This is a genomic window from Kribbella sp. NBC_01245 (assembly GCF_036226525.1).
In the GTDB taxonomy this organism is placed as follows: domain Bacteria; phylum Actinomycetota; class Actinomycetes; order Propionibacteriales; family Kribbellaceae; genus Kribbella.
The window spans coordinates 3,798,199-3,910,735 of the sequence record NZ_CP108487.1; the positions used below are offsets into that span (position 1 = coordinate 3,798,199).

The window sequence follows — 112,537 nt, forward strand, 5'->3', positions numbered from 1 at the left end:
CTACACCACCCGGGCGAGCGCGTTCGGCGAGCTTGCCGTGTACGGCGGTATCACCGACCGGACGGACCGGACCGGCCAGCGGTTCAGCGAGTTCGTCGACGAGGCGAACTGGCCGCCGCTGGAGCAGAAGGGCCTCGCTCCCGTGATGGACGTCGAAGACCTGAGCATGGCGAACCTCCAACTCGGCAACGGCGTCCTCATGTCGTACCAGCAGTGCCATTTCACGCCGGACTACTGGCGCAACTACACCGTCATCGGGACGGCGGGCCGGCTGGAGAACTTCGGCGACGGCCCAGGCGGTGTGGTCAAGGTCTGGAACTCGCGCCGCTCGGGTTATCGCGAGGACGCCGACGTGGTGATCGAGATCCCGAACGCCGAGGGCGGCCACGCGGGCGCTGACCCGCGACTGGTGCAGGAGTTCCTCACGTTCGTCCGTAACGGCTCTGCCACTCTCACGTCGCCGATCGCCGCTCGGGCCGCAGTGGCCGCGGGACATGCCGCCACGACCTCTCTGCGCAACGGCGGCAACCCGGTCGACGTACCGGAACTGGATCCGGAGCTCGTCGCGTACTTCGAACGGGGTCAGACGTCGTAGACGGCGTCCTGTACGGCTGTGAGGATCTCCCCGGAGTAGGTCTTCGCAGCAGCTCGCGCCTGCGTGTGCCGGTCGTACCAGGGCGGCACGTGCGTCACGATCAACCGGCCCACTCCAGCCCGCTGTGCGTGCTCCCCCGCCTCTGAGCCGGTCAGGTGCAACTCAGGCGGGTTGGACGGGTCGTCGTCGAGTAGAGCAGCCTCACACAGCAGTACGTCGACACCGCGCGCCAGTTCGACCAGTGCCTGGGTAGGGCCGGTATCGCCCGAGTAGACGATCGAGCGGCCGTCATGCTCGACACGGATCGCGTACGCCGGGACCGGGTGCACCACGGGCGTAGTGCGGACGGTGAACGGCCCCACCTGCTGGAGGGGCTGCCAGTCGTTGAAGGTCAGCTGCTCGGTCATACCCGGGTCTATCGGCAGGTCGTACGCCTGAGCCATACGGATCGCCGTACCCGCTGGGCCGTAGACCGGGATCTTCGGGAAGGGTGCCGCCGGGGAGTACTTGGTGGCGACGTACAGCCCGCAGAGGTCCATGCAGTGGTCCGGGTGGAGATGGGACAGCGCGACGGCCCCGATCCGGTCTGCCGGGATGTGCCGCTGCAGGGCGCCGAACGCACCACTGCCCAGGTCCAGCACGAGGTGGAACCCCTCGGCGCTGAGCAGGTACGAAGACGCGGGTGAGTCCGGGCCGGGCACGGAACCCGAGCAACCGATCACGGTGAGCTGCACGTTCGACACATTACTGGCGAGTCGCCCCCGTCGCCCGCGCAGCGCGGAGAGGGAGAGATCACATCGGGCCGACTTGAAGATTTCTTCAATTCATCACATGCTTCGTTCCAGACATCACCACCGCCGGGAGGACGCATTGCAGTCGAGCCAATTCGCCGAGGACCTGCAGCGCCGCGTGCGGGAGGCGCGAGCGGCACTTGCCGCCGCGACCGCCGAGGGCGATTTCTACGCCGCCGACGTCCGGACGAACGAGCTCGACAGCCTGTTACGTCTGGCGATGGAGCACGGCCTGATCATGGACACGGATCTGCCGCGATGACGGTCCCGCTCTATCAGGCCAAGGCCGAGTTCTTCCGGATGCTCGGGCATCCGGTCCGGATCCGGGTGCTGGAGTTGCTCCAGGACGGACCGCGACCAGTTCGCGAGTTGCTCGCCGATATCGCCATCGAGCCGTCGAGCCTGTCGCAACAGCTGGCGGTGCTCCGGCGCTACGGCATCGTTACCTCCCGCCGGGAAGGCTCGAGCGTGGTGTACGAACTGGCCGGTGGCGAGGTGGCCGAGCTGCTGCGCACGGCCCGGCGAATCCTCACCGACCTGATCGCCGGCCAGAACGAGCTGCTCGCCGAACTACGCGAGGCCGAAACCTCGTCCCGATGAGGTTCCTCGACCGGACTCGCGAGCTGCTGCCTGCCCGCGACGATCTGAGGGCGATCGTCAGCCATCCGCGACACGACCTGCTCGCAGGCTTCACGGTCGCCATCGTGGCCTTGCCGCTCGCACTCGGGTTCGGCATCTCCTCCGGTCTCGGCGCCGCCGCGGGCCTCACGACCGCGGTGATCGCCGGAGCGCTCGCCGCCTTCTTCGGCGGCTCGAGCCTGCAGGTGACCGGACCCACCGGCGCCATGACCGTCGTACTGGTCCCGATCATGCACACGTACGGCGCCACGGGTGTGCTCACCGTCGGGTTGATGGCGGGCGTGATCCTGCTCGGCCTGGCCTTCGCACGGGCCGGCCAGTACGTCGCCTATATCCCGGCATCGGTGATCGAGGGTTTCACGCTGGGCATCGCCTTGGTCATCGGGTTGCAGCAACTGCCGGCCGCGCTGGGGGTAGCGCCACCAGGAGCCGATCAGGTTGTCGCACTGGCCGCGCAGGCCATCGGCTCGTTCGCCGCGCACCCGAACTGGACCGCCTTGGCCGTGACCCTGGCGGTGGCGATCGCGATCCTGGTCGGCGGGCGGCTTGCGCCGGTCATTCCGTTCTCCTTGTTCGCGGTCGTTGTGGCGACCCTGGTGGCCGAACTGACCGGGCTGGACGTCGATCGGATCGGCACGCTGCCGGCCGGTCTGCCGATTCCGTCGCTGGCGTTCTTCGATCCGGCCCAGATCTGGGTGCTGACCGGGCCGGCGATCGCTGTGGCCGCGCTGGCCGCCTTGGAGTCCCTGCTGTCGGCGGCCGTTGCCGATGGCATGGGTGTGAACTCCCGGCACGATCCGGATCGGGAGCTGTTCGGTCAGGGGCTGGCCAACCTGATCACCCCGTTGTTCGGCGGCGTGCCCGCTACCGGCGCGATCGCCCGAACCGCCGTCAACGTGCGGGCGGGTGCGAGCTCACGGCTGGCGGCGCTGGCCCACGCCGCCGTACTCGCGCTGATCGTGTACACCGCAGCGCCTCTGGCCGGGCGGATCCCGCTCGCGGCACTCGCCGGCGTTCTGCTGGCCACGGCCATCCGGATGGTCGAAGTCGGCTCGGTTCGCGCGATGGCTCGCGCCTCCCGCTCCGAGGCGGTCATTCTCACCGTCACCGCGATCGCGACGCTGGCCCTCGACCTGGTGAAGGCCGTCATCCTTGGCCTGGTGGTGGCGGGCGCGCTGGCGCTGCGGGCGGTGACCGCGAGCTCGCGGCTGCGGCAGATGCCCTTGCACCCGGACCTTCCGGAGGACCACACGGACGAGGAGCGGGCGCTGCTCGACGAGCACATCGTCGTCTACCGGATCGAAGGACCGCTGGTCTTCGCCGCCCACCGGTTCCTGCTCGAGCTGTCCGAGGTGGCTCGCGTCGAGGTCGTGGTGCTACGGCTGTCCTCGGTCACCGCGATGGACGCCAGCGGTGCGCTCGTACTCAAGGACACGATCGAAAAGCTGGAGCATCGGCACATGGTGGTGCTCGTCTCGGGCATCCGCCCCGGGCATCACCGAATCCTGGACGCCCTCGAGATCATCGCCGCCCTGGGCGCGAAGGGGCGCGTCTTCGCCACCACACCAGAGGCGATCGAGGCCGCGCGGAACCACCTTCACCACACCGGTCTGGTCCCGCGGGGTTAACGAATCCAGGCGAACTGGTCGGCGCCGGCGATGACCGGGCCGAGGAAGCGCGCGCCGATGGCGGTGAACTCGGCCGGATCGCCGGTGGTGACGAAGCGGTGGGTCGGCTCGGGGAGGCCGGGATCGCGGAGCAGGTCGTGCCGGGTGAGGACGGCGTACACGTCCTTGGCGCACTCCTCGGCGCTGCTGACGAGGGTGACGTTGTCGCCGATGACGTAGGAGATGACGCCGGTCAGCAGCGGGTAGTGCGTGCAGCCCAGGATCAACGTGTCGACGCCCGCCTCGACGAGGGGGTCGAGGTATTCGTGCGCAGCCGCGAGTAACTCCGAGCCGGACGTCACTCCCGCCTCGACGAACGGCACGAACTTGGGGCACGCCTCGGTGATCAGGTCGATCTGTGGCGCGGCGGCGAAGGCGTCGTCGTACGCCATTGAGGTGGCCGTGGCATGGGTGCAGATGACGGCGACCCGGTTGTTGCGGGTGGCGGCGACGGCGCGGCGGGCGGCCGGCAGGATCACCTCGACCACGGGTACGTCGTACCGCTCGCGGGCGTCGCGGAGCATCGCGGCGGACGCGGAGTTGCAGGCGATGACGAGGGCCTTGACGCCTGCCTCAACCAAGTGGTCCAGGCACTCCAGCGCGTACTCACGGACCTCGGCGATGGGTTTCGGGCCGTAGGGCTGGCGCGCGGTGTCGCCCAGATAGAGGATCGGCTCGTGCGGGAGCTGGTCCAGCACAGCGCGGGCGACGGTGAGGCCGCCGAACCCTGAATCGAAGATGCCGATCGGCGCGTCTGTCACGTCCGTAACCCTACAAGCAGTCGGCCAGTTAGCTCCTCTGTGGGCGTCTCGGCCTCGGACACGCCGAACTTATCCACATCTTTAAATAAAACACTGGCCAACTTGACATAAGTCACGTCACTCTGAACGGATGTGTTTCTTGCCGCCCCCTTCTACCGATCCCCTGATGCCATGAGCGTGGCAATTCTCTTTGCGGTGGCTCTGAGCAGCACCGCGGCTCCAACGCCACGCCCCAGTAACGCCGCAGCAGCAGCTGGTCAGGCCGCCGAACAAAGCGCCACCGCCAACCCCGGTGACGCGATCGCCAGTACCGGAGCGACCGGGATGCTCATCCTGTTCGCACTGGGCCTGCTGGTGGTCTACATCGCCTCGCTCGCTCTGCACCCGAACGCGAAATGCAATCGCTGTAACGGTGCCGGCCGCCACAAAGGCTCGATCTTCAGCTACGCCACCAGGCCTTGCAGCAGTTGCAAGGGCCGGGGCACGCACCCGCGGATCGGCCGCCGAATCTTCTTCCGAGGAGCAGACTGACGTGACTTGATGAATCGCTGACGCGGGGATCAGCGAGCGGCCCGGGACGCGCACCCAGGCGGCTTGATCACGCATGTTCAGGGGCACCTTGACGACTATGTCGATCCTGGTGGGTACCTCTGGCTGGGTCTACAAAGACTGGCGTGACGACTTCTACCCGGCCGAGGTGCCGCAGCGGCTCTGGCTCGAGCATTACGCGACGGTCTTCGACACGGTCGAGCTGAACAACGCGTTCTACCGCCTGCCCTCGTACGACGATTTCGCGGGCTGGCGTTCGCGATTGCCTGCGGGCCATACCGTCGCGGTCAAGGCCAGCCGCTTCCTCACGCATGTGAAGCGCCTCGCCGACCCGGCCGAACCGGTCCAGCGGATGATGGCGGCCGCCGACGGACTGGGCGACAAGCTCGGCCCGATCCTGCTGCAACTGCCGCCGACGATGAAGTGCGACACCACCCGGCTGGACGCCTGCCTGGCCGAATTCCCGCGCAACACCCGCGTGGCTGTCGAGCCGCGGCACAAGTCCTGGTGGACCGACGAGGTTCGCGAGGTGTTGCAGTCTCACGGAGCCGCCCTGGCCTGGGCCGACCGCAAGTCCCGGCCGATCACGCCGTTGTGGCGCACGGCCGACTGGGGATACCTCCGCCTGCACGTCGGAGCGGCCACGCCCTGGCCGTCGTACGGGCGCACTGCGTTGAAGACCTGGGCGGAACGCGTCACTGATGCCTGGGACGACGCGTACGTCTACTTCAACAACGACCAGCACGCCACGGCTCCTCGCAACGCCTTGACGTTCAGGAAAATGCTCTAGGCCCAGAGTTGGCCGTCGAGGCGGTCTTCGGCCTCGTCGATCGTGCCTTCGTAGGCGCCGGTCGACAGATACTTCCAGCCGCCGTCCGCGACGACGAAGGCGATGTCCGCGGTCTCACCGTCGCGCACGCACTTGGCCGCTTGGGCAAGCGCCGCGTGCAGGATGGCGCCGGTCGAGATCCCCGCGAAGATGCCTTCGTTCTCGAGCAGCTCGCGCACCCGTCGTACGGCGTCGCGTGGCCCGACGGAGAAGCGCGCGTCGATCAGGGACGACTCGTACAGCTCGGGCACGAACCCCTCGTCGAGGTTGCGCAGGCCGTACACCAGCTCGCCGTACCGCGGCTCGGCGGCGACGATCCGGACCTCGGGCTTGTGCTCACGGAAGAACTTGCCGACACCCATCAAGGTGCCGGTGGTACCGAGCCCCGCGACGAAGTGCGTGATGGACGGCAGGTCCTCGAACAGCTCGCGCGCGGTGCCGTCGTAGTGCGCGGCCGCGTTCGACGGGTTGCCGTACTGGTAGAGCATCACCCAATCCGGGTGCTCCTCGGCGATCTGCTTGGCGACCCGGACCGCCTCGTTCGAACCACCGGCGGCCGGGGACGAGACGATCTCCACGCCCCACATCCGGAGCAGCTGGCGGCGCTCCTCGGAGGTGTTCTCCGGCATCACGCAGACCATCCGGTAGCCGCGCAGCTTGGCCGCCATCGCGAGCGAGATCCCGGTATTGCCCGACGTCGGCTCGAGAATGGTGTTGCCCGGGCGGAGCCGGCCGTCCTTCTCGGCGTCGAGCAGCATCCGCAACGCCGGCCGGTCCTTGATCGAACCGGTCGGGTTGTGGTCCTCCAGCTTGGCCCACAACCGGACCTCGGCCGAGGGCGACAGCCGCGGCAGGCCGACCAGCGGCGTACCGCCGACGGAGTCGAGCAGACTGTCGAAACGCATCTCAGCCGCCGGCGACCGCGGGCAGTACGACGACCACGTCGCCGTCCTTGACACCGGTCTCCAGCCCACCGGTGAAGCGGACGTCCTCGTCGTTGACGTAGACGTTCACGAAGCGGCGCAGGTCACCGTTCTCGATGATCCGCTCCTTCAGGCCGGGGTGGCTGCCCTCGACGTCGTCGAGCAGCTCGGACAGGGTGCCACCGGCGCCGTTGACCGCCTTCTGCCCGTCGGTGAAGGGGCGCAGAATGGTCGGGACGCGCAGTTCGATCGCCATGCTCAGTTCTCTCCTGGATTCGTGTATGCCGGGACCACCCGGACCTCTTCTTCGGTGACCACGCCATCGATGATCCGGTAGGACCGGAATTCCACCGGCCCGTCGTACGTCGCTTCGTCCGCGCCATCCCGCGTGGACACCAGCACGTAATGCGCACCGGGCTCGGAAGCCAGCTTGATATCGGTGCGGGACGGATACGCCTCGGTCGCGGTGTGCGAGTGGTAGATCACCACCGGCTCCTCGTCCCGCTCGTCCATCTCCTTGTACAGCCGGAACAGATCGCCGGAGTCGAACTCGTAGAACGTCGGCGACATCGCCGCATTCAGCATCGGCACGAACCGGCTCGGGGTATCGGACCCCACGGCCCCCGCGACCACGCCACACGCCTCATCCGGGTGATCCCGGCGAGCATGCGCCACGATCGCGTCATACGTCGCGGAGTCAATTGTCAGCACCCCACCTACGGTAGTTGGGCGGGCCGAGCGCCCCGCCCAGACGGCACCTGCGTCCACATTCTGGATGGTTTCCTTCTGTAGTCGTTCGGTGATACTGGGTAATCATGAAGGGACTACGGCAGTACTGGGGATATCTGCTTTTCGTTCTGTTGATCACCACGGCATGGTCATTTCAGCTCGGACCAGTTGTTCTGATCGCCGGCTGGTCGCTGGTGACCATCTACTTTCTCTTTCGCGCTCCGGTCTGGTGCGGCGCAGAAGGGCGGCAGGGTCCGTGTCGCAACAATGCGAGCGGAATCCTGATGGGATGCCGTCTCAAGCAGCACAGGTGGCAAAAACTGAAGCTGGCCGTCGTGCCCAAGAAATGGCGCGAGCTCAATCAAGGCCTCTGGGTGAACCCGGCCAAGCGCCTGGCCACCGCGAGCACCCTCGTCGGCATCGTCTCCGGCGTCGTCAGCACCACACTCGCCATCGTCGCCTGACCTACCGACCGGTCGTCACGCGACGACAGGTGGTGCTCGAACGACCCCCGGCACCGTAGGTTTTGGGGGTTGTCACCTGCGGTGCCGGGGTCAGGGGCGGCCGGGGCCGCGCATACTCGCGGTTATGAGAGCGGTCTCACCAGCGGCTGTGGACCTGCGGGCGGATCAGGTCGTCGTACACGTCCCGCACGGTGGCGAGGTCGGCGTCGGTCAGTGGGGTGAGGGCTGCCGCGCCGGCGTTTCCGGCCACCTGGGCGGGATTGCGGGCACCGGGGATGACCACGCTCACGCCCGGCTGGTCCAGGATCCAGCGCAGCGCGAACTGGGCCAGCGTGGCTCCGGCCGGTACCAGCGGGCGAAGGCGCTCGACCGCCTCGAGGCCCGTCTCGAAGTCGACACCGGAGAACGTCTCGCCGACGTCGAAGGCTTCGCCCTTGCGGTTGTAGTTGCGGTGATCGTCCTTGCCGAAGGTGGTGTTGCGGTCGTACTTGCCGGACAGCAAGCCGCTCGCCAGCGGGACGCGGGCGATGATGCCGACGCCGGCTTCGCGCGCGGCCGGGAGCACCTCGTCGAGCGGCTTCAGCCGGAAGGCGTTCAGGATGATCTGCACGCTGGCCACGTTCGGCCGGGCGATCGCGGTGAGGGCCTCGGCGCAGGTCTCCACGCTCACGCCGTACGACGCGATGCGCTTCTCTTCGACCAGCGTGTCCAGCGCGTCGAACACCGCGTCGGTCGAGTAGACCTCGGTCGGCGGGCAGTGCAGCTGGACCAGGTCGAGCGTCTCGACGCCCAGGTTCTCCCGGGAGCGGTCGTTCCAGGCGCGGAACGCGTCCAGGTTGTACGCCGCCGGCGTCTGCTCGACCCGGCGGCCCATCTTGGTCGCCACGGTCAGACCCGCGTCAGGCCGTTCGGCCAGCAGACGCCCGACCACGCGCTCGCTGCGCCCATCGCCGTACACGTCAGCCGTGTCGATGAAGGTGATGCCCTCGTCCACGGCCGCGTTCAGCACGTCCATCGCCGCGCCTTCGTCGACCTCACCCCAGTCGGCGCCCAACTGCCAGGCGCCAAGCCCGACAACACCGATATCCCGGCCCGTACGCCCCAGCTTCCTTGTCTCCATGCGGGACACCTTATGCACGCCCGAGAAGGAGATCGCCGTGAGGACCACTCGCCTAGTGTTAGCGCTCACTACCCTGATCACGTTGCTACTGCCGGCAGAGGCCGCTCCTGTCCCGAAAAAGGGCGTGAGCACTTGGAACATGAACGGCGTCACCCAAGCTCTGCAGGACTCCCGAGTCAGTTGGTACTACAACTGGGACTCAGGGCGCGCAGGGATCACCTCACCAGCTGGTGTCGAGTTCGTGCCGACGATCTGGGGTCCGAACCACGTGACCGACCAGAGGCTCTCTGGCTGTGGACATGAGTTTTGACACCGGATGGTGGTGAGTTCGACAGCACGATCGGGTGTTGCGGGTGGGTTGTGGACGTGAGTTACGACCAAGTGCCATGTAGCGCTGAGTAGCCGGGCTGGGCGTCTTACGCAGCAGCAGGCTGAGCTGGAGGCGTTCGAGGGCGGCGGTGCCGGCGGCTTCCAGTCGTCCGGAAGCGTCGTGGTTCGGCTAGTTCGCCGCGCCGGGCGGTTCTCGTCAGGCAGCAGTTGTTCGAGCACTCGCCCTGTCACATCGGCTCGTCGTCTGGGCTCATAGGTACGAGTGCAAACCACACGAGGAGGACACGATGCAGTTCGAAGAAGCCGCCGAGGCCGCCGACGAAGGGACGATGCGGTCGATGCTGGCCGCCGATCCCAGGCTGCGCGATCGGCACGTAGACCTGGTTGCGCGGATGGCTGAGGCGCGCAACTGGTCAACGGTCCGGCTGCTGATCGATCTTGGCTTCGGCGTTAACGGTGTCACCGCCGCCGGCGCCACCGCCTTGCACTACGCGGCCTCAGCTGGTGAGCTGTCGATCGCGCGCCTGCTGGTCGAGCACGGTGCCGACCACACCGCCCGCGAACCGGGGTTCAACGCGCAGCCGGCGGGCTGGGCGCAGTACTTCAAGAAGCAGGAAACCCAGAAATATCTCGAATCCCTGGCCTAATGACGCGCCGCCCGGTCACGCGGCATCAGGCCCCCAGCTCGTCGAAATAGGGCTCGCCATCCCGCTCAGCATTCACTGCCCTGTTCGCTGCGTCCGGTTGAGGAGGGCGGACGCGAGGCGGTGGACGCGGTCGGGGTCGCGGACAACGTCGATCCTGACGATCTTGTCGCCCGCGACGGTGAAGGCCATGACAGAGAACGGCCGCCCGTCGCGGGTGATCAACGTTCCGATCGCGCCGTTGACCAGGGCGGGGCGCAGCTGGCCACCACGTGGGGCGCGGGCCTGCTTGGCTACGGCTGGCGCGCCGCGGACGACGGTTGGCGGCCGGGTGGTGCCGAAGTCGGTGCGCAGGACGACGTCGGGGTCGAGGACCTGGACGAGGGCGTCGAAGTCGCCGTTCCACGCAGCCGCGTAGAAGGCACGGACGACCTGCCGCTGGCGCGCTAGATCCGGATCGGGTGATGGGATCTCGGCATCATGCACCCGGCGCCGTGCCCGGCTGGCGAGCTGCCGCGCGGCGACCGGGGTGCGGCCCGCGATGCCGGCGATCTCCTCGAAGGGCAGTTCGAACATGTCGTGCAGCACGAACGCCAACCGCTCAGCCGGAGTGAGCTGGTCGAGCACGACGAGCAGGGCCAAGCTCACCGAGTCGGCCAGCAACGCCTCCTGCTCGGGGTCGAGGTCCCCGTCCGGGATGACAACCAGGTCGGGCAGGTGCGCGGCGAACGGATCCTCCCGGCGGCGTCGGCGGGAGCGCAACATATGCAGGCACTCCCGGGCGACGACGGTGGTCAACCATCCGCCAAGGTTGTCGATCTGCTCCGCATCGGACCGGCTCAGCCGCAACCAGGCATCCTGAACAGCGTCGTCCGCGTCAGCCAGCGAGCCGAGCATTCGATAGGCCACCGCCTGCAGCCGGGGTCGGTGCTGCTCGAAGCGCGCGGCCAGCCACTCGTTCTCGTCCATCGATCACACCATCCCATCACCGGGGCTCAAAGAGGTGAACCCTCAGACACGGCGAATGTGACACGCCTGGCCGGCTCACCGTGTGCCCGGGCGTCGGTCTGGACGCGGCTGTTCAGGCCGATCACCGGATCTTCTCCGTACGACCGGCCCGACTCCGGAGGCGATCATGAGCGACCAGTACGGGCTCACCGAGTAGGCCCAGAACTCCCAGCGGTGTGTCCGGAGCCGCAAAGTAGCGAGCGGGCCTCGGCTCAAACTGGTGAGGTTGCTCTGGGCGTGCGATGACCGCGGCTTCGCGCCCGGTTCGAGGCGGGCGCTCGGCTCAGACCGGGCGCTGAGCGAAGTTCGAGGACGCGGTGATCGGCCGCATCTGCCGGTCAGTTCGCTGGGAGCGATTCTGAGGCGGCTTCTTGGCCGTCTGAGCTCGGTAGTATGGTCCGTCGCGAAATCGTTCGTTGCTAGTGGCTCAGGCTGTGGGTGAGCCGGTACGACTCGGTGCCGGTCTCGATGATGTTCCCGCCGAACGTCAGGCGCGACTACAAGCGACAGGGATGCGCCTAGGCAGCCCAGCCGTCGCGTACCTGATCGACTGGAGCACCGGTAGGGCGCGCTACCCGACGCAGGCGCTGCTCGCCAGTTTCGCCCGACGGTCTGCCGAGATGATGAACGCCCACTCGGCCGTCGAGCGCTACGCCTGGTTCGCACTCCCAACCGACCGCTCCGGCACTGGCCTCTACAACGGCCCCACTCCTAACGAGGTCGGCCGTGCCTATCGGGACGTCGGTTAAGGCTCAGCGCATGTTGTGGAGGAGGGCGGATTGGAGGTAGCCGAGCCAGTCGTAGAGGTCGTAGGTGAGGCGGCGCGGGTCGTCGTCCGGCAGCTTCTCCCAGAACTCGTAGTCGTCCTCCTCGATGCCGAGGCGGGCGCCGATGGCCAGGCGCAGGTCGTTCAGCGCTCGCAACCAGGAGACCTGCTCCTCGGCCGGCACGGTGATGCCGTCCTTAGGCGACTCGCTCTCCTCGATCGCGGTCAGTACGCGTTTGGCGTCGGTGATCTTGCCGTCGCGCAGCCCCCGCTCGGTGAACCGGCGGAACTCGGCCGAGGCCATGTCGTCGGACTTGTAGGCGTCTGGCAGCAACCGCTGCAGCACCTCGTCCTCGGGTGGCGCGGTCGGTCCGTCGTTGTCGAGCAGCGCGGCCAACGGGTCATCCGGCACCCCGGTCGCCCGCGGCGGCATGCCGTCGTACAGCAACTCGACCAGGTTGCGGAGCAGGTTCGCCAGGATCTCCGCCTCATGGTCGGCGAATGAGACGACCACGGTGCCCTTGCGCTTGCGGAAACGGGTCACGACTTCTCGCAGGTGGCCCACAGGCCGTAGGAGTGCATCGCCTCGACGTCTCGTTCCATCGCCTCGCGGTTGCCGTTGGATACGGCGGACTTGCCCTCGTTGTGCACTTGCCACATCAACTTTTCCGACTTCTCCTTCGAGTAGCCGAAGTAGCTCTGGAACACGAACGTCACGTAGTCCATCAGGTTGACCGGATCGTTCCAGACGATGGTCACCCAGGGTGGGCTCAGCTGGATCGCCTCGTCCGTCGACGGGCTGTCCAGCTCGCTCGGTGCAGTGGTCACTCAGCCATTCTCTCCACTAGTCCGTCCCGGCTCGCAATAGGCTGCCCTTTGTGAACGATACGACCGCGCTGCTCACGGACCACTACGAGCTCACCATGCTCCAGGCGAGCCTCGCCGACGGTACGGCACATCGCCGCTCCGTTTTCGAGCTGTTCGCCCGCCGCCTCCCGGACGGCCGCCGGTACGGCGTGGTCGCGGGCGTGAACCGGCTGCTCGACGCGCTGGAGGCTTTCCGGTTCGACGAGCAGACGATCGCGTTCCTGTCCGACCGTGGCGTGGTCGACCAGGCCACCTGCGACTGGCTGGCCACCTACAAGTTCAGCGGGGATATCGCCGGTTATGCCGATGGCGAGATCTTTTTCCCGGGATCGCCGGTGCTGGTGGTCGAGTCGACGTTCGCCGAGGCCGTGCTGCTGGAAACCGTGTTCCTGTCGATCCTGAACCACGATTCGGCCGTGGCGTCGGCCGCCTCCCGGATGACCTGGTGGGCCGGTGGGCGCCCGTGTATCGAGATGGGTTCACGCCGTACGCACGAGGGCGCCGCGGTGGCGTCCGCGCTCGCGGCGTACATCTCGGGGTTCGCGGCGACGTCCAACCTGGAGGCGGCCCGGCGCTACGGCATTCCGAGCACCGGTACGGCGGCGCACTCGTTCACGCTGTTGCACGACACCGAGCGGGACGCCTTCGTCTCCCAGGTCGATGCCTTGGGCAAGGGAACCACGCTGCTGGTCGACACGTACGACCTGACCGAGGCGGTCCGCACGGCGATCGAGGTGACCGGGACCGAGCTGGGCGCCGTACGGCTCGATTCCGGCGACTTGCCGTCGTTGGCCGGGCAGGTGCGGGAGCAGCTCGACGCCCTTGGCGCTACGAAGACCCGCATCATCGTGACCAGTGACCTCGACGAGTACCAGATCGCGGCGCTGGCTCCGGCATCCGTCGACGGGTACGGCGTGGGGACGTCGCTGGTGACGGGTAGTGGGCATCCCACCTGCGGGTTCGTCTACAAGCTGGTCGCGCGGGCTGATGCCGAAGGCAACCTCAAGCCGGTCGCGAAGAAGAGCCCGGACAAGATCTCGATCGGCGGCCGGAAGTACGCCCTGCGGCGGCGGGACAAGTCGGGTGTGGCGGAGGCGGAGCTGGTCGGCGTTGGCGAAGCACCGGTCGACGATGGCGATGACCGGATGCTGCTGCGGACGCTGGTCGAGGGCGGCAAGGTCGTCGGCCGTACGACGCCGGACGAGTCGCGCGCGCACCACCTGAAGGTCCGCGACGAGCTCCCCCGCAGCGCGAGCCAACTCAGCCGCGGCGAACCGGCCATCCCCACCGAGTACATCGGCAACGTCCAGGCCCGCAACCCATTCGCACCCCGGCCGCGAGCATGACCGACACACCGAACGCCGAACCGGCCGGCTTGCCCGGTGACAGACCGGCCGACCTGCCGGGTGACATGCGGGTTGGTGAGCCGGTTTGTCCGGGTGCCGAGGTTGTTGGTGAGGAGGCTGAGCCAGGTTGCGAGGGGTCCGATCGGGCGACCGAGTGGCCCGCCGACGCGCCGGCCAGTCCCGCGGACGTCCTGATCGCCTTGCGTTTCGCCGGACGCGCTGTGCGCAAGGCGATGGCGGAGGAGCTGACGGGAAGCGGCGTACACGTCGGCCAGGAGTTGGTCCTGATCAAGCTGGCCCATCTCGGCTCGTTGCCGGTCGCGCAGCTCGCCAAGGTGCTCGACGTCGAGGTCCCGACGGCCAGCCGGACCGCGCAACGCATGGAGGCGGCCGGCCTGGTCCGCCGAGTCAAGGCGACCAACGGCGACGCCCGCCTGGTCAGCATCGAGCTCACCGCCGAGGGCGCCGAAGCCGCCGAGGTCGTCCGGGTCATCCACGAACGCGTCGGCGAGCGCCTGACCCAAGGCCTCGACGCCGACCAACGCCGCGAACTACGCAACATCCTCTGGCAACTAGCCGCCAACGGCGACGCCCTCCCCGGCTAACCCTTCTCCCCTGCCTCGAGTGGTCACCTCTGATCCCCAACGCCGCCGACTGGCTTGCCGGCGCGGGTCAGACGCGACCACTCGCGGCAGGAGTGAAGGCGGGTCAGACGCGACCACTCGCGGCGGGAGAGAAGGGCAGACGTGAAGGGTCAGCGGGGGGCTAGTTCTACTGTGCTGAAGGAGTCGGGGGTGGTGGGGGCGGCGGGGATTAGCGTTGAGAGTTGGAGGTTGATTGAGCGGAGGCGTTCGTATTGCTCGGTGCGGATGGCCTCCTCGCCGTCGCGGATCAGCCGGTCGGCCGTCGCCGGATTCGTCATCTGGTAGCGCTGGCGGCTTAGGTCCTCGAAGAGGTTGATCTGGCCCACCGGCGTCCGGTCCAGCACTCGCCAGCAGAAGATCTGTAACTCCTGCAGCCTCTGCCGCAACAGATCCGCGTCACGAGACTCGATCGCCTCCGCCACCGCGCGCTCGTACACCGGGAGCTCGGACCGATCGGTCGGACTCCCATGGCTGAGGATGAAGTCGTGCGCCTCGGCGACAACCGTCTCGGCCTGCTGGACCAACGCCGGCCAGGTCAGCTCGTCCTCGACGGCGTCGATCGCGACTCGCAGATCCAGGATGTACTGGTTGGCCTCGACCGCGACCGCGGGATCGCCCGCCGAGCGCAACGCGTTCTCCATCTTCTCGACCAACTGCTCGTCGGTGATGCGCTGCAACATCATGTCGGCCAACGGACTTCCGACGGACGCCTGCTCACGCCGTACGTCCTCCAGCCGGTCCCGCTCGACCTGCGCCGCCGTCTCCAGCTCGTCGGTCACCGGCGCGGCCTCGGTATCCAGCCGGATGCTGTCCTCGAACTCGGCGTCCAGGATCGGCAGGTACACCGTGGTGCGGACCAGCCGCGAGATGTCGATTTCGATCGTTAGCCGCAACTCGCTGCCCGCCGGGACCGCCCGTGCGACCTGATCCGCGCGCACTTCCAGTCGGCCGATCCGGCGATTCCGGTCAGCGCGTTGATGCACACCCTCGAGGATCGGGATCCGGATCACCCCGTTGTCGGGCCGGACCTCCTCGGTCGTGCGCAGCGTGATCGCCCGGCGCGCGGGCAGACCGGCGTTGCGCTCGGCCAGTTTGTGCAGCTTGTTGTCAGCCGTCCCGATACCGATCGCGTGCGTCAGCATCGGCTGGGTCTCGACCGAGCCGACCGTGTACCGCAACTCGTCCGGGCTCAACGGCAACCGCGCGCCGGTCGAGTCGGTCAGCTCGACCTGGTACTTGTTCAGCCGGCCGCGCTCGGCCCGCAGCACGACGACGAACGCGCCCTCCGCGGAGAGCTGGAGCTTCCCGCTCCGCCACGGCGGCCGGGCGTCGGCGTTCACGACCTCGACCGACAACCCGGTCAACGACGGCCCGTCGATCCGCCCGATCACCTGCGGATCGTCGTCCGGGCCCATTCGCGGATACTCAAAACGCGCCGTGTACGACCCGACGGGCGCATCCGCGATAGGTGCCTCGGGCAACGGTTGGGCGCCGGCGAAGATGGCCGCGCCACGCGCCACCACGGTCATCGGGTCCTGGTCGTACTCCAAGGGCACGCCGAGCTCGGCAGCGACCAACTCGCGCACGAACGGCATCATCGTCTGGCCGCCGACCATCAGCACCTTGCCGATATCGGCCGGGCTCACCCCGCAGTCGGCCAGCGCCTGCCGGCACAACTCGATCGAACGGCGCACGAACGGCTCGGCCAAACGCTCGACATCCGCCCGGCGCAGCTCGTAGTCCAGCTCGAGCAGCTCGCCACCCACGCTGAGATCGACCGTCACGTCGGTGGAATCCGCGCGCGACAGCCGCACCTTCGCCACCTCGGCCGCGCGTTTGAGCTTGCTGACCACGACCTGCCGCTCCGGGTTTCCACGAGTCAGCCCGGTCAGGCTCGGCTCCTGCTCGATCGCGGCCGGGATCAGCAGCTCCTCGACGATCTGCCAGTCGACCAGCTTGCCGCCGAGGAAATTGTCCCCCGCATGCCCCACCACGGAGAACTCGCCGTCGCGCAACTGGATCACCGCCGCGTCGAACGTGCCACCGCCGAAGTCGTAGACCAGCCACATCGCGTTGTCGTCGGTGGACTGGAAGCCATACGCATGGGCGGCCGCGGTCGGCTCCTGCAGCAGCACGGGATAGCGCAGCCCGGCCAGCTCGGCGGCTCGCCGGGTGGCATCGCACGCGTTCAGGTCGAAGGCGGCCGGCACGGTGATGACCGCGGCCTGGATCTCCTCGCCAGTTCGCGTCCGGACGTCCGCGCGCAGCGACTTGAGCACCTCGGCGGACAACTCCTCCGGGGTCAGCTCGCGCCCACTCGCCGCGAATCGCTGCAACTGGCCCGCCGTACCCATCCTGAGTTTGAACTCGGCACACGTATTACCCGGGTCGACCTCGGAGCGGTCTCGCGCCGCACGTCCGACGTACAAGCGGTCGCGTTTGTCGATCCAGATCGCGGACGGGGTGGTGTCGTCGCCGTCGTTGTTCTTGATCACCTCGGTCTGGACGCCGTGCAGCATCGCGACCGCGCTGTTGGTGGTGCCGAGGTCGATGCCGAAGTCGATGGTCGTCCTGGTCACGCGCTCTCCTTCTCAACCGGTACGCCGACGATCACCTCGGCGAGAGTAAGGATGGCACCCCGCACCGACACTGCCGGGCGAACCGTTTCGAGGATGCGCTCCTGCTGCAAACCCGCCGTCGGCTGGAATGCGATCACCCGAATCGCCAGCCCTGGATCGAAGTCCACACCGTCGTACGCCTGGGTCTCCACGCCCGCGTCGGTCAGCGCGTCGCGGACCGCATGCGCCTGCCGACGTCCGGGTGCGCCGTCTGGGAGCTTGGTGTCCAGCCGCCAGATCGCGACGGCGAGATCGGCCAACGCGCCGGCGGGCAGATCGACCGTCCGGTCCGGCGGCGACGAGTCCAGCGGGCCAGGTGGGCGTGGGGGCAGCATCTGGTTCCTCACGGTCGGATGGCGGATCGATCGCTCTTCATGGCCATGGTGCTCAGTCCGCGGTTGAGTTGGGCCACCACGTCCGGATGTTGCCGGGCTCTGACCATCGCCGCGGCGTACAGGCTGTTGCTGAACTTGCGGTTGATCGAGATGTTCAGCACCGCGAGCGTGCCGCTGATGATGCCGTTCAGGGTCGTACCACCCGGCGGTTCCCAGATGTTGAGCAGGCCGAGCAGGCAGAAGATCAGCGTGACCGTGCCGATCAGGCCGGCGAGGATGAACACGCAGCCGAACATGGGCGACGGTTCCGTGTCGATCTTGTCCCGGGCACAGTCCACGCAGCAGGGCAGGGGCACCGGGGTGATGTCGGGATTCGCCTGACCGGGCACTGCCATCGCGACGACCGCGGTGACGGGCGCGTCGTTATCGCCACACCACCAGCAGGCGCGCTCGGCACCGATCGTCGGCAGCTGGGTCACCTGGCGGTACGGCTCGTCGGCCTGATTGCCATCCAGGTACTGCAAGGTGGCTCGCAGATAGTCCTCGGTGTCGTCCTCGAAGGCTGCGCGCAGACCACTCGATCGGTAGATCCGCTCAGCGGCCAGTCTCGCCTGCGCGGTCTTCAGCGGGGTGTCCGCATGCGCGAGCAGGACCATCGTCAGCAGGTACGTGAAGTCCTGCTCGACACCGAACAGGATCTCGGGCTCGTCCTGGAGCCCTCGGTACTGCCGGAGCAGCGGTGCCGCGTCGGCGACCAACCGGTCGGCCGTCACCAGCGCGCGAGCCGGTTCGCGGTTTGCCTCGGCGACAGCCTCGTCGGCCAGCCAATGGATCACGTTGTCGACGATGATGGTCAGGTCTTCGTCGATCCGGTCCATCAGCTGTTCGGCCGGACCGATCGTCAACGCCACCACGAGGTAGTCGATAACGGCCTTGCCCTGGCGGCCGCGACCCGGCGACTCGTTGGCGAGCAGGTGGTTCGCGATTTTGACCGCGGTGGTCCGCAGCAGTCCGGCCAGTTCGTCGCCGAGGCCGGTCACGACTGCCGCGTCGTCGCCGAGCAGGATCGCCAAGTACTCGAATTCGTCGTCCAGGCAGTCCACCAGGTCGTCGGCCCGTGCCTTCAGTAGGACGGGGTCGTCGGCCGGCAGCCGCGCCTGCTCGCAACGGCTCCGGATCCGCGCCACCACCGGCCGGACCACCCCGTTGAGGGCGCGGTGCAGCACTTCCGGATCGGGGCTCGCGGACCGCATCAGGTCCAGGTGGATCTCGGCGTCGGCGTAGATGGTCTCGGCCTGGAGCTCCTGCAGCAACAGGCGCCCGTGCAACGCCAGCAGCGCGACCGGTACCTCCCGAACGAGGCGGGCCGCCATCGTCACCGGCAAGCGCGGGTCATCGAGGGCCTTGACCCGGCGTACGAGCCAGGCCTCGAACCCGTCGTCCGCGAGCACTTCCGCCCACGCGTCGTACGTCGCTCGCCAGCCGCGAACCGTGAGCTCTTCGAGCGCGAGAGCCAGTTCCAGTACGCCGAGGTTGTGCTTCGCGACGACGCGTTCTTCCGCCGTACGCGCGGGGTCTTTCGCGACGGCCTGCCAGGTCGTGCGGGCCTCGGTCTCGTCCTGGGCTTGACCGTCCGATGGCGTTGGCCAGAACCAGAAGAGCTCCTCGGTCAGCCGTTGGACGGGATCACGCAAGCGCAGGATGGCCGTCCGCACCGCCTCGGCATCCGGCGGCGGGTCCAGCGGCAGGACCTGAGCGTTGGTCCGGACGGGCAGACCGAGTCGCTCCGCCGCCTGCACCTCGTCACCCCGGCGCCGCATCTGCCGCGCGGTCGCGTCTACCGGTAGTCCGCTCAGCCGGAAGGCGTTACGGCGGCACACGTCGGCCGTCAGCGTCTCCCCCAAGCCGAACACGTCCGGCCGCTCGTCAGTCACCCACGTCCCCACTCGTCAGCCCCAACCCGAGCTGCAACCGTAACTTCCGGCAGCGTCACCGGCCGCCCGAACCGTGTCGCCGATGTGCCGCCTCGGTCTGCACGTCATGGAACATCGCGTCCGTACCGACCACGGCCGCCATCCCGTACGCCGCCACCTCACCGTCGTACGCGACCGTTGCCCTCAGCAACTGCCGGCCCCCACCTGTACGTCGTACGCCGCGGGGTTTGGCTGGTAGGCGGGAGTGGTCAGGGGTGAGTGGTTAGGGGTGGGTGCAGGGGGTGGCGCCGTTGCGCCATTGGTGGTCGTAGCGGCCCGCGACCTTGGTGACGAACTGCTCGACGGCTTGATCGTCAACCGCGTCGAGCCGTTGTAGCCGCTGCCAGCCGGTCATCGCGATCCCTCGGCCCAGCGCGGGATAGGGCGCGACGACGACGTCTCGCGGATGCTTCCGGCCGAGGCGTTCGAGGCGTTCGACGTCACTCGCCGATACGTCCGAGCCGTACTGCAGCAGGACGTGCCCATGTTCCAAGACGTGGACCTGCAACTCCTCGACGATCGGGTCGCGGTAGATGCCGGGGATGACCACTCGCGGCGAATGCGGGCCGGAGGTCGGCGGCTTGCTGCGGTACGGATCGTGGGGCGCGCTCTCGTACGCGATGTGGCGATCGCCCTCGAACGGCTGCGGCGTACCCGGCACCTGGTCACACGGCAGCGCGGCCCGATCGGTGAACTGGCCGACGAGTACCCCGACCGCGAGACCCGACATGGTCAGCACGCTCAGACTGGTGACGATAATCCCGACCAGCAGTCCCAGCCAACGACGCCTCATCCGACGGTCCTCCTGGCCTGGTAGCGATTCCGCACGATCACGCCGACCGGCAGCAACACGTTGAGCGACGCGAAGACCAGCAGCGCGATCCCCTCCCACCAATAGGCGCTGGCGAACGGCGCTCCGATCAGCACACCCGCGGCCCAGCCGAAGGTGACCTTGGCGCTGGGCCAGAGGAAGTACCACGCGAACCAGACCATCCAGACCAGGCCGGCGAGATAGAGCAGGCGGTACCAGCGGGACACCCGCAGATCCTTGGCGTGAGCATTGCCGAGGATCATCGCTTCGGCCGGATTCAGCTTGCGGATAAGGCGTTTGAGGGACAGCCTCGTGACCTGATGCAGGTTGCCGCAGCCAGTCGCGGTGGCCATCACCAAATACATGTCGGTGCGGAGATAGGCCAGGGTCTGGAAGGCAAGCTTGACCACTTGGCTGAACACGACCATCGCCAGGAACCGGATCAGCTCCGGCGGCAGGTCGATCCAGCCGCGCGACCAGGCGAAACGCGGCGCGACAGCCGCGAACAGCACCACGCTGTCGATGGCCATACCGGCGAGGAAAGGCCCGTAGCGGCGTTCGGGCGGCAGCACCCAGAGGCCGGTCAGGTCGGTCTCGAGGACCGGGAAGATGCCGCGGCGTTCGATCCGCAGCCGGGACGGTACGCCGACGGCCGCGCCCGCCAACGCGTGCCAGACCTCGTGGATGATCGTCAGGATGACCACGACGATGTTCGTGACGAGGAGGCTGAGTACGACGTCCGGGAAGATGAAGGTGTCCTCGTACGTCGGCAGCAGCGACGTCTCGGCGACGAACATCGCGGCGGTCGCGATCAGGCAAGCGGCGTAGAACGTCCAGGCGACGCGGCCGAACAGCGGTCTGACCAGAGCCGCCGGCACCCGCGATACGGACCAAAACCTGGCCCCCGCGTCACCTTGGCCGGCCTGTGCCGCGACAGCGTCGGTCTGACTGCCGGCCCGGTTGCCCGCCGTGATGATGCCGGCCTCGATCAGGACTTCGGCGAAGTCGAGGGCGTCGATCGGCTCGCCGGTCTCGCGTTCCACCATCTCGGCCGCCTCCGCGAGGGTGGACCCCGCGGCGAAGAGCTCGACCAGCCTGGCCCCGACTTCCGGCACGATGACGAAGTTGCCGCTGGCGGGATCGCCCACGACATACTCGTCGACATCCTCACGCCGTACGACGACATGCGCGGCGCTCACCCGACTACCGGCGTCGAGCGCGATCACGGGCTCTCCCCGACCCAGCCGCAGGTCTCGCATTTGCGTCCGGGCCGCGGTGCAACGACGTAGTGATACGTCAGATCCGTGAGGCTCAGGTGGAACATCCGCCCGAGCGTCGTGGTCGGGATGCCGGTCAGGTGGTAGACCGCGTCGAGCGCCGCCAGATGCCCGGTGAGGTTGGCCGATGGCGCGATCACGGCATGTCCGTTGAACGGGAACAACTCCTCGGGCTCGGTCCCGTAGTGCTCGCGCAGGCGATCCCCCACACTCGGCAGGCAATCCTGGCAACCGGTGCGCCCCGGCACGAACAGGCCGACCACCGCCATCGGTCCGGCGTACTGGGCGATCATCCACGGCGTACTGGTCCGCAGCGCCGCCTCGTTCGTCCAGTCACGGATGACGTGCATCGGCTGGTCCGCGCAGAGCACCAGCAGATCGCGGCCCTCCATCAGCGCGGCGACGGAGTCGGTCGAATCGACCCGCGTCTCCTCACCGGTGACCTCGACGTGCGAGTTGATCCGGCTGAGGTGTTCGACCGCGACCGGCACCTTGGGTTTGCCGAGATCGTCCTCGGAGTACAGCAACTGGCGCGTCAGGTTGCCGGCCTCGACCACGTCGAAGTCGACGCAGTGCACCGACCCCACTCCGGCCGCGACCAGCGACGACGCGACAGCCGAACCCGTGCCACCCAGGCCGAGTACGACGACCCGGCTGGCCTTGAGCCGGGCCTGGACCTCATAACGCGAGGCGCGCGGGGTGAGGTCGACCCACGCGTAGTACGTCAACGCCCGGTCGTACCGCTCGACCTCGGCCGGGCTCAACTCGGGCGGCGGTGGCGCGGCGGCGTCCTCGACGTACCCGGCGTCGATGATCGTCTGCATCGCGTCCGCCGCCTCGGCCGCGGTCAGGTCTGGCCGCGCGGTGATCAGGTCCGCGACGATCCGCTCGCGGCTGCGTGTGCCGTCCATCAGGCCGAGCAACACCCAGAGGGCGCCGTCCTCATCGTCGATCTCCGCGCCGATACCGAGCTGCCGGCCGCCGATGTTGATCAGCGTCGGGTTCAGCCGCACCGGCTTGTGAATCCCCTTGATCCGTGGCCGCACCATGCCTATCCCTCCTCACAACCCCGCTCGGCGATGGAACGACCGGGGCACGGCCTGAGCCGCACCCCGGTCGATGACCTGACTAGCCGCAGATGTCGTTACGGCAGCCGGGGTCGAGAATCATCGCGGTGGTCTCCAGCTTCTCGAGCTTGCGCACGAGGACCTTCCGCGGTTCCGGCTTGGTCTCGACCTTCTTCTCCATGACTTCCTCCAGCGAATCGGACGGAAGCGGCTAACCGCCGCATGGCGGTCATTAGAGCAGCCACCCCATTGTTTTCCAATGCCCCGAATTTGATTTCCGCCCGATTCAAAAAGGTAAATCGGACAATACCTTGAATCAAACGACTAAATACCCTCACACCCCATTACTGCCCGCCACCCACCAGTCGCCCCCAGTCACCCAAACCTCCAATCCCCCACCAAACAAGGCCATCGGCACACCTGACCGCCCCACACATAGGTATCAACCACCCAAATTCATCCACAACATCCACCCACCGAATACCCGCGCCACCCGCCCCGAATCCGGGCAATTCCCCCCATTCCCAAACCCACCCACCACCTGCCATCATTCGCCCCCCGAATTCCCACCTAAAAAGCCGATCATCGGGCCCTTCCGACCCGGCGTGTCACCGTTCATCGGGCCCTTCTGACCACCCATTCGCAGGAGTGCTCGTCACTCAGAAGAGTGACGTGTGGCCAGCGATTGTCACTCCTTTCGGTCATGTGCCGGACCTGCCTCAGGTCGCAGGCTCGAAGGCAGCCGCCGACGGCGATCGCGCGACCAAAGGCACGCGGCCGGCTGGCGATCGCACCGTTCCGTCCAGCCCGTACGACGACCTGGCTCGCCGCCGCGGTTTCGCTCACCTTCGCCATCGCGTACGTCGCGTACTCGCTCGGGCGGCACCGAGCGTTCGCCACCACCGGCTTCGACCTCGGGATCTTCGAGCAGGCCGTCAGCAGTTACGCGCACGGGCACTGGCCTACGTCGAACGTGCGCGAACCCGGACTCAACCTGCTCGGCGACCACTTCCACCCGATCCTGGCCGTCCTGGCGCCCTTCTACCGGCTACTCCCGCACACGGAGACTCTGCTCGTCGCACAAGCCCTGCTGCTGGCCATCTCGGTATTACCCATCACGAGGTACTCCGCGGTCGCTACCGAACAGCTGTGGCCTTTGCGGCTCCCCTGGTGTTGGTGAAGGAAGACCTCGGTCTAACGCTTGCAGCCCTCGGTATCCTCCTTGCGCTCCACCGGCCAACCCAGCGGCTAGGACTGGCCACTGCCGTCGCCGGCTGCCTGGCATGCCTTGTGACCGTCCTGCTGGTGATTCCGGCCTTCAACGCAGACGGCACCCCGCGTACGCCGAAGCCGCCAAACGCCTGATGGCCAAGATCCCCGACGGCGCCTCGGTCGCCACCGACAAAGCGCTGGCCCCCCAACTCACCAGCCGCACGGACGTCTACCTGCTGCCACACGCGGCCAAGACCGAATGGACCCTCGCGTTCACCAGCCAACCGGAGAGCCAGTTCGGGAGCCAGTTCGGGAGCCGACTCGTCGCGAGCGAGGTCTTCATCGACGGCCCCCTCGTCCTCATCCACCGAGGCCACTGATGCGCCGAGGCCGCTGAGGCAGCAGCTTGCCAACACTTTGTTAGTCGGCTAACGTTCCAAGCGAAAGGTTAGCCGACTAACAAAGGTGTAGGCATGGAGCTGGGGCTGCGGGATAAGGCTGTGTTGGTGACCGGGGCGAGCCGGGGAATCGGCCGGCGGACGGCGCTCGCGTTCGGGGCCGAGGGCGCCCGGGTGGCGATCACGTACCACTCGGACCGGGAGGCGGCGGAGGCTGTCGCGAAGGAGATCGACAGGGCGTACGTCGTACGGATGGACCTGAATGACCCGGAGTCGATCGCGACAGCCGTTGCCGAGGCGGAAGACCACTGGCAAGGGCTCGACGTGCTGGTGGGTAACGCGGTGAACTGGGGCAGCGGCGACTTCCACAACCGCCCGACGCGGATCGAGGACGCGCAGCCGGCAGAGTGGGAGCCGGTGCTGCGGGCCAACCTCGAGGGGAACTTCCGCCTCGTCCAGGCGGCCGCGCCCGCGTTGCGCCGGTCGGAGCAAGGCCGGTTGGTGCTGGTCTCGACCGATCTCGCCGAGCGGGGAATGACCGGGAGCTGGGCGTACGGCGCGGCCAAGGCCGGCCTGCACGGCTTGATCGCGAACCTGGCGCATGACCTCGGCCAGGACGGCGTACTCGCGAACATCGTGATGCCCGGGGTCACCCTCGAGGACGGCGAGCACCGGGTCATTCCCAGCGCGGCGCTGGCCGAGTTCACGAAGAAGTTCACCGCGCAGCGGCTGCCGGACGCGGACGACGTGGCGGCGGCGATCGTGTTCCTGTGTTCGGCACGGACCACGGCGACGATGGGAGAGATCCTCCGCGTCAATGGCGGCGTTTTGAACGCGGCTTGATCCACGACCACAGCGCCCACGGCAGGTACCGTGGCCTTCGAGGAGCCTGACGGCCCACGAAGGAGCGGAACGATGACCCGGGCACTGATCGTCGTCGACGTGCAGAACGACTTCTGCGAAGGTGGCAGCCTCGCCGTCAGCGGCGGCGCCGATGTGGCCTTCCGGATCGGCACCCTGCTGCACGCCTGGCAGGACGCCGAACCCGAGGACAAGCGGTATGACTTCATCGTCGCGACCAGGGATCACCACATCGATCCGGGCGCGCACTTCTCCAAGAACCCGGACTTCACCGAGTCCTGGCCGCCGCACTGCGTCGTCGGCACGGACGGCGTGAGCTTCCACCCGAACCTGGACCCGCAACCGTTCGACGCCATCTTCGACAAAGGCGAGTACGCCGCGGCGTACTCGGGCTTCGAGGGCAAGAGCCACGACGGGCACGCGCTCGCGGAGTGGCTGCGGGAGAAGGGTGTGACCGAGGTGGAGGTGTGCGGTATCGCCACCGACTACTGCGTGAAGGCGACGGCCCTAGACGCCGCCCGCGAGGGCTTCCCGACCACGGTGCTGACGGAGCTTACGGCCGGGGTGGCGCCTACCAGCACCACCGAGGCCCTCGCGGAGCTGAAGTCAGCCGGTATCAACCTGCGTTGACGACCACCGGCGTGCCGTTCGCGACCAGCTTCCAGTCAGTGGTCGCGAACGTCGCCGGGTCGATCTCGCCCTTGGCCGTCACGTAGTCGATCATCAGCTGGCGAATCTCGACCTGCCGGTTGTAGAGCACCGGCGCCGTCTTGATGTGCGGGAAGTTGCCGCCACCCGACTGGCGGTAGTTGTTCACGGCAACAACGAACTTGTCCGCCGCCGCGACCGCCTTACCGTCGTACGACAGACCGGTGATCCGCGAACCAGGAGCCTTCGCGATGTCGACGTCGTAGACCAGCGGCTTGGTCAGCCCGCCGAGGATGTCGTAGTTGTAGTCGGGCGTCCCGTTCGGCGCGGTGTCGGTCGGGGCGTTGGTCACCTGGTCCGGCGTGAACGGCCCGGCGCCCGTGACCTGCTTGAAGTACCGCGCGGAGAACTCGAGGTAGTCCTTGAGCTGCGCACCAGTCATCGTCACGCCGATCAGCGTGTTGTCGAAGATGTACAGGCCGGCCACGTCGCGCACGCTCACGTCACCGGCCGGAATCGCGGCGGCACGGTTGAACGGCGCAGCGATCGCCAGTACGGGCAGTGCCGCCTCGGGCGTGCCAGCGATGGCCTTGCTGACCGCGTCGGCCTGGACGAAGTTCACGAAGTCCAGGGCGGCAGTGTCCTCCCAGGGGGCAGTGGCGGCCGACATCGCCGTCTTGTTCTTGCCGATCTTCGAGTTCACATAGGCGACAACCGTGTCGTGGTCCTTCTTCAGCAGTCGCTCGACCGCTGGGTCAGCCGTAACGGTGTTCGCGTTCAGCACCTGGCCGTGGCGGCCGACGACCTTCCAGCGGCCGCGAACCTTCTCCAGGTCCAACTCCATCAGCGCGAGCCGCATACCCCACTTGAGCGGGTCGATCAGCAGGACCTGCTCCCCGGTCTGCTTGTTCGTCACGAATCGCTCAGGGATCTCCACATGCGCATGCCCGACCAGTACGGCGTCGATCCCCGGCACCTGCTCGGCCATCAGCCCGGCGGCGTTCTCCGGGAACGGCAGGGCGTCGCCGTACGACGAGGAGAGGTCCATCCCGGTGTGCGCCGAGACGATGACCACGTCGGCCCCCGCGGCGCGGACTCGCGGCACCCAGACGCGGGCCTGCTCGACGATGCCGCCGAAACGGATCTTGCCGTCGACGATCGCCTTGTCCCAGATCGCCGTACCCGGGTTGGTCAGGCCGAGGATGCCGACCGTGATCGAGCCGCCGCCGGGCACGCGCACGCGCTTCAGCACGTACGGCGGGAAGACCGGCAGGTCCGTCGTCCAGTCCTGGGCGTTGGCGCCGAGCAGCGGGAAACGCAACTGGCGCTGGAACTTGCGCAGGATGTCGAGGCCGTAGTTGAACTCGTGGTTGCCGAGCGCGGCCGCGTCGTACCCGATCTGGTTCATCGCGGCGGCCATCGGGTGCACGTGCCCACCGGTGATCGGGTCGATCTTGGCGTAGTAGTACGCGAGCGGGGTGCCCTGGATGGTGTCACCCGCGTCGAGCAGCAACGGCTGCGGCGTACGGCGCTCGCGGGCGAGGCGGTGCCGGACGGCGGAGACGAGCGTGGAGACCTTGGCCAGGCCGATGTCGTTGTGCGCGGAGTCGTCGTACTCCGCGTTCTTGAAGTAGTCCCAGTTGAAGACGTTGCCGTGCAGGTCCGTCGTCCCCATCACGGTCAGGCGAACCGTCTTCTTTCCTAAAGCCAATGCGGGCGTTGGCTGGAAGCCGGCCGCGGCGAGGGCAGTGGCGGCCGCCGTTCCGCCGAGAATCGCACGCCTGCCCATAGTCGGACGGTCACCTCTGTTGTCGGTCATATCTGCCTCACGCTTCGTGTACCAGGTCCCGTGCACGATAACTGGCTGCCGTGGCAGTGTCCTTGTCAGGCATCGGTGCGGGGATGCGGGAGGATGCCGGGATGACCTCGCCGCGCAGCCGCCTGCTGCTCGCTGCCGCCCTCCTGACCGGAGCCGTGCTCGCACAGGTCGGTCAGCCTGCCGCCGAGCCGTCGACCGCCTCTGCCTCCCCTGACCCAGTACGCCCGGTGCAGGTGTCCAAGCCCGCTCCAAAGCCCAAATCTTCTGCCGGCCCCCGTAACCGTCGTAAGAAGGAAAAGCCGGGCAAGGTCATCTACTTGACGTTTGACGACGGGCCGCAGCCGGAGTGGACGCCGAAGGTACTGGCAGTTCTAGCCCGCCACAACGCCAAGGCGACGTTCTTCATGCTCGGCCGCGAGACCGCGCCGTACCCGGAGCTGGTCGCCAGAGTCCGTCAGGCCGGGCACACCGTCGGCAACCACACGTACGGCCATCTCATCCTGACCAAGCTCTCCCCTACCCGGCTCAAGTCCGAGCTGACGCGTGGACCGAACTCCAAGTGCTTCCGGCCGCCCTTCCGGGCCACCAACGCAGAGGTCCACAAGGCGGCAGTGGCGCTTGGGCAGCGGGAGATCCTCTGGGACATCGACACCAGCGACTGGTCCAAACCCGGCGCGGACAAGATCGAGAAGGCCGTGCTGCGCGGCGCATTCCCGGGCGCGATCGTCCTGTTGCACGACGGCGGCGGCGACCGCATCCAAACTGTGCAGGCTCTGGAGCGCATCCTCACCAAGCTGTCCTCGAAGGGCTACAAGTTCAAGGCCCTCGACTGCTAGCTAGTACGACCTGAGGATCATGGCCCGGCCTTGCGAGTAGTACTGCAGCACACGGTCCAGCTCCGCCAGCGGAATCGCCAGCGTTGCCGGATGCACCCGCGGCCCACGTACGCCAAACAGCCGCATCAAGCGCTTACCCGCCTCGGCCTCCTCGAACCCGACAGTGACGGGCAGATCCGGCTTGACGCCCATCTGCAGCCCAAGCACGAGCTGCGGCCTACGCGTGATGGTGAAGCTCATAACGGCCGCCCACGGGTAGTAGAAACGACCGATCGTCAGACCTTCGTCCGTCAGGCGCATCGCCTCAAACGAGGCAGGCGGCGTCTTCCACACCTTGCAGCGTCTGAGGATCAGGAAGTACGAGGCGGACAGCCCGAGCATCGCCAGCGACAGTAGGCCTCCAGCGATCGCGAAGCCCCAGGAGCGGTCCATGATCGAAGGAACGACTCTCACGGGCAGACTTGCCAGCCCCAGCACCAGCCAAACCCAGGCGCCGAAGCGGTTGAGCTTGAGTATCTTCGCCCGCTGCGCCCAGAGCGCCGGCGGGTCGAACATGACGCTGTAAGGCTGGTTCACCGCAGGATCGCCGTACGGCCGCCAGAGAACTGCCGAAGCGCCGCGTCGATCGCCTCGACCGATTGATCCAGAGCGGCCACAGCGACGAACCCTGGCGACCTGAGCATCCGTTTGGGCTGCAGCGCGGCCTTGGCGGCAGGGTGATCCAGACCGGAAACACCCGGGTTGAGCGCAATCTCCAGCACCGGCTCGCCGAACGGCTGCCGCACCTTGAAGCCCTTCACCACGTCCCACGGCAGTACGACGGGAGCGGGCGCGCCTTCGACACCGAGCTCCAGCGCGGACGGCGACATCCGCATCGCGAACCGCGGGAGCTCGGCCGCGGCAAACCAGCGCTTGCGATCGGCAGTGAGCCGCAAGGACCTGGCGTTGATGACCGCGAGCGGCAGCACGCTCAGCAACATCAGTAGGGCGAACGGCCACATGTCGGCACCGGGATGGACGAACACGGCGTACACCACGAAGATGACGGCCAGAACGACACCGATCGCGGCCAGGATCGCGCTGACCCAACCGCCGACCCACTGGATCTTGTGGACCACCTCGCGGCGGCGCAGCACGGTGTCCCGATCGAGTCCGACAACGAAGGTGGTGGCTCCTGCTGGCTCCGTCATACCAGCAGGATGCCGTGTTCCTGGCCTACTCGCGGTGACGACCCGCCCACGTCCAGGCATACACGCCGTCGTCGACAGCGCGGCCGCCTTCGCCGAGCTCCAGCGGGCGGAAGGTGTCGACCATCACCGCGAGCTCCTCGAACCGCTCCGCGCCGAGCGAGGCCTCGATCGCCGACGGCTGCGGCCCGTGCGCGTACCCGCCCGGGTGCAACGAGATCGAGCCGAGCCCGATACCGGAACCCTTGCGCGCCTCGTAATCGCCGCCGCAGTAGAACATCACCTCGTCGGAGTCCACGTTCGAGTGGTAGTACGGCACCGGCACCGACAGCGGGTGGTAGTCCACCTTGCGCGGCACGAAGTTGCAGATGACGAAGTTGTAGCCCTCGAACACCTGGTGCACGGGCGGCGGCTGGTGGATCCGGCCGGTGATCGGCTCGAAGTCGCTGACGTTGAAGGTATAGGGGTAGAGGCAACCATCCCAGCCGACCACGTCGAACGGATGGGTCGCGTACGTCATCCGGCTGCCGACGATGCCACTCGGGCCATTGCCGCGGTGTTTCACCAGCACCTCGACGTCATTGCCCTCGGCAAGGAACGGCTCGGCCGGCGCGTGCAGATCGCGCTCGCAGTACGGGGCGTGCTCGAGGAGCTGGCCGAACCGGCTCAGATAGCGCTTCGGCGGCGCGATATGGCTGTTCGCCTCGATGCAGTAGGCGTGCACGCCATCCGGCCCGGGCAGCCAGCGATGCGTGGTGGCCCGCGGGATCAGCACGTAGTCGCCCTCGCGCGCTTCGAGCACGCCGAAGACGGTCTCGACCGTGGCCGACCCCTTCTCGACGTACACGCACTCGTCGCCGATGGCGTTGCGGTAGTACGGCGACACCTCGACGGCCGCGACGTACGAGATGCGAACATCGCCGTTCCCCAGTACCAGACGGCGATGTTCGACCACGTTGTTGCCGTCGGCCCCTGCTTTGAAGAGATCGTGCAACTTCAGATGCCGGGGCGTCAGCGGATGGTTCGCGACCGTGCCAAGATCGGGCAGTTGCCAGACCTGCGAGTCGACGATCGCCGACGGCACGCCCGAATGGTAGAGCAACGACGAATCCGACGAGAACCCCTCCTCCCCCATCAGCTCCTCGTAGTACAGGCCGCCGTCGGGCCGCCGGAACTGCGTATGCCGTTTGGGTGGAACCTCGCCGAGCTGTCGGTAGTACGCCATCATCTCTCCGATTATCGAACGCGTGTGTCCGCTTACCGAAAGCATCCGCTAGGCTCGGGGCCATGTCAACCGTGCCCCCACTGTTCCGGCGGCTCGTGGACGATGCCGCCATGTTCCCGCCGGGCGAGCTCCCACTGGCTGAGGCGGTCGCCGCGCACCGCCGCCACCGCGAGGCGCCGTACGGCGAACTGGTCGGTCCGTTCGTCTGCACCGACGACAATCTGATCGCCGTCGCGCTCGAGCCGGGCGACACGCCGCTCGACGTGTCCGTGGTGGTCACCGGCGGCGCCGGCGGCATCGAACCGCCGGTGCGGTACGGCGATCGCTCCGACCGGGTGAACGTCGTCGCGGTCGAGGTCCGCCTGCGCGACGAGGACGACCTGTCCCGCAACGCGCTGCGCGTCGTCCGGGCCTGTGACGACTGCCTCGACGAGGAGAACGCTTTCATCGAGATCGGCCCTTCCGGGCAGCTGGAGGGCGGTTGGGAGCGCGCGCTCGACGTCGTCGCCGACGCGGGTTACGCCGCCAAGCTGCGCACCGGCGGCCTGGACGCGAGCCTGTTCCCGGATGCCGGCCAGGTGGCGTCATTCATCACCGCGTGCCTCGATCGCGAGGTGGCGTTCAAGTGCACGGCCGGCTTGCACAATGCCGTTCGGCACACGGACGGCACGACCGGTATCGAGCACCACGGCTTCCTGAACGTGCTGCTGGCGACGCGCGCCTCGCTCGACGGTGGCGGTCACGAGGATCTCGTCGCCGTGCTGGAGAATCGGGACGGTGCGGCCCTCGCGGAGCAGGCTCGCCAGCTGTCCGACGACCAGGCCGCTGGAACGCGTCGGTGGTTCACCTCGTTCGGATCGTGCAGCATCATCGAACCACTCGACGACCTGATTGCCCTCGACCTGATGGAGGACCCGCGGTGAGCCGGATCGACGTGCCCGAGGACTCGCCGTTCGGTCCGGAGAACCTGCCGCTCGGCGTGTTCCGGCTCGGCGACGAGGAGCCGCGGATCGGCGCGGCCATCGGCGACTACGTGATCGACCTCGCACCGGTCGCGGCCGCGCAGATGCTGGACGGCGCGCAGTTGTTCGCGGAGCCCACGTTGAACAAGTTCCTCGCGCTCGGCCGGCCGACCTGGCACGCGACCCGCGAGTGGCTGCTCGAACTCGCCCAGGAGAAGGAGACGGTCGAGCCGTACCTGATCCCCCGTGAGTCCGTCACGATGCTGCTGCCGTTCGAGGTCGCGGACTACGTCGACTTCTACGCCTCCGAGCACCACGCGAGCAACGTCGGCAAGCTGTTCCGTCCGGACGCCGAACCGCTGCTGCCGAACTGGAAGCACCTGCCCGTCGGCTACCACGGCCGCGCCGGCACGATCGTTGCCAGTGGCACCGATATCAAACGGCCGTCGGGTCAGCGCAAGGCGCCCGATGCGGACGCCCCGACGTACGGTCCGTCGCAGCGCCTCGACATCGAGGTGGAGCTCGGGTACGTCGTCGGCACGCCGTCCAAACTCGGAGAGCCGGTCAGCGTCGACTCCTTCAAGGACCACGTGTACGGCGTGGTCGTGGTGAACGACTGGTCCGCCCGTGACATCCAGGCCTGGGAGTACGTGCCGCTCGGGCCTTTCCTCGGCAAGTCGTTCGCCACCTCGATCTCACCCTGGGTGGTATCGCTGGAGGCGCTCGAGGCCAGTGCCGTTCCGCTAGGCGCGCAGGAGCCCGCCGTACTGCCTTATCTGGACGGCAAGGACCTCACGAACTTCGACATCACCTTCGAGGTCAAGTGGAACGGTCAGGTGGTGAGCCGTCCGCCGTACAAGTCGATTTACTGGTCGGCGGCGCAGATGCTGGCCCATCTCTCGGTCAACGGCGCCTCGGTGCGGACCGGCGACCTGTTCGCCTCCGGCACGGTGAGTGGGCCCGAGCCGGACCAGCGCGGCTCCTTCCTGGAGCTGAGCTGGTCCGGCCGGGAGCCCGTCACGGTCAACGGCGAGCAGCGGAGTTTCCTGCTCGACGGTGACGAGGTGACGATCAGCGCATTCGCCACCACCGCGACGGGCACCCGGATCGGCCTCGGCGAGGTCACCGGCCGGATAGTGCCCTAACGACTACTTCAACCGGTACGCACGGATCGTCGTCTGCTTGACGGTGTTGCCGCCCGCGTCCGCCGCGGTCGCCCGCAGCGAGACGAAGCCCGTCTTCGGATGAACGAATGAGGCCTGCCAGTACGGACCGGTCTTCCGGATCGGCACCGACTTCCAAGTCTTACCGTCATCGAACGACGCTTCGACCTTCTTCAGGTCAACCGCGCCACCGCTCGTACCAGGCTGCCGGTCAACCCGCACCGGCACCACGATGGCCTTGCCGCCAGGCGCCCAGTTGTAAAGATCGACCTGCGGCTCGAAACCGACCGCCAGCAACGGCAACGGCTTCGCGGCCCTCGTATGCGCCGAGCCGAACGTCCAATCAGCCTGCACCCGCGTGGCCAACGGCCAGATCGGACTCACCCGCTTGACCTCAGCGGACAAGCGGTACTTCGCCGCACCGGGCTTGACCGCGAACACCCCGTCACCCGGGACGTTGCTGGTGGCAACGAGTTTGCCATCGGCGTACAGGCTGGTCGTGCCCTGGTCGAAGTAGCTGTAGTCCTCCGGCCGGGTCGGCCCCGCATGCCGATCCGAGTCCGAGAACAGCGGCAGGAACGCGTCGATCGTGTCCCCATCGCGATAGACCAGGTACGGCCCACGTTCCCGATCCGCGTAGGCGAAGTTCGTGACCCCCGGAGTGAAGGCGGCCCGGTTCCAGTCGACTTGTGCCTTCTCCCCGGCCCGGTAGACGCGCGCGGCCGTGCGGAAGCCCTGCTCGTGCGCCGGCTCCTCACCCTCCGGCGGCGCCACCCGGACCGACGTCTCCCAGGTGACTCCCGGCGAGTAGTAGTTCTTGCGCGCCAGCGGCAGCTCGATCTGGTTCGACCAAAGGGCGCTCCCCAGATCGAACCGTCCCGCTGTGGTCCCATAGTCGATGTACGCCGAACCACCCCGGTCGAGCAGCGCGTGGTACTTGGTCGAGTGCTCGGCGAGATCGCTGTTCCGCGGCCGGTACGTCAGGTTCGCCGGGATCCCACCGAGCTCGGGAATGGCCAGCTCATAGCGGTATGGGCTGGCCGGATGGCCGACCAGATTCACCTTCGCGCCCTTCAACCCGGCGAGCTTCACGCCTTCCGGACCTTCGGTGAAGACGGACGGGATCTCCGGCCCTTCGACGGACAGCCTGATCGGCTCCGAGAAGAAGAACAGTGTCGCGGCCGCACCCGCCTGCGCCAGGTTGGTGACCCGCTGATCGAAGACGTCGCCGTCACTCTCGCTGAGGGTGAAGACCGCCAGCTTGCCGCGCAGGTCCTTGCCCTCGAGGTCCTCCGGCCTGGCCCGGCCGGCATCGATCGCGTCCAGCTCCAAGGTATCGACGAACTGCTTCGAATCCGGCACCCAACTGACCGGCACGTCGAAGGTCTCCGGCGCAGTCACCTTGGCCTCGACCGAGCGCCGCTCGATCTGCACGCGCGTGTAGTAGGCGAAGGACGGGTGATCGCCCTTGGTGGGAACGGCGAAGTGTTCATCGCCGAAGCCACTGATGTAGCCCCACGTGACCTTGCCGTTGTCGACCAGCATTCCGCTCAGGCCGACCTCACGCTTCGCCTTGTCAGCCTCGACGGCAACGGTGCTGCGAACGCCCAGCCGGGCGTCCAACGTCAGCGTTCGGTTCGCGGTGAGGTTGAGCTCCGGCTCCGCGATCGCGGTCCTGGACCGCTCCTGGCTGCCGGGGATCGGCGTGTAAACGTACGACATGACGGCGTACCGTCCGGCCGGCAGCCGCACCTTTCCGCTGCCGAACAAGTCGTACGCGACCGCCTGGTCATCAAGGCTGACCAGGAACGCGATCGCGTTCTCGCTGTTCGCGGGCAGCTCGGCGCCGGCCCGGTCGATCATCTTCAGGGTCAGGTCGTAGCTCTCGGCCTCCTTGTCGACGCCGATCGGCACCTGCAGTGCGACGCCATCGTTGCCCGTAGCAACCAAGCGGCCGCCGACGGTCCCGACGGCGGTCTTCGCGGGATCGACCGTCAGACGCACCGGCGCCTGCCCACCCGCGGGAATCGTGACAGTGGGCACGTCGGTGGTGAACAGCCCCGCAGGTCCTTCGACGCTGAGGTTGAGCGTCACCGCGGTGGTACCGCTGTTGTGGAGCGTCACCTCCTTGGTCCGTGGCTCGGCGTTCTCGTGCGGCCACGCGTACTGCCCGAAGCTGAAGCCGGTCGGCTCGGCCGTCACCTGCTGCTTGATCGCCCGGGCCAGGTCGATCCGCCCCGCGCCCTGCTGGAACGAGGTGGCCTGGATCGGATGCGCGCTCGCCATCAGCGCCGCCTTCAGTTGTCCCGCCTTCCAGTCCGGATGCTGGCCCGCGAGGATCGCGGCAGCCCCTGCCACATGCGGAGTGGCCATCGACGTACCGGAGATCTTGGCGTAGTTCTCGTCGACGGCGTAGTCCTCGAGCGTGCCCTCGGCCCGGGCGGCGATGATGTCCGAACCAGGCGCCGCCACGTCCGGCTTCATCGCGTAGTCCCCGACGCGCGGTCCGACCGAGGAGAACTCGCTCAACTCGTCCTGCTTGGTCACACTCGCCACCGCCAGCGCCGCATCGGCCGCGGCCGGGCTGGAGACCTGACCATTCGGTCCGTCGTTACCCGCGGCGATGACGAACAAGGCGCCGCTCGCGGCCGTGAGCCGGTTGACCTCCTGCGAGATGGGATCGGTCCCGTCCGACGCACCGCCACCGAGGCTCATGTTGATCACGCGGGCGCCGCTGTCGGCCGCCCACTGCATGCCCGCGATGATGTCGTCGAAGCTGCACCACCCGCCGTCGCAGACCCGGCCGACCAGCAGGTCCGCACCCTTCGCGACACCGGTGTACTTACCGCCGGACGCAGTCCCCCGACCGGCGACCGTCGACGCGACATGGGTGCCGTGACCGTCGGTGTCCTTGATCCCCGATGACGAGCCGGTGAAGTCCTTCTCGCCCTTGACCACACCCTTCAGGTCGGCGTGGCCCGGGTCGTATCCACCATCGAGTACGGCGACCTTGACGCCCGCGCCGGTCAAACCCGCCTGCCAGGCCGTCGGCGCGCCCACCTGCTTGGCACTCACGTCCAGACTCGGACGGGCCTTGCCGTTCAGCCAGATCTTGGTCACGCCAGCGGTCCTACCCGCGGCGTGGATGGCCAACTTCTCGAACGACGCCCCCGTCTTCGGCGCCGCGACCGCCGTCAGCTTGGCCTTGGGCAACTGGCGGACCACCCGACCGAGCTGCAGCGCGGGCGCCTTCGCGGTCGACGTCTGCACCAGCAGCGGAACTTCCTTCGTATGCGCGTCATCCAGGCCCTGCCGCAGCAGACCCGTCACGTCGAACAGCGCCCGGTCGAGCACGCCCGCCCGGACCAACGGCATCGCCGCAGCCGGAATCACGGTCACACCACCCGGCCCGACCTGCTGGAAATGGCCATTCTTCTGAGCACCGATCCGCCGGGCCGGATCCACCCGGACATCCCAGGACTTGCCCTTGGGCGCCAGGTGGACCTTGTCGCCGGTGATCAGCGTGACCACCTTCGACCCCGCTGCAGGCTTATCGGTCGGCTCAGCAGTTGGCTGGGCAGTGGCAGCCGTCGCGCCGGCCAGGCCGCTCACCACCACGGCCAAGACCGTTCCCTGGGCGATCAACCATCTTCTTCGCGCCACGCTCGCTCCTCACACGTTGGTTGAGCTCGTCTCACCCGGTCCATGTCCGCCAACCCCCGGATCGTTTCCGGCCTGAGCCGATAACTCCCAGACACCGGATGGTCACAAGAAGTTCGCATGTCGCCTGGAAAGTTCACAGATTGATTGAATCTGTTCATAGCTGTTCGTTTCTCTTGACTGCGGTCGCTGCTGCGCAGAGAATCCGGAGATCTCCCAACCGTCCACCCCAGGAGTGCGCTGTGATCCCCATCCGTCCGGCGGCAATAGCCGCCACACTCGCCCTCGCCGGGGCCGGGCTGATCCTGCCCGCCCAGGCCGATACGACCGGCCTAAGTTCACCCCTGCTATTGCGCTCCCCGGAGCTGACCGTCGAGGTCGGCGCCGACTTCCCGCGTGTCGTCGGGTACGCCGACAACGCCAGCGGCCGCACCCTCGGCGGCCAGCCGAACGCGATCAGCACCGTCACCGTGAACGGCAGCCCTCGCACCGCGCGCCTGCTCTCCGGTCCCACGGCGAGCGCCGACCAGACCAAGGTCACCTACAGCCTCGGTTTCGACGCCCTGCCCGGTGTCGAGCTCGACGCCAGCCTGGCCCTCGCCGGGCGCGTCACCACCTTCAAGATCGACGCCGTTCGCGACACCGAGACGTCCCGGGTCAACACGCTGGACATCCCGGAGCACAACCTGGTCTCCGTGGCCAGCACCGACGACGGCGCGACGACGGCCTTCACCACGCTCGACCCCGACTCGACCCGTACGGCGGACCGGATCACGCCGGTGACCGCGTCGACCGCCGCCGAGGCGAGCCCGGTCGGGGCGGCGTACGCCTTCGTGAACACGGCCGGCCTGGCCGCCGGCATCGAGTCGAACTCGATGTACGACAAGCCGTCCGGGCAATCCGTCGACGATGGCGCGCGCTTTTGGCACCAGGCCCGTAAGGCTTCGGACGGCACGGTCCGAGTCGGCGTTTGGAGCGGCCAATGGACCTACCGCGGCGACACCTCGCCGTACACCGAGCCGTTGCCGTGGGCAAAGGTCGTCGTGACGCCGGACGCGAACGCGGACAAGACGGTCGACTGGCAGGACGGCGCGATCGCGTTCCGCTCGATCATGACCAAGCCGAAGGGTGGTGAGCTGACCAAGGACCGGGTGATCACGCACATCCCGTTCAACTTCGCCAGCCAGGCCACGCATCCCTTCCTGCGCACGCTCGACGACGTGAAGCGGATCTCGCTGGCGACCGACGGCCTCGGCCAGCTCGCCGTACTCAAGGGTTATGGCTCGGAGGGCCATGACTCGGCGCATCCCGACTACGGCGGTAACTACAACGTCCGGGCCGGCGGTCTGAAGGACCTCAACACGTTGCTTGCCAAGGGCAAGGAGTGGAACGCGGCCTTCGGCGTCCACGTCAACGCCACCGAGTCGTACCCCGAGGCGAACGCCTTCAACGAAGACCTGGTCGACAAGTCCGCCAAGGGCTGGAACTGGCTGAACCAGAGCTACTACATCAAGCAGCGGCCAGACCTTGCCTCGGGCAACATCGTGAAGCGGTTCCAGCAACTGCGCGATGAGACCGACAAGAATCTCCAGTCGCTCTACATCGACGTCTATTACCAGTCGGGCTGGCTAGCGGACAGCCTGACCCGGCAGATCGGCAACCAGGGTTGGCAGATCGCGACCGAGTGGGCCGACCGCCACGAGCGCACCTCGTTGTGGTCGCACTGGGCCAACGACCTGGACTACGGCGGCGCTACGAACAAGGGCCTGAACTCCAAGATCATCCGATTCGTTCGCAACCACGAGAAGGATGTCTGGAACAACGATCCGATCCTCGGCCAGACGTCACTGGTGGAGTTCGAGGGCTGGACCGGCGAGGTCGACTGGAACGCCTTCTACACCAACATCTGGCAGAAGAACCTGCCGGCCAAGTGGTTGCAGCATCACCCGATCACCGACTGGAACAACGGCGACATCACCTTCTCCGACGGCGTTCGCGGCACTGTTGCCGGAGGCAAGCGAACCCTGTACGTCGGTAACGCGAAGGTCCTCGACGGCGACAAGTACCTGCTGCCGTGGAAGGGCCAAAAGCTCTACCACTACAACCCCGAGGGCGGTCTGACCGCATGGCGGGTGGCACTGCCCGGCGTATCACGGTTGAACGTCTACAAGCTGACGGACAACGGCCGGGTGCGCGTCGGTTCCGTACCGGTCCGCAATGGCGTGGCCACCATCGACGCGGACGCCGGTCAGCCGTACGTGCTCTATCCCGAGACCGCGCCGACGCAGACCTCGGCCGACTGGGGTCACGGCTCCAAGTTGAAGGATCCCGGGTTCAACGCAGGCAACCTCACCGCCTGGGGTCCGAGCGGTTTCACCCGCATCGACGAACTGGAGAACGGCCAGCACGTCGCCGCCTTCGGCCCGGGCAAGGGCGCGCTGAACCAGCGCATCACCGGTCTGACCAAGGGCAAGACGTACAGCGCCTCGGCCTGGATCGAGGTCGAGCCGGGCAAGACCCGTCCGGTCACGCTCTCGGTCGACGGCTCGGCTCGCGTCACGGTGTCCCGCAGTTCCTTGCAGAACCGGGTCGCCGCCGACGACAAGCACGGGACGTACTTCCAGCGCGCACGCGTCGTCTTCGTTGCCGGTGGCAACAGCGCGCTGCTCTCGATCGCGGCCGCTGACGGCGATGCCCGGGTCCGCGTGGACGACGTACGTGTGGTCGAGACGACTCGCGTCGCGGTCGAAGGCTTCGAGGACGTCGACCAGGGCTGGTACCCGTTCGTGAAGGGCGATTCGGGCGGTACGACGGACCCGCGGACGAGCCTCGCCCGCAAGCACGCGCCGTACACCCAGGCCGGCTGGAACGGCAAGCTCGTGGACGACGTCATCACCGGCGACTGGTCGCTCAAGTCCCACGAGGAGAACGCGGGCCTCGTCTATCGGACAGCGCCCTGGACCGTCGGCTTCACGCCGGGGCACAAGTACCGGGTGTCGTTCGCGCATGAGAACGGTCGCGCCGGTCAGTACACCTGGGTGAACGGCGTCGACCGCATCGTCGACGGCCAGCCCAAGTCGGTAGAGGTCAACGCGACCCCGATGCCCGAACAGCGCACGCCGAAGACCTTCACCCAGGAGTTCGTCGCGGGTTGTGGCGGCGACTACTGGATCGGCTTGCGCAAGCTGAACTCGGGCGGCGATCAGGCCGACTTCATCCTGGACGACTTCACCGTGACGGACCTAGGCCCGAGCAGTGAGCCCGCATCCTGCACGTCGTTGGGCCTGTCCGGGCCGGACCTGAACGGTCTGGTCCCGGGTGAAGCCGGCGTGGTTGCGAGCACCTTCACGAACAACGACGTGTCCGCGGTCAACGGCGTCGAGCTCGGCCTGACTGTCCCCGAAGGCTGGACCGTCACCCCGAGCGGCCCGACGTCGCATGCCACGGTCCCGGCCGGCGGCAAGGTCACCACCACTTGGGCCGTCACTCCCCCAGCTGGTACGACGGCCGGCAAGTACGCCCTGACTGCCACCAGCAACAAGGGCCCGGCCATCACGGTCGAAGCCACGGTGCTACCGCCGGGCACGATCCCGCAGTCCCGGATCACGGTGGTCGACGTTTCCAGCGACGACCCGGGCACGGATGGCGCAGCCTCGGCGGCGCTCGACGGCAACCCGAGCACGTTGTGGCACAGCGCGTGGTCGGCGGTCCCGACGCCGGCGATCTACCCGCACCACATCACGCTCGACCTCGGTACGACGTACCAGGTGGACGGATTCGGCTACCTGCCTCGGCAGACTGGTACGAACGGGATGTTCAAGGGATACGAGGTCTACGTCAGCGCCGACGGCCAGAACTGGGGCCTACCGGTCAAGACGGGCGAATTCCCGAACTCGCGGGACCTCCAGCGCCTGACCTTCCCGGCCAAACCCGGCCGCTACCTCAAGTTCGTCGGCACCAGCTCCCTCAACGGCGCCGTCTTCGGCGCAGCCGCCGAACTAACCACCTACGGCACCCGCTAACCACCCCCGCGGCCTCGCCGTCCCCCCGTCCCCAGACGGCGAGGCCGCCCTTGCCCCTGACTTTGCATTCATTCGCCGGAATCCGCCCTCGCCCGCCGCTTGCCCGCACCGGACTGCGATGGCTGAGAGGGCGGATTCCGACGAATGAATGCAAAGTCAGGGGTTGGTCTCCCGTAGTGAGATGGGGATAGTCGACTAAGTTGATTGGAATAGGCTCTTCCGAGTCGCGATGACCATTGGCGGTCGTCCTGGATCGGAAGGGTTATCCATGAGTCTCGAGTTCCTTTGGTACATCCCGAACCAGGTCGAGCCCGGTCACCGCGGCGACGACACCGCGCAGGGACACAACAGCCTGGAGCGACTGACCGAATTGGCCCGGCTCACGGAGGACCACGGCTGGGGCGGCGCGTTGATCGGCACCGGCTGGGGCCGCCCCGACACCCTGACGGTGGCCACCGCACTCGCGGCGCGTACGACGACCTTCCAGCCCTTGGTGGCGATCCGCCCGGGCTATTGGCATCCCGCGCACTTCGCCTCCGCGTCGACCACGCTCGACCAGCTCACCGACGGCCGGCTCTTGATCAACATCGTGTCCGGCCAGGACAACCTTGCGGCGTACGGCGACGCCGAGGGCGACCAGGCCCAGCGATACGCCCGCACCAAGGAGTTCCTCGAGTTGGTGCGTCGACTCTGGACCGAGGAGGACGTCACCTTCACCGGCGACTACTTCTCCGTCACGGGATCGACCGTCGCGATTCGACCCGTCGTACGCGAAGGCCGTCCCCACCCGCGCCTCTACTTCGGCGGCGCGTCTGCCGCTGCGGAACGGGTCGCGGCGACGGATGCCGACGTACAGCTCTTCTGGGGCGAGCCGCGCGACGGGATCGCCGAGCGCATCGATCGACTCAAGCGACTGGAATCCGAGCTCGGCCGCGAACACGCGCCACTCGAGTTCGGCCTTCGCATCACCACGCTGGTACGCGACACCACCGAGCAGGCCTGGTCCGACGCCGAGGCCAAGGTGGCGAAAATGGCCGACGGGCAAGGCTTTCGCGACCCTCTACGCGTCAAGGCAGTGGGCCAGCAACGCCTCCTCGAACTGGCTGACCGTGGCGACGTACTCGACGACAACCTCTACACCGCGCCGGGCAAGTACGGCGGCGGTGGCGCCGGCACCACCTGGCTCGTCGGATCAGCCGAAGACGTCGCGAAATCACTCCGCAAATATCAGGACCTCGGCATCACGCACTTCATCCTCTCCGACACCCCGTACCGCGAGGAGACCATCCGCCTCGGCGACCAACTGCTCCCGCTGCTGCGTTAGTGGCCGACCGGCTCGGGGGATCGCCCATCGCCGGCATGGGCAAGCGCGCTGGGCGAGAGGCACCCGACGATCGCCGGCGCCTCGCGGATGAGCGTGTCGTCAGTGAGCACCCTTCGTCCCACCTACAACTACGCCGACGAGTTCAACCTCGGCCTCTCCCTAATCCTCAACGCCCTACACCCCGACACGCCCTAGCCCACCACAACTCACACCCAGGCCAGACACCAAGGTCTGCTGGAGGAGGCGAAGCGGGCTTTCGTTCGAACCTTTGGACTCGAACGCCGAAGCCGCTGATATTCGGGGTGATCTACTCGACGTTGCTGGTTGCCGTCCGAAACTGCCTCCTGACCTGGGCGTTTGCGGCAAGGACGTCGCCTGTTGCTGCTACTCGATTCCTGACGTTGCCCGTTGAATCCCGACCCGTAAGTCGTGCCGGAACCCGGTCCTGTTGGGTGGTCCGCCCTGCCGGAGTTGACGGTTACGTGTCAAGCGCGGGCGGTCCTGCGCGATGGCCCGATAACTGCCGACCACAGATTCGGGTCGGTGCGAATCCCTGGTCCGCCGACCCGTTGGTGAGTGATACGGCCGCTCTGTCCAATCTTGTCGGTGGGTGCTGCGATGCTGTGTTGGTGAGAAGACGCAGCGCTAGCCTCCTGGCGCAGATTGAGCACGAGGCGCTCGACGGTAGCCGACCACTTGCCGAGGTACTTCGGAAGTGTGTCGCATTGGGCGGAGAGGCGAAGTCCGCAGACTTGCGTGACTGGGCGAGTAGAGAGCTCAACGGCTATCGCGGCACTGAGGCAGAGATACCGGACTACCGGGAAGTTACTGGTGCTCTTGCCGTTGACCTGCTTAATTCGGTTCGTCAACTCAAGAACATGAGGATCAGTTCCTGGGATCTGCCTGATTTTGCTCAGGAACACTTCGACGAATCGCTGAAGCTGCACTTTAGTGTGAGGGAACTGGAGTCGATGTTAACCGATTCCGACGAGGGCACACTCAAACTATCACCTCCGGGAGCGGCTGACCTCGCTCACATTATGAATCGAACGCAGGCGGGCTCGGGCGAGCAGATAATGTCCCTGCACCTCTTGGTATCGACAACGGCTATACGTGGCGTCCTCGACCGGATCCGAACCATTCTGGTTCAACTGGTCGCTGAAATGCGTGCAATCTTGCCCGCCGAGTCCGAGACGCCTTCGCCTGAGGTTGCTGATGCGGCAATTAATGTCGTGGTCCGCGGCAGCAAGCGGACTAATGTGCAGGTTGTAACTTCTGAATCTGCCGGTGGCAATTCGCATGTTGTTGCCAGTCATGGAAAGAGCAATTCTGATGACGATGGTGGATTCTGGACGAAAGCGAAATTGGTTGGCGCCGTCACTGTTGGAGTTGCGACGGTCGCAGCCACGCTGGTTGGGATTGCGCAATGGCAACAGTGGAGCCCGTTCTAAATGAGGGCAACACCCTCGGCCCGTGGGTGATTCCTTGGCCAACGATCTGTCCCACCAATACGGCATCATGACATGTACGTGTCAATCGGCGGTTCAATGAGAAGGTTGCGGAATGGGATCACTAGCTGAGTGGATTGCAGCAACAGCGGCAGTCCTTGCGGCAATTGTCGTGGCGTATCAGTCTTGGCAGACAAAACGCAGTGCCGACTCGGCCAATTCGGCATCAGTGGCGGCGAATGCTGCATTGGAGATGGCGAGAAGCAGCCTTGCTTTGGCTCGTGCTGAGGAAGGAAACACTCGTACGATAATAGAGGAGACCATAAAGGCACGTATTGACAACCATGCGCAGTGGCTGAACGTTGACGCACCGGTCTCTGCAAGCTGGCCGCCGTATGAGCCTTCGATTGCTGGCGGTGAAGCGAACCGGATCGGACTCGATCGAACCTATAGGCTTCCCCGTGATCGGGACTCTCGGATTATCGTTCGACAGTTGTTCACTGTCCTGAACGAGCATCCTAGGGGCATCATGCTCGGCATGAATGCTTGGGATGTAATCGGTGAAGAGGTCACAACTTCATTAGGCCCGGGCCGATACTGGATTGCTGCTAACAGTCGAATGGATGGATCGTTTGATATCGAGCGGACCCTATCGGAATGGGTGGCAATTGCAGAGGCGCGGGCGAATGGTGGGGCCGGAGATCAGTACACCTACACCGTTACCGCCTATGACAACCGTGATGCTGGTGCGATCGACTCATACGACATTATCGTCGGCGGAAGTCCGGTCGTGCCCATTGAGAATGAGGTAGGCGGATGGAGGTTGCATCCCGCGCAGTTCCGGGACTTTGCGAGGAAGGACCCAGTTCTTGGCGCGGTCGCGTTGCCGGGAACGAGACGGTACTACCTCTCAAAGCGGAACGACAAGCCACTTGACTGAGAGGTGCGCGGAAGCTCGACGCGCGCCACAGGCCTCCGCATCACCCCGATAGCTGCCGCCGTTAGGTTCGGGTCGGTGGGGGTCAAGGGGCGAGCTTGCTCGCTCGCTTGCGACGCCGTAGGCGCCCTTGACGCGTGCCGGGCCGGACCGCCCTTCCCATGATTGCTGTCGGGGTGATGCGGAGCCCTAGCCCACCTGCACGGCTGCACCACCGGCCGCCCGCCGATGGCCGGCCGAATTGCTCAGCCCTCTTCACGACTCCCCGGTGCTGTTCGTTGACGAGAACGCCTGCGTCAGCGTGCGGCACCTTTGCCGTGTGCGCGCCATGCCAAGGGCCGCCAGGGAGGAGCCCCTAGGCGACGAACCGCCAGCGGCCCGGCCTCCGGTGGCGGCGCGCACCCTGCGGCCCTGTGGACCGCCTTGAAGACGTAGAGAAAGTTGTCAGGAGATCCGCTGGGCACAACGGTTTGTGCGCCGCCAGGGACTCGAACGCCAAAGCCGCTGATAATCGGGCTGATCTACTCGAAGTTACCCCTCGCTGCCCGGAACCCTTTTACTTTATGGGCTCTCCCGCGATGTGGTCCTTCGTCGCTACTGCTCGATCCTTGACGTTGCCCGTTGAATCCCGACCCGCAAGTCGTCTCGGATCCGCGTCCTGCGTTGTGGCTCGCCCAGCAGAGATTTGACGGATACGTGTCAACGATCGAAGTACTTGCGGAGACCCTCCGGCGGAGATTCACCCTTCATGCCGGACTTGCATCCATCCATGAAGTTGAGATTGTGTTCCGCATCGTCCGGCATGCTCGACTTTTGGTGTGCCGCGTCCCGGAACGTTCCGCATCGACTGACGATCTCCTTGTCGTCGGGCGTGTGGCTGGGATCGGCATCGTGCATCAGTCGGCCCGACAGGTAGCCCATCCCGTAGGGTTCACTGTCTCTATCGACTGTGACGATGCCAGCACACGCAGATGCGCCCAGCGCAAGGCAAGCTGTGATTGCCAGAATCTTGTGCATGAGCTACAGCGATGCGAAGGCCGAGACGGCCCCTATGGTCAGTCCAACTGCGACCGAAGCGGACAGCCAAAGTCCAATCGCCGCTGGCACGCGGTTGCCGATCGGAGCTCTGGCCGCAGAGTATTGACGAAGTCGACGCCAGAATGCTCGCGTCGCCATGCTCGCGAGAACGACGATGGCAACCACCACAACGATGTAGATCATGATGCCGAATGCACCCATTGCACCCCACCCCCGGTTGATACATCGGCGGATTGCGGGCCTTGTTACAAGCTGGGCGGCTCTGGGCCGAGCCACGAGTTGACGGCTACGTGTCAACAGGCGCGCCACAGACCTCAGCATCACCCCGATAGCTGCCGCCGTTAGGTTCGGGTCGGTGTGAGTTAAGGGGCGAGCTCGCTTGCGACGCCGTAGGCGCCCTTGACGCGTGCCGGGCCGGACCGCCCTTCCCATGATTGCTGTCGGGGTGATGCGGAGCCCTAGCCCACCTGCACGGCCTGCCTCACGGCTTACGCCTGAAGGCATGGCCGAGTTGCTCAGCCTCACAACTCCCCCGGTGCTGTTCGTTGACGAGAACGCCTGCGTCAGCGTGCGGCACCTTTGCCGTGTGCGCGCCATGCCAAGGGCCGCCAGGGAGGAGCCCTTAGGCGACGAACCGCCAGCGGCCCGGCCTCCGGTGGCGGCGCGCACCCTGCGGCCCTGTGGACCGCCTTGAAGACGTAGAGAAAGTTGTCAGGAGATCCGCTGGGTACAACGGTTTGTGCGCCGCCAGGGACTCGAACGCCAAAGCCGCTGATTAAGAGTCATTGGTCTGAGCGGCGACGGCCGCCCCTCCGTTCTGATGGACGCGCGAGACGGCAGCGTCTATCGACTTCGAATGATTTTGTCCCTCAGTTTCTCGCTAAGCTGACCGAGCATCTCGGCTAGCTGACGTCCGGAGATGGCCGATGCCGTCAAGGCTTCGAACTGCTGGCGATAGAGAGCAACGTCGCGAGGTTCCGTGACGCTCACGTAGGCATGGATGGTCTCGACTTGAACGAATGGCTCGTCCTCGTCCAGATCCTCGTAAAGGCTGAATCCATGCCACGGGATCGCCGTGGTCGTACCGTCTAGCGGCACGACACTGACCGAAACGTTGCTGAGGGTGGAGAGATTCAGGATCCGATCGATCTGCGCGAGCTGCACCTCGGGCGGGCCAGGTCGCCAGCGCAGTGCGGCCTCGGTGATCACGAACTCGAACCGATGCCCTTGCTCGTACAGGACTTGCTGTCGATCGACTCGTCGCTGGACGGCCGCCGCGTAGTCCTGTTGCCCGGTGAGATCTGATGCGATGAAGACAAGGCGCGCGTACTCGGCCGTTTGCAGCAGGCCAGGCACCAAGGTCGGCTGGAACACACGAAGCGTTCTTGCCTTCGCTTCGCGGTCACGGACCTGCTGCTGCATTGCGGCGAGCGTGTCGGCTGCCATGAATTCGCGCCAGCCGTCGGTCTGGTTGAGAGCGGCTTCGGTCGCCTCGATCATGGCCTGGAGATGATCAGCGGCACCACAGACATCCATCCAGACGGTGAGCTCGGGAATGGACGCGAGCGCCTCACCCCGTTCAATCCGGCTAACCCTGGACTGACTGAGGCCGGTGCGGTGGGCGAGTTGCCGCCCACTCACACCGGCCAGCACCCGATAACGCCTCAGATCGGCTCCGAGTCGTTGGCGTGGCGTTCTTGGCGTCTTGAGCTGATCGTCCACTTGCGCGGTACGGCTACCTTTCTATCGCCAGATAGGTGTTCAGGCCGACCGAATGCTTGAGAGCAAGGTCCCGCTCAGTGCGGCAGCGCTGCAAGATCGCCGGGTCCGTACTGTGCTCGAACCCGATGAACTGGCCATCACCGTCATAGTCCATGAGCACCACGTAAGCGTCAGTGGAGTCGGCGTCGAACAGCCAGAAGTCTTTGGAAAGTTCGGCGAGGGACGGATCTGCAGCACGCTCGGCGATGCTGATCTGCTCGCCCGCAGCCTGGCTCTCGACATAGCCGACGAGCTCGTACCGCAGATACTCAGAGAGCGGATGATCGACGACATGGACTCGTTGCCAGGACTTACCAGCCACGGTCGTTACGGCGATCCGGGCAAGCCAGGGCGTATTGAGAACCGAGCGCACAGGACGAGGCGTTCCGTTCCTGAACGCATGGATGCGTGAGTCCTCTTCGGACACGGCGTAGGTCTGAAGTGTCTCCAAACGGAAGACGTCGGTCGCAAAGCGGTCGAAGTGCGAGTCAAACTCATCGAAGCTCACTGTGTCGCCTCAGCCTCCATCTTCCGGATGTAATCCTCGAGGAGCTTACGGGGAACCAGCACGACAGTTTCGTCTTTTGGCATCAAGCTCAGCTGAGCAAGCGCCGCAGCATCGACCAGCTCAGTTCCCTGGATCGCCACCAGGTCGCCCTCGTCGGTATCGAAGACGTTCGGGCAGGGCCCGTTTTCGCAGGGGCCGGCGCGGTGAATGAGTCGCATTGTCCCTCCAATTACTCGAAATGAGTCACTGCGCAGAGTCTGACAGCGGCCACGACGAGCGTCAAGGACCGTCCACAGTCAACGCATAAGTCGCGAGAAGCCATATGCCAAACGCCGCTTGACACCTGAGGCCCGAACCGCCACCCTTGTTTTGTGAGTCAAAATGAGTCACACGATCTGAAGATCGATTTCAGGGGGCGCTGAGGAAGTGACAACCGCCGCACCGCTACTCCATTGCTATATCCGTGAGCACGTCTTCATGACACCCCGGGAGGCGGCCGACATCCGTACTCGTTTCGCAGTTTTCGCCGAACGCGAGGGTTTCCAACTCGGCAGGATCTATACCGAGAGGCCTGACACGGTCCCCGCAGCGTTCCGTGCGCTGGTGGTCGCGGCAGCGGAGCCCGGCATCACTGCTGTAGCCGTGCCCAGCCTGCGGCACCTCGCAGTTGTCGGCGAACCCAACGCGATCAAGGACCACCTAGAGCGAGTCACCGGCGTTCAAGTCCTCTTCGCTGGAAACGCCCCATGAACCGGCGGTCGGGCGTACTGCCTCCTCGCTGCGCCCGTCCGCCGTTCCAAACGGATTCGGCAGGTCGGTTCTCCTCCGCCTGACCACGTTCCTTAGACGCCGGCCGCCATTCCGATTCCGGGAGCCTCCGGCCGCGGTCCTATTGCGGACACCTCACACCTTGGCGGCCGGAGACTCCCAAAGTTGTTCACGACTATCTCTCGAACAGATAGGGAAAATCATGCGTAGAGCACTTTTGGTGACGGTGGCCAGCGTGGCCCTCCTGATCACACCGGGCTTAGCGGTTGCGGGTGTACTCCCGGAGCCCAAGTGGCCAGCGGCTGACTGGTCGATGCAGCACGAAGCTGATAGGCGCTCACCGGGTCCAACAGATCTCCCGTGGGCTTGCCACGGCCACACCGATCCCCCGAACAAGGTGCGGATGGTCGATGACTCCCCAGGGGTTGGCTTCGATGCCTACACCGACTGCGTCGGCGCATTCGGCGTACAGAAGACCTGCATCAAGTTGCAGGAGAAGGACTACTACGGGACTTTCTATGACCGGACCACGTACCGGTGCAGTGTCGAGACGGTTAAACCTCGGTCATACAGGTTCAGTGCGGAGTCCTGCCGAGGGGCCGGTTTCGGTACATTTCGAGTGTTCGCCCGTTCCACTGCCTACCCGAACCAGGTCGAAAAGCACTCCTACGGTGCATCAGACCCAGCCACTTTGTGTCAGGGCTTCTAGCGATTGGTGATTACATGACCTCTTCGGAATGGCGGATGGCATGGGATGACAACAGCGCCGCACCTGAAGCCAGCAACGGGCAGATGTGGGTCGTCGAGGTGGAGACCAGCGGGGCTCTCGCCGCCGCGCCTCGTGTGCTTAGGTGTTGGTTCCACGGTGAGGACTTGGCTGTACGGGACGATCAAGGTGTCCTTCTCTGGCTCAACGTCGGCCCGTACACCGCCTATCAAGATGGCGGACGAGGCCTTGCCGAAGCAAGGGAGGACGCGTTCGACGAGGTTATGTTCCGTCACCCCGTACCGGAGGCAGCGGCGCTGGCCAGTTTGCAGTCAGCGCTGGCGTGGCTCGGCACGAGAGAGCCCAATTCACCTGCGGAAGAGCCGACGAAGTACTTGGGACTCTCAGCCCGCACCACCAGGCTCTCCAGCGAGCCGTTCGATGACATTCAGATCGTTACCGACGAGGCCACGGGCCGGGTTCTACAGATCATGGCTACTCACCACGTGCACGGTCAGTCGGGCGTCAGGGTCACCAACGCCGCACTTCACCCGGTAAGCGATGAGGCCTTCGAAGTATTGGAGTCCGATCGAACCTAGGAGTTCAGAGGGTGAAGGGGAGCGAAGCTCACCTCAGCCATGAGGCCGATCAGCCGTGGACTCTCAATGCTCCCGCCGATGTGGATCACCTAGTTGACGCCTTGATCGCTGAGTCGTTCGACAACTCGATCGCAGAAGTCACCATCCTCGAAAGGCCCCTGACGCCGGAAGGTTACCCGGATCACCAGCTTCGGATCGCAGTCAACGAATCTGGTACAGCGGGCGGACTCTGCCTGATTGTCGACGGCAAGATCTGGTTCAGTCTCGGCAAGACCAGTGACCGTGATCGGGTGTTCTATTGCTACCAGGGCAACGAACATCGACTTTCCCCGCGACTCCGAGATCTCGATCGACGATGTGCGCAGCAGCGTGAAAGCGATCCTGGCCAGCGGGGGACAACTACCCGACACCATCGCGTAGGCCGAATCGCTGTCGGTACAGGAACCAGACAGCCGGCCACTCTGAGCTAAGCAACCGAAAGGAAGGCCATGATCAGGCAGTCGCAGCAACTGCTGACCACTATTGGTCAGTCGATGGCCCGGTCAGCTCCCGCCGGCTGGGAGACCGTTGAGCTGCACGTCACTGCCGCCGGCGGTATGAGCCGCACCAACATCAGGGCGATTGAGGCGACGGCTCGGTGGACCGCAAGTTCGCTCTCGATGACGAGGGTCAAGATGCGGCCGCCGAGTTACGTTACGAGATGTGGCAAGCGGACAAGGGCACTTGGTACAACGCAGATTTCTCCCTGACGCGAAGCGGCGGCTTCCACGCCGAGTTCGACTACGACAACCCGCCTTTTGGTGGCGATGTTGATGCCGATCTTCTCCTGGAGGATCAGCGACTTCTGCCGCGGACCGCCGACCAGTTGCCGGAGTGGCACCCTGCGGCTCGCCTCGATCGCTAGTAGGCCGAACGAGGCCGGCGGCGTCAGCTTCCGCCCCGGGAGCTGACGCCGCTGGTTGTATTTGGGTTACTTCTTGACGGTGATCTTCACGGCGGACGAGGCGGCCTTGGCGGTGGCGACGCGGAAGTACTGGGCGCCGATGCGGCCGCTCTTCACGCGGACCGAGTAGGTGCCGGACTTGGTGGTGACGGTGGACGCCGGGAAGGTGACCCACTTGTTCGTCTCCCAGCGCTGCACGACGACCTTGGTGCCGGCCTTGGTCCCCGTGGCCTTGCCGCTCAGGACGAACTGCTGCCAGGCCTTCACGGTCGTCGGCTTGCCCGTAATGGTCAGCGTCGGCGCCGCGACGGACGACGCGACCGCGTCAGCACCGGAGGAGCCGGATGAGCTGGCGTTGGCCGGCAGAGCGGCGGCGGCACCGAGCGCCAGAGCGACACCGGCGAAGCCTGCCACGGAACGACGAATGACTTGAGAACGAACGCGCATTTCGATTTTCCCCTCGAGTATGAAACCGGGCCCCCTTGAGCCCACCGCCTCAATAGACGAAGCCTGCAAAGGAAAAGTTGAGCCCGAATATCACGACTCGATGTCAGTCCGCTCCGGAAGTTCCAGCCGCGCGGACGCACCACCCGTGGTCGCCGTACCGAAAATGAGCCGCCCACCAAGCACTTTCGCATGCCCGGCCGCGATGGTCAGGCCAAGCCCATGACCGACACCCCGCTCGGCCATCCCGGACCGGAACCGGCGTGGACCTTCGAGCAGCAGCTCGGCGGGATAACCGTTGCCATGGTCAACGACTTCGATGGTCCGCCCGGTCACCGTCAGCTCGATCGGCGGCTCACCATGACGCAGACCGTTCACGACCAGGTTCGCGAGGATCCGCTCGACCCGGCGTGGATCGGTGACGACGACCTCGTCCGGGCCGATCCGGTGCACCTTGACACTGCCCGGCGCCAGCGCGTGCTGCATGCACAGCCGTGCGACGGCGGAGTCGACGAAGGCGCCGAGTCCGACGTTCTCCAGATCGGCCTTCTCCATGCCCGAGTCGAACCGCGCGATCTCCAGCAGGTCCTCGACCAGACGGCGCAACACCTTCGCCCGGTCCCGGACCAACTCGCTCGGACGGCTCGGCGGCAACAGCTCGGCAGCGGTAAGCAGACCCGTCACGGGCGTCCGCAAGTCATGCGCAACGTCCGCGGTGAACCGCCGCTCCGCGTCCAGCTGCCCCCGGAGCGACGAGGCCATCGTGTCGAGGGCCGTCGCGAGGGACGCCACTTCATCTTTGCCCTGGCCAACCGCCGCCACGGCCGAGGCATCGAGATCCCCCGCGGCGATGCGGCGCGCCGTACCGGCGACCGCGACGATGCGGCGCGACAGGCTGCCTGCGGCGACGACGCTGACCAGCGCGACCAGACCGACGGTGCCGATACCGCCGACCACCAGGGCCTGGCGCAACGCGTCCATCGAGTCGTCGCTGGCCTCGTACGGCTCGACGATGGACAGGATCTGCCCATCGTCGACGCCCTGGGCCGCCCACAACTCGGACTGCGGGGAGTCCGTTTTGTAGGTGGCCCGCTTGCCGTCCTCGACGGCCTGGCGCAGTTCGCCCGGGACGTCCGGATCATCCAGCCGGGTGCCCAAGGTGGGCAGTCCGGTTTGGTTGAAGATCTCCGCGGCGTACTTGATCTTGTCGTCGGCGATCGACCGCGTCCGGTCCAGCCGGGCGGCCGAGGCGTGGTTGTAGACGGCGATACTGAGCACCAGGATCGCGAACGACGAGACCGCCAGGAAGATCAGGCCCAGCTTGCTGCGCAGGCCCATCTCACGCCCGCAGCTTGTATCCGAACCCGCGCACGGTCTCGATCCGGTCGGCCCCGATCTTGGTACGAAGGCGCTGCAGATGGACGTCGACCAGCCGGCCGTCGCCACCCCACTCGTAGTCCCAGACGCGCTGCAGCAGGGTCGACCGGCTGAGCACCACGCCCGGGTTGTTCGCGAACTCGATCAGCAGCTTGAGCTCGGTCGGCGTGAGCTGCACCGGCTTACCCTCGCGGCGCACCTCCAGGGCCTCGCGGTCCAGCTCCAGATCGCCGAAGGACTCGACCGCCGCATCCGCCGAGGGGCTCGGCCGATCGGGGTCGGATACCGCCCGGCGCAGGACGGCGCGCAAGCGGGCTACCAGGACTTGGGTGTCGAACGGCTTGGTGACGTAGTCGTCGGCGCCGGCCTCGAGGCCCAGCACCACGTCGAGCGCGTCACCGCGGGCCGACACCATCACGATCGGCACGGTACTGGTCTCGCGGATCCGGCGGCACACGGAGATGCCGTCCAGTCCGGGCAGCATGACGTCCAGCATGACGGCGTCCGGATGCAGCTTCTCGAAGCTCTCGATCGCCTCGAGGCCGTCCTCTGCGGTGGTCACGTCGTACCCATGCCGCTGCAGCGTCAACTGCGTCGCCTCACGGATCACCGCGTCGTCCTCCACCATCAGGATTCGCGCGGCAGGCTCTTCAGATGTCACAGCGGTTGTGCTCCCTAACCGGAACTATCGGCTCACTTTCACCATCCGGCGCAACTCTTTGTTCCATCGGTAGACATCCACCTTGGAGCCGGATGGGCAGCAGGCCTTGGCGCTCTGCCCGAACACTGAGGATTCCACAACCAGGGTGGATCCCTTGCCCACCGACACGGTCAAACTGTCACCCTGTGTTTGCCAGACCACCTTCGGAGCAGTGGCGAGGTGGTCGATCAGCAGCACCACGAACGCGCCACCGCTGACCGTACTGATGGTGACAGCCTGCTTCGGGGAGGTGCCGGCCGGGGTTAGCACGACGCCGGTTTGCACACATCCGAACTTGCAGATCTTGACCAGGTTCTTCATATCGACCCGCACGGCCGGGTCCCGCAGCAACACCTGCCGCAAGGCCGGCACCGACAACGCCTGCGGTGTGTTCGCAGGGCCGATCGAGCGGTCCGGCTTGGGCGACGTGGCTGCCGAGGAGACCGGGCCACCGGGACCCTCGACGCGCAGACCCTCACCGGATCCACAGGAGCCGAGAAAGCCCATCAGCAAGGGAAGGACGGCCAGCAACGGCAGCGTCGAGCGCAGTTTCACGTTGGCCTCCTCACCTGTCCTCGTCCGTCGGAACCGCGGTCCCCAGGGCGGAGGACGGCGTTGGTGAGGCCAGCCAATCACAGACCAGGGGCCGCACCGGCGACGCGCTGTGACGGTGTTTCGCAGCGGTCGTTCGATACCCCCAATGGTGCTCGCAGGAGGTCACGGTGCACAGCCGCGACAGGTGTTCTCTGCCCTGCAGTTGTGTTGCGGCACCGTCACGGCAGGATTTTGCCCGGATTCAGCAGGCCGCGCGGGTCGAGCGCTTGTTTGATCGATCGATGCACGTCGAGGGCGACCGGGCCGATTTCCTTCGCCAGCCAGTCCATCTTCAGTACGCCGACACCGTGCTCGCCGGTGATCGTGCCACCGAGTTCCAGCCCGATCTCCATGATCCGGTCGAATGCCACCTGAGCCCGGCGGGCCTGTTCCGGATCGGCCGCGTCGAACACCACGGTCGGATGCATATTGCCGTCACCCGCATGCCCGACCACGCCGACCGTGATCCCGACCTCGGCCGCGATCCGCTCGACGCCGGCGATGAACTCGGCAAGCCGGGAACGCGGCACGCAGACGTCGTCGATCATCGTCGTACCGAGCTGTTCCAGCGCCACCAGTCCGGCCCGGCGAGCCTCCAGCAGCAGGTCGCCCTCGAGCGGGTCGTCGGCCACGATGCAGTCGGTGGCGCCCGCGTCCCGGCAGAGCTGGGCGACCTTCTCGATGTCCTGTACGGCGGCCTCACCACCGACGTCCGTCTGAGCGATCAACATGGCGGCCGCATCCGCGGGCAGGTCCATTCGCTTGTACGCGTTGACGGCCGCGATCGTCGTACCGTCCATGATCTCCAGCAACGACAGGGATACGCCGCTGCGGACGATGCCGACGACGGCCTCCCCCGCGGTGACGGCCGAGTCGAACAGGGCCGCCATCGTGTGCGGGCGTTGCGCCTGCGGGCGAAGCGCCAAGGTGGCCTCGGTGATGATGCCGAGCGTGCCCTCGCTACCGACGAAGAGCTTGGTCAGGTCGTACCCCGCTACGCCTTTGACCGTCTTCCGGCCGGTGCGCAGGATCTCGCCGTTGGCCAGCACGACCTCGAGACCGAGCACGTAGTCCGTGGTCACGCCGTACTTCACGCAGCACAGACCGCCCGAATTCGTAGCGAGATTGCCGCCGATCGAGCAGAACTCCCAGCTGGACGGATCCGGTGGGTAGAAAAGCCCGTGCTCTTCGACGGCCCTGGACAGTACGGCGTTGAAGATCCCGGGCTGCGTCACGACGTACTGGTCGACTGGTTCGATCCGGAGGATCTGGTCCATCTTCTCCAGGGAGATGACCAGTCCGCCCTCGATCGCGTTCGCGGCGCCGGAAAGGCCGGAGCGGGCGCCCTGCGGAACCACGGGAAGGTCTAACTCGGCGGCCACCCGCATGGCGGCCTGGACGTGCGCGGTCTCGCGGGCGAGCACCACCGCGACCGGCACACCGGCCGGGCAGAACATGGCCCGGTCATAGCGATAACTCTCGATCCGGTCGGGATCGGACAGCACAACGGACTCCGGCAGCACCTGCCGGAGTCGGTCGACCGCGTCCATGGGACCGGTCAGCGCACTTTGGCGGTCTGGCCCTTGGACACGCTCGCCCAGCCGTTGTTGCTGCCGTTGTACTCGTTGCCGATCGCCAGGAACGTCAGACCGCCATTGGGGTCCGACACCGACGCGGTCGCACAGGTCCGGGCGGAACCGGCCGGCACCTCGCAGGACAAGTTCGTACCGATCTTGTCGTTACCGCGATAGCGCAGCAGGAACGCCTTGAACTTGGTGAACTTGACGACCTTGTCGTAGGCGATGACCTCGGCCCAGTAGTTCGAGCAGGCATCACGTTTCAGCTGGATGGAGCCGACCGCGGCATTGGATCCCCAGTTACGCCGAACCGGCGCAGCCGAGATGATCTTGACGCCACCACAGTTCGCCTTGGTGGACGTGACCGGCGACGGCGCGGCCTGCGCGGTGACCGGCAACACGAAGCCGGCCCCGGCCAGACCGGCCGTACTGAGCAGCAAGCCCAGAGTTCTCATCGGTAACCCTTCCTGAGCCGGCGCCCCGACGCCCGCTCACCACCGCAGAGTACGCGAACCACTCCTGTACGAACAGCGAGTCCGCATACCGAACACCTGAAGCCCCTCACCGGACGGGTTCGGCGGTGCGGGGCTCCAGGTCGGGTCAGAGGTTGCCGCGGCGTTCCTGTTCGCGCTCGATGGCTTCGAAGAGGGCCTTGAAGTTGCCCTTGCCGAAGCCGAGCGAGCCGTGGCGCTCGATCAACTCGTAGAAGACGGTCGGACGGTCGCCGATCGGCTTGGTGAAGATCTGCAGCAGGTAACCGTCCTCGTCGCGGTCCACCAGGATCTTGCGCTTCTGCAGCTCCTCGATCGGGGCTCGCACGTTGCCGATCCGCGCGCGCAGTTCCGGGTCCTCGTAGTACGAGTCGGGCGTCTCGAGGAACTCGATGCCGTTGGCGCGCATGATGTCGACCGTACGCAGGATGTCGTTGGTCGCGAGCGCGATGTGCTGGGCGCCGGCGCCGTCATAGAACTCGAGGAACTCGTCGATCTGCGACTTCTTCTTCGCGATGGCCGGCTCGTTCAGCGGGAACTTGACCCGGTGGTTGCCGTTGGCCACCACCTTGCTCATCAGCGCCGAGTAGTCGGTGGCGATGTCGTCGCCGATGAACTCCGCCATGTTCACGAAGCCCATCACCCGGTTGTAGAAGTCGACCCACTCGTCCATCCGGCCGAGCTCGACGTTGCCGACGACGTGGTCGATCGCCTGGAACAGCCGCTTCGGGTGCCCCTCGGGCCGGGTCACCGTGGTCGACGCCGCGACGAAGCCGGGCAGGTACGGGCCGTCGTACTTGCTGCGGTCGATCAGCGTGTGCCGGGTGTCGCCGTACGCCGCGATCGCGGCCCGGCGGACGGTGCCGTGCTCGTCGCTGACGTCGTTCGGCTCCTCCAGCACGGTCGCGCCCTGGGCACGGGCGTGCTTGATACAGCGGTCGACGTCCGGCACCTCCAGGGCGATGTCGCTGATGCCGTCGCCGTGCTTGCGGTGGTGGTCGAGCAACGGGCTGTCCGGGCGGACGCCGCCGCTGATCACCATGCGCGCCGAGCCGGACTTCAGCACGTACGACTTGCTGTCGCGCGCGCCCGTCTCGGGGCCGGAGTACGCGACGAGGTCCATGCCGAAGGCGAGCTGGTAGAACTTCGCGGTCTGGGTGGCGTTACCCACCACGAAGGTCAGCGCGTCCATCGACGTGACCGGGAACGGGTCGGTGCTCTGGTCGTACGGCACCAGGCCGACGAGTTGTTTCAACTGATCCAGGTCGAGGTCTGCGTCGAGCTCTGCAGGGGTGAGATCGGTGCTGGTCATCGAGATCCTCCTGGGTCCGGTGTTGCCGCCGAGCATTGTCCGGTCCGACAGCTTGTGCAACACACCGGTTTTTGGTTGAGCAATCTGACCAGTAGTGCGAGCATTGGCCGGACAATAGTGGTCACCCTGCTAGGAAGGATCCCGACCGTGGCGGTGGACGAGCTGGACGCCCGCATCCTGGAGCTGTTCGCGACCGAACCGCGCGTCGGCGTGCTGGAGGCGTCCCGGCGGCTCGGCGTGGCCCGCGGCACGGTCCAGGCGCGGCTCGATCGGCTCAACCGCGATGGCGTCGTGCGCGGTTGGGGGCCTGACCTCAATACGGAGGCGATCGGGTATCCGGTGACCGCTTTCGCGACGCTGCAGATCGAGCAAGGGACGGGGCACACGTCGGTCGCGGCGGCGCTCGCGGGCATCCCGGAGGTGCTGGAGGTCTACACGATCACTGGCGCGGAGGACCTGTGGTGCCGGATCGTGGCGCGGTCCAACGCGGATCTGCAACGGGTGATCGACCAGGTCGTGGTCGTGCGCGGCATCCAGCGGGCGTCGACGGTGATCGCCCTCGCGGAGCAGATCCCGCATCGGACGCTGCCGCTACTCCGCGCGGCCACGTCCGACTCTTAAGCGAGGCGTTTCGCGACCTCGACCGCGGCCCGGGCAACTCGCGGACCGACGAAGTCGCGGTCGAGTTTGCCCAGTACGACGACACCGATCGACGCCTCGACCCCCGGCACCCCGAGCACGGGTGACGACACGCCCTGCGCGCCGGCCTGGAGCTCGCCCGCCGTGATCACGAACGGACGTCCAGCCGGATCGGGCTTACGCCGTCCGGCCAGAATCGCCTTGCCGGCGGCGCCTTGGTCGAGCGCATGCCGCGAGCCCATCCGGTACGACACGTGGAAGTCGGTCCAGCTCGGCTCGATCACCGCGATGGCCAGTGCCTCGTCGCCGTCGGCCACGGTCAGGTGCGCCGTGGCGCCGGTGTCCTCGGCCAACGAGCGCAACACCGGCAGGGCCGCGTCCCGCAGGGTGGGCTGCACCCGGCGCGAATAGTGCAGTACGGCGAGACCGAGGCGGGCCCGGCCTTCGCTGTCGCGCCGAACTAATCGGTGCAGCTCGAGCGTGTTGACCAGGCGGTACACGACCGTACGGCTTACCCCGAGCGAGGACGCCAGCTCGGTGATGGACAAGCCGTCCGGGGCGTCCGCCAGCAACTCGAGGACGGTCAGTCCCCTGTCGAGCGTCTGCGACGTCTCTGCCGGCACAACGCGAAGCGTATCCGTTTTTCGGTCACGAACCGACGGACCACGTATCTTGCTGCCGTGCGAAACTACTGGTCGCTCCTGCCCGTGGTCGCTATCTGCGTGCTGCTCGCGCTCGCCTACGCGGTCCCGACCCTCATCCGGCCACAGCTCACCGACAACGTGCTGAAGGCGTTCCGCCCGGTCGCGAGCGGTGAAGAACGTGTGCCCCTGACGGATCAACAGCAGCGCAAGCGCCGAATGGCCGCTGGTGGTGTGCTGCTGGCGATGTTCCTGCTGATCGGCTTCAACATCTCGCTGAATCGCGAGGCGAACGGGTGCTACCTCGTGTCGAAGGCGTGGGGCGCCGACGACAGCATGACGTACGACGACCCGTGCCTGGACCAGATCATCGGCGACACCCAGAAGCCGGACGGCGAGCCGATCGACAAGAACCCGCAGGCCGTCGAGAAGTACCAGGTGGTCAAGGACAAGAAGCCGAAGTACCTGCAGTGGATCTATGGGCGGCCGTCGTACAAGTCGGATCTGGTCTTCGGTGTGCCGTACAAGTGCGGTTTCGACATCAAGATCAAGGAGCACCCGGACAAGATCGTCGCGGTGCTCGACATGAGTGCGCCGTGCCCGTCGGACAGCAAGGTCCGGGTGGTCGCGACCAATCTCAAGCAGCCCCTCGGAGACCGCAAGGTGGTCACGGTCGGGGACAAGCCGCTCGAGCAGATCAACCCGGAGATGCCGGGCTGGGGCACCGTGCTCAAGGCCCTCGCCACCGGCGGCTAGTGCCTTGCGCTTCGTCGGTGCTGGGCATTAGAAGTCGATGCGCATGACCAGGCGGCGTTTGGTCGGGTGGGTGACCTCCTTGAAACCGGCTTCGGCGAAGACGTGGTGGCTGCCGACGCGCAGTTCGCCCCAGGTGATCTCCTTCCCGGGATGCGTGATCATCGGGTAACCCTCCAGCGCGCGGGCACCACGCTCGCGGGCGAAGTCGACCGTGGCCTTGGCGAGCTCGTACGTGATGCCGCGGCGGCGAAACCCCTTCCGGGTGACGAAGCAGGTCACCGCCCAAACGCCGTCGTCGTCCGGGTCCTCGTTCCGCTCCGCCCACGGGACACGGCTGCGCAACAGCCGCACGTAAGCCGTACGAGGCTCCACCGCGCACCACCCGACCGGCTCGCCATCGAGATACCCGACCAGCCCACTGGTCTGATCTTCCGATCCGGCCGAGCAGCCGGTCTGGGCCAGTAGGCGCGCTTCGCGTTCCTCCTGCGGGATCGCGTACCACCTGCCGTCAAGCACTTTCAACCGCTGGCATTGGCAAGCCGCCGGATAGTCGCTGTTGCCGAAGATCGTCTGCAAGTCTTCCCAAGTGGCCTCGTTCGCCGGTTTGACCTCGATCACGACGGGGGTCAGGGTGTCGATCTCGGTTCCGGCGACTGGGGGTTCGGTCAGGATCTCGGTCATGGCGGGCAGGCTAATGTTGTTCCCGGACGATGTGCGTCCGGGAAGGCGACCAGACGCGACCACTCGTGGCCGAAAGATGGGGAGCCGGAAGAAGAGGGACGGCGTTGGATGAGGCAAGCCCGACCGCGAAGGCGTTGCTGGCGCTCGAGTTGATCCAGGACAATCCCGGGATCAGTGGCGATCGGCTCGGCCTGCGCCTCGGCGTGTCCGATCGGGCCGCCCGGCGGTACGTCGGCACGCTCCGCGACGCGGGTATCCCGATCGAGTCCACGCCCGGGCGGTACGGCGGCTATCGCGTCGGCCGGGGATTCCGGCTACCGCCGCTGATGTTCTCCACCGCCGAGGCCCTCGGGTTGATGATGGCCGCGTTGGAGGGACAGCACAGCGCCTCGGATACGAACGACCCGGCCGGGCGCGCGATCGGCAAGATCCTCCGCGTCCTGCCGACTTCCGTGGCGGCACCGGCCGAGGCGATCCGGAAGCTGATTCCGGCGCCGCCCGATACCGGGACCAACCCGGACCCCGAGATCACCGCCGTCCTCGTGCAGAGCTGCGTCGACCACCATCGCGTACGACTTGGCTACCAGCTCGGGGATCGCGAGACCCGCACGATGTACGTCGACCCGTGGGCCGTCGCCGTACGGCATGGTCGTTGGTACCTGCTCGGCTGGTCGCATACCAAGGACGCCCGCCGGGTGTTGCGGGTCGACCGGGTCGTGGCGGTGGACCCGCAGCCGGAGACGTTCGTACCGCCGGATGACCTCGACCCGATCCGGACGATCGAGGAGCACCTCGCGGAGGGCTGGAAGTACCCGGTCGAGATCGTCATCGACGCGCCCATCGCCACGGTCGGCCAGTGGATCGCGCGGAACCTCGGCCGGCTGGAGGCCATCGACGAGCACCACACCCGGTTGATCGGCAGCACCGAAGAGCCCGAGTGGTACGCCCGGCGGATCACCTCGATCGACGCGCCCTTCCACATCATCGGGCCCGAGGAACTCGCGAAGGCCGTCCGCACCCTCGGCGAACGCCTAACCCAAAGCTCAGCCCCTCAACTCTCTGCGGGACCCTCGTAGCGGGTGGCGATCGCGGCGGCGCGGTTGCGTAGAGCGGTGCGCAGCCACTGCGGGGCCAGGGCTTCCGCGTTCGTGGAGAGCTGCCAGAGCGCCCATTCGGCGTGCCTCGAGTCTTGGAAGGTCACCTCCATCCGCAGCCAGCCGTCTGCTTCGGCTTCTTCGGCGAGGACGGCCAGCGCGGTGCCCACCAGGTCCTCCCGCCGCACCGGGTTCACTCGGACCAGCACGGTGACCTGGTCGTCGCCGCTCCGGAACCGCGCGCTGCGTTCCTGCCAGGCCCGGTCCAGATCGACCCGGTCTGGTCGCTGCGCGGGTTCGGCGAGTTCCTCGGCGGCCAGGATCCGGGATAGCCGATAGGTGCGGTCCGCGCCGGATCTCGTGGCCAGCAAGTAGCCCTGGTCTCGTACGGTGACCAGGCCGATCGGGTCCACCGTGCGCCATTTCGAGGTCTCGTTCATCGCGGCGTAGTGGATGCGCAGCTTGTGTCCGGCGAACACCGCGCGCCGGACCTCGGCCGCTATCGGATCAGGCACCTCCTCAGCGACCAACCGGCGGGAGAGGAGATCGGTCTCCGGGTCGATGAGCAATCGCTCGGCCACGCCGGCCGCGGTATCCCGTTGGCTTTCGGGTAGCGCGTCGACCACTTTGAGCATGGCCGAAGCGAGCGCCGAGCCAAGACCGAACGCCTGCGCGCCGCGTCGCGATCCGGCGACCAGTAGTGCGAGCGCTTCGTCGTGGTTCAGTCCGGTGAGCTCGGTCCGGAAGCCGGGCAGCAACGCGAACCCGCCATGCCGGCCGCGTTCGGCATAGACCGGGACGCCGGCCGCGGACAGCGCCTCGATATCGCGCAGCACGGTCCGGGTGGACACCTCCAGCTCGCGGGCCAGCGTTTCCGCCGACAGCCGACCGCGCTGGCGCAGCAGCAGGACCAGTGAGACCAACCGGTCGGCGCGCATACGAAAACTCTACGGGAATACACGACAGAGGATGTCGTGATTTGTTGGCAGGCTCACCACCACAACGTCAAAGCCGGTGGCCACCGAGCCGACGGACGTACGCACTCTCAACGAATCGAATGGAGCTGAAGTGGCAATGGAGCGAACCGCGGTCAACCCGTGGGCGTGGTCGGTGGAGATGGGCTACAACCAGGGTGAGGTCGTCTCCGGACACACCCGGACCCTATATTGCGCCGGGCAAACCGCGATGAGCAGCGACGGCTTGCCCCAGCATGCCGGTGACATGGCGGCGCAGTTGGCGCTGAGCCTCGACAACCTGGAGGCCGTTCTCGGCGAGGCCGGCATGTCCCTCGCGAACCTCGTCCGGCTCAACGTCTACACCACCGACGTCGATCTGCTTTTCCAGCACTACGGCGTGCTGGCGTCCCGGTTGGGCGCCGTCGGAGTGGCACCGGCCACCACGATGCTCGGCGTGACCCGGCTGGCGATCCCCGTCCTGATGGTCGAGCTCGAGGGGACCGCCGTCAGCTAGCGGAGGGCGCGCACGTCAGCGTCGTACTGGCGGAAAGGTTTGTTGCGCAGCAGCAGGATGAAGAGGCCGACGAGGCAGATCAGGGCGCCTGCGAGGAGTGCGATCGTTGGGGTGGTGAGGGAGGCCGTCGCGCCGGCTACGAAGTCGCCCAGCCGTGGGCCGCCCGCGACCACCACAATGAACACGCCTTGCAGGCGCCCGCGCATCACGTCGGGAGCTGCCGCCTGCAGGATGGTGCCGCGGTACGACGAACTGAACATGTCCGCGGCACCCGACAACGCGAGCAGCGCCACCCCGAGCCAGATCGTGCGGGACAACCCGAACAGGCCGATGGCAACGGCGTACGCGGAGATGCAGACCACGATCGCGAGCCCCTGGCGTCGTACCCGGCCGACCCAGCCGGAGAACAGTACGGCGATGATCGCGCCCAGGGCCGGTGCCGCCTGCAACAGACCGACCGTGCGGATCCCACCGGCGAAGAACGACCCGGCGACCGCGGGGAACAACGCCCGCGGCTGCGCGAAGACCATCGCGAGGATGTCCGCCACGAACGTAGCCAGCAGCACCGGCGCCGTACGCAAGAACGCGAACCCCTCGACCACCGAACGCAGGCCCGCCCGCCGTACCTCTCCCACCGGCGGCACCGGCGGCAGGCGGACCAACGCGTAGAGCGCGGCGGTGAAGGTGAAGACGTCCACCACGTACGCCGCGGCGAACCCGTGCCAGGCGATCAGCGTCGCGCCCAGCAGAGGTCCGACCGTGAAGCCGAGGTTGTACGCCGCCGAGCTCAGGGCGTTCGCGGCCGGCAGTAGTTCCGGTCGCAGTAGTCGCGGGATGATCGCGGCTCGGGCCGGACTGTTCATCGCGAAACAGGCCGACTGGCACGCGACCACGCCGTACAGGATCCAGGTCTGCTCGAGCTCCAGCACCGCCTGCACAACGAGGACCGTCGAGAGCAGCCAAAGCCCGGCCGACGAGACCAGCGCGAGCGTACGGCGGTCGACAGCGTCCGCCATCGCACCGCCGTACAACCCGAACACCGCAAGCGGGACCAGCGCGAAGAGTCCGACCAGCCCGACCGAGAACGTCGAACCGGTCAGCGCGTAGACCTGGATCGACACGGTCACGGCCGTCATCTGCTGACCCAGCTGCGACACGGTCGAACCCAGCCAGAGGCGGCGGAAGTCGGCGGACTCGCGCAGCGGCCGGATATCGGTCAGCCAGGAGAACGCACGCGCCACGAGACGCACGTTATGTCATGGCACCGATTGCCCCCTCGTTGCGTCAGTGTGGAGACGCCTGGTGTCCCGACGTGGGGCGCGCGCTAACGAAGGAGCGACCGATATGACCCAGCATCCTCAGCAGGCTCCGCAGCCGCAGCTGTTCTGCCCGTTGTGCCGGGGCAACCAGTTCCAGCAGGAGGAAGCCCGCAGCGACTCGCGCTGGGGATTCACCTCGCACCGGATGACGCTGATGATCTGTGTCAGCTGCCGCCACGTCTTGCACTTCTACGACGACCACTCGATCTTCGACTTCAACTGAGCCTGCCTTTACCAGGACAGAGTGCCGCCATCAGTGTGGAAGCCGCCGGTCGCCGCGTCCGCGCCCAGCGTCGCCGCCGCAACGGCGACGGCGGCACCCTGAGCCGGCGTACGCGGCGCGTCCCAGCCGCCCATCTCGGTCTGGCAGTTACCGGGATCGGCCGCGTTGACCAGGATGCCGGTGCCGCGCAGGTCGTTGGCAAGCATCACCGTGACCATGTTCACCGCGGCCTTGGAGCTGTTGTAGCCGAGCATGCGCATCTCCGACATCGGTGACGCCGGATCGCCCACGCTGGTCAGGGAGCCGAGCTCGCTCGACACGTTCACGATCCGGGCCTGCTCGGTCTTGCGCAACAACGGCAGCATGCTCTGGGTGACCGCGACCAGGCCGATCACGTTGGTCTCGTAGGCCTCACGCAGTACGTCGAGACCCACCTCGGGCACGCCGTTGTCGCCGGGCGGAATGATCGCCGCGTTGTTCACCAGTACGTCGAGCCGCCCGTGGCCGGCCTCGATCTCCTTCGCGGCAGCCTCGATCGAGGCCTGATCGCGGACGTCCAGCCGGACCTCGCGGGCGTCGATCCCCTCGGCGGCAAGCTCCGCGGCCGTCGTACCGTCCGGGGTGCGAGCGCCGACCAGCACTGTGTGGCCGAGTTGGCCGAGCTGGCGGGCGATCTCCTTGCCGATACCTCTGTTGGCGCCGGTAACCAGCGCGATCTTCGTCGTCATGCCCCCAACGCTGACCGGTTTCGCGCAATCCAGGCAGAGCGAGCCCATCCGGGGACCGGGCGTCCCTGGTTGTGCTGGTGGAAGGGTGGGACCGGGCGTCCCTGGTTGGCGATTGGGCGGGCTGCGATGCTGGTGTGCGTGGACAGGGCACAGCTGGCGGACTTCCTTCGCATTCGGCGCGAGCGGCTTCGGCCCGACGACGTGGGCCTGCCCGCGGGCTTCCGCCGCCGTACGCCCGGGCTCCGCCGCGAGGAGGTCGCGAGCCTCGCCACCATGTCCACCGACTACTACACCCGGCTGGAACAGGGTCGCGGCCCACACCCGTCCCGCCCGGTGCTGACCGGTCTCGCCCGCGCCTTGCGGTTGACCGATGCCGAGCGCGACCACCTCTTCCGGCTCGCCGGCGAACAACCCGCACCGCCGCCGGGACCACCCGCGGAGGTGCGATCCGGCGTACTGCGCATGCTCGGCCGCCTCGACGTACCCGGCCTGGTCCTCGACGCCAAGTACGACGTACTCGCGTGGAACGCCCTCGCCGCCGCCCTGCTGACCGACTTCTCGGCCGTACTGCGCAAACACCGGAACCTGCTGCGCCTGCGGTTCCTGGACGGTACGACGCAAGCGGACCGATTCGGCGAGGCCGCCACCGAAACCTTCGCCCGGGAAGTCGCGGCCGACCTCCGCGCGACAACCGGCCGCTATCCGGATGACCCAGCCCTGGCGGGACTGGTCGACGACCTGACCTCAGGCAGTCCCGAATTCGCCAAGCTCTGGGCGGCACACGAGGTCCAAACCCAGCAAACCCTGTGCCAGACCATCAACCACCCACTCGTCGGCCGCATCGAAGTCTGCTGCGAAGTCCTCGTCATCCCCGAACGCGACCAACGCGTAATCCTCTACACCACCGAACCCAACAGCCCCTCCGAAGCCGCCCTAACCCTGCTCTCCGTAATAGGCACCCAAGACCTAACCACCACCCGCTGACCTGCTCCACCAGCAAGCGGCACCAGGCCTCGGCGTACCTAGCGGAGGACGCCTTCCTGGGGGTCGTAACAGACCAGGCCGTGCTCGGCGGCCAACTGACCCATGTACGACACGACCTCGTCGGCCCGTTCGAAGTCGATGTTGACCGTGAGGATGTCACCCACAGCGTCGGCCAGGATCGGCCCAGACCGCCACGGGTTGCCCGGCGCATCCGGCTCGTCAGGGAACCGCTGGGTGAGAGCCTGGGCATACGCGACGATGGCCGCGCTCGGCGGTGTCTCCTCGTCCTCCTCGAGAATCTCCATCAACTCCTCGTACCGGTCGTCGGCCTCTTCATCATCGGCCGGCCGGATCCCAACCCACACTGCGATGTCATAGCTCATCCCCCGATGCTGCCCGCCCGACCACCGCCCTGTCTCCCACCACGCCCTGCCGGGGCGCGCAAATTGCCGACTCGACGCTCCGACGCGCGATACCGGTCCGACGCGGGGTGCACACGCCCCGTCCGACCGTGGTCTCGCTATCCACGGGCGCGCACCACGCTCTCTCGAGTGGTCGGGTCAGACGCGACCACTCGCGGGCAAGGGAGGACGGGACCGCATTCCACGTCCGACCGTCGCCGGTTACGACGCCGGCCCCGCGTCCGACCGTCGCGGGTGGCGACGGCTTGGCGCGGCGGGCGAAGGGTGGTGGAGCGGGCGGGTGGTTAGGCGCGGCGTTGGGTGGCCCAGTCGCGGAGGAGGTCTAGGCGTTCGCGGAGTTGGTCGGAGGAGGCGTGGGCCGCGGGTGGGCCGCCTAGTTTGCGGCGGAGGTCGTTGTGGATTACGCCGTGGGGTTGGCCGGTTCGGTGGTGCCAGGCGGCTACCAGGCCGTTGAGCTCGCGCCTCAGTAGCGACACCTGCTCGTGCGTGGCCAACTCCGTGACGCGATCCGGCTCGCCGCGGGCGTCGCGGTCCTCCAGGCGGTTGGCCTTCTTTTGGGCGGCGATGGACTTGGCTTGGCGCTTGTTGAGGAGTTCGCGCACCTGGTCCGGCTCGAGCAGACCCGGCAGGCCGAGGAAGTCGAGCTCCTCGTCGGACCCGATCTCGCCACCCGTGCCGTAGTCGCCACCATCGAAGACGACCCGGTCGAACGACGCGTCCGAGCCGAGCGCCTCGAAGTTGCCCTCGAGCTCGTCGGACGCACCCTCGGTCGCATTGGCCGCCGCGATCAACCCGTCCTCGAGGGCAAAAATATCACCGTCGCCATTCGAGTTCTTCCGGCCGAGGACGTGGTCGCGTTCGACCTCCATCTCGGCGGCGAACCCGAGCAACCGGGTGACCGACGGCACGAACACCGACGCCGTCTCACCACGCTTCCGCGCCCGCACGAACCGCCCGACGGCCTGCGCGAAGAACAGCGGCGTCGAGGTCGGCGTCGCGTACACCCCGACGGCCAGCCGGGGCACGTCGACGCCCTCGCTGACCATCCGGACCGCGACCATCCAGCGCTGCTGCCCCTCGGCGAACGCGCCGATCTTCTTCGATGCCGCCTTCTCGTCGGAAAGCACCACGGTCGGCGCCTCGCCGGTCAATTCGCGCAGCACCTTGGCATAGGCGCGCGCCGTGTTCTGATCGCCGGAAATGACCAGTCCACCCGCGTCCGGCATGTGCCGCCGTACCTCGGTGAGCCGTTTGTCGGCCGCGGACAACACGGCCGGCATCCACTCGCCGGTCGGGTCCAGCGCCGTACGCAGCGCCTGAGCGGTGAGGTCCTTGGTCAGCGGCTCACCGAGGCGGGCCGCGATCTCGTCACCGGCCTTGGTCCGCCAGCGCATCTCACCCGAGTACGACATGAAGATGACCGGCCGGACGACGTGGTCGCGCAGCGCGTGCCCATAGCCGTACGTGTAGTCGGCCCGGCTGCGCGCGGCGCCGTCATGACCGTGCTCGTACGTCACGAAGGGGATCGGGTTGTCGTCCGAACGGAACGGCGTACCGGTCAGGGCCAACCGCCGGGTCGCGGGCTCGAAGGCCTCGCGAATACCGTCACCCCAGCTCAGCGCGTCGCCGCCGTGGTGGACCTCGTCGAGGATGACCAAGGTGCGGAACTTCTCCGTCCGGACCCGGAAGGCCAGCGGGTTCACGGCGACACCGGCGTACGTCACTGCGACACCGGTGAAGTCCTTGTTCGTTTTGCCCTTGCGGCCGGCGAAGGCCGGGTCCAGCGCGATCCCGGCCCGGTCCGCCGCCTCGGCCCATTGGACCTTGAGGTGCTCGGTCGGCGTGACCACGGTGATGCGCTCGATCACCCGGCGTTGCAACAGCTCCGCGGCGACGGTCAGCGCGAACGTCGTCTTGCCGGCGCCAGGCGTCGCGACGGCGAGGAAATCCTTGGGTTGCTTCTCGAGGTAGAGCCGCAGCGCCTCGGCCTGCCAGGCGCGAAGCTTGCTCGCTGTGCCCCAAGCGGCACGGTCCGGATAAGCGGGTGGAAGGACTAGCGGCTGAGCGGGGACGTGCGAGTTCACCGGCTGCTCTACTCCCCCGTGTAGTCGACTGATCGGCCGTGCAGGAACGTTACCTGAAATCACAGCCAAGGTCAGATCGCGCCAAACCCAGCGCCAGGTGGGCGTGTCGTTAGACTGGGACGCTATGAGCACCCAGCTGAGCCCCGGCGCCGAGACGATCGTCGACGAGCGCACCAAGCCGTCACTGGACGAAGGTGACCACGAGCGGTTCTCGCACTATGTGCCGAAGGACAAGCTCACCGAGGCGATGGTGATGGGCACCCCGGTGGTCGCCTTGTGCGGCAAGGTCTGGGTGCCGAGCCGCGACCCGCAGAAGTTCCCGGTCTGCCCGGAGTGCAAGGAGATCTGGGAGTCGATGAATCCCGGTGACGACAAGGGCGGCGACAAAGGCGGGGACGGCGACAAGAGCTAGTGTCCTGAGTCAGAAGTTCGTGCCTTAGCTCCGGTGTCCAGGTGCGTGCATCGCAAGGCGGAGGAGGGGAGCAATCTTTTTCGATTGTGACCCGACGACAACGCAGCGAGGTGCGTGCCTGGGCGCCGGAGATGAGGTGCGAACTTCTGACTCAGGACACTAGTTGTGTGACGGGTCGTCCGGATAGGTAGCGAGCAAGGCCATCTCGTCTCGCTGCCGCCGGAGGACCCGTCGCCACAGCGTCTCCGGCGCCAGGCTGAAGACATCATCAGGCTCGGACGGTACGACGTACCACGCGCCTTCGGTGATCTCGTCCTCGAGCTGGCCGCTGCCCCAACCGGAGTAGCCGGCGAAGATCCGCATCCGCCGGATCGCGCCGGCCAGGAGTGCGGGTGGTGCGTCGAGGTCCAGCAGGCCGATCCGGCCGAAGCACTCGCGCCAGCCGGGCGGATCCGACTGGTCGGTGATCTCGGCCACGGCCAGGGCGCTGTCGGTGCCGACCGGTCCGCCCATGAACAGCACGCCCGGTTCGCTGACGGAGTCCGACCAGTCGGCGAGCACCCGGTCGACCTCGAGATCGGCCGCGCGGTTCACCACCACGCCGAGCGCGCCGTCATCGTCATGGTCGAGCAACAGGATGACGGCCCGGCGGAATGGTGGCTCGTCGAGGATCGGTGTGGCCACCAAGAGCGATCCGGTCAGGGTCGTCGCCGTCATGGCTCCATCATGTCCTGCCGACGCGCCTCGCGCTCACTATCCACGCCCCGAGCGCCACACCGGCGAGATCGGCGACCGTGTCGAGTACGTCACCACCGCGCTGCGGCAGCGCCACGTGCTGGATGACCTCGCTGACCACCGCATTGACGATCAGTACGGCGAACAGCGGCCGTGCGGGCACTCCCGCCCGCGGCCCGAGGTAGGCCACGACCGCGAAGAGCAGCAGGTGGACCACCTTGTCGGCGTACGGGATGCCGACGTCCGAACCGGCCGCCCGCGGCGCGTACAGCGCGGCGAGATGCACCACGCAGGCCACGCCGAAGGCGACCTTCCAAACCCGGGGGGTCACGCCGGGCTGTCGTCCGGGTAGTGCTCGGACGCCGGCGGCTTACCACCCGCGGCATCCCGCACGGCGTGCGCGACGATCGTGTGCACCTCGGGGTGGAACACGCTCGGCACGATGTAGTCGGCGTTGAGCTGGTCATCGGTGACGACACTGGCCAGCGCCTTCGCGGCGGCCAGCTCCATCTCGATCGAGACCTTCGAGGACTGCGCATCGAGCAGGCCGCGGAAGACGCCCGGGAAGACCAGCACGTTGTTGATCTGGTTCGGGAAGTCGCTGCGGCCGGTCGCGACCACGGCGGCGTGCTCGTGCGCGGCGGCCGGGTCGACCTCGGGGTCGGGGTTGGCCAGCGCGAACACGATCGACTTGTCGGCCATCGTCGCGATGTCGGCACCGGTCAGGATGTTCGGCGCGGAGACTCCGACGAACACATCGGCTCCGGCCAGCGCGCCCTTGAGGTCACCGCTGTACTTGGCGGCGTTGGTGTTCTCCGCGATCCAGCGCAGCTCCGGCGACAGCCCGTCGCGCTCGGTGTGGATGACCCCGGCGACGTCCGCGACGATCGTGTCCTTCACCCCGGCCAGGATCAGCAGCTTGAGGATCGCCGTGCCGGCGGCGCCCGCACCCGAGAGCACGACCCGGACGGACCCGATGTCCTTGCCGACGACGCGCAGCGCGTTGAACAGGGCGGCCAGCACCACGATCGCCGTACCGTGCTGGTCGTCGTGGAATACCGGGATGTCGAGCTCCTCGCGGAGCCGGGCCTCGATCTCGAAGCAGCGCGGCGCCGAGATGTCCTCCAGGTTGATCCCGGCGAAGCCCGGGGCGATCGCCTTCACCACCTGGATGATCGCCTCGGTGTCCTGGGTGTCCAGGCACAGCGGCCAGGCGTCGATCCCGGCGAAGCGCTTGAACAGGGCGGCCTTGCCCTCCATCACCGGTAGCGCGGCCTTCGGGCCGATGTTGCCCAGGCCGAGCACGGCCGAGCCATCGGTGACGACGGCGACGGTGTTGCGCTTGATGGTCAGGCGGCGCGCGTCGTCGGGGTTCTTCGCGATGGCCAGGCAGACCCGCGCGACACCGGGGGTGTAGACCATCGAGAGGTCGTCCCGGTTGCGGATCGGGTGCTTGGCCTCCATCGAGATCTTGCCGCCGAGGTGCATCAGGAAGGTCCGGTCGGAGACCCGGCCGATCTCGACGCCCTCGACCGCTCGCATGGCCTCGACCAGGCGGTTGGCATGCTCGGTATCGGCGGCCGCGCAGGTCACGTCGATCCGGAGCCGTTCGTGTCCGGAGGCCGTCACGTCGAGCGCGGTGACCACACCACCGGCCTGCTCCACGGCGGTCGTCAGTCTGCTCACCGCCGATCCGCCGGCGGGCACCTCGAGTCGGACGGTGATGGAGTAGGAAACACTCGGGATGGATGTCACGCCCGGATCTTCTCATGAGGCCACTGCGCTTGGTGGTTGCGTACATTGTGTACATCCGGGTAATCCATTACCCGGATCTGGTTAAAGTGTCCCCCTAACTCTGCTCGGGACTTGGGAGGCGTGGTGGCGACCATCAGCGATGTGGCCGCGCGGGCCGGGGTGTCCACCGCGACGGTCTCCCGTGCGATGAACGGCAAGGCGAGTGTCGACCGCGACCTCGCCGCCCGGGTCCTGGCCGCCGCCGAGGAGCTCGGTTACCAGCCGAACGGGCCGGCCCGGAATCTGCGCCGGCAGGAAACGGCCGTCATCGCCCTGATCATCTCGGACGTGGAGAACCCGTTCTTCACCGCGATCGCGCGCGGTGTCGAGGATGTCGCGCACGAGGTCGGCTACTCGGTCGTGCTCTGCAATTCCGACGAGAACCCGGCCAAGGAGAGCCGCTATATCGACATCGCCCTGCAGGAGCGCGTCGCCGGCGTCATCCTCTCCCCCACCGGTACGTCGACCAGCGTCGAGCGACTGACCACCCGCGGTACGGCGTTCGTCGCGGTCGACCGGCCACTCCCCGGCCAGGACAGCGACCTGGTCATGGTCGACACGCGGCTGGCCGCCCGCCAGGCCACTGAGCACCTGGTCGCGCAGGGGTATCAGCGCATCGGCTGCATCACCGGTCCGGCCGGCGTGCGCACAGCCGACGACCGGCTCGCGGGCTATCGCGACGGCCTCCGCGCGGGCCGCCAACGCAGCACCACCAAGCTCGTACGGCGAACCGAGTACAAGGCGGCCGGAGCTCATCGCGCCGCGCTCGAGCTACTCGCCCATCCCGAGCCGCCCGACGCGCTACTGGTGGCGAACAGCGCCCAGGCCGTCGGCGTACTGCAAGCCCTCCAGGAGCGGCAGACCCGGATCGGACTGGTGGCCTTCGACGACGCGCCTTGGGCGGCGCTGATCGATCCGCCGTTGACCGTCGTCGCCCAACCGGCGTACGAGATCGGCGCGGTGGCGGCCCGCCTGCTGCTGGCCAGAATCGCCGACAACACCCGAGCCACTACGACCACTACGTTGGCCGCGAAACTGATCGAACGCGGCAGTTCACGATCGCTCCAACGTCGGTAATTCGACCTGCGTCGAAGCGATGGCACCACCCTTCGACACGATCGAGGGTGGACGAATGCGACGGATTTCGATAGCCCTGTCAGCGGCCTTGGTCCTGGTGGCCACGGTCTTCACCGCTCCAACGGCAATGGCCTCCGGCGAGTTCTCGGTCTGGAATTACCAGAACGGCGCCCGCTGCGACTTCTACGGCAACGCACCGTCCCTCGGACAGTGCACGAACACCAATTACCTGTACCACAACAACGGCAATCCCTGCTCTGGCTGTGACCACATCAAGCTCTACTGGGGACGCGACTACACCGGCGCCTACCGCTGCATCCCGCCGGGTGAGATCGCGGGTGAGTACGCCCAGCCCGGCCTGACCTTCAACCGAGTCGGCGAGAAGAGCGGGTCCTCCGGCCTCAACCAGACCATCTGGCGCAACGCGGCCTCGGCCAAGTGGTCGGGTCCCTGCTGACGCGACAAACCTGAGGTGGGCCGGGTCGCCCCGGCCCACCTTTGTCAGTTCAGCTTCAATCGGAGTACGTCGAGGCCGGCGAGGTAGCCGGTGGACGCCGCGTTCTTGCCTGTCACCGTCATGGTCAGGCGGTGTTTGCCCTGGGTGAGCGCGAGTGTGCCCGTCATCGGCGGCGCGATGACGACCCGGCCGGGCTCGTAACCGTCGAACGGCGTGCCGAAGGGCTTGCCGTCGATCGCCAGTTCGGCGATGCCGTAGTCGGGCGCCTTGGTCAGCACGGCCCCGATGTCGTACGTCCCGGTCGCCGGTACGTCGAACTCGACCTCGATCTTGTCGCCCGCGCTGTCCGCCCGGAACCACAGGTGCTGGTTGTTCGACCAGATCACGCCACAACAGTTGCCCTGGGCCTCGACCGGCGCGTCCGCACTGATTGCCGGAAGCAACCACTCGGCCTCGATCAACGCCGTCGTACCCGAAGTCGCCGACGCTGCCGGGGACAACGCACTGCGATGACCTGCGCCATCAACCGCGCGCACCCGGTAATGCCAGGTCTCACGCAACCCCAGGCCGCTGTGCCGGAAGGCCGGGACCGGAGTCTTGCCGACCAACGTCCCGAGCTCGGCCGGGTTGCGTGAGGCATAGACCTCATACGTCGCGACGCCAACGTTGTCGCGGCTGTCGGACCAGCTCACGGTGTTCTCGTTCGTCTCGCCGCCAACGGCCCGGACCGTTTCGACCGCCGTCGGACTCGTACGGTCCTGGAACGGCGCCACTCGGGAGACCACGTCGTACGACGAAGCCGTCCACGCAGGCGCTCCTTGGACAGCCTTGAGTTCGACCTTCAGCCGGGACTTGCCTGCCGTGAGGGATGCCGGCAAGTCGTACGAGTCCTCCAGCCAACGGGACGTCGTGTTGCCCAAAGGCTGGAGCCATCGGCCTGCTGGTTGACCGTCGACTCGTACATCAACCGCCTGCCACGGCTTGGCCTGGTCGCCGAGGCGGTTCAGCCGTACGCCGCGGTTCTGACGGTCGATCGTGACGTTGAGGTCTACCGGCTGCGATGACACTGGCCTTGTTACCGGCAGACCGTCGAAGTCACCTTCGTACGTGCTGGTGAGGGCCGGGCCTTCAAGTTGCACGTGGTCGGTTTGCTTCAGTTGGTAGCCGGTCTGCCCGTACCAATAGGCCGTCGAACTGTAATCCGCGAGCTTGTCCGAGGCCGGCCCGTGCTCGATCCCGAAGCGCAGGCTCGACGAGAAGCCGATGGCGTCGCCGACGAGTAGACGGAAGGCGCCGGTGCAGTCGTACCGGCAGCCGTCGCCATCGGTCTCGTAGGCGGGATTGCCCGCGGTAGGCATGTTGTAGGTGATGCCGTCGCGGAAGTACCAGCCGGACTCGTAGAAGTCCTCCGTGCCGGTGCCGTGCCAGGCGGGCGAGAGGGCTCCGTCGACGTACACGCGTTCGTCACCCTCGAGGTACTCCCGCCGGTTCCCGCCCGGGATCAACCCGCGCATGCTGTGCGTCACGCCGTAGAAGACGCCAGTGCCTTGCGTATCGAGGAACAGCCAGTCCTGCCCGTTGACGGTCTGACCGCTGTGCGAGGTCGCGTGGAAATGGCCCGCTTTGACGCTCCGGCTGGGTGCGCTCGTCACTGCCGCGAGGCCTTGTGTGACTGGCGTTGGGCCGGTGTTGACCAACTCGACCTTGGCGGAATAGGCGAACGGCATCGGCCACCAGGCGGTATACCAGCCGTCCGGACTGGCGTCGATCGACGAGAACAGCGTGCGGGTGTCGTACTCCCCGATACCCGAACCGAAGAACTCGCCGAGTGGGGAATCGACCGTCGTCTGGCCGTCGAAGGTGATCCGCAGCCGCAGGTTCGTCAACAGGGCGTCGGACGCGGCCAGCGCGGCCGGATCGACCTGGTAGCGCTGCGTGCGAAGACCTTGCCAGGACTGCTGGTCGATCTTGTAGCCGTGGGCCAGCTCTTCACCAGGATGTGCTGGTCCAACGTCCATCACGTCCGTGCGGATCCACTGGCCGTCGATCTTGCTCTGTACGTCGTAGCGGAACTCGTTCACGTCGAGGTCCGACTCGTCGAAAACGTTGCTAACGGCAAGTTTCGACTTGCCGCGAGTCAACTCGACAGGAAGCTCCAGCGTCTGGTCGGCCCAGCGGCCGGCCGGTTGCGCGGCACCACTGGACCACTCACCGGCGGGTTGGCCGTCGATCAGCAGGCGGCTTCGCTGGTTGCCGATCATCGGGTCGAACCGCTTGGTCAGCCGCACGCCGTCGTTGCCCGGAGCAACGGCGACCGTGAAACTCGAACCACCCTTGAAGGCTCGCCCGTCGTCCACCACGCGAGGCGATCGGACCAGTTGCGGCAGCTTGAACCGCACCTCGGTCAGCTGGGCGGGACCGTTGACGCGCGCAACCGTCGTCGTACCACCTGGTTTGACCGCGAGCGGGGCCTGCCGCCGGATGGCTCCCGGATCGGCGGGCTTTGGATCCGCGAGGCCGAAGCGGCGTAGTTTTTCAATCACGTCGAGCGCCTGGTCGGCAGGGTTGAACGTTCGAATCCCTACAGAATCGGGGAAGGCGCGATACGAAACGTGGTAGAAGAGCGGGTTGTGCTGGACGGTGATGCGCATGCTGTCGCGGTACGGCATCGGCACCTTGAGTACGACACCACCAGCGGTGTCATCACCGTTCGCGACCAGCGGCCAGACGTACGGCGCACCGAGTTTGCCGGTGACGACGTCTTGGGCCTTCGCGTCCAGCACGGTCTTGCCGTCGAGCTCGATCCGGATCCATCCGGTGTCGGTGACATCACCACCACCGGTCGGCCCGAACCGGGTGAACCAGATCGACTGGACCTCCCCGGCACCGGCCGCCTCGGCGATCACGCAGCCGGCGTCACTCGTCCGCAGGCAGGAGTACTGGCCGTCGAAGCCGTCGTTGTTACCGCCGGAGCGGTCGAAGCTGGAGAACTGGCGGGACTGCTCGCCGGACCGGGATTCGCCGGTCCGGTCGAGCTGGCGGTAGAGATCCCAACCGACCAACCGGTTGCTGTCAGCAACAGTTTCAACCGATGCGTTGGCCGGAACGGCGGGAATCAGTAACGCTAGAAGGGCAGGCAGAACTAAGCCTTTGAGCATGGCGGGCTCCTCAGGTCTATTTGTTCAGGGCTGTTTGAGGCCTTGCGGTCAGCCGGTCGGGTTCTCCTCGGCGTAGATCGACGCGGCGTTGCTCTTGTCGATCAGCCGGGTGGTCAGGGTCTGCGAACGCTCGATGGTGCCGCAGTCGACCAGCAGCTTCTTGGCCGCGGCGATCGCTTCCTTACCGTTGGTCGGATAGGTGAAGGTGGCAGTCAAACGGCCCTGTTCGACGGCCTTGATACCACCGGACGGGATCGGCAACGCATCGATGCCGATGAACTTCATCTCCTTCTCGCGACCGACCGCCTTCGCCGCCAGGTAGGCGCCTTCGGCCATCGGGTCGTTGTGCGCGTAGACCACGTCGATCTTCGGATTGGCCTTCAGCAACGCGTCCATCTGCGCCTGGCCCTTCTCCCGCAGCCAGTCGCCACTCGCGGTCGCGACGACCTTCACCTTGGGATTGGCCTTGATCCCAGCAGCGAAGCCCTGGTTGCGCTCGGCCTGCGGGGTGGCGCCGGCCAGGCCCTTGAGCTCGACCACGTTGCCGCCGTTCGGTAGCACCTTCTCGGCGACGTACTTGCCGGCCTCGGTGCCGATCTCCACGTTGTCGCCGCCGATGAACCCTGTGTAGGCATCGCCCTCGACCTTGCGGTCCAGCACGATCACCGGGATGCCCTTGTCGAAGGCCTTCTTCACCACCGCCGTGAGCGGTTTGGCCTCGTTCGGGCTGATGAGCAGCAGGTCGATCTGCTGGGTGATGTAGTTCTCGACATCCGCGACCTGCTTGGCGTTGTCCTGCGCAGCGTCGGCGAACTTCACCTCGAACTGCGGCACCTCCTTGGCGGCGGCCGCGATGTCGTCGTCCATCCGCTGCCGGTACGGCTCGGCCTTGTTGGCCTGGCTCATCCCGATCACATACTTGCCGTCGTCCCCTTGGCAGGACTTGGAACCCTGCGCCTGTGGGGTTTCCGACGTGCGCTCGCTCGTGGTGCCGCAACCGGTGAGCACCAACGCGGCGACGGCCGCGACGGCGAGCGGGCTCTTCAGGTGTCGCATGGTCATGCCTTTCTGTCAGGAGGCGGGTCGCAGCCGTTGCAGCGCGGCCGCCGCGACGATGACGAGACCCTTGATCAACAGCTGGATGTTGGAGTCGATGTTGTTCAGGGCAAGGATGTTGTTCAGTACGCCGAGCAGCAGCGCGCCCGCCACCGTCCCGGCGACGGATCCGCGGCCGCCGGCCAGACTGGTGCCGCCGATCACCACGGCCGCGATCGCGTCCAGCTCGTAGCCGATACCGTCGTTCGGGCTGCCCTGGTTGAGCTGAACGGCGTGCACGATGCCGGCCAACGCCGCGAGCAGTCCGCAGATCGCGAAGACGGCGATCTTGACCCGGTTGACCGGTACGCCGGACAGCCGCGCGGCCTTCTCGTTGCCGCCGACGGCGTACAGATGCCGGGCGAAGGCGCTGACCCGCAGGAACACCACGGCCGCGATCGCCACCACGGCGAAGATCAGCACCGGGATCGGCACCAGCCCGCCGAACGTCCGCTCGCCCAGGATCGCGAACGACTCCGGCGCCTCGTTCGGCCCGTCGCCGTACGCGATCGCGACGCCCTGCCCGTCGGACCAGATCCGGGCCAGCCCGCGCGCTATCTGCAGACCGGCCAGCGTGACGATGAACGACTGGATGCCGATCATCGCGGTCGCCATCCCCTGCAGCGCGCCGAAGACCAGTCCGAGCAGCAGCACGAGCGCCACCGACGGCAGGAAACCCCAGTCACTTTCGACCATCAGCACGGCCGAACCGACCGCCGCGAGGCCGAGCATCGCGCCCACCGACAGGTCGATACCGCCGATCAGGATCACGAACGTCATACCGATCGCGATGATGCCGATCTCGGAGACGGCCCGGACGACGTTGGCCAGGTTGTCGGCGCTGAGGAAGAGGATCTCGCCGTTGCGCCGGGGCGAGAAGACGATCGCCGCGATGAACACCGCGAGCAGGCCGAACACGCTCTGGAAGCGGAACAGCACCTCCGTCCTGCTCTGGCGGGTTGTCTCGATCGTTGTGTCGGTCGTTGTTTGGGTCACCGCACTCCTTCAGCCTTGTCGAAAAGCGTGCCTTCGCCCATCGCCGCGGCGAGCAGATCGCCCTCACTCGCACCGGCCGTCGCGAACTCGGCCACGTTCCGCCCGTCTTTGAGTACGACGACCCGGTCGCAGACACCGATCAGCTCGGGCAGTTCCGACGACGCGAGCAGTACGCCGAGTCCCTGCGCGGCCAATTCGCCCAGCAGGCGGTAGATCTCGGCCTTGGCGCCAACGTCCACGCCGCGCGTCGGTTCGTCCAGGAGCAGCAAGCGCGGCCCGGTCAGCATCATCCGGCCGAACACCACCTTTTGCTGGTTGCCGCCCGAAAGCGTGCCGACTTCGTCCTGTAACCGGCCGAACTTGAGCCGCAGCCGGTCGGCCATCCGGATCGCGGCAGCCCGTTCCTTCCGCCGCGTAACCACGCCGGCCGTGCCGTAGGTCGGGAGGCTCGACACCACCGTGTTCGCGAGGATCGAGTGGAACAACACCAGCCCGGAGGCGCGTCGATCCTCCGGCACGAACCCGATGCCCTGCTTAAGCGCCTGCCGTGGACTACTCGGGCGAATCTCCTTACCCGCAAGGACGATCCGGCCCGCGACGGCACCACGCGGCGCAACGCCGTACAGCGTCTCGAGGAGTTCGGTACGACCCGCGCCGAGCAGTCCGGCCAGCCCGACGATCTCGCCCGCCTTCACGGTCAGGGAGATACCGGCTGGATCGCGACGGCCGGGGCGCGGACGGCGTGGCGTCAGCGCGAGGTCGTCGACGCGGAGCAGCTCGGCACCGGTCGGCGCGTCCGGCGTGGTGAACAACGTCTGCACCGGGCGTCCGACCATCGCCTCGACCACCTCGGCCGTACTGAGTTCGCGTGGGTCGAAGCTCGCCACGTTCCGGCCGTTGCGCAGCACGCTGGCCCGGTCGGCGATCTGCGCGATCTCCTCCATCCGATGCGAGATGTAGACGATGCCGACGCCGGCGCGACGCAATTCCCGGATCACCACGAAGAGACGTTCGACCTCGGACGTCGTGAGGGCCGACGTCGGCTCGTCCATCACCAGGACGCGCGCGTCGAGCGAGATGGCCTTCGCGATCGTGACGAGCTGTTGCTCACCAACGCGCAACTCGCCCACCGGACGGCCCGGATCGAGGTCGACCCCGCTGCGCGTCAGCAACGCCTTGGCCTCGCGATACATCCGGCGCCGGTCGACCGTACGCAGACTGGTCCGCAACTCCCGGCCGAGGAAGATGTTGTCCGCGACCGACAGACCAGGTACGAGGTCGAGCTCCTGGTGGATCATCGCGATCCCGGCTGTCTGCGCATCGGTCGGCCCGGCGAATCGGACCGGTTGACCGTCGACCTCGATATCGCCTTCGTAGTCGGTGATATCGCCGGACAGGATCCGCATCAACGTGCTCTTGCCCGCGCCGTTCTCTCCGAGCAGGGCGTGCACCTCCCCGGCGCCGAGCGTGAACCCGACGCCCTCACACGCACGCACGCCGCCGTACCGCTTGCCGATTCCGGCCATCCGGACCAGCACGGACTCCTCGGCCATGTCACCTCCGCGGCTGGGTCGAGTAATCGATTTCCCGGACGCTAGACCTGGCGCCGCCCAAGCGTCAACCCCCGAGCCACATCTTCGGGCCGCGAGTGGTCGGAAGATGAGGAACCACGCTAGGTCGCCCCGCCGGCACCTCCCACCCCTTCGAACCCAGTCGAATCCCCACCCGCCTTGACCGCGGGGAATCGCGGGTTGGGGTTGGGGGTTAGGCCTCGTTCAGCCAGGCGTTGACGGAGGCGTTGTGTTCGCCTAGGCGGGGTGGGGGGAGGTTGGTTTCGCGGGCGCCGGCGTAGGGGTGGTCGTCGAAGCGGAGGGGTGGGCCGGGGAGCTGGATCTTGCCGAGGGTCGGGTGGTCGACGTCGATCAGCAATCCCTGCGACCGGGTCTGCTCCCACTCGTACACCTCGGCGATGTCGCGCACCTTGCCCGCGGGAATGCCCGTCGCCGCGAGCCGGACCAACCAGTCGTCAGAGGGCTTCTCGGCGAAGGCGGTCTCGATCGCCTCGGTCAACGCGTCGCGGTTGGCGACCCGTACGGCGTTGGTGGCGAATCGCTCGTCGGCCGGATCCAGGCCCACGATCGGCGCGAACATCCGCCACTGGCCTTCGCTGCCGACTGCCACCTGGACGATGCCGTCTTGCGTCCGATAGAGGCCGTACGGCGCGATCTGCGCGTGGTGGTTGCCGACTCGGCCGGGCACCTCGCCGGCGACGGTCCACTTGGTGCCGTGGAAAGCGTGGACGCCGACGACCGAGGCCAGCAGGCTGGTTCGCACCACGCGGCCGCGGCCGCTGATGGACCGCTCGTGGATGGCGGCGAGCACGCCGTACGCGCCGTACATCCCGGCGAGCAGATCCGCGATCGGCACGCCCGTCTTCGTGGGTTCGGTCTCGCCGGTGATGCTCATCAGACCGCCTTCGCCCTGCGCGATCTGGTCGTACCCGGCGCGACCGCCCTCCGGCCCGTCATGCCCGAAACCGGTGATCGAGAGAATGACCAGCCCTGGGTTCAGCTCGTGCAGGGCGTCGACCGAGAAGCCGAGGCGGTCGAGCACACCGGGACGGAAGTTCTCCAGCAGTACGTCGGCCTTCCGGATCAACCTGGTCAGGAATTCCTTGCCCTCGGGCGATTTCAGGTCCGCCGTGACGGATTCCTTGTTCCGGTTGGCCGACAGGAAGTACGTCGACTCGCGCGCGTCCTCCGGCCCGGCGAAAGGTGGACCCCAGCCCCGGCTGTCGTCACCACCCTCAGGCGTCTCCACCTTGATCACCCGCGCACCGAGATCCCCCAGCATCATCGCGGCATGCGGCCCGGCCAGGGCCCTCGTAAGGTCAACAACCACCAGGTCCGAAAGAAGGTTCTGCACTCCCCCACCTTAGGTGGCGACCACCTGAGCCCTAGCGGTACGGCGGACCAGACCGGCCAGGCGTTGGGAGACGTCGCGCGGGCGTTCTTGCATGAGCATGTGGCCGGCCTTCGGGTACATCCAGAGGCGGGCGTTCGGCAGGAGTTCGGCCGTGCGGTTCGCGTGGCGTGGGGAGATGAGGCGATCCCGGGTGCCGTGCATGACCTCGATGGGCAGGTCAGCGAGGACCTTGGCCGCGTCCTCCCGGTTGTGCTGGGTGATCGCCTCGAAGAAGCCCGCCAGCGATCGCCCGGGCGTATCCGCCAGATCGGCCAGCAGGATGTCCACCTCGGCCGGATCCGGATTGACCCCGAACACCATCCGCTGCAACGCCGGCCGCTGCAACCTCGCCGCCAACGCAAACTCCCGCCACCGCGCCGCCAGCCTCGCCTTCCCAACAGACGACCCGGCCGAGGTCTGGGCCGCGAGCTTCCGGGCGCGACGCTCGATCCGCTGACCCGCGAGGTTCACCGCACGCGGCGCCACCACGGCCGCGGTCGAGTTGAACTGCCGCGGCAGCCCAAACGCCCGCTCCGAAAGACGCCCAGTCGACGTACTGATCAAAGCCGCCGCCGCAATCCGCTCACCGAACAGGTCGGGCCGCTGCTCAGCCAACGCCAGCAACGTCATCCCACCCATCGAATGCCCCGCATAAACCAGAGGCCCCGACGGCACCAACGTATCGAGCAAAGTCACCACGTCTTCGGCCAACTGCTCGATCCGCGTAGTCCCATCCGGCGCGGCCTCACTCTGCCCATGCCCACGGTGATCCCACGCGATCACCCGCACGTTCTCGGGCCCGAGCAACCGCGGCAGATCCGCCAACTGGTGATGCCAACTCCGGGTCGAACACGTCCACCCATGCGCCAGCAACACCGTCACCGCCGCCTCGGCACTCCCACTCTCCACCACCCGCAACCGCACCCCGTCCGCCGCCACCACAACCCGTTCATCGGGCCCTTGTGACGCGGCGTGTCGGGGTTCATCGGTCTCTTGTGACCATGCGTGCGTCATATCTTCCCCAGTTTCTCCGCGAGCTCGCCAAGACCGCCCTTACGCCTTTGCTGGTTGGTGCGCAGCCGTACGACGCGGTCCGCCACCGACGGTAGATGCCGCGCGATCGCCACCCCGAAGCCGGTCCCCCGCGTCGACGCCCGATTGCGCGGCGGGCGCTTCGCCCCGGCGACGGCCACGATCGTCCGAACCACCTGGTCAACCGTCTCGGCCGGCAGGAACAACCCAAGATCCACACCTCGCGCCAGTGACGCATCGTGAATCGGCGTCGGCACATACCCCGGGTAGATCACGCTCACGTCGATGAACCGCCCGTTCTCGAGCCGGAGTGCGTCCGCATACGTGTCGATCGCCCGCTTGGACACCAAGTACGACGTCGCGAGCGGAAGGTTCACGTACGCCAGACCGGACGATACGAAGATGACCCGGCCGCAGGCGCTGCGCAACTCGTCCAGCGCAGCGGCGGTGACACCCCAGCCCGCGAACAGGTTGACCTCGATCACCTTCCGGGCAACGGCGTCCGGGGCTTCCCCTGCGAGCCCCGGCACACCGATACCCGCGTTGTTGATCAGCAGGTCGAGCCCACCGAGCCGGCCGATCGCCTCCGCCACCGCGAGCCGGATCTGCTCGGGCTGGGTCAGGTCACACGCGATGACGTCCTCACCCTCGAGCAGGTCGAGCCCGACCACCTTCGCGCCATGGCCGCGGAGTTGCTCGGCTGTCGCGGCACCGAAGGCACCAGCGGCACCGGTGATCAGCACCCGCCTCCCGGCCAGGTCCCATTCGCCGGGTTTGCGGGCGCCCGCTCGGCCGGTCATGCGTTCTCCTTCTGACGAGCACTCTCGAGGGCTTCCACCCGGAGGCGTCCACCGCGGGCACCCCGGCCGATCAACCAGGCGATACCGGCGATCTCCAGTACGCCGACGACCGCGACCAGCGCGTACCCGGTGTTCCACATCCACGGCGGTACGTCGGTCCGCTCCTCCCGGCGCAGCACCTGCTGCTCATGCCCAAAGGTGCGAGTCGATCCGCTCACCGCGGCGATACCATCCTTGCCGATGGCAACATCAGCTGGCGCATAGACCCACATCGCGACCATCTCTCGCTGGCCGGTGTGCAGCCGAATCATCGACTTCCACTTGCCATACAAGGGCAACGGGCCTTCGGACCGATAGGTGCCCTCAGCAACTTCAACCATCCTGTAGATGTCGCGCCCACCGCCCTGCCAGGCCATCGCGTCGAACCAGCGCGCGTCGTCCGCCGCATCGGCCGGGTTCAACTCGACCGTGACGTACGCCGTAGGCTCGGCGCCAACCGCGACCGGCTCCAGCGTCATCGTCGCGCTCACGCCCTCGCCCCCGGTCCGCGGCACGCAGAAGAAGATCGCGGCCACCACCAACGCGAGACCAGCCGCACCCAACCGATGCGTCAACCGCAGCGGCGGCGTACGTCGTACATCTCCAGCCACCTCGGCCAGCCGGGTCGCGATCCAGGCGCCGATCAGGCCCGCGCCGATACCAGTGGCCAGACCGAAGCCGATTGCCGAGGGCAACAACGAGGACGGCCACGGAATCGGCATCCAGACCTGGCTCCAGCCGAACTCGGCCAGTACGCCGACCGTGCCGATCAACGCACCCGCGACCACGCCGAGGCGGAAGCGGTTCTTGTTGCCGAGGGCAAGCGCCACGATCTCGACGATCAACGCCTCCGCGAGCAGCAGCGGGAAATGCCCAAGGATCTCGCCGAGCGGCTGGTCGACCAGGAAGGCGATCAAGCCACGGACCGCGAGGTAGACCACCAGCGCGCCAAGCGCCGTACCCGGCCCGCGTCGCGAGCGCAGGATCGTGAAGGCCATCGCGGCACCGAAGACGATCAGAATCGGCTGCAAAATAAGGGGGAACTGCGGTACGCCGTAGTTGAACTCCGTGCTGAAGAGGTCCCACGCGATCAGCAGGGCGCCGACCGTGACGATCTCCTGCGCACGTCGACGGAGGTTCGTCCCGACGAGCTGCTCGACCTCCGCGAGCGCCAGCAACCGGGCGAAGATCGAGAAGATGACGCCGCCGATCATCAGCAGGTGGGTCGGCCCCCACAGCGTTACGTCCTCGCCGAACAAGCGGTGCCACATGTCGTCCATCGGGAAGCCGACGAGCGCGAACGTGCCGCAGAAGGTGACCAGCGCGGCACTGCACGGGATCCGCCAGCCCTTGGTGAGCTTGATCGTCCGGGCCGGCAGCGGTTTGCCCGCCAGCGCGATCGGCAGCACGCCGGCCACGATCACCCCGAGGATGCCGAAGAAGATCGGGTAATGCGCGGGCGTGCCGAACGGGCCGGTATCGCGACCCTTGTCGATGTGCACGGCGATGTCCCACCAGACGCCGAAAGCGGCGGCGAGCAACGACGCGGTGTGCAGGTACGGCGAGAGTGCGGCCCAGCGCGGTACGCCGTCGACACGCCCGACGAAGCCGGCGAATCTGCCGACCACCGTCTCGTGTCCGGTCCGCTCCCGCCACAGCAGTACGGCGAGCGACAGATAGACCAGGGAGACGAACCCGGTCACGATCGCCACCTGGTCGAACGAGGCGGTACCGGTCGAGGCCGCCAAGGGCATCGTCATCGGGTTTCTCCCTCTAGTTTGGATGCTACACAGTTGATGTTACATACGATATGTAACGTGTAGTCTGGGACACTGTCAAGGTGGGAGGACATATGCCGGGCCCGGCCGAAGAACTGACCGTCGACCAGCTCGCCGCCAAGGTGGGTATGACCGTGCGGAACGTGCGCGCGTATGCGGGTCGAGGTCTGATCGGACCGCCCCGGCTGGTCGGGCGGACGGGCTACTACGGCCCCGATCACATCGCCCGGCTGACGCTGGTCCGCGAGCTGCTGGCCAAGGGCTACACGCTGGCCGCGGTCGAGCGGATGATGAGCGAGATGCCCGACGGCGAGATCGCGCTGGGCGTCTTCGAAACCCTGATCACCCCGTGGTCGCCGACTCCGCCCGAGGTCATCACCGAGGAGCAGCTGGCCGAGCGCGCGGGCGTTCCGCACGACCCGGACACCATCGCCAAGCTGATCGAGCTGGGGATCGCCGAGCGCCTCGACGACCGGCAATTGCGAATCCCGAACCCGGATCTGCTCCGCGCCGGTCTCGACGTGATCAAACTCGGCGTACCGCTCGAGGCCATCTTCGTGCTGCTGCCGAAGCTGTTCGAGCACAGCAACGCGATCGCCAAGGTGTACGTCGAACTCTTCCGCAGCACGGTCTGGCGGCAGTTCGCCGACGCCGGCATGCCATCCGAGGGATGGCCGGAGATCCAGCGCACCCTGGAGAACATCATCCCGCTCGCCGGTCAGGCCCTGGTCGCGTCCTTCCGCGAGGCGATGGGCCGCGAGATCGAGGCCGTCGCCTACGAGGAGTTCGGCCTCGACCCGACCGCGCTGTCCTCGGCCGGCTGATTCACAGGCCGCGAGCCTAGGTCTTCGTTCCATTCGTCATCCCACTCCTCGTCGGGTGCGGCGGCGTCCGAGCGCCGGGCGATCCGGATGAACGCGGCGATCAGCAGCAACGGCCCGAGCACCATCGCCAATTCGGGAATCCCGCCCATATGCAGCGCGATCATGAGCCCGCCACCAAGGCGATCCCGCCCGCGGTGAACGCGACCATTGCCGCCAGCATCGGGTACTGCGCCCGCCGCAACTGCCGCCGCGCGAACAACGCCGTCGCCCGGTCGTGCGCCGCGATGACGCCGAGCACGTGACCGAGCACGATCGCCCCGATCTGCACCGCCGCGATGAACGTCGTCCCGATCACGGCGTAGTCGATCCCGTGATCCCCCAGTCCGAGCAGATTCCACCCGCGGCTGAACGGATCACCCGCGAGCAGCACACCCTCCTGCCCCTGGAAGACCGCGAACGAGAAGTAGTGCGCCACGGCATACCCGATGGCGATCGGCACTAGCGAATGCGCGAACGCCCCCGGCAAACCCGCCTCGCCGATCATGCCCGGCCGGATCCGCGCCGCACCCGTCGATCGGGCCGCGACCAGGAAGACGATCGAAACCACGGCCACACTGACGATCAACCCGAGTGTGTACGTCACGACGTGCGAGTAGTTGCCGACGGCACGCGTCCAGATCGACCACCGGCTTACGCCATCGAAGGCCGTTGACCCGAGCAACAAACAGACCAGGGCAACCAAACCCGTTGCCTGGGGCATCGACGCGAGACCGGCGAGCGGGTTGCGCAGTACCAGCCGACCGTCGACCCGGCCCCACGGACTGAGTCGCGCGAGCGTTTCGGCGTACACCTCGAAGCTGTCCCCCACCGCGAACCACCCTGCGCCGAAGACGACGCCCGCCACGACATTCACCACGCCGTACGACGTGAGGAAGATCGCGACGACCAGTGGTTCGGAAGCGGCCGGGTAGCAAAGCTCGAGCCAGAGGAATACGGCCAGTACGGCGACCGCCGGCCAATAGGCGTACCGCTTCGGCAAGATCGCGAAGCCCTCGGGCCTTCGGAGCAACACGCGGACCAACCCGGCCAAGGTGCACAACGGATTCGCGAGGCGCCAAACCGGGCCGAAGAGCAGTGAGAGCGGGATGATCCCGACCCAGATCCACACGTACAACCAGGTCGGCGCCGGATTGAGCGCGGCCGACGTACTCCCGAACCAGGCCGCGCCCACCAGTACGGCGAACGCCGCCAGCCCGAGTCCTCGCAACGCCCAGCGGGTGACGCGCGCATCGACCAGTGCCGTGAGCCTCGGCAGCGGCAATCCGCGTGCGCCCTCGAAACGCGGGCGCGACCAGAAGGCCGCGAGCGCGAAGAACGAGACGGCCACCGCGGCGGAGGCGGCGTAGATGCCGAGCCACAGCGGAACCGGCAGGTCACCCCGCCCTCCGATGCCGTGTAAGGCGATCACGCGGACTCCGATCAGCCTCGGGATGTATCCGACCGATCGAATGTAACACGGTGAATGTCACATAGGAAGTGACTGGTAATCCGCCGGATCGAAGCGCTTGGTTAGCGACCGGAACTTGAAGGTGAACGACGGCCAGAGCGTGGTGTTGCGGCCCTTGGAGTCGAGGTACCAGCTGACGCAACCGCCGCGGGTCCAGATCGTGTTCTTCATCGAGGACCGCACGCCATCGACGAATTCGCGCTGCACCTCGGGCTTGACGTCCACCTCGGCCAGACCGGCCTGGTCCATCGTCTTGATCGCGTCGAGCACATACGCGACCTGCGACTCGATCATGTAGACCATCGAGCTGTGCCCGAGGCCGGTGTTGGGCCCGACCAGCAGGAAGAAGTTCGGGAAGCCGGAGATCGTCGTACCGAGGTAGGCCTCCATCCCGTCGGCCCAGCGCTCGCGCAGACTCTGGCCGTCGCGACCGTGCAGCATGTCCATCACCGGCAGGTCGGTGACGCGGAAGCCCGTGCCGTAGATGATCGTGTCGACCTCATGCTTGGTGCCGTCCTCCGTGATCACGCCCATCGGGGTGACCTCGCGGATCGCGTCGGTGACGACCTCGACGTTGGGCTGAGCCAGAGCCGGGTAGTAGTCGTCCGAGATCAGGATTCGCTTGCAGCCGAGGGTGAAGTCGGGGGTGAGCTTGGCCCGCAGCTTCGGATCGCGGATCTGGGCGGCGAGGTGCTTCTCGGCGATCTTCTGGCCTTGCCGCATCAATGCGGGCGCCTTCGTGAACCCAAGCACCAGGGCCTCGCGCGACCAGTAGATACCACCGCGAACAGCCTTCTGCGCAAGGGGAAAGCGCCGGAAGACCGCCTTCTCGGCCTTGCTGATCTTGCGGTCCGGCCGCGGCATGATCCACGGCGGCGTGCGCTGGAAGAGGTGCAGTTCCTCGACGTCCGGCTGGATCGCGGGCACGAACTGGATCGCCGAAGCGCCCGTCCCGATCACCGCGACCTTCCGGCCGCTGAGGTCCTGCGAGTGGTCCCACACGGCCGAGTGGAAGACCGCGCCCTCGAAGGTCTCGATCCCGGGCAGCTTCGGGTACGACGGCTCGGCCAGCCCGCCCATCCCGGAGACCAGCACGTCGGCGGTCAGCACGCCGCGCGAGGTGGTGACGCGCCAGACTCGCTTGCCCTCGTCCCAGTCGGCCGACTCGACCGCATGCCCGAAGCGGATGTGCGGGCGAACACCGAAGTCGTCGGTCACCTTCTGCAGGTACGCCTCGATCTCGGGCTGAGGGGAGAACGTCGACGACCAGTCCGGGTTCGGCGCGAACGAGAAGCTGTAGAGGTGCGAAGGCACGTCACACCGGCAGCCCGGGTAGGTGTTGTCCCGCCAGGTGCCGCCGACCTCCTCGGCCCGCTCGAGCACCACGAAGTCGTGGTAGCCGGCCTCCTTCAGGCGCACGGCCATCCCGATCCCGGCAAAGCCCGTACCGGCCACGATCACGCGGTGATGAGTGCTGCTCATGCGGTCCTCCAGGGCTTGGTTCGCTCGGGACTTGAGTGAACTTACTCCGAGTAAGTTACCGGGAGTCAGTTAGACTTCGCAAGTGACCTCGACCACCTCTGCACCTGCGGCTCCCCGACGACGCGATCGGGCGGCCAGGGAGCGGGAGATCCTCGACGCGGCCGAGCGGATCTTCGGCGAACGCGGCTACCAGGGCACCTCGATGGACCACGTCGCGGCCGCCGCGGGCGTCTCCAAACCGCTCGTGTACCAGTACTACGGCTCCAAGGACGGCCTCTTCCTCGCGACGTTGTCCCGCCTGCGCGCGCAGTTGCTGGACTACGTCTCCGACTCGATCCTGGCGGCGCCGGATACCGAGAAGGCGATGTACGCCGGGTTGGTGGGCTGGTTCACGTTCCTTGATGAGCATCCGCGCGCGTGGGCGGTGATGGTCGACGAGGGCATGCTGACGACCGGGCCCGCCGCCGAGGCCGCCGACGCGGTCCGCACCGACTTCGTCAACCTCATCGCGACGATGATCCGGCTCAACCAGCCGGCCGAATCGCCGTACGACGACGAAGAGGTCCAGATCGTCGCCCAATCCATCTCCGGCGCCACCGAACGCCTAGCCATCTGGCGAACCCGCTCCGGCGGCGGCCCCACCCCCGAAAAGGTCGCCACCACCCTAATGAGCCTTCTCTGGGTAGGCCTCGACTCCCTCCAGTCGGGCCACACCTGGCCATAACGCCCCGCACCACGGCGGCTGATGCCGTGAGCACCGCCACCGCGCCAGCACCACCGCGGTTGATGATGTGCGTGCCGCTACTGCGCCGGCCAGCAAGGCGCATCATTAGGCGGGTGCCGCCACCGCGCCGGCCACTAAGGGCGGATCATGATGAAGGTGGTGCCACTGCACGGCGGCGATTGGGCGCAATACAGGGCCATTTTGGATCCCAAGCCTTCAAAGATCCGGATGCTGATGTTGCGACGATTGGGCGCATCTCGCGCCCCATCCGTTCAAAGCCTTCCCTATAAGTCACGCCCACCCTGCTGGGAGTAGGGGCGCGAGATGCGCCCAATCGTCGCCGTGCAGTGACGGCACCTTCACCGGTTGGCCGCCCATTGGCGCCTGGAGTGGCGCCGTGCGCTGTGCGGGGGTGTGATGGGATCGGGGTGTGACGGAGAAGCCTCGGGTGCCGGCGGCGGGGCTGGTGTTGGGTGGGGTGGTTTCTGTTCAGTTCGGCGGGGCCTTGGCGGCGAAGCTGATTCAGGATATTGGGCCCGCCGGTACTGTCACCATGCGGTTGTTGCTGGCTGTTCCTATCTTGTTGCTGATCGCCAGGCCAGGACTGCGAGGGCGGACCAAGAAGGATCTACTCGCAGTTGTTGCCTTCGGCATCGTCCTTGGATTGATGAACCTCTCCTTCTATCTGAGCCTCGAACGGCTCCCCCTCGGCGTCGCCGTCACGATCGAGTTCATCGGCCCCCTCGGCCTGGCCGCCGCGATGTCCCGGCGGCGGCGCGACCTGATCGCCGTCGCGGCGGCAGCGGCGGGCGTCGTACTGGTCAACGGCCATGACCTCTCCAAAGTCGACTGGATCGGCGTAGGTTTCGCCGCTTTGGCCGGCGTCTTCTGGGCCGGCTACATCCTCCTCAGCGCCGAAACCGGCCGACGATTCGCCCAACTAGACGGCCTGGCACTAGCAATGGTCGTCAGCAGCCTCATCACCGCGCCGATCGGCGTAGCCACAGCCGGTGCCGACCTCCTGCACTGGCACCACCTAGCCCTAGGCGCAGCGATCGCCATACTGTCCTCGGTCCTCCCCTACTCGCTCGAGACCCTGGCCCTACGACGCATGAACCCGGCCGTCTTCGGCATCCTCATGAGCCTCGAACCAGCCGTCGGCGCGCTAGCCGGCCTGCTAGTCCTAAGCCAACGCCTGAGCGCCGTACAGATCGCGGGCATGGTCTGCGTAGTCGCCGCCTCGATCACCGTCACCCGAACCCCGCGTTCGGAACAGCGCGACCTCTGACGACCGACGGGCATAGGCTGGACGGCAGGACCGGAAAACAGCCGGAGGGGCCGCTATGTCCGTCGAGACCTTCAGTACCGCATCACGCGTCGCCGGGAAGGGCGAAGGGGTGACGCTCGAGGAGCTGCAACTCGCCGCGCGTAATCACGGCATGCCGCTGGAGGCCATGCGGTACGACGTGACGCCGGCCGGGCTGCACTACGTCCTGGTGCACTACGACATCCCCGCGGCGGATGCCCCGAACTGGCAGCTCGAGCTAACTGGTTGCGTCGAGCAACCATTGTCGATCGGTCTGACCGAGTTGAAGGCGATGAACCGGCAGATCGTCCGGGTCACCCTCGAATGCGCGGGCAACGGCCGTGCGCGGCAAGACCCGCGGCCGGTCAGCCAGCCCTGGCTCGTGGAAGCCGTCGGCACGGCCGAATGGACCGGGGTGCCGTTGACGGTGCTGCTCGAACACGCCGGTGTACGACCCGATGGCGTCGACGTCGTATTCACGGGTGCGGACCACGGGTTCGAGCGCGGTGTGGAGCAGGATTACCAGCGCGGGCTTTCCCTGACCGAGGCGATGGAAGTTGGTGCGCTCGTCGCCTGGGAGATGAACGGCGAACCGCTGCCGCCTCAGCACGGCTTCCCGCTGCGACTGGTCGTGCCGGGGTGGTATGGGATGGCCAGCGTGAAGTGGTTGCGCTCGATCGAGGTCATCGACCACGAGTTCACCGGCTTCCAGAACGCGGTCGCGTACCGCCTGCGGAGTAGTGCGGACGATCCCGGCGTGCCGGTGACCCGGATCGAGCCGCGCGCGTTGCTGATCCCGCCTGGTCATCCTGATTTCATGAGCCGGGCGCGGATCCTCAAGACCGGGGCGGTTGTACTTCGCGGGCGTGCGTGGTCGGGCTGGGCGCCGGTGGATCTGGTCGAGGTCAGCGTCGATGGTGGGGCCAGTTGGCGGGAAGCTGAACTAGATGCCGAGGGCAATGACCTTGCCTGGCGCGGATTCAGCGTGGAGTGGGATGCGACGCCGGGTGAGTATGAGCTCACGGCCCGCGCTCGGGATGAGAGTGGGCGGGTTCAACCGCTGCAGGCGGCCTGGAATCGTGGGGGTTTCGCCAACAACAGCGCGCATCGGATTCCGGTTGTTGTGATCGACTGAACCCGCGTGTCGAGTGGCGGTTCCGCGCATCGAAAGTTCCATGATGGGGATAGGTGCAACGCACGATTTCTCACATGGGACGCGGGCGATGAACTCCTTGGACACTGACCAGGCAATTGGCATTCACCTGCACGCAAGGGTGTTTCGGCGGCCGGAGGGTCCGCCGGGGAGCGTCTGGTACGTCGATGTCGACGACCTCGACGATCCACAACCAGACGACCCGTACTGGTACGGCTACTTCTGCTCCCAACGCGCCGCCATAGACGCCGCCTGCGAACGAATAGCCGCAGCCCAGGCCAACCGCCTACACCGCCTAAGCGAGTCCCTACGCCTAACGGGCTAACCAACGCCAACACCGGCACCACTAGCCCGATGGGCACCACCTAAGCGCTGCGTGCTTAGGGGATGCGAATCGGACTGGTGGTTATTCCGGTTCGTTGTGGTGGTGGCCGCCTATGCGGTAGGGGGTGGTGAAGCCTGTGTAGGCGAGGTGGGTCATTAGGCCTTGTTTGGCGTGGGGGAGGTTGTGGCAGTGGTCCATCCAGATGCCGGGGTTGTCGGCTACGAAGGCGATTTCGTAGGACTCGTCGTCGCCGACCTCCAACGTGTCGGTCCACCAGGGGCTGCCGGATGACGGCACGCCGTTGCGGCTCAGCACCACCGCGTGATGGCCATGCAAGTGCATCGGATGCGCCTGACCGCTCTTGTTGGTGATGCGCATGCGGACCACGTCGCCCTCGCTCACCATGTACATCGGCACGTCAGGCATCAACTTCCCGTTGATCGTCCACCACAACCCGGGCTTACCGTCCAGGAACCCAGCCCTCCGCCCAATCCGGTACTCGAACCGCCGATCCGCCTCGTCCGGCTTGAACCCGATCGGCCCAGCCTTGCCATACGACAGCAAATCCACGTTCTCCGCCGACATCCCCACCACCGGCCCACTGGAACCACTCGGCCCAATCAGCAGGGACGTCGCGGCACCACCCGCATCCAGCCGCATACCCTCCGCAGGCACCACCGCCTCCAGGTCGACCCGGCCGCCGGCAGGCAGGAGATACCCCGCGCCCTTGACGTCCGAAGGCCCGCGCAACTCCCGCCCATCCACGGCCACCACGCGGTACGTCGTACCAGCCAGACCGATCCGGATGACGGCGTTATCCGTGTTCACCACGCGGACCCTTACCGTCGTACCGGCCGCAAGGTCATGCCGGGATTGCCCGATATGCCCGTTGATACTGCGCCTCTCGTCGTACGTATGGATCGCGGCAACCACATCCCGTACTGGCTGTGCCCCGTCGATCACGATGGTGCCGAACAACCCATCGCGGACCTGCTCGCTGGACACCTGATGCGAGTGATACCAGTACGTCCCAGCGTCGACGGCCCGGAACCGATAGGTATGACGCTTGCCAACGGCAACGGAATCCTGAGTCACTCCCGCCACACCATCTTCGGCATTCGGTACGTCGATCCCGTGCCAGTGCAGGGTCGCGCCTTCGGTCACCGACTCGTTGACCAGCGTGACCTGGACCAGATCCCCAACACGAGCGCGAAGAGCCGGCCCCGGCGAGGTCCCGTTCAGCGTGAATCCGTCGATGACCTGACCGCTCGCCAGCGTGATCTTCCCCTTGCGAGCCGTCACCGTCACGTCCACATCAGGCTTACCGGCCGGCCCTCGCAAGTCCGCGACGCTGACACCACCAACGCCATGACCTGCAGCATGATCGTGGGCAGGCCCGCCACCATTGTCGGCGTACCCCATCTCCATGGCGGAGTAGTCGTCCGGCACCAAGCTGGTCGCCCACAGATAGGCCAGCGGCGCGAGCACCGCGAGAGCCATTCCGAGAGCGACCAGCCCGCGCCGACGCTTCCGCCGACTTGCCTCAGCCACTGGTCGAGAGGACTGGGGGCGTACTAGCGCGCTTAGCCGCCATACTCGCCACTCCGGCGATCGCCAACCCGTTGATCCCATGCAGGATGCCAAGGGCAGGCGCGCCCGAGGCGAGCACCGCGAGCGTGATCTGGAGTACGACCAACCCGAAGACGATCCCGGCGAGCTTGCGCCCACCCGGTACGTCGGCGAAGAACGACACCACCAGCAGTGCGAGCACCACCACGGCCAGGATGTTGCCGTTCATCGCATGGATCGACTGTCCGAGATTGCTATACGACGAGTCGACCGTGACGCCGTCGCGGGCATCACTGTTCAGCATGAACCCGTCGAGCCCGATCGCCGCCACCTGGATCACGACCCCGAGCGTGACCAGCATGGCCAGCACCCGGTACGCCGCCCTCACGCGCTTCGGCCTTGCATGCCGCGCTGCTTCTTACGCTGCGCGAAGATCACCGCGCCGATGATCAGCACCAGGAACAACGGCACCGGCGGATGGCCGCCCACGACGGCACACGCGATCGACGCCAGCAAGGCGAACCCGACCAACGCCGCGATCACCGGCACCGGCAGACCCTTTCGGCCAGGACCGGCCCAGCTCCCCAGACCCCGCTGCTTACCGGAGCGCTCGTCCTGAGGCGCGGTCCAAGGCGCGCCAGGCGGCGGCCACGGAATACCACCCCAGGATGACTGCTCCGGCAGATCGGTGAACAACGCCTTCAGATCGGCCTCGGTCTTCGCCTTCAAGGCCTCGCCCACCCGCTCGGTGTGCTCCTCCGCGGTCAGCCGCCCGGCCTCGTAGTGCTCGCCGAGCCGCCGGACCGCCTCCTCCCGCTCCTGATCCCCAACCCGGACCCCGTCCGGGCGGTCGTTCTCGTTCCCGCTCATGACTCTCCCCTAGATCGTCGTCGAACTGACTACGACGATCGTGTCCCGCGCACCCCCTGCGGCGCGTCGCCCAGGCGGCGGCACCTCGCCTACTCCCCAGGGAGTACACGCACGCTCAGGAGGAGGCGGCCGAGAGGATCTGGTTGACGTCATTGTTGGCCTCGATCAGGTCTTTCGGGTCGGTCTCGAACGCCATCACAGAGTCCATCGCAGGCTTCATGACCGACGACACGTCAGCCGCGTTGGGATTGGCCGGGTAGGCGAAGGTCGCACCCGCGCTGACCGGCTCGAGGAAGGGCGTGATGTCCCAGCCGTCGGCCGCGAAGGCCTGCTGGGCCGCGGGCATGCAGGCGGTCACGGCCGGGAAGACCACGGCGGCCTTCGCGACGATGTCCTGCGCCTCCTTCGAACCGAGGAAGCTCACCCAGGCCCACGCGGCGTCCTTGCGATTGGTCCCGGCCCAGATCGTGTCGGCCAGACCGTTCATCATCGACATCCGCTTGCCGTTCGGGCCTTGCGGCAACCGGGCCAGCTTGGTCTTGACCCGGCCCAGGCCCGCGTAGGTGCCGAGCATCCAGGACCCGTTCGGCGTGATCGCGTACTTGCCGGCGCCGAAGGCCTCGGTGATCCCCACGCCTGACTTGGCCTGCGCGAGGGTCGGCATGTAGCCCTTGGTGATGAGACCGCGGTACCACCCGATCGTCTCGGTGAATTTCGGATCGCCGTAGAAGAACTTCGTCCCCCACGGTTCACCCTCGCTGTAGGTCCAGCCGTTCGTTGCGGCGTACCAGCTCCAGCTGGTCTGGCCGTCCGAGTCGCCGCCATCGCTGAAGCCGAGACCGAAGACCTTGATGTTGTTCTTGTCGAAGCCCGGTTGATCCCCGCGCCGGCCTTTGCTGTCCACGGTGAGCCGCCGGACGATCTGCTCGAACGTCCCGCCATCAGCCGGGTTCCACGTCATCGAGTTGATCTGGTCGGCGCTGATGCCCGCGTCGGCGGTCATCGCGCTGTTGTAGAAGTACGCCTCGGTGTCCCAGTCCTTCGGCAGGCCGTAGCGCTTGCCATCGTCGCCGATCCAGCGCTCGGCCAGACCCTTCTGGTAGATCCCGAGGTCGAGTACGTCGCGCTCGACCAACTCGTCGATCGACAGCAGTTGGTCCTTCGCGGCGAACAGCGGATACCGCGCGGAGTGCGAGGTGAAGACGTCCGGCGCGGTGCCGGAGATGAAGCCGGTGACCAGGTTCGACCAGTAGTCGTTCCAGCCGAACTGCTCGACCTTGACCGAGTACTGCGGATGCTTACGCTGGAAGGCCTTCGCGCACTCGACGTACATCGGCAGTTGCGCCGAGTCCCAGAGCCAGTACGACACCTCGCCCGGTGGACGGTTCGCGACCCCGTTGTTGCATCCGGCAACGGCCGCGGCGGCCAGACCGGCGGCCCCGGCAAGGAATGAACGACGTGAGATGGACATCTCGAACCTCACTTGATCCCGGAGAAACCGATGGAGTTGGTGATCCGCTTCGCGAACGCGAGGAACAGGATCAGGATCGGCAGCGCGGCCACCAGCGTCGCCGCCATCAGCCCGGCCCAGTCCGGCGAGCCCTGCGGCGTCTGCGACCGGAAGATGCCGAGGGCAACGGTCAGCACGCGCACGTTCTCCTGCTGCCCGACCAGCAACGGCCAGAAGTAGTCGTTCCACGAGGTGATGTACGTCAGGATCGCGAGCGTGGTGATCGGCGCCGCGCTCATCGGCAGGATCATCTGGAAGAAGATCCGGGGATGGCCGGCGCCGTCGATCATCGCGGCCTCCTCCAGCTCCCGGTTGATCGTGATGAAGAACTGGCGCAGGAAGAAGATCGCGAACGGCGTCATGAACGCACTCGGCAGGATGATGCCGGCAAAACTGTTCAGCAGGCCGAGGTTCTTGATCAGTACGAAGTTCGGCAAGGTGCTGAAGATCGGCGGCACCATCAACGCCGCCAGGAACAACGCGAACACCTTGTCCCGGCCGGGCCAGCGCAACCGGGCGAAGGCGTACGCCGCCATCGCGCTGAAGAAGACCTGGCAGAACGTCGTGACGGTTGCCACGACCAACGAGTTCCGCAGGTACAGCCAGAAGTTGACCGAGGCGCCGCTACCACCTTGGGCCTGCGCCTCCTCGACCGAGGCCAGACCGAGCACTCGTCTGAACGCGCCGAGCGTAGTCTCGACCGGCAGCAGCGAACCGGGGTCGCCGACCAGCGCCACGTTGTTCGACAGCGCCGTACGCAACATCCAGTAGAAGGGGAAGATCGTCACCAGCATCAGCAGGACAAGCATGGTCCACGCGACCACCCGGCCCGGGTTGATCCGTTCTCTCATCGGTAGTCCGGCGCGGAAATCCCGTCCTCGAGGGCGGGGATTAGACGCCGGTCCCTCCCTTCAGAAAATTGTCGGTGGCGGTCGCCACAATTGGTGGCGTGTCCAGGTACCGGCTTGTCCCGACCCCCGCGCAGGAGACTGCGCTGCTGGGGCACTGCGGCCATGCCCGGTACGTGTGGAACCTCGGACTCGAACAGCGACTGATGTGGCGACCAGGACGGCCACCCACCCCCGGATACAATGCACAGTGCTCGCAGCTGACCGAAGCCCGCGCCGCGGAGCCGTGGCTGGCGGCCGGGTCGCAAACGGTGCAACAGCAAGCATTGCGCGACCTCGACCAAGCCTGGCGAAACTTCTTTGGCGGTACTCACTCCAGGCCGCCGTGGCGCAGGGCCGGCCGACGCGAGGGGTTCCGGATCGTAGGGCCACAGGCCCAGCGGGTCGAACGGTTGAACCGTAAATGGGGCCGGGTGCTGGTGCCGAAAGCCGGCTGGATCAAGTTCCGCTGGTCGCGACAGGTGCCGGATGCAAAGTCGTACCGGATCACCCGCGACCGGGTGGGGCGGTGGCACATCGCCTTCGCCGCCATCCCCGACCCGGTACCGGCACCCGGAAGCGGTGAGGCCGTCGGAGTCGACCGCGGTGTCGCTGTGTCGGCGGCCCTGTCCACCGGCGAACTGCTCGCATGCCCCGGACTGCGCGGCCCCGAAAAGACCCGGCTGAAGCAGCTGCAACAGCAGCTCGCGCGGTGCAGACGCGGATCGAACCGGCGCACCCGGATAAAGATAGCCATCGCCCGACTGCTGGCCCGCGAAACCGATCGGCGCAAGGACTGGGTCGAGAAGATCTCCACCTATATCGCTGGGCGGTTCGACCTGATCCGGGTCGAGGACCTGAAGATCCGCAACATGACCCGCTCCGCACGCGGCACCGTCGAGCAGCCGGGCCGCAACGTCCGGGCCAAAGCGGGATTGAACCGGGGCATCCTCGCTCAGCATGCTGATGTGAATGCAGCCAGGAACATCGCGGCCGGACGGGCCGTGACCGCACGCCGAGGCACGAGGTCTGTGCCGTTGAAGCGTGAACCACATCTCGCTACCTCCGCGTAGTGGGATGAAATCCCCCGCCACCAGGCAGGGGAGGACGTCAAGCCAGGTCACTCTCCTTGGCCCGCAGCAACTTCATCTGGAGCAACGAGACCACCGCCAGGATCGCGAACAACACCATCGCCATCGCGGAGGCGTAACCGAAGTCGAACCGGGTGAACGCCCGCTCGTAGATGTAGTAGTAGAGGACCCGGGTCGCGTTGATCGGACCACCCTGCGTGGTCACCGCAACCGTGTCGAAGATCTGGAACGACCCGATCATCGTCACCACCAGCACCATCACCAGGACGGGCCGGAGCAACGGCAGGGTGATCCGCCGGAACGCGTGCCACTCCGAAGCACCGTCGACTTCCGCCGCTTCGTAGACGTACGACGGAATCGTCTGCAGGCCGGCGAAAACAAGCAGGGCGGTATAGCCCATGTGCCGCCAAACGTTGATCAAGGCAATCGTCGGGATCCCCCAGACCGATTCACCGAAGAACGCGATCGGGTCGATTCCGACCCACGTCAGCAGCTGGTTCAAGATGCCGACCTGGTAGTCGAGCATCCAGAACCAGACCAGGGCGACCACCACGTTCGCGATCAGGTACGGCAGCAGGATGACGCCGCGGACCACGATCGACTTCGTCAGCCGGAACATCAGCATCGCGATCCCGACCGCGAGCACGGTCTGCAATCCGATGTTGATCACCACATACTCGACGGTGACCACGAGCGCGTTCCAGAAGAAGCTGTCATGCAGCATTCGCTCGTAGTTGTCGAGGCCGTTGAACTTCGGCGGCGTGAGCAGGCTGTATTCGGTGAAACTCAGGTACGCGCCGCGCAACGTGGGCCAGATGTAGAACACCACGAAGCCGATGGTGGCCGGGATCAGGAAGATCACGGCCACCTTCAAGTCGCCGTACCGTCGGGTGCTCGCCTTGGCGGTCACCGGGCCTCCTAGTCGAGGGAGCGGATGTCCAGCAGGATCGCGTTCTCGGGCCACTGGGCAGGGATCTGTACGCCGACCGCGGCGAGGGCGGCGCCGTTCAACTCGACGGCGTCGCTCATCCAGTCGGCTGCCCGCAATTGCTTGCCGGGCGTGTGCAGGCGCGATACCCGGTAGCGCCGGTCGGGCGCCAAACCAGGAATGCGAACCCGGCCCAAGTCGGAGGTGATCGACTGGACCAGCTGTACGGCGGCGAAGACGGCCCGCGAGCCGTCTTGGGCCACCACACCGTGCAACCAGAATTCGTCCGGCCCACGGTCCGCGCGGACCACCCGGCCGGTATGCAAAAGCGGACGTAGTTCCTTGTGCAGCGCAACCCACCCTGCCAGCTCGGCCCGTTCCTCCGGCGTCGCCGCACTGATGTCCCACTCGATGCCGAAATGGCCGAACATCGCGGTGATCGCCCGGAACGCGAGGGACTGGGTCCGTCCGGAGCTGTGCGAGGTCGGCGGGCCGACGTGGCAGCCGATCAACTCGGGCGGTAGCAGCAGTTGGGTGTAGCGCTGGATGCGTTGCCGTTCAAGGGCGTCGTTGTTGTCGCTACCCCAGACGCGGTCGGTGCGTTCGAGGATGCCGAGGTCGACTCGCGCACCACCCGACGAGCAGGACTCGATCTCCAACCCGGGATGGCGTTCGCGCAGTTCGTCCAGCAGACGGTAGATCGCCAGCGTCTGCGCGTGCACACCTGGTCGGCCGGTCAGTTGGTTGCCCGCGTCAACGAGATCGCGGTTGTGGTCCCACTTGAGATACGAGATGTCCTTGTACTCGGCAAGTAACGAGACGAGCCGCTCGAGCAAGTAGTCGTACGCCTCGGGAATGCCGAGGTTGAGCACTTGCTGATGCCGGGCGGTCGGCGGCATTCGGTTGCCGGTGGCAAGGATCCACTCGGGGTGATTGCGGGCTAGGTCGGAGTCCGGGTTGACCATCTCCGGCTCGAACCAGAGGCCGAACTGTAGTCCGAGTCCGATCACGTGGTCGACCAACGGGTGCAGCCCCTTCGGCCAGACGCCGGCGTCGACGTACCAGTCCCCCAGTCCGGCGCGATCGTCCCGGCGGCCGTTGAACCAGCCGTCGTCGAGTACGAACCGCTCGGCGCCGACCTCGGCGGCCGCGTTCGCGATCGCCTTCAGCCTTTCGAGGTCGTGGTCGAAGTAGACGGCTTCCCAGGTGTTCAGTACGACTGGCCTAGTGGTGCTCGGGTGGTTCGGCCGGGCCCGCAGGTATTCGTGGAATCGGGTCGACGCTTCGTCAAGACCCACGCCGTACGCGCCGAAAATCCAGGGCGTCTCGTACGACTCGCCTGGTTCGAGCCGTCCCTCGCCGGGGAGCAGCAGCTCGCCACCACCGACGACGCCGAAGCCGGTCTGCCCGCGTTCGGCGTACGTCTTGTGGTTGCCGCTCCACGCGGTGTGGATACCCCAGACCTCGCCGGAGTTGAAGCCGAACCCGCGCTCACCGGCGTACAGCAGCAACGTCGCGTCGGCCCCGGTCCGGCCGCGGCGGCTGTCCCGCACGTGCGCGCCCTGAGTGAAGGCGTGCCGCTGCGGCGCCCGCTCGCCCGCGTGCCTGCCGGTCATGTCGAACAACTCGGTGGCCTCGGTCGGCACCGGCAGGGCGATCCGCAACCCGTCCACCGTGTACGCCGACGCGCCCACGTTCGTGACCTCAGCCTTCGCCCGCACGAGCCCGGACGGCGTGAGCTCGAGGTCGACCGTCAACTCGAGCCCGGCCGCCTCGTCAACCGCCTTGACCCGGACGGCGTTGTCGCCGATGACCGCGGCCTCAGTCCTTTGGAAGGCGGTAGAGAAGTTGACGCCATCGCGATGACCACTCAACCCGGGGAGGCCGAACCACCCGGACGAGTACTCGGGAACGACCGTGACCGGCTGGTTCTCGTCGAGCCCGTTACCGGCCTGCGCCGTACCGGCACCACGCTTCAGCTCCGCCAGATCCAGCTCACCGAGGTCCGCACCCCAATGAACCACCACCGGCAGCGTCGGCCCGGCGCAGTCAAGCACCAGACTGACCCCAGCGGCCCGGAAGTGCAGCAGGTCAATGTTCGACACTGTTGATTCACTCTTCTTTCTGTTGATTCTTAGGCAAGGACAATCCCGCCCCTGGGGCGCCCTGTCAATACCTTGACCAACTGAAGTAAGAGCTTGGTGACGCTTAGCTACTGAAGTCGCACTCTGATCAACAGATCGTGGAGGCCCTCCGCCGCGGACGGCTGGTCGGGCAGGATCGAGGCCGCCTCCCCATCGTCGAGCGCCCGCTGCAGTCGCTCGTAGTCCCGCTCCAGGCTCTCAGCGGCCGGAGGCGTGGGCAGGTCGTTCAGACTGCCGTGTTCGGCCTCGGTCTTCACCGCCATCAGCTCGCTCAGGTAGTCCGGCGCCTCAGGTAGCGACGTGAGCTCACGCAGATCGGCCTGCACCTCACCCGAGCGCAAGAGGTGGATGCCGGTCAGCAGGACCCGGAAGGTGTAGAGCAGCGGCTTGAGCTCACCACTCTTACCGAACAGGTCCCACTGGTTCTTGCCGAAACCGCGATAGTGATGCGAATGCCACTTGGTCAGGCATCCGGGGCTCAGGGCAACGAGTTCCTCGTGATGGGGGCTGGAGGCAACGACCAGTGGTGACAGCACTTGCTCCAGCACGTAGCCGTTGCGCCGCAACATCAACCGCGCGAACTTGGCGAAATCGTGACTGACCAGGTCGACCTCGGCCTCGTTCTGGAACCAGGTCCGGTCGAGGGTCTCGGGGCCGGTGCGCAACCCGACGACTTCCTCGACGGGCAAGACGTGCACGCCCCGCAGGTCGACGTCGGAGTCGCGACTCGGAAACCCGTACAGATGCGCGCCCGAAACCGTCGCGAACATCAACCGGTAGGGCTGATCGTCGATGATGCCGCGCAGTTCGTCGAAGTCGAGTCCGGTCATGTCGCGGGTCATCGCATGCCCTCCAGATTGCGCGCACGAACGGTATGCAGCCAAGCGTCCACTCTCGCGGTATCCGGTGCCTCCGGCAACGAAGTACTCGCGAGTGCCGTCTCAAGTTCGGCGTGCAGGCTCAACCGCCAGCGCTCGACCTCTTCCCATGGCAGTTCGCCTCGGCGTACGGCGAGGAGGCGGTCGCGGTGGTCGCCGGCGTCGATGGCGAGGCGACCTTCGCGTAGCAGAGTACGGGCCGCGAGCAACAACCGGATCAGGTGCATGACGTGCTTCCACTTGGGCCTGCCATCGCGCCGGAAATCCGTCTCGAGCTTCTTGAACTGGCTCAGCACATACCCCGAGTACGTCTGGTAGGCGAGCTGCGACAAGAAGGCATCACGCAGGCCGACCAGCTCCTCCCCGATCGGCGTCTGCCGCACGACCAGTGGCGAATGCAGGACTTCGAGAATGTTCGGATTGGCCTTGAGCGCAAGTTCACAGAAGCGCTCGACCTCCCAGGAGAACCACTCGTCATCCGGCCCATCGACATGCGCCGGCGGCTTGGCGAAAGACCAGAACGCCGGGGTCGGAGCGACGTACACACCGCGGGTATCAGTATCGGAGGCGTCCGTGTCCAGACCGAAGGCGCGCGAGCCGACAATCACGGCGTACACGGTGTGGTCCCGGACCAGCGTCGCGCCGTCGACTGGCATGACCGCGACCTGCTCACTCTGGTACGCCGTTCGCAGCGCGAGGCCGTCGCGATCGCAGACCGCCTCGCGCCCGTCGACCAGGCGTACGTCGTACCGCCCATCGGCCCGCAGACCCGTCACCCGGCCGGTCGCGCCCGCCGGGATCTGGCCGCTCGCGGCGCGCAGCACGACCTGGGTTCCGGGCGCGAGCTGTGGCATGGCAGCGGACATGCCGTCATGCTGCCGGAAGGGGCAGGCCATCCGGAGGTCGGGGCGGGATCGACGGCACCGGACGGGCCTGACGTGCGTCACTATTTACGCTGAATCACCACATGGAGGGGGTAGTCATGCGAAGTGACTTGTTCGCCGCGTCGAACCAGGAGCAGGAGTCGGCTCAGGCCGGACTGCGGTTGCAGAACTCGAAGCTGCTCAAGGTCGAGCTGCGCGGCGAGGTGTTCGCGCGGCAGGGGTCGATGGTCGCCTATCAGGGCAACGTGCAGTTCGAGGCACAGGGCTCGGGCGGTATCGGCAAGTTCCTGAAGGCCAAGCTCACCGGCGAGGGCATTCCGCTGATGAAGATGCGTGGTCAGGGCGATGTGTTCCTCGCCGACCACGCCGCGGATATCTACCTGATCGACCTGGAGGGGCCGCACGACGGCCTCAGCATCAATGGCGCCAACGTGCTCGCCTTCGAATCGTCGCTCAGCTGGGACATCAAGATGGTCCAAGGTGCCGGGATGATGTCGAACGCCGGTCTGTTCAACTGCAACTTCAGCGGTCAGGGCCGGATCGCGATCACCTGTGCGGGCACGCCGGTCGTGCTGAACGTCGACCAGCCGACGTTCGCCGATCCGCAGGCCGCGGTTTGCTGGTCGACCAGCCTGCAGACCGGGTTCCAGCGCGCTGAGACGCTCGGCCTCGGCACGCTGCTCGGCCGTACCACCGGGGAAGGTTTCACGATGAGCTTCGCCGGCCAGGGCTTCGTCGTGGTCCAGCCGTCCGAGCAACCGCCGGGCGGCCTCATCGGCGGCACCGGCCAGGGCCAGCAGTCCGGCCAAGAAGGCGTCGGCGGCATGCTCGGCGGCCTCCTCGGCGGCCGCTGACCCAAACCTCCGGGCCGGCTCCCTTTGGGGAGACCGGCCCGGAACCGCATATTGACAAATTAATCTGTCAATACGACAGTGGTGGTCATGACCGGCCGGATGAGGTACTTGGAAGAACCCGAGCAGGTGCGGGCGGCGCTCTCGCCGTTGCGGCGACAGCTGCTCGGGTTGCTGCAGGAGCCCGCGTCGGCCAGCCAGCTCGCGCAGACGCTGGACCTACCGCGGCAGCGGGTGAACTACCACCTGAAGGAGCTGGAGAAGGCCGGACTGATCGAGTTGGCCGAGGAGCGGCAGCGACGCGGGTTCGTCGAGCGGCTGTTCCAGGCCACGTCGGCGGCGATCGTGGTCGACCCCTCGGTGATGACCACCGGCGAGGAACGAACCTTCACCCGGTTGCACGACCAGTACGCCGCCGAGCACCTGGTCGAGACGGCCGCCGCGACTGTGCGGGAGGTGGCCCGCATGCAGGGCAAGGCCGCCGACGCCGGGCAGCGCCTGCTCACGTTCACCCTGGAGGCCGAAGTGCGCTTCGCCGAACCAAGTGACCTGCACCGATTCACCGACGCCCTCACCGCGGCCGTCCGCCGTACGGTCGAGGACTTCGACGCCGAGGGCGGCCGGCCGTATCGCCTGATCGCGGGCGGATTCCCCCGCCCGGCCCGTAATAGTGAAGGAGCTTCATCGTGAACACTCCTCGTATTGAGGTGACTGTCGCCGCGCCGGTCGACGCCGTGTGGGCCGCCTTGCGCGACAAGGACCAGATCCGGCATTGGCACGGCTGGGAGTACGAGGGCCTCGAGGCCGAGATCGACCTGATCTTCTTCACGGCGTATACCGAGTCGACCGACGACCACACGCTGGAGATCCAGGGCGGCGACCGGTTCGAGCTGAGCCCGGTCGAGGGCGGCACCCGGATCACGCTCACCCGTGCGCCGCATAGCGACAACGCCGAGTGGGAGGCGTACTACGACGACATCACCGAGGGCTGGATCACCTTCGTCCACCAGTTTAAGTTCGCCCTCGAACGTCATCCCGGCGAGGCCCGTCGCACCCTCTTCTACGCCGGTACGTCGGAGTCGGCGTTGGCTGCGCCCGTCGACGGCGAGCCCGGTACGTCGTACGAGGTCGAGTTGCTCGGCGAGGTCCTTCGCGGTCGGGTGTGGTTCCGCTCGGAGCACCAGCTCGGCCTCACCGTCGACGCCTGGGGCGACGGCCTGCTCATCCTGAGCCACGTGCCGCCCTCGGAGGCCAAACCCGACGGCTCCTCGATGGCCGTGCTCACCTTCTACGCCGTCGACCCCGCGCCGACGGACGCGCGCTGGACGCCGTACTGGATGAAGGGGGTCGAACAACGCTAGGTATTCGGGTGTGCACGTAAGGTCTACCGGTGGGTCACTTAGTGGGGGTAGATTCCCCGCACTGCGCGGCCGCGACGGGGCTCGAGGGGCGGCCGCCACCCGCCCAAGGAAGGCCGTGCCATGCGCCGAAGCCGCCGCGTGTTCGCCCTCAGTCTCACCTCCGCCGCCCTGATCGCCCTACTAACCGCACCACCCGCTCAGGCGGATGGACCCGGATCCGGCACGCCGTACGTCGTGAGTGTCGGTGATTCGTACATCTCGGGCGAGGCCGGTCGGTGGGCCGGCAGCTCGAACAACTCCGAGACGCCGGCCGACGCGCTCGGCGCGCACGCCTATCACGACAACGCGAGCGGTACCGGCGAGGCGATCGAGCGGTGCCATCGCAGCAAGTCGGCCGAGATCTTCATCGGCGGCGTCGGCGGTCTCAACCTGGCCTGCTCCGGCGCCCGCGCGGTGACGAGTTCGGGCGATCTGTTCAAACCCGGGCTCGACTTCTTCGACAACGGCGCGGGCCGGATCGGCCAGGCGAAGGCGCTGCAGCAGTTCGCGACCACGCACAACGTGAAGATGGTGGTCGCCTCGATCGGCGGAAACGACTTCGGATTCGCCGACATTGTGACCAGGTGCGTGACGAACTTCCTCACCTCGCCGTCGTGGTATCCGGACTACTGCAAGGACGACTCCTCGGTCACGGCCAACTTCACCGCGGCCAACGTCACCGCGGTCCGCGCGCGGATCGCGACGGGCTTCCAGAACGTCCGTACGGCGATGCGCAACGCGGGTTACGCCGACAACGCCTGGACTCTGGTGGTCCAGACGTACCCATCGCCGATCCCGGCCGCGAGCGGCTTCCGCTATGGCCAGAGCGGATTCACCCGGCAGAGCGTCGGCGGTTGCGGCTTCTGGAACGCGGACGCCGACTGGGCCAACGCCACCGCCCTCACCACCATCAACGCCTCGGTCCGAGCCGCCATCACCCAATCCGGCCTCGCGAACGTCCGCACGCTCGAACTCGCCTCGGCCTTCAACGGCCGCCGCCTCTGCGAGAAGACGGTCGGCCTGTACGAGGAAGTCGGCCTCTCCTCGTGGACGCAACCGACCGCGGTGGACCGCACCGAATGGGTCAACCAGATCCGCACCGTCACCACGGCCGGCTCGAACTATTACATCCAGGAGTCCCTGCACCCCAACTACTGGGGCCAACTAGCCGTCCGCTCCTGCGTCCGCCAGTCCTACAACGCCGGCACTCCCCGCGGCGGCACCTGCTCGATCACCGGCACCGGCCTCCAAAACGGCGAACCCCGCATGTTCCTCTCGTAATCAGTCGGGGCGGTCGGCCAGCTTGAGCCAAACGACGCCCGCGATGATCAGGGTGAGCCAGAGGGCCTTGGCCGTGGTGAGGGTTTCGTCGAAGAAGAGCGGGCCGAGAAGTGCGGCTCCGACGGCGCCGATGCCGGCCCAGACCGCGTAGCCGATGCCGACGGCGATGGTGCGCAGGGCAAGGCTGAGGGCGAAGAGGGTCAGGAGGAAGAAGACGACCGCGACGAGCGACCAGGACAGCACGGTGAAGCCCTGACTGCCGCCGACGGAGAGCGCATAGCCGATCTCGAAGGCGCCCGCCAGACCGAGCACGAGCCAGGCCCGTGCTCGGTTGGCGGGTGCGGGGTTGGTGGCCTGAGGCATCAGACGGCTCCGCTCAACTGGAGGCCGACGACTCCGGCGATGACGGCGACGATGCCGAGGAGCTTGCGCCAGTCGAGGCGTTGGCCGAAGAGCACGGCGCCGAGGATGACGATCCCGACGCCGGCGACAGAGGTCCAGATGGCGTAGCCAACGCCGACGTCGAAGGTGAGCAGCGCCAGGCTGAGGAAGTACGTGGCGATACCTCCGCTGATCAGCGTGACGGTGGTCCAGGTGAGTCGTGTGAACCCCTGGGCCTTACCGGCGGAGATGGCAACGGTGATCTCAAAGACAACGGCGATGCCGAGGTAGAGCCAATGCATGGTGGTGTCCTTTATCGAGGGGGCTGCCCCTCGATCGTGGAACTTCACACTGGTGTCAACTGCAAGAATGGAGGCAGCCGACAGCCTCAGGAGGTCTCATGCGCATCGGTGAGTTAGCAGATGCCAGTGGCGTCAGCACCCGGTCTCTGCGGTACTACGAGGAGCACGGGCTCATCCGATCCGAGCGCACACCCGGTGGCTGGCGCGACTTCGAGAGCTCCATGGTTGAACGCGTGGTCATGATCCAGCACCTATTCGCCGCAGGTCTGTCCAGCGCCACCATCAACGAACTGCTCCCCTGCCTGGAGGCCCCACCAGAGGAGCGCACCGGCGTCATGGACCAACTACTCGCCCAGCAAGTCGAACGCCTCGAGGCCAAACGCCGCGACATCGTCCGCGAACTCGACACCCTCCAAGCCCTACGCCACGAAACCGCCATATCGCCACTCCGCGCCTGATACTTGCATCAATGATACTATCTTAAATGCAAGTATCACTGCTGCGAGATTGGCTCAACCGATGAGTCGCTTTGTTGGACGTCAAACCGAGCTCGACATTCTCGACGAATTGTTGTCGGTCGTACGCGGCGGTGGACGCAGTGGCCGGCCGGGACGCGCGGTGCTGATGCGGGGCCGCCGCCGGGTCGGCAAGTCCAGGCTGGTCGAGGAGTTCCTCGAGCGCACGCACGTCCCGCACGTATTCTTCACCGCCGTCGGCGGATCCAGGACAAACGATCTGAGCGGATTCATCGCCGAAGTCGCCACCTCGTCACTTCCCGACGCGTCCCGATTCAGGGACTTCGCCGATCCGCAAACCTGGGACGCCGCCCTCGGCCTGCTGGCGACTGCCCTGCCCACGGACCAGCCAAGTGTCGTCGTCCTCGATGAACTCCCCTATCTGATCCACGAAGACCCCACTGTCGAAGGCGCGTTACAGAAGGCGTTCGACCGGACGCTATCCAAGCTTCCGGTTCTGCTCGTCCTGATCGGCTCCGACGTCGCCATGATGGAGAAGCTCAACACGTACGGTCGGCCGTTCTACCAGCGCGGCAGCGAGATGGTCGTTCCTCCCCTCAGCCCTGCCGACGTCGCAGCCATGCTCGATCTGTCACCGGCCGACGCGTTCGATGCCTACCTGGTTTCCGGCGGGCTCCCCCTGATCCTGGCGGAGTGGCCGCGCGGCGCGGGCGTGTGGGACTACCTGGAACAAGCCCTGCGACGACCGACATCAGCACTGCTCGTCAGTGGCGAGCGGATACTCTCGGCGGAATTTCCCACCGAGGCACAAGCTCAGACCGTGCTGCGGGCCATCGGACACGGCGAACGCACCTTCACCTTGATCGGCCGAGCCTCCGGCGACCTCAACCCCGGATCCGTGAAACGCTCATTGGAATACCTCACCAGCCGACGCGTGGTGGCGACCGAGCTACCTCTGTCCACCAAGCCCAGCAAGGAAACCCGCTACCGGGTCGACGACCCCTACCTTCGCTTCTGGCTTTCCTTTGTCGGACCCGGCATCCCGAGCGTAGAACGAGGGCGTGGCGACCTGGTCGTCGACTCGATCCGCCGCAGTTGGACCTCCTGGCGCGGGCGAACGGTGGAGCCCGTCATCAGAGAGGCACTCTGGCGCATAGCCGACGACCGGCTCCCCAACGACACGAACGTCGTCGGTGGCTACTGGACCCGCACCAACGATCCGGAAATCGACCTCGTCGGTACGGACCGATCGCCTGTCGCCGGCAAGATCACGATGGTCGGATCGATCAAGTGGCTCGAGAACAAGGCCTTCGACACCCGCGATCTCGCCCGCCTCATCAGCCACCGCTCACAACTGCCCGGAGCAAGCGACACCACACCACTGGTGGCCGTCGCGCGAAGCGGCTGCACCGTCCAGGCAATCCAAGCCTTCACCCCCGCGGACCTGCTCGCGGCCTGGTCTTAAGCCTGCGCGTGCCTCGATGATTCCCGCGGGAGTCGGTCGGTGCCGGGTTAGTGCATCAGACTCGCGGTGGCGGTGCCGGCGGGCGGATGTGAGCGAACATGCTGCGGCCGTTCCAGGTCGGGAAGGCCCTGACGAGCCATGACGGACCGTGAAGCTCGATCCTGGAGTCGCGGGTGGCCTCCGCCCAGGACAGCTGGCCGGCGTGCCACTTGACGAACGCCTCGGCCTCGGCGGTGATGTACAGGTCCTCGTCCAGACCCGGATAGGTCTTGCAGATCTCGGCCTCGCCGTGTTCGAGCAGCAGCCAGTAGCGCTCGTGGGACCGAAAGCCGGTGAAGTCCAGCCGAACGACTACCCGCCTGTCGGGGAGGCGGTCCGGACGGAGCGCGTTGCACATTGACCACAGGGCCACGAACGGATCGAGGTTCTCCGGAGCGATCTCGAGCCACTGAGCTCCCCACTCGCCGAGGGTCTGGCAGACCTTGAACAGATCGTGGCCCGAGCTGGTGAGCTGGTAGCGGTTACCGCGCCCGTGCGCCTTCGGTGTCGCCTCGACGATGCCGAAGCGTTCGAGCTGCTCGAGCCGCTGTGCGAGGAGCGTGTGGGAGAGTCCCGGCGCCCCCTCGATGATCTCGCCGAAGGTTTCACAGCCCAGATGCAGGTTGCGGATGATCAACGGCGTCCAACGCTCAGCGAAGATCTCGGCACCACGGGCGATCGGGCAGTACTGGCCGTACGTCCTCATGAACGCAGTGTCCCGCGCCTTTCGACCGCCGTGAAGTCCAGATTCCTTACTTCGAAGTCCAGATAGCTGCCTTCTCCTCGGCGCCCCCCGATGTTGCGATGAGCCCATGACAACACGAACCACGATCCGGATCCCCGGCTTCCGGGGCGACGTGATCGCCCCCGACCACCACGACTACGACGACGCCCGCGCCGTATGGAACGGCACCGTCGACCGACGACCTCGGCTGATCGCCCGCTGCAGCGGCACCGCCGACGTGGCCGCAGCGGTGCGCTACGCCCGCGACCGCGACCTCGAGATCGCCGTACGAGGCGGGGGTCACAACGTCGCCGGCGCCGCGGTGTGCGACGGCGGAATCGTGATCGACCTCTCGGCGATGCGCGCCGTCTCGGTCGATCCCGTCGAGCGCACGGCCCTCGTCCAGGGCGGTGCCCTGTGGGGAGATGTCGACCATGAGACTCAGGCGCACGGTCTGGCCACCACGGGCGGCATCGTCAGCCACACCGGCGTCGGCGGCCTCACCCTGGGCGGCGGCATCGGCTGGCTGATGCGCAAGCACGGACTCGCTGTCGACAACCTCGTGGAGGCCGAGGTGGTCACCGCCGAGGGCGAGATCATCTGGGCATCGGCCAGCGATCACCCCGACCTGTTCTGGGCGCTGCGCGGCGGCGGCGGGAACTTCGGCATCGTCAGCTCGTTCCGGTTCGCGCTGCACTCGGTCGGCCCGATCGTCATCGCCGGGCCGGTGTTCTGGCCGGCCGAGGACACAACCGAGGTCTTGCGCTTCTACCGCGAGTTCGTCACCGATGCGCCTGACGAGCTCGGCAACATCGTCAAGCTCACCACGATCCCGCCGCTGCCGGTCATCGACGAGCACCTCCACTTCCAGCCCACAATCGCGGTGGCCAGCTGCTACGCCGGACCGGTCGAAGACGGTGAGCGTGCCGTCCGCGCGCTCCGCCAGTTCGGGAAACCGCTCTTGGATCTGGTCGGGCCGACCCTGTACGTCGACCATCAAAGCGGCCTCGACGCCACCGTCCCCCATGGCTGGCACTACTACTGGAAGGCCACTAACCTCACCGGCCTGTCCGACGAGGTCATCGACATCGTCGCCGCCCACGCGCACCGCGCCACCTCCCCGAGGTCCTACGCGGCGATGTTCCACATGGGTGGCGCAATACCCCGCGCCCCGCGGGACGCCACGGCCTACGCCGGGCGCGATGTCGACCACAACATCATCGTTCACGCGGCCTGGCTCCCCGAGCAGGACGACACCGTCAGGGCAGCGGAGACCGCGTGGGCGCGCGCATTCCTCGACGCCCTGCAGCTCCACCGCGCCGGCGTCTACGTGAACTTCCTTGACTCCGACGACGACGCGAGCCGCGTCCGCGAGGCCTACGGCGACGACACGTACCGGCGGCTCGCCGACGTGAAGGCGAAGTTCGATCCCGAGAACGTGCTCCACAACAACAAGAACATCCAACCCCGCACGCCGGCGCAGTGAACGCTCCGGCGCAGCCGTGGGGGCAATGGGAAAGGGCCTCGCGTTGCCGCGAGGCCCTTTTCGACTCATGGGGGTGGTGGAGGTGGCGGGAATCGAACCCGCGTCCTTCAGCGTCGACCCAAGACTTCTCCGGGCGCAGTCTGTCGAAGTCGCTTTTCTCAGCCCCAGTGCTCGTACAGACACGTCACTGACAGGCTCAGTTACTGTAAATGTCCCGTGCTAACCCCGTAACCGGGTTAACAAAGCAAGCTTCCTAGCTGAGGCCAGGAACCGGGTCGGAAGCACTCCCGGGCTGACCCTTCGTTTACCTCAGGCCGTCAGGCGGCGAGAGCGAAGTTAGTGCGCGTGTTATTGGCACTTATTGTTTTCCAGAGATCGTTTACGAGATAACCCTGGATCCTCGGCCCGCTTCTCTTGGATCGTCCGTCCAAAGTCGAAACCGTTCACCCCCTCTTGAGTTTTCAAACCCCGCTGCCGCCGAGTCACCCCGCCAGCAGTGGAATCACCACACTATCAACCCCAACAACCCACCCGCACCCCAGATTCCCCTGTCGCGGTGGGTCAGCGGATCAGCCGGAGGGTGAAGGGGTAGCGGAAGTTGCCGGATAGCGCGGTGGCCAGGCCGCCCACGCCGGTCATGACCGCCCAGAGGATGCCTAGGACGGGGAAGAGGAAGGCGGTGAAGCCTTCGGTGATGCCGGTGAGGATGCCCAGGCCGGCGAACATCATGAAGGCGGTGAGCTGGAAGTTGACCGCTTCCACCGCGTGCCGGCGTACGGCGGGGTTGCGGGTGCCGGCCGTCATCGCGACCACGGCGGGCCCGACGAACATGGTCGGGAAGCCCAGCCAGTGCGTCAGCGTGCCGGCGCCACGGCCATCACCGTCGTACCGCCGCACCTGGCGACCTGGTGAGGTGGGCCGGGTGAACGCGGCCGGCGCGAAGGTGGGGATGGGATGCGCGACGAGGCCGGCGAAACTGGCGTTCAGGTCGGCCCGGGTCTTCGCCCGCAGCGCCTGGTCGAGCCGTTCCTCGAACTCCATCCGCCCGAGGCGGCCGTCGGCGTACATCTCTTGCAAGATCTCGACGCCGCGGTCACGTTGCTCCGGCGTCACCAGCAGGTCTGAAGTGGACATGCGTCAACTCTCCCCGCCGGAGCCGCCGCAGCGTATGGGGTGGAGCCCGGATCACCCCCTGAGCAACCCCCGGGGTCAGCCGCGGCGGCGGTCGGAAAGCGCGCGCTGGGCTTCGCGGTTGGCCTGGCGCTCGGCGAGGGAGTGGCGCTTGTCGTAGTCCTTCTTACCGCGCCCGGTGGCGAGCTCGACCTTGGCGTAGCCGTCCTTGAAGTACAGCGACAGCGGGATCAGCGAGACGCCCTGCTGCTCGACGGCCTTGACCAGC

Annotated in this window: 116 protein-coding genes and 1 other RNA gene (2 of these 117 running past the window's edge); 49 read left to right on the forward strand and 68 right to left on the reverse strand. The window is 66.8% G+C overall.

Annotated elements, in window-relative coordinates; translation table 11 throughout:
- A protein-coding gene (locus OG394_RS16710; RefSeq protein WP_328996288.1) for a Gfo/Idh/MocA family protein crosses the window boundary here: on the forward strand, positions 1-595 show its 3' portion. It extends 584 nt beyond the left edge of the window; only the last 595 of its 1,179 coding nucleotides appear in the window; its start codon lies off the left edge, out of view; it ends in the stop codon at positions 593-595.
- On the opposite strand, the gene OG394_RS16715 is transcribed toward OG394_RS16710, so the two are convergent.
- On the reverse strand, positions 583-1,329 hold the full coding sequence (locus OG394_RS16715; RefSeq protein WP_328996289.1) for an MBL fold metallo-hydrolase: 747 nt from the start codon (positions 1,327-1,329) through the stop codon (positions 583-585). The genes OG394_RS16710 and OG394_RS16715 overlap by 13 nt on opposite strands.
- Positions 1,330-1,426: 97 nt before the next feature.
- On the opposite strand from OG394_RS16715, the gene OG394_RS16720 reads away from it, so the two are divergent.
- From OG394_RS16720 to OG394_RS16730, 3 genes are read left to right on the forward strand one after another with little or no spacing between them, the layout of a single operon-like run.
- Complete coding sequence (locus OG394_RS16720) at positions 1,427-1,648, forward strand: hypothetical protein (RefSeq protein ID WP_328996290.1); 222 nt, start codon at positions 1,427-1,429, stop codon at positions 1,646-1,648.
- Complete coding sequence (locus OG394_RS16725; protein ID WP_328996291.1) at positions 1,645-1,986, forward strand: ArsR/SmtB family transcription factor; 342 nt, start codon at positions 1,645-1,647, stop codon at positions 1,984-1,986. Before OG394_RS16720 ends, OG394_RS16725 begins: the two co-directional genes overlap by 4 nt.
- A complete protein-coding gene (locus tag OG394_RS16730) occupies positions 1,983-3,653 on the forward strand; it encodes a SulP family inorganic anion transporter (protein WP_328996292.1) in 1,671 nt (556 codons plus the stop codon). The genes OG394_RS16725 and OG394_RS16730 overlap by 4 nt, the downstream gene beginning before the upstream one ends.
- Here the strand turns inward: OG394_RS16730 and murI are convergent.
- Complete coding sequence (murI, locus tag OG394_RS16735) at positions 3,650-4,453, reverse strand: glutamate racemase (RefSeq protein ID WP_328996293.1); 804 nt, start codon at positions 4,451-4,453, stop codon at positions 3,650-3,652. The two genes, OG394_RS16730 and murI, sit on opposite strands and share 4 nt — an antisense overlap.
- A 171-nt stretch (positions 4,454-4,624) precedes the next feature.
- Between murI and OG394_RS16740 the strand changes: the two genes are divergently transcribed.
- Entirely contained in the window at positions 4,625-4,984 is a 360-nt protein-coding gene (locus tag OG394_RS16740; RefSeq protein ID WP_328996294.1) for a hypothetical protein, read from the forward strand.
- Between the two features lie 97 nt (positions 4,985-5,081).
- Positions 5,082-5,792, forward strand: coding sequence for a DUF72 domain-containing protein (locus OG394_RS16745; protein ID WP_328996295.1), 711 nt, complete (start codon positions 5,082-5,084; stop codon positions 5,790-5,792).
- Here OG394_RS16745 and OG394_RS16750 read toward each other — a convergent pair.
- The 3 genes from OG394_RS16750 to OG394_RS16760 are packed head-to-tail and all read right to left on the reverse strand — an operon-like array spanning position 5,789 to position 7,465.
- Positions 5,789-6,736, reverse strand: a complete 948-nt coding sequence (locus tag OG394_RS16750; protein ID WP_328996296.1) for a PLP-dependent cysteine synthase family protein — start codon at positions 6,734-6,736, stop codon at positions 5,789-5,791. The two genes, OG394_RS16745 and OG394_RS16750, sit on opposite strands and share 4 nt — an antisense overlap.
- A 1-nt stretch (position 6,737) precedes the next feature.
- Positions 6,738-7,010, reverse strand: coding sequence for a MoaD/ThiS family protein (locus OG394_RS16755; protein ID WP_328996297.1), 273 nt, complete (start codon positions 7,008-7,010; stop codon positions 6,738-6,740).
- Positions 7,011-7,012: 2 nt separating this feature from the next.
- On the reverse strand, positions 7,013-7,465 hold the full coding sequence (locus OG394_RS16760) for a M67 family metallopeptidase (RefSeq protein WP_328996298.1): 453 nt from the start codon (positions 7,463-7,465) through the stop codon (positions 7,013-7,015).
- Positions 7,466-7,569: 104 nt separating this feature from the next.
- Here OG394_RS16760 and OG394_RS16765 point away from each other — a divergent pair, with 104 nt between their 5' ends.
- Positions 7,570-7,947, forward strand: coding sequence for a hypothetical protein (locus OG394_RS16765; protein WP_328996299.1), 378 nt, complete (start codon positions 7,570-7,572; stop codon positions 7,945-7,947).
- 136 nt (positions 7,948-8,083) lie between these two features.
- Here the strand turns inward: OG394_RS16765 and OG394_RS16770 are convergent, their stop codons facing one another.
- The gene (locus OG394_RS16770) at positions 8,084-9,067 is read right to left on the reverse strand and encodes an aldo/keto reductase (RefSeq protein WP_328996300.1); all 984 of its coding nucleotides are present in this window, start codon (positions 9,065-9,067) and stop codon (positions 8,084-8,086) included.
- 139 nt (positions 9,068-9,206) lie between these two features.
- Between OG394_RS16770 and OG394_RS40085 the strand changes: the two genes are divergently transcribed.
- The gene (locus OG394_RS40085; RefSeq protein WP_442914307.1) at positions 9,207-9,377 is read left to right on the forward strand and encodes a glycosyl hydrolase; all 171 of its coding nucleotides are present in this window, start codon (positions 9,207-9,209) and stop codon (positions 9,375-9,377) included.
- 307 nt (positions 9,378-9,684) lie between these two features.
- Positions 9,685-10,044: an ankyrin repeat domain-containing protein gene (locus OG394_RS16775; RefSeq protein ID WP_328996301.1), complete on the forward strand. Its 360-nt coding sequence runs from the start codon at positions 9,685-9,687 to the stop codon at positions 10,042-10,044.
- A 72-nt stretch (positions 10,045-10,116) separates the two neighbouring features.
- Here OG394_RS16775 and OG394_RS16780 read toward each other — a convergent pair whose 3' ends face one another.
- The gene (locus OG394_RS16780; RefSeq protein ID WP_328996302.1) at positions 10,117-11,010 is read right to left on the reverse strand and encodes a sigma-70 family RNA polymerase sigma factor; all 894 of its coding nucleotides are present in this window, start codon (positions 11,008-11,010) and stop codon (positions 10,117-10,119) included.
- A 551-nt stretch (positions 11,011-11,561) separates the two neighbouring features.
- On the opposite strand from OG394_RS16780, the gene OG394_RS16785 reads away from it, so the two are divergent.
- Positions 11,562-11,798, forward strand: coding sequence for a hypothetical protein (locus tag OG394_RS16785; protein ID WP_328996303.1), 237 nt, complete (start codon positions 11,562-11,564; stop codon positions 11,796-11,798).
- A 3-nt stretch (positions 11,799-11,801) separates the two neighbouring features.
- On the opposite strand, the gene OG394_RS16790 is transcribed toward OG394_RS16785, so the two are convergent.
- Positions 11,802-12,359, reverse strand: a complete 558-nt coding sequence (locus OG394_RS16790) for a DUF2017 domain-containing protein (protein WP_328996304.1) — start codon at positions 12,357-12,359, stop codon at positions 11,802-11,804.
- Complete coding sequence (clpS, locus tag OG394_RS16795) at positions 12,356-12,643, reverse strand: ATP-dependent Clp protease adapter ClpS (RefSeq protein ID WP_328996305.1); 288 nt, start codon at positions 12,641-12,643, stop codon at positions 12,356-12,358. The genes OG394_RS16790 and clpS overlap by 4 nt, the downstream gene beginning before the upstream one ends.
- 95 nt (positions 12,644-12,738) lie before the next feature.
- On the opposite strand from clpS, the gene OG394_RS16800 reads away from it, so the two are divergent.
- Positions 12,739-14,028 (forward strand): nicotinate phosphoribosyltransferase, encoded by a 1,290-nt coding sequence (locus OG394_RS16800; protein WP_442914308.1) that lies wholly within the window; start codon positions 12,739-12,741, stop codon positions 14,026-14,028.
- Complete coding sequence (locus OG394_RS16805) at positions 14,025-14,633, forward strand: MarR family winged helix-turn-helix transcriptional regulator (protein ID WP_328996307.1); 609 nt, start codon at positions 14,025-14,027, stop codon at positions 14,631-14,633. The genes OG394_RS16800 and OG394_RS16805 overlap by 4 nt, the downstream gene beginning before the upstream one ends.
- A gap of 149 nt (positions 14,634-14,782) precedes the next feature.
- Here the strand turns inward: OG394_RS16805 and OG394_RS16810 are convergent, their stop codons facing one another.
- From OG394_RS16810 to OG394_RS16840, 7 genes are all read right to left on the reverse strand, one after another.
- Positions 14,783-17,251 (reverse strand): Hsp70 family protein, encoded by a 2,469-nt coding sequence (locus tag OG394_RS16810; RefSeq protein ID WP_328996308.1) that lies wholly within the window; start codon positions 17,249-17,251, stop codon positions 14,783-14,785.
- Entirely contained in the window at positions 17,248-17,625 is a 378-nt protein-coding gene (locus tag OG394_RS16815; RefSeq protein ID WP_328996309.1) for a hypothetical protein, read from the reverse strand. The genes OG394_RS16810 and OG394_RS16815 overlap by 4 nt, the downstream gene beginning before the upstream one ends.
- Positions 17,626-17,633: 8 nt before the next feature.
- Positions 17,634-19,559 (reverse strand): hypothetical protein, encoded by a 1,926-nt coding sequence (locus tag OG394_RS16820; RefSeq protein ID WP_328996310.1) that lies wholly within the window; start codon positions 19,557-19,559, stop codon positions 17,634-17,636.
- A gap of 55 nt (positions 19,560-19,614) precedes the next feature.
- Positions 19,615-19,749 (reverse strand): hypothetical protein, encoded by a 135-nt coding sequence (locus tag OG394_RS16825; RefSeq protein WP_328996311.1) that lies wholly within the window; start codon positions 19,747-19,749, stop codon positions 19,615-19,617.
- A gap of 72 nt (positions 19,750-19,821) precedes the next feature.
- A complete protein-coding gene (locus OG394_RS16830) occupies positions 19,822-20,391 on the reverse strand; it encodes a DUF3105 domain-containing protein (protein ID WP_328996312.1) in 570 nt (189 codons plus the stop codon).
- Complete coding sequence (locus OG394_RS16835) at positions 20,388-21,635, reverse strand: hypothetical protein (protein ID WP_328996313.1); 1,248 nt, start codon at positions 21,633-21,635, stop codon at positions 20,388-20,390. Before OG394_RS16835 ends, OG394_RS16830 begins: the two co-directional genes overlap by 4 nt.
- Positions 21,632-22,735, reverse strand: coding sequence for a HesA/MoeB/ThiF family protein (locus OG394_RS16840; RefSeq protein ID WP_328996314.1), 1,104 nt, complete (start codon positions 22,733-22,735; stop codon positions 21,632-21,634). Before OG394_RS16840 ends, OG394_RS16835 begins: the two co-directional genes overlap by 4 nt.
- A gap of 721 nt (positions 22,736-23,456) precedes the next feature.
- On the opposite strand from OG394_RS16840, the gene OG394_RS16845 reads away from it, so the two are divergent.
- The 5 genes from OG394_RS16845 to OG394_RS16860 all read left to right on the forward strand — a co-directional run bounded on the left by OG394_RS16845 (position 23,457) and on the right by OG394_RS16860 (position 25,854).
- The gene (locus OG394_RS16845) at positions 23,457-23,933 is read left to right on the forward strand and encodes a DUF2079 domain-containing protein (RefSeq protein ID WP_328996315.1); all 477 of its coding nucleotides are present in this window, start codon (positions 23,457-23,459) and stop codon (positions 23,931-23,933) included.
- Positions 23,930-24,118 carry a DUF2079 domain-containing protein gene (locus OG394_RS40090; RefSeq protein ID WP_442914288.1) on the forward strand — a complete coding sequence of 63 codons (189 nt, stop codon included), beginning with the start codon at positions 23,930-23,932 and terminating at the stop codon, positions 24,116-24,118. The genes OG394_RS16845 and OG394_RS40090 overlap by 4 nt, the downstream gene beginning before the upstream one ends.
- Positions 24,037-24,345: a DUF2079 domain-containing protein gene (locus tag OG394_RS16850; protein ID WP_328996316.1), complete on the forward strand. Its 309-nt coding sequence runs from the start codon at positions 24,037-24,039 to the stop codon at positions 24,343-24,345. Before OG394_RS40090 ends, OG394_RS16850 begins: the two co-directional genes overlap by 82 nt.
- Before the next feature lie 93 nt (positions 24,346-24,438).
- On the forward strand, positions 24,439-25,206 hold the full coding sequence (locus tag OG394_RS16855) for an SDR family NAD(P)-dependent oxidoreductase (protein ID WP_328996317.1): 768 nt from the start codon (positions 24,439-24,441) through the stop codon (positions 25,204-25,206).
- Positions 25,207-25,278: 72 nt separating this feature from the next.
- Positions 25,279-25,854, forward strand: coding sequence for a nicotinamidase (locus tag OG394_RS16860; RefSeq protein WP_328996318.1), 576 nt, complete (start codon positions 25,279-25,281; stop codon positions 25,852-25,854).
- On the opposite strand, the gene OG394_RS16865 is transcribed toward OG394_RS16860, so the two are convergent.
- Positions 25,841-27,661: a bifunctional metallophosphatase/5'-nucleotidase gene (locus tag OG394_RS16865; protein ID WP_328996319.1), complete on the reverse strand. Its 1,821-nt coding sequence runs from the start codon at positions 27,659-27,661 to the stop codon at positions 25,841-25,843. The genes OG394_RS16860 and OG394_RS16865 overlap by 14 nt on opposite strands.
- A gap of 131 nt (positions 27,662-27,792) precedes the next feature.
- Here OG394_RS16865 and OG394_RS16870 point away from each other — a divergent pair, with 131 nt between their 5' ends.
- Positions 27,793-28,527, forward strand: a complete 735-nt coding sequence (locus OG394_RS16870) for a polysaccharide deacetylase family protein (RefSeq protein WP_328996320.1) — start codon at positions 27,793-27,795, stop codon at positions 28,525-28,527.
- Here OG394_RS16870 and OG394_RS16875 read toward each other — a convergent pair whose 3' ends face one another.
- The 3 genes from OG394_RS16875 to OG394_RS16885 are packed head-to-tail and all read right to left on the reverse strand — an operon-like array spanning position 28,528 to position 30,939.
- Complete coding sequence (locus OG394_RS16875) at positions 28,528-29,082, reverse strand: hypothetical protein (RefSeq protein ID WP_328996321.1); 555 nt, start codon at positions 29,080-29,082, stop codon at positions 28,528-28,530.
- A 17-nt stretch (positions 29,083-29,099) separates the two neighbouring features.
- A complete protein-coding gene (locus OG394_RS16880; RefSeq protein ID WP_328996322.1) occupies positions 29,100-29,717 on the reverse strand; it encodes a hypothetical protein in 618 nt (205 codons plus the stop codon).
- Positions 29,718-29,742: 25 nt separating this feature from the next.
- A complete protein-coding gene (locus tag OG394_RS16885) occupies positions 29,743-30,939 on the reverse strand; it encodes a homogentisate 1,2-dioxygenase (RefSeq protein ID WP_328996842.1) in 1,197 nt (398 codons plus the stop codon).
- 62 nt (positions 30,940-31,001) lie between these two features.
- Here OG394_RS16885 and OG394_RS16890 point away from each other — a divergent pair, with 62 nt between their 5' ends.
- Together OG394_RS16890 and fahA are read left to right on the forward strand one after the other, a co-directional pair.
- Positions 31,002-31,862: a hypothetical protein gene (locus OG394_RS16890; protein ID WP_328996323.1), complete on the forward strand. Its 861-nt coding sequence runs from the start codon at positions 31,002-31,004 to the stop codon at positions 31,860-31,862.
- Positions 31,859-33,046 carry a fumarylacetoacetase gene (gene fahA / locus OG394_RS16895; protein ID WP_328996324.1) on the forward strand — a complete coding sequence of 396 codons (1,188 nt, stop codon included), beginning with the start codon at positions 31,859-31,861 and terminating at the stop codon, positions 33,044-33,046. Before OG394_RS16890 ends, fahA begins: the two co-directional genes overlap by 4 nt.
- A 3-nt stretch (positions 33,047-33,049) precedes the next feature.
- Here fahA and OG394_RS16900 read toward each other — a convergent pair whose 3' ends face one another.
- Positions 33,050-36,727, reverse strand: a complete 3,678-nt coding sequence (locus OG394_RS16900) for a S8 family peptidase (protein WP_328996325.1) — start codon at positions 36,725-36,727, stop codon at positions 33,050-33,052.
- Between the two features lie 239 nt (positions 36,728-36,966).
- Between OG394_RS16900 and OG394_RS16905 the strand changes: the two genes are divergently transcribed.
- The 4 genes from OG394_RS16905 (at position 36,967) to OG394_RS16920 (ending at position 44,458) form a co-directional block, all read left to right on the forward strand.
- Positions 36,967-40,746 (forward strand): endo-alpha-N-acetylgalactosaminidase family protein, encoded by a 3,780-nt coding sequence (locus OG394_RS16905; protein ID WP_328996326.1) that lies wholly within the window; start codon positions 36,967-36,969, stop codon positions 40,744-40,746.
- A 268-nt stretch (positions 40,747-41,014) separates the two neighbouring features.
- Complete coding sequence (locus OG394_RS16910) at positions 41,015-42,070, forward strand: LLM class flavin-dependent oxidoreductase (protein ID WP_328996327.1); 1,056 nt, start codon at positions 41,015-41,017, stop codon at positions 42,068-42,070.
- Positions 42,071-42,699: 629 nt separating this feature from the next.
- Entirely contained in the window at positions 42,700-43,521 is an 822-nt protein-coding gene (locus OG394_RS16915) for an AbiTii domain-containing protein (protein WP_328996328.1), read from the forward strand.
- Positions 43,522-43,633: 112 nt separating this feature from the next.
- The gene (locus tag OG394_RS16920; RefSeq protein ID WP_328996329.1) at positions 43,634-44,458 is read left to right on the forward strand and encodes a hypothetical protein; all 825 of its coding nucleotides are present in this window, start codon (positions 43,634-43,636) and stop codon (positions 44,456-44,458) included.
- Positions 44,459-45,154: 696 nt separating this feature from the next.
- On the opposite strand, the gene OG394_RS16925 is transcribed toward OG394_RS16920, so the two are convergent.
- The 4 genes from OG394_RS16925 to OG394_RS16940 all read right to left on the reverse strand — a co-directional run bounded on the left by OG394_RS16925 (position 45,155) and on the right by OG394_RS16940 (position 47,980).
- Entirely contained in the window at positions 45,155-45,472 is a 318-nt protein-coding gene (locus tag OG394_RS16925; RefSeq protein WP_328996330.1) for a hypothetical protein, read from the reverse strand.
- A gap of 864 nt (positions 45,473-46,336) precedes the next feature.
- Positions 46,337-47,215, reverse strand: a complete 879-nt coding sequence (locus OG394_RS16930) for a helix-turn-helix domain-containing protein (protein ID WP_328996331.1) — start codon at positions 47,213-47,215, stop codon at positions 46,337-46,339.
- A gap of 13 nt (positions 47,216-47,228) precedes the next feature.
- Entirely contained in the window at positions 47,229-47,762 is a 534-nt protein-coding gene (locus OG394_RS16935; protein ID WP_328996332.1) for a DUF6879 family protein, read from the reverse strand.
- Positions 47,759-47,980 carry a hypothetical protein gene (locus OG394_RS16940; RefSeq protein ID WP_328996333.1) on the reverse strand — a complete coding sequence of 74 codons (222 nt, stop codon included), beginning with the start codon at positions 47,978-47,980 and terminating at the stop codon, positions 47,759-47,761. The genes OG394_RS16935 and OG394_RS16940 overlap by 4 nt, the downstream gene beginning before the upstream one ends.
- 259 nt (positions 47,981-48,239) lie before the next feature.
- On the opposite strand from OG394_RS16940, the gene OG394_RS16945 reads away from it, so the two are divergent.
- From OG394_RS16945 to OG394_RS16960, 4 genes are all read left to right on the forward strand, one after another.
- On the forward strand, positions 48,240-48,512 hold the full coding sequence (locus tag OG394_RS16945) for a hypothetical protein (RefSeq protein ID WP_328996334.1): 273 nt from the start codon (positions 48,240-48,242) through the stop codon (positions 48,510-48,512).
- Positions 48,513-49,253: 741 nt separating this feature from the next.
- On the forward strand, positions 49,254-49,835 hold the full coding sequence (locus OG394_RS16950; RefSeq protein WP_328996335.1) for a hypothetical protein: 582 nt from the start codon (positions 49,254-49,256) through the stop codon (positions 49,833-49,835).
- Positions 49,836-49,846: 11 nt separating this feature from the next.
- Entirely contained in the window at positions 49,847-50,305 is a 459-nt protein-coding gene (locus OG394_RS16955) for an Imm1 family immunity protein (protein WP_328996336.1), read from the forward strand.
- Positions 50,306-50,472: 167 nt separating this feature from the next.
- Positions 50,473-50,739, forward strand: coding sequence for an immunity protein YezG family protein (locus OG394_RS16960; RefSeq protein WP_328996337.1), 267 nt, complete (start codon positions 50,473-50,475; stop codon positions 50,737-50,739).
- 66 nt (positions 50,740-50,805) lie between these two features.
- Here OG394_RS16960 and OG394_RS16965 read toward each other — a convergent pair whose 3' ends face one another.
- From OG394_RS16965 to hppD, 7 genes are all read right to left on the reverse strand, one after another.
- On the reverse strand, positions 50,806-51,225 hold the full coding sequence (locus OG394_RS16965) for a hypothetical protein (protein WP_328996338.1): 420 nt from the start codon (positions 51,223-51,225) through the stop codon (positions 50,806-50,808).
- A 90-nt stretch (positions 51,226-51,315) separates the two neighbouring features.
- Positions 51,316-52,560, reverse strand: a complete 1,245-nt coding sequence (locus OG394_RS16970) for a HAMP domain-containing sensor histidine kinase (protein WP_328996339.1) — start codon at positions 52,558-52,560, stop codon at positions 51,316-51,318.
- A 1-nt stretch (position 52,561) separates the two neighbouring features.
- Complete coding sequence (gene cseB, locus OG394_RS16975; protein WP_328996340.1) at positions 52,562-53,260, reverse strand: two-component system response regulator CseB; 699 nt, start codon at positions 53,258-53,260, stop codon at positions 52,562-52,564.
- Positions 53,261-53,284: 24 nt separating this feature from the next.
- Entirely contained in the window at positions 53,285-53,854 is a 570-nt protein-coding gene (locus tag OG394_RS16980) for a hypothetical protein (RefSeq protein ID WP_328996341.1), read from the reverse strand.
- 218 nt (positions 53,855-54,072) lie between these two features.
- The gene (locus tag OG394_RS16985) at positions 54,073-55,443 is read right to left on the reverse strand and encodes an FAD-binding oxidoreductase (RefSeq protein WP_328996342.1); all 1,371 of its coding nucleotides are present in this window, start codon (positions 55,441-55,443) and stop codon (positions 54,073-54,075) included.
- Positions 55,444-55,451: 8 nt separating this feature from the next.
- On the reverse strand, positions 55,452-55,925 hold the full coding sequence (locus tag OG394_RS16990; protein ID WP_328996343.1) for a hypothetical protein: 474 nt from the start codon (positions 55,923-55,925) through the stop codon (positions 55,452-55,454).
- A 145-nt stretch (positions 55,926-56,070) separates the two neighbouring features.
- On the reverse strand, positions 56,071-57,273 hold the full coding sequence (gene hppD / locus OG394_RS16995) for a 4-hydroxyphenylpyruvate dioxygenase (protein ID WP_328996344.1): 1,203 nt from the start codon (positions 57,271-57,273) through the stop codon (positions 56,071-56,073).
- Positions 57,274-57,420: 147 nt separating this feature from the next.
- Between hppD and OG394_RS17000 the strand changes: the two genes are divergently transcribed.
- Positions 57,421-57,894 (forward strand): Lrp/AsnC family transcriptional regulator, encoded by a 474-nt coding sequence (locus tag OG394_RS17000; RefSeq protein WP_328996345.1) that lies wholly within the window; start codon positions 57,421-57,423, stop codon positions 57,892-57,894.
- Here OG394_RS17000 and OG394_RS17005 read toward each other — a convergent pair.
- Entirely contained in the window at positions 57,891-58,535 is a 645-nt protein-coding gene (locus OG394_RS17005) for an IclR family transcriptional regulator (RefSeq protein WP_328996346.1), read from the reverse strand. The two genes, OG394_RS17000 and OG394_RS17005, sit on opposite strands and share 4 nt — an antisense overlap.
- Before the next feature lie 57 nt (positions 58,536-58,592).
- Between OG394_RS17005 and OG394_RS17010 the strand changes: the two genes are divergently transcribed.
- Positions 58,593-59,309 (forward strand): hypothetical protein, encoded by a 717-nt coding sequence (locus OG394_RS17010; protein ID WP_328996347.1) that lies wholly within the window; start codon positions 58,593-58,595, stop codon positions 59,307-59,309.
- Positions 59,310-59,336: 27 nt separating this feature from the next.
- Here OG394_RS17010 and OG394_RS17015 read toward each other — a convergent pair whose 3' ends face one another.
- Positions 59,337-59,990: a GNAT family N-acetyltransferase gene (locus tag OG394_RS17015; protein ID WP_328996348.1), complete on the reverse strand. Its 654-nt coding sequence runs from the start codon at positions 59,988-59,990 to the stop codon at positions 59,337-59,339.
- Between the two features lie 104 nt (positions 59,991-60,094).
- On the opposite strand from OG394_RS17015, the gene OG394_RS17020 reads away from it, so the two are divergent.
- Entirely contained in the window at positions 60,095-61,066 is a 972-nt protein-coding gene (locus OG394_RS17020) for a helix-turn-helix transcriptional regulator (protein ID WP_328996349.1), read from the forward strand.
- Here the strand turns inward: OG394_RS17020 and OG394_RS17025 are convergent.
- Positions 61,042-62,022, reverse strand: coding sequence for a helix-turn-helix transcriptional regulator (locus OG394_RS17025; RefSeq protein WP_328996350.1), 981 nt, complete (start codon positions 62,020-62,022; stop codon positions 61,042-61,044). The two genes, OG394_RS17020 and OG394_RS17025, sit on opposite strands and share 25 nt — an antisense overlap.
- Positions 62,023-62,158: 136 nt before the next feature.
- Between OG394_RS17025 and OG394_RS17030 the strand changes: the two genes are divergently transcribed.
- Positions 62,159-62,554, forward strand: coding sequence for a RidA family protein (locus OG394_RS17030; protein ID WP_328996843.1), 396 nt, complete (start codon positions 62,159-62,161; stop codon positions 62,552-62,554).
- Here the strand turns inward: OG394_RS17030 and OG394_RS17035 are convergent.
- Positions 62,551-63,795 (reverse strand): MFS transporter, encoded by a 1,245-nt coding sequence (locus OG394_RS17035; protein WP_328996351.1) that lies wholly within the window; start codon positions 63,793-63,795, stop codon positions 62,551-62,553. The two genes, OG394_RS17030 and OG394_RS17035, sit on opposite strands and share 4 nt — an antisense overlap.
- A gap of 103 nt (positions 63,796-63,898) precedes the next feature.
- Between OG394_RS17035 and OG394_RS17040 the strand changes: the two genes are divergently transcribed.
- On the forward strand, positions 63,899-64,096 hold the full coding sequence (locus OG394_RS17040) for a hypothetical protein (protein WP_328996352.1): 198 nt from the start codon (positions 63,899-63,901) through the stop codon (positions 64,094-64,096).
- An 8-nt stretch (positions 64,097-64,104) separates the two neighbouring features.
- Here the strand turns inward: OG394_RS17040 and OG394_RS17045 are convergent, their stop codons facing one another.
- Complete coding sequence (locus OG394_RS17045) at positions 64,105-64,824, reverse strand: SDR family NAD(P)-dependent oxidoreductase (RefSeq protein WP_328996353.1); 720 nt, start codon at positions 64,822-64,824, stop codon at positions 64,105-64,107.
- 138 nt (positions 64,825-64,962) lie between these two features.
- Here OG394_RS17045 and OG394_RS17050 point away from each other — a divergent pair, with 138 nt between their 5' ends.
- On the forward strand, positions 64,963-65,808 hold the full coding sequence (locus OG394_RS17050; RefSeq protein WP_328996354.1) for a helix-turn-helix transcriptional regulator: 846 nt from the start codon (positions 64,963-64,965) through the stop codon (positions 65,806-65,808).
- 38 nt (positions 65,809-65,846) lie between these two features.
- Here OG394_RS17050 and OG394_RS17055 read toward each other — a convergent pair whose 3' ends face one another.
- Complete coding sequence (locus OG394_RS17055; protein WP_328996355.1) at positions 65,847-66,191, reverse strand: hypothetical protein; 345 nt, start codon at positions 66,189-66,191, stop codon at positions 65,847-65,849.
- Positions 66,192-66,514: 323 nt separating this feature from the next.
- A complete protein-coding gene (locus tag OG394_RS17060) occupies positions 66,515-68,314 on the reverse strand; it encodes a DEAD/DEAH box helicase (protein WP_328996356.1) in 1,800 nt (599 codons plus the stop codon).
- A 124-nt stretch (positions 68,315-68,438) separates the two neighbouring features.
- On the opposite strand from OG394_RS17060, the gene OG394_RS17065 reads away from it, so the two are divergent.
- Entirely contained in the window at positions 68,439-68,726 is a 288-nt protein-coding gene (locus OG394_RS17065; protein ID WP_328996357.1) for a DUF3039 domain-containing protein, read from the forward strand.
- A gap of 159 nt (positions 68,727-68,885) precedes the next feature.
- On the opposite strand, the gene OG394_RS17070 is transcribed toward OG394_RS17065, so the two are convergent.
- Genes OG394_RS17070 through OG394_RS17080 form a run of 3 tightly spaced genes read right to left on the reverse strand, consistent with a single transcriptional unit; the run spans position 68,886 to position 71,216 of the window.
- On the reverse strand, positions 68,886-69,443 hold the full coding sequence (locus OG394_RS17070; protein WP_328996358.1) for a YqgE/AlgH family protein: 558 nt from the start codon (positions 69,441-69,443) through the stop codon (positions 68,886-68,888).
- A 7-nt stretch (positions 69,444-69,450) separates the two neighbouring features.
- A complete protein-coding gene (locus tag OG394_RS17075; protein WP_328996359.1) occupies positions 69,451-69,792 on the reverse strand; it encodes a VanZ family protein in 342 nt (113 codons plus the stop codon).
- On the reverse strand, positions 69,789-71,216 hold the full coding sequence (locus tag OG394_RS17080) for an NAD-dependent malic enzyme (RefSeq protein ID WP_328996360.1): 1,428 nt from the start codon (positions 71,214-71,216) through the stop codon (positions 69,789-69,791). The genes OG394_RS17075 and OG394_RS17080 overlap by 4 nt, the downstream gene beginning before the upstream one ends.
- Before the next feature lie 123 nt (positions 71,217-71,339).
- Here OG394_RS17080 and OG394_RS17085 point away from each other — a divergent pair, with 123 nt between their 5' ends.
- Together OG394_RS17085 and OG394_RS17090 are read left to right on the forward strand one after the other, a co-directional pair.
- Positions 71,340-72,332 carry a LacI family DNA-binding transcriptional regulator gene (locus tag OG394_RS17085; RefSeq protein WP_328996361.1) on the forward strand — a complete coding sequence of 331 codons (993 nt, stop codon included), beginning with the start codon at positions 71,340-71,342 and terminating at the stop codon, positions 72,330-72,332.
- Positions 72,333-72,387: 55 nt separating this feature from the next.
- Entirely contained in the window at positions 72,388-72,789 is a 402-nt protein-coding gene (locus OG394_RS17090) for a hypothetical protein (protein WP_328996362.1), read from the forward strand.
- 44 nt (positions 72,790-72,833) lie between these two features.
- On the opposite strand, the gene OG394_RS17095 is transcribed toward OG394_RS17090, so the two are convergent.
- From OG394_RS17095 to OG394_RS17130, 8 genes are all read right to left on the reverse strand, one after another.
- Complete coding sequence (locus OG394_RS17095) at positions 72,834-75,947, reverse strand: DUF2961 domain-containing protein (protein ID WP_328996363.1); 3,114 nt, start codon at positions 75,945-75,947, stop codon at positions 72,834-72,836.
- A gap of 48 nt (positions 75,948-75,995) precedes the next feature.
- A complete protein-coding gene (locus tag OG394_RS17100; RefSeq protein WP_328996364.1) occupies positions 75,996-77,003 on the reverse strand; it encodes a substrate-binding domain-containing protein in 1,008 nt (335 codons plus the stop codon).
- 15 nt (positions 77,004-77,018) lie between these two features.
- Positions 77,019-78,038 carry an ABC transporter permease gene (locus OG394_RS17105; RefSeq protein WP_328996365.1) on the reverse strand — a complete coding sequence of 340 codons (1,020 nt, stop codon included), beginning with the start codon at positions 78,036-78,038 and terminating at the stop codon, positions 77,019-77,021.
- Positions 78,035-79,591: a sugar ABC transporter ATP-binding protein gene (locus OG394_RS17110; protein ID WP_328996366.1), complete on the reverse strand. Its 1,557-nt coding sequence runs from the start codon at positions 79,589-79,591 to the stop codon at positions 78,035-78,037. The genes OG394_RS17105 and OG394_RS17110 overlap by 4 nt, the downstream gene beginning before the upstream one ends.
- A 211-nt stretch (positions 79,592-79,802) precedes the next feature.
- Positions 79,803-80,963 (reverse strand): CaiB/BaiF CoA transferase family protein, encoded by a 1,161-nt coding sequence (locus OG394_RS17115; RefSeq protein WP_328996367.1) that lies wholly within the window; start codon positions 80,961-80,963, stop codon positions 79,803-79,805.
- A 9-nt stretch (positions 80,964-80,972) separates the two neighbouring features.
- A complete protein-coding gene (locus tag OG394_RS17120) occupies positions 80,973-81,944 on the reverse strand; it encodes an alpha/beta fold hydrolase (protein ID WP_328996368.1) in 972 nt (323 codons plus the stop codon).
- Positions 81,945-82,012: 68 nt separating this feature from the next.
- Positions 82,013-82,834 (reverse strand): SDR family NAD(P)-dependent oxidoreductase, encoded by an 822-nt coding sequence (locus OG394_RS17125; RefSeq protein WP_328996369.1) that lies wholly within the window; start codon positions 82,832-82,834, stop codon positions 82,013-82,015.
- The gene (locus OG394_RS17130) at positions 82,831-84,633 is read right to left on the reverse strand and encodes a hypothetical protein (RefSeq protein WP_328996370.1); all 1,803 of its coding nucleotides are present in this window, start codon (positions 84,631-84,633) and stop codon (positions 82,831-82,833) included. Before OG394_RS17130 ends, OG394_RS17125 begins: the two co-directional genes overlap by 4 nt.
- A gap of 80 nt (positions 84,634-84,713) precedes the next feature.
- Between OG394_RS17130 and OG394_RS17135 the strand changes: the two genes are divergently transcribed.
- Positions 84,714-85,475: a MerR family transcriptional regulator gene (locus OG394_RS17135; protein ID WP_328996371.1), complete on the forward strand. Its 762-nt coding sequence runs from the start codon at positions 84,714-84,716 to the stop codon at positions 85,473-85,475.
- Here the strand turns inward: OG394_RS17135 and OG394_RS17140 are convergent.
- The 3 genes from OG394_RS17140 to OG394_RS17150 are packed head-to-tail and all read right to left on the reverse strand — an operon-like array spanning position 85,427 to position 88,464.
- The gene (locus OG394_RS17140) at positions 85,427-85,639 is read right to left on the reverse strand and encodes a hypothetical protein (RefSeq protein WP_328996372.1); all 213 of its coding nucleotides are present in this window, start codon (positions 85,637-85,639) and stop codon (positions 85,427-85,429) included. The genes OG394_RS17135 and OG394_RS17140 overlap by 49 nt on opposite strands.
- Positions 85,636-86,943 (reverse strand): hypothetical protein, encoded by a 1,308-nt coding sequence (locus OG394_RS17145; RefSeq protein WP_328996373.1) that lies wholly within the window; start codon positions 86,941-86,943, stop codon positions 85,636-85,638. Before OG394_RS17145 ends, OG394_RS17140 begins: the two co-directional genes overlap by 4 nt.
- A 57-nt stretch (positions 86,944-87,000) precedes the next feature.
- Positions 87,001-88,464: a flavin-containing monooxygenase gene (locus tag OG394_RS17150; RefSeq protein ID WP_328996374.1), complete on the reverse strand. Its 1,464-nt coding sequence runs from the start codon at positions 88,462-88,464 to the stop codon at positions 87,001-87,003.
- Between the two features lie 82 nt (positions 88,465-88,546).
- Between OG394_RS17150 and OG394_RS17155 the strand changes: the two genes are divergently transcribed.
- The 3 genes from OG394_RS17155 (at position 88,547) to OG394_RS17165 (ending at position 91,629) form a co-directional block, all read left to right on the forward strand.
- The gene (locus OG394_RS17155) at positions 88,547-89,188 is read left to right on the forward strand and encodes a TetR/AcrR family transcriptional regulator (RefSeq protein ID WP_328996375.1); all 642 of its coding nucleotides are present in this window, start codon (positions 88,547-88,549) and stop codon (positions 89,186-89,188) included.
- 553 nt (positions 89,189-89,741) lie between these two features.
- The gene (locus OG394_RS17160; protein ID WP_328996376.1) at positions 89,742-90,476 is read left to right on the forward strand and encodes an EamA family transporter; all 735 of its coding nucleotides are present in this window, start codon (positions 89,742-89,744) and stop codon (positions 90,474-90,476) included.
- A gap of 55 nt (positions 90,477-90,531) precedes the next feature.
- The gene (locus tag OG394_RS17165; protein WP_328996377.1) at positions 90,532-91,629 is read left to right on the forward strand and encodes a sulfite oxidase; all 1,098 of its coding nucleotides are present in this window, start codon (positions 90,532-90,534) and stop codon (positions 91,627-91,629) included.
- 424 nt (positions 91,630-92,053) lie between these two features.
- Here the strand turns inward: OG394_RS17165 and OG394_RS17170 are convergent, their stop codons facing one another.
- From OG394_RS17170 to OG394_RS17190, 5 genes are all read right to left on the reverse strand, one after another.
- Entirely contained in the window at positions 92,054-93,523 is a 1,470-nt protein-coding gene (locus OG394_RS17170) for a multicopper oxidase family protein (protein WP_328996378.1), read from the reverse strand.
- Positions 93,516-93,929, reverse strand: a complete 414-nt coding sequence (locus OG394_RS17175; RefSeq protein WP_328996379.1) for a hypothetical protein — start codon at positions 93,927-93,929, stop codon at positions 93,516-93,518. The genes OG394_RS17170 and OG394_RS17175 overlap by 8 nt, the downstream gene beginning before the upstream one ends.
- Positions 93,926-94,411 (reverse strand): DUF1707 SHOCT-like domain-containing protein, encoded by a 486-nt coding sequence (locus OG394_RS17180; protein WP_328996380.1) that lies wholly within the window; start codon positions 94,409-94,411, stop codon positions 93,926-93,928. The genes OG394_RS17175 and OG394_RS17180 overlap by 4 nt, the downstream gene beginning before the upstream one ends.
- A 115-nt stretch (positions 94,412-94,526) precedes the next feature.
- Positions 94,527-95,882, reverse strand: a complete 1,356-nt coding sequence (locus OG394_RS17185; protein WP_328996381.1) for an ABC transporter substrate-binding protein — start codon at positions 95,880-95,882, stop codon at positions 94,527-94,529.
- Between the two features lie 8 nt (positions 95,883-95,890).
- Positions 95,891-96,772: a carbohydrate ABC transporter permease gene (locus tag OG394_RS17190; RefSeq protein WP_328996382.1), complete on the reverse strand. Its 882-nt coding sequence runs from the start codon at positions 96,770-96,772 to the stop codon at positions 95,891-95,893.
- Positions 96,773-96,846: 74 nt separating this feature from the next.
- Here OG394_RS17190 and OG394_RS17195 point away from each other — a divergent pair, with 74 nt between their 5' ends.
- The gene (locus OG394_RS17195; protein WP_328996383.1) at positions 96,847-97,881 is read left to right on the forward strand and encodes an RNA-guided endonuclease InsQ/TnpB family protein; all 1,035 of its coding nucleotides are present in this window, start codon (positions 96,847-96,849) and stop codon (positions 97,879-97,881) included.
- 37 nt (positions 97,882-97,918) lie between these two features.
- Here the strand turns inward: OG394_RS17195 and OG394_RS17200 are convergent, their stop codons facing one another.
- The 4 genes from OG394_RS17200 to OG394_RS17215 form a co-directional block, all read right to left on the reverse strand.
- Positions 97,919-98,809: a carbohydrate ABC transporter permease gene (locus OG394_RS17200; protein WP_328996384.1), complete on the reverse strand. Its 891-nt coding sequence runs from the start codon at positions 98,807-98,809 to the stop codon at positions 97,919-97,921.
- Positions 98,810-98,817: 8 nt separating this feature from the next.
- Positions 98,818-100,932: an alpha-galactosidase gene (locus OG394_RS17205; RefSeq protein WP_328996385.1), complete on the reverse strand. Its 2,115-nt coding sequence runs from the start codon at positions 100,930-100,932 to the stop codon at positions 98,818-98,820.
- Positions 100,933-101,039: 107 nt separating this feature from the next.
- Positions 101,040-101,813, reverse strand: a complete 774-nt coding sequence (locus tag OG394_RS17210) for a nucleotidyltransferase domain-containing protein (RefSeq protein ID WP_328996386.1) — start codon at positions 101,811-101,813, stop codon at positions 101,040-101,042.
- Positions 101,810-102,715: a nucleotidyltransferase domain-containing protein gene (locus OG394_RS17215; RefSeq protein WP_328996387.1), complete on the reverse strand. Its 906-nt coding sequence runs from the start codon at positions 102,713-102,715 to the stop codon at positions 101,810-101,812. Before OG394_RS17215 ends, OG394_RS17210 begins: the two co-directional genes overlap by 4 nt.
- Positions 102,716-102,831: 116 nt before the next feature.
- On the opposite strand from OG394_RS17215, the gene OG394_RS17220 reads away from it, so the two are divergent.
- From OG394_RS17220 to OG394_RS17235, 4 genes are all read left to right on the forward strand, one after another.
- The gene (locus OG394_RS17220; protein WP_328996388.1) at positions 102,832-103,587 is read left to right on the forward strand and encodes an AIM24 family protein; all 756 of its coding nucleotides are present in this window, start codon (positions 102,832-102,834) and stop codon (positions 103,585-103,587) included.
- 87 nt (positions 103,588-103,674) lie between these two features.
- Positions 103,675-104,274, forward strand: a complete 600-nt coding sequence (locus tag OG394_RS17225) for a helix-turn-helix domain-containing protein (protein ID WP_328996389.1) — start codon at positions 103,675-103,677, stop codon at positions 104,272-104,274.
- Positions 104,271-104,945 carry an SRPBCC family protein gene (locus OG394_RS17230; protein WP_328996390.1) on the forward strand — a complete coding sequence of 225 codons (675 nt, stop codon included), beginning with the start codon at positions 104,271-104,273 and terminating at the stop codon, positions 104,943-104,945. The genes OG394_RS17225 and OG394_RS17230 overlap by 4 nt, the downstream gene beginning before the upstream one ends.
- A gap of 120 nt (positions 104,946-105,065) precedes the next feature.
- Entirely contained in the window at positions 105,066-106,265 is a 1,200-nt protein-coding gene (locus OG394_RS17235; RefSeq protein ID WP_328996391.1) for a hypothetical protein, read from the forward strand.
- On the opposite strand, the gene OG394_RS17240 is transcribed toward OG394_RS17235, so the two are convergent.
- Together OG394_RS17240 and OG394_RS17245 are read right to left on the reverse strand one after the other, a co-directional pair.
- Complete coding sequence (locus OG394_RS17240) at positions 106,266-106,628, reverse strand: DMT family transporter (protein ID WP_328996392.1); 363 nt, start codon at positions 106,626-106,628, stop codon at positions 106,266-106,268. It lies immediately after the preceding gene.
- The gene (locus tag OG394_RS17245; RefSeq protein WP_328996393.1) at positions 106,628-106,948 is read right to left on the reverse strand and encodes a DMT family transporter; all 321 of its coding nucleotides are present in this window, start codon (positions 106,946-106,948) and stop codon (positions 106,628-106,630) included. The genes OG394_RS17240 and OG394_RS17245 overlap by 1 nt, the downstream gene beginning before the upstream one ends.
- 98 nt (positions 106,949-107,046) lie before the next feature.
- On the opposite strand from OG394_RS17245, the gene OG394_RS17250 reads away from it, so the two are divergent.
- Together OG394_RS17250 and OG394_RS17255 are read left to right on the forward strand one after the other, a co-directional pair.
- Entirely contained in the window at positions 107,047-107,406 is a 360-nt protein-coding gene (locus tag OG394_RS17250; protein WP_328996394.1) for a MerR family transcriptional regulator, read from the forward strand.
- A gap of 61 nt (positions 107,407-107,467) precedes the next feature.
- A complete protein-coding gene (locus OG394_RS17255; protein ID WP_328996395.1) occupies positions 107,468-108,889 on the forward strand; it encodes an ATP-binding protein in 1,422 nt (473 codons plus the stop codon).
- A gap of 55 nt (positions 108,890-108,944) precedes the next feature.
- On the opposite strand, the gene OG394_RS17260 is transcribed toward OG394_RS17255, so the two are convergent.
- Positions 108,945-109,634, reverse strand: coding sequence for a winged helix-turn-helix transcriptional regulator (locus tag OG394_RS17260; protein WP_328996396.1), 690 nt, complete (start codon positions 109,632-109,634; stop codon positions 108,945-108,947).
- A 106-nt stretch (positions 109,635-109,740) separates the two neighbouring features.
- Here OG394_RS17260 and OG394_RS17265 point away from each other — a divergent pair, with 106 nt between their 5' ends.
- Complete coding sequence (locus OG394_RS17265; protein WP_328996397.1) at positions 109,741-111,138, forward strand: FAD-binding oxidoreductase; 1,398 nt, start codon at positions 109,741-109,743, stop codon at positions 111,136-111,138.
- A gap of 74 nt (positions 111,139-111,212) precedes the next feature.
- Here the strand turns inward: OG394_RS17265 and ssrA are convergent.
- The 3 genes from ssrA to smpB all read right to left on the reverse strand — a co-directional run.
- Positions 111,213-111,589, reverse strand: a transfer-messenger RNA (tmRNA) gene (ssrA, locus tag OG394_RS17270).
- Positions 111,590-111,699: 110 nt separating this feature from the next.
- On the reverse strand, positions 111,700-112,272 hold the full coding sequence (locus tag OG394_RS17275) for a DUF1707 and DUF4870 domain-containing protein (protein ID WP_328996398.1): 573 nt from the start codon (positions 112,270-112,272) through the stop codon (positions 111,700-111,702).
- 75 nt (positions 112,273-112,347) lie between these two features.
- On the reverse strand, positions 112,348-112,537 hold the 3' portion of the coding sequence (smpB, locus tag OG394_RS17280; RefSeq protein ID WP_328996399.1) for an SsrA-binding protein SmpB. The gene runs 281 nt beyond the window's last position; the window shows 190 of its 471 coding nt (coding positions 282-471); its start codon lies beyond the right edge, outside the window — the gene reads right to left on this strand; its stop codon occupies positions 112,348-112,350.

What these genes read in the sequence shown, in the direction of transcription:
- OG394_RS16720 (WP_328996290.1), top strand. Translation starts at nt 1,427, where the DNA reads ATGCTTCGTTCCAGACATCACCACCGCCGGGAGGACGCATTGCAGTCG.
- OG394_RS16725 (WP_328996291.1), top strand. Translation starts at nt 1,645, where the DNA reads ATGACGGTCCCGCTCTATCAGGCCAAGGCCGAGTTCTTCCGGATGCTC.
- OG394_RS16730 (WP_328996292.1), top strand. Translation starts at nt 1,983, where the DNA reads ATGAGGTTCCTCGACCGGACTCGCGAGCTGCTGCCTGCCCGCGACGAT.
- OG394_RS16740 (WP_328996294.1), top strand. Translation starts at nt 4,625, where the DNA reads ATGAGCGTGGCAATTCTCTTTGCGGTGGCTCTGAGCAGCACCGCGGCT.
- OG394_RS16745 (WP_328996295.1), top strand. Translation starts at nt 5,082, where the DNA reads ATGTCGATCCTGGTGGGTACCTCTGGCTGGGTCTACAAAGACTGGCGT.
- OG394_RS16750 (WP_328996296.1), bottom strand. Translation starts at nt 6,736, where the DNA reads ATGCGTTTCGACAGTCTGCTCGACTCCGTCGGCGGTACGCCGCTGGTC.
- OG394_RS16755 (WP_328996297.1), bottom strand. Translation starts at nt 7,010, where the DNA reads ATGGCGATCGAACTGCGCGTCCCGACCATTCTGCGCCCCTTCACCGAC.
- OG394_RS16765 (WP_328996299.1), top strand. Translation starts at nt 7,570, where the DNA reads ATGAAGGGACTACGGCAGTACTGGGGATATCTGCTTTTCGTTCTGTTG.
- OG394_RS16770 (WP_328996300.1), bottom strand. Translation starts at nt 9,067, where the DNA reads ATGGAGACAAGGAAGCTGGGGCGTACGGGCCGGGATATCGGTGTTGTC.
- OG394_RS40085 (WP_442914307.1), top strand. Translation starts at nt 9,207, where the DNA reads ATGAACGGCGTCACCCAAGCTCTGCAGGACTCCCGAGTCAGTTGGTAC.
- OG394_RS16775 (WP_328996301.1), top strand. Translation starts at nt 9,685, where the DNA reads ATGCAGTTCGAAGAAGCCGCCGAGGCCGCCGACGAAGGGACGATGCGG.
- OG394_RS16780 (WP_328996302.1), bottom strand. Translation starts at nt 11,010, where the DNA reads ATGGACGAGAACGAGTGGCTGGCCGCGCGCTTCGAGCAGCACCGACCC.
- OG394_RS16785 (WP_328996303.1), top strand. Translation starts at nt 11,562, where the DNA reads ATGCGCCTAGGCAGCCCAGCCGTCGCGTACCTGATCGACTGGAGCACC.
- OG394_RS16800 (WP_442914308.1), top strand. Translation starts at nt 12,739, where the DNA reads ATGCTCCAGGCGAGCCTCGCCGACGGTACGGCACATCGCCGCTCCGTT.
- OG394_RS16805 (WP_328996307.1), top strand. Translation starts at nt 14,025, where the DNA reads ATGACCGACACACCGAACGCCGAACCGGCCGGCTTGCCCGGTGACAGA.
- OG394_RS16815 (WP_328996309.1), bottom strand. Translation starts at nt 17,625, where the DNA reads ATGCTGCCCCCACGCCCACCTGGCCCGCTGGACTCGTCGCCGCCGGAC.
- OG394_RS16830 (WP_328996312.1), bottom strand. Translation starts at nt 20,391, where the DNA reads ATGAGGCGTCGTTGGCTGGGACTGCTGGTCGGGATTATCGTCACCAGT.
- OG394_RS16840 (WP_328996314.1), bottom strand. Translation starts at nt 22,735, where the DNA reads ATGGTGCGGCCACGGATCAAGGGGATTCACAAGCCGGTGCGGCTGAAC.
- OG394_RS16845 (WP_328996315.1), top strand. Translation starts at nt 23,457, where the DNA reads ATGTGCCGGACCTGCCTCAGGTCGCAGGCTCGAAGGCAGCCGCCGACG.
- OG394_RS16850 (WP_328996316.1), top strand. Translation starts at nt 24,037, where the DNA reads ATGCCTTGTGACCGTCCTGCTGGTGATTCCGGCCTTCAACGCAGACGG.
- OG394_RS16855 (WP_328996317.1), top strand. Translation starts at nt 24,439, where the DNA reads ATGGAGCTGGGGCTGCGGGATAAGGCTGTGTTGGTGACCGGGGCGAGC.
- OG394_RS16860 (WP_328996318.1), top strand. Translation starts at nt 25,279, where the DNA reads ATGACCCGGGCACTGATCGTCGTCGACGTGCAGAACGACTTCTGCGAA.
- OG394_RS16865 (WP_328996319.1), bottom strand. Translation starts at nt 27,661, where the DNA reads ATGGGCAGGCGTGCGATTCTCGGCGGAACGGCGGCCGCCACTGCCCTC.
- OG394_RS16870 (WP_328996320.1), top strand. Translation starts at nt 27,793, where the DNA reads ATGACCTCGCCGCGCAGCCGCCTGCTGCTCGCTGCCGCCCTCCTGACC.
- OG394_RS16875 (WP_328996321.1), bottom strand. Translation starts at nt 29,082, where the DNA reads ATGTTCGACCCGCCGGCGCTCTGGGCGCAGCGGGCGAAGATACTCAAG.
- OG394_RS16880 (WP_328996322.1), bottom strand. Translation starts at nt 29,717, where the DNA reads ATGACGGAGCCAGCAGGAGCCACCACCTTCGTTGTCGGACTCGATCGG.
- OG394_RS16885 (WP_328996842.1), bottom strand. Translation starts at nt 30,939, where the DNA reads ATGGCGTACTACCGACAGCTCGGCGAGGTTCCACCCAAACGGCATACG.
- OG394_RS16890 (WP_328996323.1), top strand. Translation starts at nt 31,002, where the DNA reads ATGTCAACCGTGCCCCCACTGTTCCGGCGGCTCGTGGACGATGCCGCC.
- OG394_RS16910 (WP_328996327.1), top strand. Translation starts at nt 41,015, where the DNA reads ATGAGTCTCGAGTTCCTTTGGTACATCCCGAACCAGGTCGAGCCCGGT.
- OG394_RS16920 (WP_328996329.1), top strand. Translation starts at nt 43,634, where the DNA reads ATGGGATCACTAGCTGAGTGGATTGCAGCAACAGCGGCAGTCCTTGCG.
- OG394_RS16925 (WP_328996330.1), bottom strand. Translation starts at nt 45,472, where the DNA reads ATGCACAAGATTCTGGCAATCACAGCTTGCCTTGCGCTGGGCGCATCT.
- OG394_RS16940 (WP_328996333.1), bottom strand. Translation starts at nt 47,980, where the DNA reads ATGCGACTCATTCACCGCGCCGGCCCCTGCGAAAACGGGCCCTGCCCG.
- OG394_RS16945 (WP_328996334.1), top strand. Translation starts at nt 48,240, where the DNA reads ATGACACCCCGGGAGGCGGCCGACATCCGTACTCGTTTCGCAGTTTTC.
- OG394_RS16950 (WP_328996335.1), top strand. Translation starts at nt 49,254, where the DNA reads ATGACCTCTTCGGAATGGCGGATGGCATGGGATGACAACAGCGCCGCA.
- OG394_RS16965 (WP_328996338.1), bottom strand. Translation starts at nt 51,225, where the DNA reads ATGCGCGTTCGTTCTCAAGTCATTCGTCGTTCCGTGGCAGGCTTCGCC.
- OG394_RS16970 (WP_328996339.1), bottom strand. Translation starts at nt 52,560, where the DNA reads ATGGGCCTGCGCAGCAAGCTGGGCCTGATCTTCCTGGCGGTCTCGTCG.
- OG394_RS16985 (WP_328996342.1), bottom strand. Translation starts at nt 55,443, where the DNA reads ATGGACGCGGTCGACCGACTCCGGCAGGTGCTGCCGGAGTCCGTTGTG.
- OG394_RS16990 (WP_328996343.1), bottom strand. Translation starts at nt 55,925, where the DNA reads ATGAGAACTCTGGGCTTGCTGCTCAGTACGGCCGGTCTGGCCGGGGCC.
- hppD (WP_328996344.1), bottom strand. Translation starts at nt 57,273, where the DNA reads ATGACCAGCACCGATCTCACCCCTGCAGAGCTCGACGCAGACCTCGAC.
- OG394_RS17015 (WP_328996348.1), bottom strand. Translation starts at nt 59,990, where the DNA reads ATGACCGAGATCCTGACCGAACCCCCAGTCGCCGGAACCGAGATCGAC.
- OG394_RS17025 (WP_328996350.1), bottom strand. Translation starts at nt 62,022, where the DNA reads ATGCGCGCCGACCGGTTGGTCTCACTGGTCCTGCTGCTGCGCCAGCGC.
- OG394_RS17030 (WP_328996843.1), top strand. Translation starts at nt 62,159, where the DNA reads ATGGAGCGAACCGCGGTCAACCCGTGGGCGTGGTCGGTGGAGATGGGC.
- OG394_RS17040 (WP_328996352.1), top strand. Translation starts at nt 63,899, where the DNA reads ATGACCCAGCATCCTCAGCAGGCTCCGCAGCCGCAGCTGTTCTGCCCG.
- OG394_RS17045 (WP_328996353.1), bottom strand. Translation starts at nt 64,824, where the DNA reads ATGACGACGAAGATCGCGCTGGTTACCGGCGCCAACAGAGGTATCGGC.
- OG394_RS17055 (WP_328996355.1), bottom strand. Translation starts at nt 66,191, where the DNA reads ATGAGCTATGACATCGCAGTGTGGGTTGGGATCCGGCCGGCCGATGAT.
- OG394_RS17065 (WP_328996357.1), top strand. Translation starts at nt 68,439, where the DNA reads ATGAGCACCCAGCTGAGCCCCGGCGCCGAGACGATCGTCGACGAGCGC.
- OG394_RS17070 (WP_328996358.1), bottom strand. Translation starts at nt 69,443, where the DNA reads ATGACGGCGACGACCCTGACCGGATCGCTCTTGGTGGCCACACCGATC.
- OG394_RS17090 (WP_328996362.1), top strand. Translation starts at nt 72,388, where the DNA reads ATGCGACGGATTTCGATAGCCCTGTCAGCGGCCTTGGTCCTGGTGGCC.
- OG394_RS17095 (WP_328996363.1), bottom strand. Translation starts at nt 75,947, where the DNA reads ATGCTCAAAGGCTTAGTTCTGCCTGCCCTTCTAGCGTTACTGATTCCC.
- OG394_RS17100 (WP_328996364.1), bottom strand. Translation starts at nt 77,003, where the DNA reads ATGCGACACCTGAAGAGCCCGCTCGCCGTCGCGGCCGTCGCCGCGTTG.
- OG394_RS17110 (WP_328996366.1), bottom strand. Translation starts at nt 79,591, where the DNA reads ATGGCCGAGGAGTCCGTGCTGGTCCGGATGGCCGGAATCGGCAAGCGG.
- OG394_RS17125 (WP_328996369.1), bottom strand. Translation starts at nt 82,834, where the DNA reads ATGACCGGCCGAGCGGGCGCCCGCAAACCCGGCGAATGGGACCTGGCC.
- OG394_RS17130 (WP_328996370.1), bottom strand. Translation starts at nt 84,633, where the DNA reads ATGACGATGCCCTTGGCGGCCTCGACCGGTACCGCCTCGTTCGACCAG.
- OG394_RS17140 (WP_328996372.1), bottom strand. Translation starts at nt 85,639, where the DNA reads ATGATCGCGCTGCATATGGGCGGGATTCCCGAATTGGCGATGGTGCTC.
- OG394_RS17150 (WP_328996374.1), bottom strand. Translation starts at nt 88,464, where the DNA reads ATGAGCAGCACTCATCACCGCGTGATCGTGGCCGGTACGGGCTTTGCC.
- OG394_RS17160 (WP_328996376.1), top strand. Translation starts at nt 89,742, where the DNA reads ATGCGGTTGTTGCTGGCTGTTCCTATCTTGTTGCTGATCGCCAGGCCA.
- OG394_RS17165 (WP_328996377.1), top strand. Translation starts at nt 90,532, where the DNA reads ATGTCCGTCGAGACCTTCAGTACCGCATCACGCGTCGCCGGGAAGGGC.
- OG394_RS17180 (WP_328996380.1), bottom strand. Translation starts at nt 94,411, where the DNA reads ATGAGCGGGAACGAGAACGACCGCCCGGACGGGGTCCGGGTTGGGGAT.
- OG394_RS17185 (WP_328996381.1), bottom strand. Translation starts at nt 95,882, where the DNA reads ATGTCCATCTCACGTCGTTCATTCCTTGCCGGGGCCGCCGGTCTGGCC.
- OG394_RS17190 (WP_328996382.1), bottom strand. Translation starts at nt 96,772, where the DNA reads ATGAGAGAACGGATCAACCCGGGCCGGGTGGTCGCGTGGACCATGCTT.
- OG394_RS17210 (WP_328996386.1), bottom strand. Translation starts at nt 101,813, where the DNA reads ATGACCCGCGACATGACCGGACTCGACTTCGACGAACTGCGCGGCATC.
- OG394_RS17215 (WP_328996387.1), bottom strand. Translation starts at nt 102,715, where the DNA reads ATGTCCGCTGCCATGCCACAGCTCGCGCCCGGAACCCAGGTCGTGCTG.
- OG394_RS17220 (WP_328996388.1), top strand. Translation starts at nt 102,832, where the DNA reads ATGCGAAGTGACTTGTTCGCCGCGTCGAACCAGGAGCAGGAGTCGGCT.
- OG394_RS17225 (WP_328996389.1), top strand. Translation starts at nt 103,675, where the DNA reads ATGACCGGCCGGATGAGGTACTTGGAAGAACCCGAGCAGGTGCGGGCG.
- OG394_RS17235 (WP_328996391.1), top strand. Translation starts at nt 105,066, where the DNA reads ATGCGCCGAAGCCGCCGCGTGTTCGCCCTCAGTCTCACCTCCGCCGCC.
- OG394_RS17240 (WP_328996392.1), bottom strand. Translation starts at nt 106,628, where the DNA reads ATGCCTCAGGCCACCAACCCCGCACCCGCCAACCGAGCACGGGCCTGG.
- OG394_RS17245 (WP_328996393.1), bottom strand. Translation starts at nt 106,948, where the DNA reads ATGCATTGGCTCTACCTCGGCATCGCCGTTGTCTTTGAGATCACCGTT.
- OG394_RS17250 (WP_328996394.1), top strand. Translation starts at nt 107,047, where the DNA reads ATGCGCATCGGTGAGTTAGCAGATGCCAGTGGCGTCAGCACCCGGTCT.
- OG394_RS17255 (WP_328996395.1), top strand. Translation starts at nt 107,468, where the DNA reads ATGAGTCGCTTTGTTGGACGTCAAACCGAGCTCGACATTCTCGACGAA.
- OG394_RS17260 (WP_328996396.1), bottom strand. Translation starts at nt 109,634, where the DNA reads ATGAGGACGTACGGCCAGTACTGCCCGATCGCCCGTGGTGCCGAGATC.
- OG394_RS17265 (WP_328996397.1), top strand. Translation starts at nt 109,741, where the DNA reads ATGACAACACGAACCACGATCCGGATCCCCGGCTTCCGGGGCGACGTG.
- OG394_RS17275 (WP_328996398.1), bottom strand. Translation starts at nt 112,272, where the DNA reads ATGTCCACTTCAGACCTGCTGGTGACGCCGGAGCAACGTGACCGCGGC.